The following is a 110,256-nucleotide window of genomic DNA, read 5'->3' as shown; positions in this document are numbered from 1 at the left end:
CAGCCTCGACCGTGAAGTTGATGTCGTGAAGGATCGGGCGCTTGTTGTCATAGGCAAAGTTGACCGCGTCGAACCGGATCGATGCCGGGCCGGTGGGCAGGACATGCGCATCTGGAGCGTCTGCAATCTCCTGGTGTTCATTCATCAGGCCGAACATGCGCTCGATGTCGGTCAGTGCCTGGCGGATCTCGCGGTAGATCACCCCAAGAAAGTTCAGCGGGATGTAGAGCTGGATCATGAAGGCATTGACCAGCACGATGTCGCCCAGTGTCATCGCGCCCGAGGCGACGCGCGTCGCGGCCTGCCACATCATTAGTGTGACGCCAACCGAGATGATGGCCGCCTGGCCGATATTCAGCGCAGAAAGTGAATACTGGTTGCGGACTTGTGCCTGCGTCCACTTTCCCAGTTGTTCGTCGTAGCGACGGGCTTCGTAAGCTTCGTTGTTGAAGTACTTGACCGTCTCGAAGTTCAGCAGGCTGTCGATGGCGCGTGCGTTGGCGGCAGAGTCGAGCTCGTTGGCGTGACGTCGCAGCGCGGTGCGCCAGTTGGTGACGACCACGGTGAATGTGATGTAGATCGCCAGCGTGCACAGCGTGATCACGGCGAACACCGCGTCGTACTGCACAAGCAGGATGCCGATGACGAGGCTGATCTCGATGAGGGTGGGCAGGATCGAATACAGCGTGTAGCTGATGAGTGAGCCGATCGATCGTGTGCCGCGCTCGATGTCGCGGGTCAAGCCTCCGGTCTGACGCTCGAGATGAAAGCGCAGGCTGAGTTGGTGCAGGTGCTTGAAAAGACGCAAGGTGATTTCGCGCACGGCTTGTTGCGTCACTCTGGCGAAAATGATTTCGCGCAGCTCAGTGAAGAGCGAGGTCGAGAATCGCAGCACGCCGTAAGCAAGCAGGAGTGCTGCGGGTACCACGATGAAGGCTTGCTCGTTAGAGATCGACAAGCCGTCAATCAGATGCTTGAACGTAATCGGGACGGTGACGTTGGCGCCCTTTGCGGCGATCAGACAGCCCAGCGCCAACAATACGCGACCTTTGTACGCCCAGACAAAAGGCAGGAGTTGGCGGATGGTCTGCCAGTCATGTCTTTGTCCGGTGGGTGGAGCGGGAAGGGTGGTGGATGCGCGTCTCATCATGCGTCTCGGTGTCAGAGTGTGGTGCGGTCAAATGCGAGCCGCAGCGCAAGGGCGAGCAACAGGCCGCCAGTCATCCGGTCAAGCCAGATGCTTGCATGTTCGTGGCGGGCGAGTAATCCGCCGATCGTGCCAGACAGCAGTGCGATGGCGCCAAACACGATCAGTGTTTGAACCGAAAACAGGGTGCCGAGGGCAATGAGTTGCAGGCTGATCTGCGTATCGCCCTGCTGAGTGAACTGGGGCAGGAAAGCGAGAAAGAACAACGCCACCTTGGGGTTGATTGCGTTGGCGACGAAGCCCCGGCGTACGTGGGTTCCCCAAGTCTGTGCTGACTGTGCGATTGAATGTGAATGTACTTGAGCGACACGCGCATTGCACAGCGCCTGAATGCCCAGCCATGCCAGATAGGCGGCGCCAGTCACCTTCAACAGGGTCAGCAGGGTCGGCTGGGCCGCCAATGCGGCGCTGACCCCCAGGCTGGCCCAAAGTGTATGGGTAAAGCAGCCCAGGGCGCACCCGCAGGCGATGCCCAGTGCTGAGCGTCGTCCGCCAGAAAGGCCGTAGCTCAACACCATCAGGTTGTCAGGGCCTGGGCTGAGTGTAATCAGCACGGAAATGGCCAGGAAGGTGGCGAGCGTATCGAAGGGGGGCATCAGTGCATATCGGGTTGGCAGCGCAGCATTCTCTGGCGTGAGCGCGGTGGGCGTCAAACTTGCCTGGCTGCGATCAGCTAAGGCCTCTGTTCGAAGTTCTGAAGATTTTTTCGAAAACGTTTGACAGGTCCGATGTTGACCTCTATAGTGCGGGGCTTCGCGCTTGGAAGCACATTAGGTGCTGTGGTTTTGCAGCACCAGTAGCGGTAGTAGTGAATCGGCTGAAGATCGTTTGAAGTGCGCGGGTGTAGCTCAATGGTAGAGCAGAAGCCTTCCAAGCTTATGACGAGGGTTCGATTCCCTTCACCCGCTCCAGCTTTAAGTAGTGCCGGTTTCGGCGCCCTTGTAGCTCAGTGGTAGAGCACTCCCTTGGTAAGGGAGAGGCCACGTGTTCAATCCACGTCAAGGGCACCACTTCCATCTGCCTCGTCCTGTGTGACGGTGTCGGAGTCATCGGTTCTAAAATTCTGATTCTGATTAAAGGGTGTCGATATGGCTAAGGGTAAGTTTGAACGTACGAAGCCGCACGTAAACGTTGGCACGATTGGCCACGTTGACCACGGCAAGACCACGCTGACGGCAGCGATCACGACGATTCTGTCGAAGAAGTTCGGTGGCGAGGCGAAGGCCTATGACCAGATCGATGCGGCGCCGGAAGAAAAGGCGCGTGGTATCACCATCAACACCGCGCACGTCGAATACGAGACCGCAGCGCGTCACTATGCGCACGTTGATTGCCCGGGTCACGCTGACTACGTCAAGAACATGATTACCGGTGCGGCGCAGATGGATGGCGCGATCCTGGTGTGTTCGGCTGCTGACGGCCCGATGCCGCAGACTCGCGAGCACATCCTGCTGGCTCGTCAGGTGGGTGTTCCGTACATCATCGTGTTCCTGAACAAGTGCGACATGGTCGATGACGAAGAGCTGCTCGAGCTCGTCGAGATGGAAGTGCGTGAGCTGCTGTCGAAGTATGACTTTCCGGGTGACGATGTGCCCATCGTCAAGGGTTCGGCACTGAAGGCGCTCGAAGGCGACCAGTCCGACATCGGTGAGCCGGCGATCTTCCGTCTGGCTGATGCGCTGGACAGCTACATTCCGACGCCTGAGCGCGCCATCGATCGCCCTTTCCTGCTGCCGATCGAAGACGTGTTCTCGATCTCGGGTCGTGGCACCGTGGTGACCGGTCGTGTCGAGCGTGGCGTGGTCAAGGTTGGTGAGGAAATCGAGATTGTCGGCATCAAGGCGACGGTCAAGACCACCTGCACCGGCGTGGAAATGTTCCGCAAGCTGCTGGATCAGGGTCAGGCTGGCGACAACGTGGGCGTGCTGCTGCGCGGCACCAAGCGTGAAGACGTCGAGCGCGGCCAGGTGCTGTGCAAGCCGGGTTCGATCAAGCCGCACACCCACTTCACGGGTGAGGTGTATGTGCTGTCGAAGGAAGAGGGTGGCCGTCACACGCCGTTCTTCGCCAACTACCGTCCGCAGTTCTACTTCCGTACGACGGATGTGACGGGTGCGATCACGCTGCCGGAAGGCACAGAGATGGTCATGCCGGGTGACAACGTGTCGATCACTGTCAAGCTGATCGCTCCGATCGCCATGGAAGAAGGTCTGCGTTTCGCCATCCGTGAAGGTGGTCGCACCGTTGGTGCCGGCGTCGTCGCCAAGATCATCGAGTAATCGCAGTAGCGATTGATCGATATGGAGCGCGCCTGAAAAGGTGCGCTTTGTAGTCTCTGCTGCAGGGGTATAGCTCAACTGGCAGAGCGTCGGTCTCCAAAACCGAAGGTTGGGGGTTCGATTCCCTCTGCCCCTGCCACATTTTTTCGGAAGTCATTGCCTCGATGGCCGATAAGTTGAAGTTCGCGCTGGCTCTGGCACTGGTTGCGGCCGGCGTGGTCGGCTTTTACCTGCTGTCCGAGCAGGCGCTCGTGCTACGTGTATTGAGTGTGCTCGCAGGTCTGGGTGCGGGTCTTGCGGTTGCCTGGCAGTCCGAGCCTGGTCGTCGTTTTGTCGAGTTTGCTCGTGAGTCGGTCACTGAAACCAAGAAGGTGGTGTGGCCGAGTCGAAAAGAGACCGTACAGACGACCGGTATTGTGTTCGCCTTCGTCGTGGTGATGGCGATTTTCCTCTGGTTGACCGACAAGAGTCTGGAATGGGTGCTTTACGACCTCGTTCTGGGCTGGAAATGAACATGACAAAGCGCTGGTATGTGGTGCACGCTTACTCGGGTTTCGAGAAGTCGGTGCAGCGCGCTCTGATCGATCGCGTCAATCGTGCTGGCATGCAGGATGCCTTTGGGCAGATTCTGGTGCCAGTCGAAGAAGTCATCGAAATGAAGGGCGGTCAGAAAAGCATCACGGAACGCAAGTTTTTCCCTGGCTATGTGCTGGTGGAAATGGAAATGAACGACGAATCCTGGCATCTGGTGAAGTCCACTCCAAAGGTCACTGGGTTTGTCGGTGGCACCGCGACCAAGCCTTCGCCGATTTCGGAAAAAGAAGTCGAGAAGATCATGCAGCAGATGCAGGAAGGGGTGGATAAGCCTCGTCCGAAGGTCTTGTTCGAAACGGGCGAAGTGGTTCGGGTCAAGGAAGGTCCGTTTACCGATTTCCATGGTTCCGTTGAAGATGTGAACTACGAGAAAAGCAAGCTGCGGGTGTCGGTAACGATCTTTGGTCGTGCGACGCCGGTAGAGCTGGATTTTGCTCAAGTCGAAAAGACCTGAGTAAAAAAGCGGGCGCTTTGCGCCCGCTATAGCCCGTTTACTTGGGCAACACGAGGAGCGCCTTGTGGTTGGCGCGCTATCACTCAATACAGGAGTAAGCCTAAATGGCAAAGAAAATCATTGGCTACATCAAGCTGCAGGTGCCGGCCGGCAAGGCCAATCCCAGCCCCCCGATCGGCCCGGCGCTTGGTCAGCGCGGCCTGAATATCATGGAGTTCTGCAAGGCCTTCAATGCCAAGACCCAAGGTCTTGAGCCCGGCCTGCCGATCCCGGTGGTGATCACCGCTTTCGCGGACAAGAGCTTCACCTTCATCATGAAGACGCCGCCGGCGACCATTCTGATCAAGAAGGCTGCTGGGATCCAGAAAGGCTCGCCGAAGCCCCATACCGACAAGGTGGGTTCGATCAGCCGCGCCCAGGTCGAAGACATTGCCAAGACCAAGATGCCCGACCTGACCGCTGCCGATCTGGAAGCTGCCGTGCGCACCATCGCTGGTTCCGCTCGCAGCATGGGCATCACCGTGGAGGGCCTGTAATCATGGCGAAGATTTCGAAGCGAGTTCAGGCCCTGCGTGCCAAGGTCGACCGCAATAAGATTTATCCCGTTGCTGAAGCGCTGGCGCTGGTGAAGGAATGCGCGACTGCCAAGTTTGATGAGTCGATCGACGTCGCCATCAACCTGGGTGTGGATGCACGCAAGTCGGATCAAGTCGTGCGTGGTTCTGTGGTGCTGCCCGCCGGTACCGGCAAGTCGGTGCGTGTGGCTGTGTTCGCTCAGGGCGAGAAGGCTGAAGCTGCGCGTGCGGCAGGTGCTGACGTTGTTGGTTTCGATGATCTCGCCGAGCAGGTCAAGGGCGGCACGATTGACTTCGACCTGTGTATCGCGACGCCTGACGCAATGCGTGTGGTGGGTCAGCTGGGCCAGATCCTCGGTCCTCGTGGCCTGATGCCGAACCCGAAGGTTGGTACCGTGACCATGGATGTCACTACCGCGGTCAAGAATGCCAAAGCCGGTCAGGTGCAATATCGTACCGACAAGGGTGGTCTGGTGCATGCAACCATCGGACGGGCGTCGTTCGGTGTTGATGCGCTGCAGCAGAACTTGAATGCTTTCGTCGAGGCGTTGGTCAAGGCCCGTCCGGCTGCTGCCAAGGGCGTGTATCTGCGCCGCATCGCGGTGTCGAGCACCATGGGTGCCGGTGTTCGCGTCGAAACCTCGACCGCCGCTTAAGCGCGTCAGGTAAAAAGAACTTTGAGCCGTCCGGCATTCGGTGTCGGGCGGATCGTCAAAGACCGCAGGTGCAGGGCTTCGGCCATTGTTTAATCGTCCTTCGGGATGGCCTGCGCAGACGGTGTGCTCAGAACAGGATTCAGGCTGTTTTCAGCCCTACTCCTGATCCAGGTCGCCGTGGGTGCGTTTCACCCCAAGTGAAGCGCGTGTTGACTTGAAAGGAGGAAAGGCCTGTGGGTCTCAATCTCGATGACAAGAAAGCCGTAGTGGCTGAGGTGTCGGCACAAGTTGCCAGCGCCCAGACAATCGCGGTGGCCGAGTACCGCGGAATCGCAGTGGGTGATCTCACTGCGCTGCGTGCCAAGGCCCGTGAGTCTGGCGTTTATCTTCGTGTGCTGAAGAACACCCTGGTACGTCGTGCGATCGCCGATACCCCGTTTGCCGACCTTGGCGACCAACTTGTTGGCCCGCTGATTTACGGTATCTCGGAAGATCCGGTTGCCGCCGCCAAGGTGTTGAACGATTTCGCCAAGGGCAATGACAAGCTGGTGCTGAAGGCCGGTTCCTATGCGGGCAAGACGCTCGACAAGGCTGGTGTGCAGGCGTTGGCGTCCATTCCCAGTCGCGAAGAGCTGCTTGCTCGCCTGCTGGGCGTCATGCAGGCACCGGTCTCCGGCTTTGCCGTGGCGCTCGCCGCCCTCGCCAAGAAGCGCGAGGAAGAAGGCGCAGCTGCCTGATCGACCAACACTACTGTTTTCTACAAAGTTTGGATTTTGGAGTAATTTGAAATGGCAATCAGCAAAGACGACATCCTCGAAGCCGTTGGTTCGATGACCGTTATGGAACTGAACGACCTGGTCAAGGCGTTCGAAGAGAAGTTTGGTGTTTCCGCTGCCGCGATGGCTGTGGCTGCTCCGGGCGCTGGCGCTGCCGCTGCCGTGGTGGAAGAGAAGACCGAGTTCGACGTTATCCTGACCGCCGCCGGCGACAAGAAGGTTGAAGTCATCAAGGTTGTCCGTGCCGCTACCGGTCTGGGCCTGAAGGAAGCCAAGGACGTCGTGGACGGCGCACCGAAGGCCGTGAAGGAAGGCGTGTCGAAGGCTGACGCCGACGCGCTGAAGAAGCAACTGGAAGACGCTGGCGCCAAGGTCGAGATCAAGTAATTCTCGCTTTCGCCTCGGGGCTGGTGCTCGTCATGAGCGCCAGCCCTTTCGTGCTTTCTATTCAAGTACGAGGCCAGAACAAAGCGTCCCCGAATTTTCGGTGGATTATGGTGTCAATAGTGCCCGAATGTGGGCGCTGTGTTCTGTCTTCCCGACGTTCGACCTCTAGCCGGAGCATCCATGGCGTATTCCTACACTGAGAAAAAGCGTATCCGCAAGAGCTTCGCCAAGCGCGCGGCCGTGCTCGATGCGCCTTTCCTGCTCGCCACCCAGATCGAGTCGTTTGCGGCTTTCCTGCAAGCGGAAACCCTGCCCGAAAGGCGCATCAATAATGGCCTGCAGGCAGCCTTCACCTCGATCTTCCCGATTTCGAGCCATAGTGGCAATGCCCGGCTCGAGTTTGTCCAGTACATGCTGGGCGAGCCCGCCTTCGATGTGAAGGAATGTCAACAGCGCGGCCTGACCTTCGCATCGCCGTTGCGCGCGCGTGTGCGCCTTGTCATCATGGATCGCGAGGCTCCGAAGGAGACCATCAAGGAGGTCAAGGAGCAGGAAGTCTACATGGGCGAGATTCCGCTCATGACGAATACGGGTTCCTTCGTCATCAACGGCACCGAGCGCGTCATCGTGTCGCAGTTGCACCGCTCGCCGGGTGTGTTCTTCGAGCATGACCGTGGCAAGACCCATTCTTCCGGCAAGCTGTTGTTTTCGGCGCGGATCATTCCTTACCGCGGTTCCTGGCTGGATTTCGAGTTCGATCCTAAAGATCATCTCTATTTCCGCGTTGACCGTCGCCGCAAGATGCCGGTCACCATTCTGTTGCGTGCCATCGGCATGTCGCCGGAAGAAATTCTCGCGACCTTCCACGATTTCGACGCCTTCCACCTGTCTGCCGAGGGCGCACACTTCGAGTTGGTGCCTGATCGCCTGCGTGGCGAAGTCGCCCGTTTCGACATCACCACACCGGATGGAAAGCTCATCGTTGCCCGCGACAAGCGGATCACTGCGAAGCATATTCGCGAGCTTGATCAGGCCGGTGTCAAGACCATGTCGGTACCGGACGATTTCCTGCTCGGCCGGGTGATCGCACGTAATGTCGTTGATCCGGAAACGGGCGAACTCGTCGCGCGTGCCAACGACGAAATCACTGAAGACCTTCTGGATAAGCTGCGTGACGCGGGTGTCGTCGATCTGCAGACGCTGTATGTCAACGATCTGGATCGCGGTGCCTACATTTCCCAGACGCTGCGAGTGGATGAAACGGTTGATGCGTGGACGGCAAAGGTCGCAATCTATCGCATGATGCGTCCGGGCGAACCACCAACCGAGGATGCAGTAGAGGCCTTGTTCCAGGGCTTGTTCTACGCCGAGGAGCGCTACGACCTGTCCACCGTCGGTCGCATGAAGTTCAATCGTCGTGCATACCCGGAAAAGATCGACGAGCGTACGCCGGACTGGCTCAAGCGTTTCTATGATGCAGTTGGCCCACGGGGTGAAGAAGGTGCCGGCGTCTTGTCCAATGAGGACATCCTGGCGGTTGTTGGCGTGCTGGTTGAGTTGCGCAACGGACGTGGCGAGATTGACGATATCGATCACCTCGGTAACCGTCGTGTGCGTTCGGTTGGCGAACTGGCGGAGAATCAGTTCCGCGCCGGTCTGGTGCGTGTCGAGCGTGCAGTCAAGGAGCGTTTGTCACAGGCCGAGTCGGACAACCTGATGCCACACGATCTGATCAACGCCAAGCCCATTTCTGCGGCGATCAAGGAATTCTTTGGTTCCAGTCAGCTGTCGCAGTTCATGGACCAGACCAATCCGCTGTCCGAAATCACCCACAAGCGTCGTGTCTCTGCGCTGGGGCCAGGCGGTCTGACGCGTGAACGTGCGGGCTTCGAGGTTCGCGACGTTCATCCGACGCACTACGGTCGTGTATGCCCGATCGAGACCCCGGAAGGTCCGAACATCGGTCTGATCAACTCGCTTGCAGTTTACGCCCGTACCAATCGTCATGGTTTCCTCGAGACGCCTTACCGTAAGGTGATCGACAGCAAGGTCACGGATCAGATCGACTATCTGTCCGCGATTGAAGAAGGGCAGTACGTCATCGCACAGGCCAATGCCGAAGTCGATGCAGAGGGTGCCTTGGTGGGTGACCTGGTGTCCTGCCGTCACAAGGGCGAATTCGCGCTGGTCACCGCTGATCAGGTCCAATACATGGACGTGGCGCCTGGTCAGATCGTGTCGGTTGCCGCTTCGCTGATTCCGTTCCTCGAACACGACGACGCGAACCGTGCATTGATGGGTGCGAACATGCAGCGTCAGGCGGTGCCTTGCCTGCGTCCGGAGAAGCCGCTGGTCGGTACCGGTATCGAGCGTACCGTGGCGGTGGACTCGGGAACGGCCGTGCAAGCCACGCGTGGCGGTATCGTCGATTATGTCGATGCACAGCGTATCGTGATTCGGGTAAATGATGATGAAGCACAGGCGGGTGACGTCGGTGTCGACATCTACAACATGATCAAGTACACCCGGTCCAACCAGAATACCAACATCAACCAGCGGCCGGTGGTCAAGGTGGGTGACAAGATTGCCCGTGGCGACGTGATCGCTGACGGCGCATCCACTGACCTCGGCGAGCTTGCGCTTGGGCAGAACATGCTGGTCGCGTTCATGCCCTGGAACGGCTACAACTTCGAAGACTCGATCCTGATCTCTGAACGCGTGGTCGCGGACGACCGTTTCACCTCGATCCACGTCGAGGAACTGACCGTTGTCGCGCGTGATACCAAGCTCGGACCAGAGGAAATCACTCGCGATATCGCGTCGCTGGGTGAAGCGCAACTGGGTCGTCTGGATGAGTCGGGCATTGTTTATATTGGTGCCGAAGTCGAGGCCGGCGATGTGCTGGTCGGCAAGGTCACACCGAAGGGTGAAACCCAGCTGACTCCGGAAGAAAAGCTGCTGCGCGCGATTTTTGGCGAGAAGGCGTCCGATGTGAAGGACACCTCCTTGCGCGTGCCGTCAGGCATGACCGGTACCGTCATCGACGTGCAGGTATTTACCCGCGAAGGCATCGAACGGGACAAGCGTGCGCAGTCGATCATCGATGACCAGTTGCGCTCGTTCAAGACCGATCTGGCAGACCAGATGCGTATCGTCGAGCGTGATGCATTCGCCCGTATGCAGCGCATGATCGTTGGTCAGAAGGCCAATGGCGGCCCGAAGAAGCTTGCCAAGGGCGCCGAGATCACCGTGGAGTACCTGGAGACGCTGGAGAACTATCACTGGTTCGACATTCGTCTGGCAGACGAGAACCTGGCGATCCAGCTTGAGGCGATCCGTGAGGGTCTTGAGAATACCCGCAAGGATTTCGATCAGGCGTTCGAGATCAAGAAGCGCAAGCTGACGCAGGGCGACGAACTGCCGCCGGGTGTGCAGAAGATGGTCAAGGTGTACCTTGCCGTCAAGCGTCGTCTGCAACCGGGCGACAAGATGGCCGGCCGCCACGGTAACAAGGGTGTGGTATCGAAGATCGTTCCGGTTGAAGACATGCCTTACATGGCCAACGGTACTCCGGTCGACATCGTGCTGAATCCGCTCGGCGTGCCGTCACGGATGAACATCGGCCAGATTCTTGAAACCCACCTGGGCTGGGCAGCAAAGGGCCTGGGTCAGAAGATCGACAACATGTTGCGCGCAAACGCCGCCGCAGCGGAGATCCGTGGTTTCATCGAGGAGATCTACAACGGCAGCGGCAAGCCGGAAGATATCGATCAGCTGGACGACGGTGATGTGGTCGAGCTGGCGAGGAATCTGGTCAAGGGCGTGCCCTTCGCCACCCCGGTGTTCGATGGCGCCAAGGAAGAAGAAATCCAGAAGATGCTCGAACTGGCCGGCCTGCCGGTTGGTGGTCAGGTGACCCTTTTCGATGGTCGTACTGGCGAGGCCTTCGAGCGTAAGGTGACCGTAGGCTACAAGCATGTGCTCAAGCTGCACCACCTTGTTGATGACAAGATGCATGCACGTTCTACAGGGCCGTACTCGCTGGTGACCCAGCAGCCGTTGGGCGGTAAGGCTCAGTTCGGTGGTCAGCGTTTCGGTGAAATGGAAGTGTGGGCGCTTGAGGCCTACGGCGCTGCCTACACCCTGCAGGAAATGCTGACGGTCAAGTCCGATGACGTGACCGGCCGGACCAAGGTGTACGAGAACATCGTGAAGGGTGAGCACAAGATCGATTCCGGCATGCCGGAGTCCTTCAACGTGCTGGTGAAGGAAATTCGTTCCCTGGCGATCGACATCGATCTGGACCGCGGTTGAACCGGCGACTTTGCGCGATCCGCAAGTCCCTGGATGGAGTGATACATGAAAAGCCTGCTCGCTGACCTGTTCAAGCAAACCCTGCCGAATGAGGAAGAGTTCGAAGCCATCACGATTGGCCTCGCCTCGCCCGACAAGATTCGGTCGTGGTCCTATGGCGAAGTCAAGAAGCCCGAGACCATCAACTACCGTACGTTCAAACCTGAGCGTGATGGCTTGTTCTGCGCCAAGATCTTTGGCCCGGTCAAGGATTACGAGTGCCTGTGCGGCAAATACAAGCGTCTCAAGCACCGCGGTGTGATCTGCGAGAAGTGCGGCGTCGAGGTGACCCTGTCCAAGGTGCGCCGCGAGCGCATGGGACACATCGAACTCGCTTCGCCGGTTGCCCACATCTGGTTCCTGAAGAGCCTGCCGAGCCGTCTCGGCATGGTGCTCGACATGACCCTGCGCGACATCGAACGCGTGCTGTACTTCGAAGCCTTCGTCGTCGTCGAGCCGGGCATGACCCCGCTCAACCGTGCGCAGTTGCTGACCGAAGATGACTACCTCGCCAAGGTCGAGGAGTACGGTGACGATTTCGATGCAGTGATGGGCGCAGAGGGTATCGGCGAGTTGCTGCGTACGCTCGATGTCAGCCTCGAAATCGAAAAGCTGCGTTCGGATCTGGAAACCACGGGTTCCGAAGCCAAGATCAAGAAGTACTCGAAGCGTCTTAAGGTGCTCGAGGCCTTCCAGCAGTCCGGCATCAAGCCGGAGTGGATGATTCTGGAAGTGCTGCCGGTACTGCCGCCGGACCTGCGTCCCCTAGTGCCGCTGGATGGCGGTCGTTTCGCGACCTCCGACTTGAACGATCTGTACCGTCGAGTCATCAACCGTAACAACCGACTGAAGCGGCTGCTCGAACTGAAGGCGCCGGACATCATCGTGCGCAACGAAAAGCGCATGCTGCAGGAAGCTGTCGACTCACTGCTCGATAACGGTCGCCGTGGCAAGGCGATGACGGGTGCCAACAAGCGCCCGTTGAAGTCGCTCGCGGACATGATCAAGGGCAAGGGCGGTCGTTTCCGTCAGAACCTGCTGGGTAAGCGCGTCGACTACTCCGGTCGTTCGGTGATTACCGTTGGTCCTCAGCTCAAGCTGCATCAGTGCGGGTTGCCGAAGCTGATGGCGCTCGAGTTGTTCAAGCCCTTCATCTTCAACAAGCTCGAGTTGCTGGGTCTCGCGACCACGATCAAGCAGGCGAAGAAGATGGTCGAGGCGCAGGAGCCGGTGGTGTGGGACATCCTCGAGGATGTCATCCGCGAGCATCCGGTCATGCTGAACCGTGCGCCCACGCTGCACCGTCTGGGTATTCAGTCGTTCGAGCCGGTGCTGATCGAAGGCAAGGCCATTCAGCTGCATCCGCTGGTCTGCGTTGCGTTCAACGCCGACTTCGACGGCGATCAGATGGCGGTCCACGTACCGCTGTCGCTCGAGGCGCAGATGGAAGCCCGCACGCTGATGCTGGCCTCCAATAACGTGCTTTCGCCCGCCAACGGCGAACCCATCATCGTGCCGTCGCAGGATATCGTTCTGGGTCTATATTATGCGACCCGCGAAGGTATCAACGTGCCGGGCGAGGGCATGCTGTTTGCCGACGTTGGTGAAGTCAAGCGCGCCTATGAATCCGGCCAGATCTCGCTGCATGCGCGTGTCACCGTACGTCTGAAAGAAGCTGAGCTGGGTCCGGACGGTGAGCGTATCGAACACATCAAGCGTTATGACACGACTGCCGGTCGCGCCATCCTGTCTGAGATCCTGCCTGCCGGCCTTCCCTTCAGCGTTATCGACAAGCCGCTGAAGAAGAAGGAAATCTCCAAGCTGATCAACGCCTCGTTCCGTCGCTGCGGATTGCGCGCAACGGTGATCTTCGCTGACCAGCTGATGCAGTTCGGCTACCGTCTTGCAACCCGCGCCGGTATCTCGATCGCGGTCAAGGACATGCTGGTGCCGAAGCTCAAGGAAGACCTGATCCGCGCGGCTGAATCGGAAGTGAAGGAAATCGCCCAGCAATACACCTCGGGTCTGGTGACCGATGGTGAGCGCTACAACAAGGTCGTGGATATCTGGGGTCGCTGCGGTGACCAGGTAGCCAAGGCGATGATGGAGCAGCTCGGCCAGGAAGAGGTGGTGGACCGCGAAGGCAAGACGGTCAAGCAGGAGGCGTTCAACTCCATCTACATGATGGCGGATTCGGGTGCGCGGGGTTCTGCAGCGCAGATTCGCCAGCTGGCCGGGATGCGCGGCCTGATGGCCAAGCCGGACGGCTCGATCATTGAGACGCCGATCACCACGAACTTCCGTGAAGGTCTGAACGTTCTGCAGTACTTCATCTCGACGCACGGTGCTCGTAAGGGTCTGGCCGATACCGCGCTGAAGACCGCGAACTCCGGATACCTGACGCGTCGTCTGGTCGACGTCACCCAGGATCTGGTGGTTATCGAGGACGACTGCGGCACGCGTGAAGGCTTCAATATGAAGGCCCTGATCGAAGGCGGTGAAGTGGTTGAGCCGCTGCGTGAGCGTATTCTGGGCCGTGTCTGTGCCGAAGACGTGGTCAACCCTGATACGCAGGAGACGGCGATCGAAGCCGGATCCTTGCTTGATGAGGATGCCGTCGACCTGATCGAAAGTCTTGGCGTCGATGAAGTCAAGGTCCGTACCCCGCTGACCTGCGAAACGCGTTATGGTCTGTGCGCCAAGTGTTATGGGCGCGACCTCGGGCGTGGTTCGATGGTCAACTCGGGCGAGGCAGTTGGTGTCATTGCTGCGCAGTCGATCGGTGAGCCGGGCACGCAGTTGACGATGCGGACTTTCCACGTCGGCGGTGCGGCTTCGCGAGCAGCGTCGGCCAGCGGTGTCGAGGCAAAGTCGACGGGTACTATCCGTTTTGCCGGCAACATGCGCTATGTGTCGAGTGCAAAGGGTGAGAAGGTCGTCATTGCCCGTTCGGCCGAGGTCGTGGTTGCGGATGAAATGGGTCGTGAGCGTGAGCGTCACAAACTGCCCTACGGTGCGATGCTGCTGGTGGATGATGGCGCACCCGTCAAAGCCGGCGCTCAACTCGCAACGTGGGATCCGCATACCCGTCCGATCGTGACCGAATACGCCGGTACGGTGAAGTTCGAGAACGTGGAAGAGGGTGCAACGGTTGCGAAGCAGATCGACGAAGTCACCGGCTTGTCCACGCTGGTTGTCATTGACTCCAAGCGGCGGTCGTCGACGGGCACCGCCAAGGGTGTGCGCCCGCAGGTGAAACTGCTCGATGAGAGCGGGGAGGAGGTGCGCATTGCCGGGACGGACCATGCGGTAACCATCACCTTCCAGGTTGGTTCGCTGATCACCGTGAAGGACGGCCAGCAGGTCAGCGTGGGTGACGTGCTCGCACGTATCCCGCAAGAGTCCGCCAAGACCCGTGACATTACCGGTGGTCTGCCGCGTGTTGCCGAGCTATTCGAAGCCCGCTCGCCGAAGGATGCCGGTCTGCTCGCCGAGTACACCGGTACGGTTTCGTTCGGCAAGGACACCAAGGGCAAGCAGCGTCTGGTGATCACCGAGCCCGACGGTACGGTGCACGAGTTCCTGATCCCGAAGGACAAACACCTGATGGTGCACGATGGTCAGGTGGTGAACAAGGGCGAACTCATCGTCGATGGTCCGGCCGATCCGCACGATATCCTGCGTTTGCAGGGCATCAACGAACTGGCACGTTACATCATCGACGAAGTCCAGGACGTGTATCGTCTTCAGGGTGTGAAGATCAACGACAAGCACATCGAGGTGATCGTCCGCCAGATGTTGCGTCGTGTGGTGATCACCGATTCGGGCGATTCGCGTTTCATTCGAGAGGAGCAGGTCGAGCGTTCTGAAGTTCTGGACGAAAATGACCGTCTGGAGGCTGAAGGCAAGTTGCCGGCACAGTATGAAAACGTGCTGCTGGGTATTACCAAAGCATCGTTGTCGACCGACTCGTTCATCTCGGCGGCTTCGTTCCAGGAAACAACCCGCGTGCTGACGGAAGCCGCCATCATGGGCAAGCGCGATGAATTGCGCGGCCTGAAGGAAAACGTGATTGTCGGCCGCCTGATCCCTGCGGGCACCGGTCTGGCGTATCACCGCAGTCGCCGCGCCCAGGCCGCCGGCGAGGATCTTGGATCGGGTCATGCCTGGTTGCCGGAGGAAACTGTCGCAGAAGTGCATCACGACACTGAAGCCAGTTGACTTCTTTTGTAGTCTCGGACTAAACTCCGGCCTCTTTTTGTGGACCGACCAATCGTAGTCGGTCGCAGCCGGAATAAACCGCCCGAGGCGGCCCGTGGTGGGCTGCCTCGGTTTTTTGGGAATTCTCAAGCTATGCCAACAATCAATCAGCTCGTTCGCAAGCCGCGTCAGCTGGAAGTGACCAAGAGCAAGGTGCCTGCGCTCGAGGCCTGCCCGCAAAAGCGTGGTGTTTGTACTCGTGTTTACACGACCACTCCGAAGAAGCCGAACTCGGCGCTGCGTAAGGTAGCCAAGGTTCGTCTGACCAACGGTTTTGAGGTCATTTCCTATATCGGCGGCGAAGGTCACAATCTTCAGGAGCACTCTGTGGTCCTGATTCGTGGCGGCCGGGTAAAGGATTTGCCTGGTGTGCGTTACCACATCGTTCGTGGCTCCCTCGATCTTCAGGGTGTCAAGGATCGGAAGCAGTCGCGCTCGAAGTACGGCGCCAAGCGTCCGAAGAAAGCCTGATAGTCGACACCAGAATATTTTCGAGAGGTTGTCATGCCGCGTCGTCGTGAAGTACCCAAACGTGAAATCCTGCCGGATCCGAAGTTCGCTTCGCAGGATGTCTCCAAGTTCATCAACGTGATCATGCAGTCCGGCAAGAAGTCGGTTGCTGAACGCATCGTCTATGGTGCCTTTGATCACATCACCACCAAGGCCGGCAAGGATCCGCTGGAGGTCTTCGCGTCGGCAGTGGCGAATGTCAAGCCGGTGGTCGAAGTCAAGAGCCGTCGTGTTGGTGGCGCAAACTATCAGGTTCCGGTCGAAGTTCGTCCTTCCCGCCGTATGGCGCTGTCGATGCGCTGGTTGCGTGAAGCGGCTCGCAAGCGTGCCGAGAAGTCGATGGCTCAGCGCCTTGCCGGTGAGTTGCTCGAGGCGGCTGAAGGTCGTGGCTCGGCGATGAAGAAGCGTGAAGAAGTGCACCGTATGGCTGAAGCCAACAAGGCCTTCTCTCACTACCGCTTCTGATCCTGATTGGTAGCGGTAATTCGAGCCCTGTGAAGGGCTCGATTGTTTTTAACGAAACGAACGGTTCATCGCGCCACGAGCGCGACCAACACAAGGCAGGTATAACGTGGCTCGCAAGACTCCTATTGAGCGTTACCGCAATATCGGTATTTCTGCTCACATCGACGCCGGCAAAACGACGACGACCGAGCGTATCCTTTTTTACACCGGCGTGAATCACAAGATTGGTGAAGTTCACGATGGCGCAGCCACCATGGACTGGATGGCGCAGGAGCAGGAGCGCGGGATCACGATTACCTCCGCTGCAACCACGTGCTTCTGGAAGGGGATGGAGATGAACTTCCCCGAGCACCGTTTCAACATCATCGATACGCCGGGACACGTCGACTTCACCATTGAAGTCGAGCGTTCGATGCGTGTGCTTGATGGTGCCTGCATGGTCTACTGCGCGGTGGGTGGTGTGCAGCCTCAGTCCGAGACCGTTTGGCGTCAGGCGACCAAGTACAAGGTGCCGCGTCTTGCCTTCGTGAACAAGATGGACCGTTCGGGTGCCAACTTCTTCAAGGTTGTTGAACAGATGAAGGTTCGCCTGAAGGCGAGCCCGGTGCCGATCGTGATTCCTATTGGCGCCGAAGATACCTTTGCCGGTGTCGTGGATCTGATCAAGATGAAGGCGATCATCTGGGATGAAGCATCCCAGGGTATGAAGTTCGACTATCGCGACATCCCTGCCGATCTGGTTGATACCGCCAATGAATGGCGTGAGCAGATGGTCGAGGCGGCTGCAGAAGCCAACGAAGACCTGATGAACGAGTATCTCGAGAACGGCGAGTTGTCGGAAGAGAAGATCAAGGCGGGTCTGCGTCAGCGTACGCTGGCATGCGAGATTCAGCCGATGCTGTGCGGTACTGCATTCAAGAACAAGGGTGTTCAGCGCATGCTCGATGCTGTCATCGAGTTCCTTCCTTCTCCTGTGGATATCCCGCCGGTTGTGGGTACCGATGACGATGAGAAGGAGACTTCGCGTCGTGCGGATGATGGCGAAAAATTCGCTGCGCTGGCATTCAAGCTGATGACCGATCCGTTTGTTGGTCAGCTGACTTTCGTGCGTGTTTACTCCGGCGTTCTGAATTCCGGTGAAACGGTACTGAACTCGGTCAAGGGCAAGAAGGAACGTATCGGTCGTATCCTTCAGATGCATGCCAACGAGCGCGAAGAGATCAAGGAAGTTCTGGCGGGTGACATCGCTGCGTGTGTTGGCTTGAAGGAAGTGACCACTGGTGAAACCTTGTGTGACCCCAGTGCCCCGATCGTGCTTGAGCGCATGGTCTTCCCCGAGCCCGTGATTCACGTTGCGGTTGAACCGAAGACCAAGGGCGACCAGGAAAAGATGGGTATCGCGCTTGGTCGTCTGGCGGCAGAGGATCCGTCGTTCCGCGTGCGTACCGATGAGGAGTCTGGTCAGACCATCATCTCGGGTATGGGTGAGCTGCACCTCGAGATCATCGTCGATCGTATGAAGCGCGAGTTCAACGTCGAAGCGAACGTGGGCGCTCCGCAGGTGGCTTACCGCGAAGCGATCCGCAAGGCGGTCGAGCAGGAAGGCAAGTTCGTCAAGCAGTCCGGTGGTCGTGGTCAATACGGTCACGTCTGGATCAAGCTTGAGCCGAACGAGACCGGCAAGGGTTATGAGTTCGTCGATGCGATCAAGGGCGGTGTGGTTCCGCGCGAGTACATTCCGGCGGTGGACAAGGGCCTGCAGGATACGTTGCCGAATGGCGTGCTGGCTGGGTTCCCTGTGGTTGATGTGAAGGTCACCTTGTTCGACGGTTCGTATCACGATGTCGACTCGAACGAAAACGCATTCAAGATGGCGGCTTCCATGGCGTTCAAGGACGCGATGCGCAAGGCCAATCCTGTGCTGCTTGAGCCGATGATGGCGGTTGTCGTTGAAACGCCGGAAGACTACATGGGTAACGTCATGGGCGATCTTTCCGGTCGTCGTGGCATTGTCCAGGGTATGGATGACATCCCGGGCGGCATGAAGGAGATCAAGGCTGAAGTGCCGCTGGCCGAGATGTTTGGCTACGCAACCCAGCTGCGCTCGCTGACCCAGGGTCGTGCGACCTACTCGATGGAATTCAAGCATTATTCGGAAGCGCCCAAGAGCGTTGCCGAAGCAGTGATCAACAATCGCAAGTAATCAACGATCTGAAGCGAGGATTTAGGAATGGCTAAGGGTAAGTTTGAACGTACGAAGCCGCACGTAAACGTTGGCACGATTGGCCACGTTGACCACGGCAAGACCACGCTGACGGCAGCGATCACGACGATTCTGTCGAAGAAGTTCGGTGGCGAGGCGAAGGCCTATGACCAGATCGATGCGGCGCCGGAAGAAAAGGCACGTGGTATCACCATCAACACCGCGCACGTCGAGTACGAAACCGCAGCGCGTCACTATGCGCACGTTGATTGCCCGGGTCACGCTGACTACGTCAAGAACATGATTACCGGTGCGGCGCAGATGGACGGCGCGATCCTGGTGTGTTCGGCTGCTGACGGCCCGATGCCGCAGACTCGCGAGCACATCCTGCTGGCTCGTCAGGTGGGTGTTCCGTACATCATCGTGTTCCTGAACAAGTGCGACATGGTCGATGACGAAGAGCTGCTCGAGCTCGTCGAGATGGAAGTGCGTGAGCTGCTGTCGAAGTATGACTTCCCGGGTGACGATGTGCCCATCGTCAAGGGTTCGGCACTGAAGGCGCTCGAAGGCGACCAGTCCGACATCGGTGAGCCGGCGATCTTCCGTCTGGCTGATGCGCTGGACAGCTACATTCCGACGCCTGAGCGCGCCATCGATCGCCCTTTCCTGCTGCCGATCGAAGACGTGTTCTCGATCTCGGGTCGTGGCACCGTGGTGACCGGTCGTGTCGAGCGTGGCGTGGTCAAGGTTGGTGAGGAAATCGAGATTGTTGGCATCAAGGCGACGGTCAAGACCACCTGCACCGGCGTGGAAATGTTCCGCAAGCTGCTGGATCAGGGGCAGGCTGGCGACAACGTGGGCGTGCTGCTGCGCGGCACCAAGCGTGAAGACGTCGAGCGCGGCCAGGTGCTGTGCAAGCCGGGTTCGATCAAGCCGCACACCCACTTCACGGGTGAGGTGTATGTGCTGTCGAAGGAAGAGGGTGGCCGTCACACGCCGTTCTTCGCCAACTACCGTCCGCAGTTCTACTTCCGTACGACGGATGTGACGGGTGCGATCACGCTGCCGGAAGGCACAGAGATGGTCATGCCGGGTGACAACGTGTCGATCACCGTCAAGCTGATCGCTCCGATCGCCATGGAAGAAGGTCTGCGTTTCGCCATCCGTGAAGGTGGTCGCACCGTTGGTGCTGGCGTCGTCGCCAAGATCATCGAGTAACATCGTTTTCGCGGGGCCCTTTGCGGGCTCCGCTCTTTCGCTCTTTGGGAACTATCATGCAAAGCCAGAAAATCCGTATTCGTCTGAAAGCCTTCGACTACCGTCTGATCGATCAGTCCGCGCTCGAGATCGTTGATACCGCCAAGCGTACCGGTGCTGTCGTTCGTGGTCCCGTGCCGCTGCCGACCCGCATCGAGCGTTTCGATCTGCTGCGGTCGCCGCACGTCAACAAGGCGTCGCGTGATCAGATGGAGATTCGTACTCACCAGCGTCTGATGGATATCATTGATCCGACCGACAAGACGGTTGATGCATTGATGAAGCTGGATCTTCCGGCGGGTGTGGATGTGGAAATCAAGCTGCAGTAATCGGATTGCTTGCATTTCTTTCGATAGGGCCGGTATAATCCGGCCCTTGTGCCTTTTGGTGCAATTTATTTGTTCGACCCCCGGTCAATCGAAACCGGGAATCAGGAGAAAAACATGAGTCTAGGCCTTGTAGGGCGCAAGGTCGGCATGACTCGCATTTTCGCCGAGGATGGCAGGACCATTCCGGTGACTGTGCTTGACGTGTCCGACAATCGCGTGTCCCAGATCAAGACGCCTGAAACCGACGGCTATGCCGCGGTTCAGGTTGCAGTTGGTAAGCGTCGCGCCAGTCGCGTCGTGAAGTCCCTCGCAGGTCATCTGGCCAAGGCGGGTGTTGAGCCTTGCCGTATCCTTCGCGAATTCCGTGTTGAAGCCGACAAGCTTGCCGAAATGAAGGCGGGTGATGTCGTTGGCGCGGACCTGTTCGCCGTTGGTCAGAAGGTTGACGTTACCGGTGTCACCATCGGTAAGGGTTTCTCGGGTGTCCAGAAGCGTCACAATTTCGCGTCGAACCGGGCGTCGCACGGTAACTCCGTGTCGCACAATGCGCCTGGTTCTATCGGTATGGCGCAGGATCCCGGTCGCGTGTTTCCCGGTAAGCGCATGGCTGGTCAGTACGGCAATGTTCAGCGCACGACTCAGGGTCTGGAAGTGGTTCGCGTTGATGTCGAGCGTCAGCTGCTTTTGATCAAGGGTGCTGTGCCGGGCTCGAAGGGCGGCGACGTGGTCGTCAGTCCTGCGGTCAAGGCTTGAGGGGCGATACGCAATGGAACTGAAACTCTTGAACGAGCAGGGCCAGGCTGCATCCACGCTGCAAGCGTCTGATGTGCTGTTTGGTCGCGAATACAACGAAGCGCTGATTCATCAGATCGTGGTCGCCTATCTGGCGAATGCACGTTCGGGTAATCGTGCGCAGAAGGGTCGCTCGGAAATCGCCAAGTCGACCCGTAAGCCGTTCCGTCAGAAGGGTACGGGTAATGCTCGTGCCGGTATGGCGTCCTCGCCGATCTGGCGTGGCGGCGGCAAGATCTTCCCGAACAAGCCCGACGAGAACTTCTCGCAGAAGGTCAATCGCAAGATGTACCGCGCAGGTGTTGCGTCGATTCTGTCGCAGCTGGCTCGTGAAGATCGTCTGGCGGTTGTTGAAGACTTCAGCGTCGAGGCGCCGAAGACTCGCATGCTGGTGCAGAAGCTCAAGGGTATGGGGCTGGATTCCGTGCTGTTGATTACCGATGGCATTGACGAGAACCTGTTCTTGTCCTCGCGCAACCTCAATGAGGTGCTGGTGCTCGACGTCAACGAAGCTGATCCGGTGTCGCTGGTGCGTTTCCCGAAGGTGCTGGTCACCAAGGGTGCGCTGGCCAAGATGGAGGAAGCGTGGCAATGAGCGCTATTAGCCAGGAACGTCTGCTGCAGGTGCTGCTCGCCCCGCAGATCTCCGAAAAGGCAACCTATGTTGCCGAGAAGAACGAGCAGGTGGTTTTCAGGGTTGCCTCCGATGCGACCAAGCCTGAAGTGAAGGCGGCTGTTGAGCTGCTGTTCAAGGTTCAGGTCGAGTCGGTGCAGGTTCTGAACGTCAAGGGCAAGGTCAAGCGCGTGGGTCGTACCATCGGTCGCCGCAAGGACTGGAAGAAGGCCTTCGTTTGCCTCAAGCCCGGCCAGGAAATCAACTTTGTGGCTGGGGAGTAATCAATCATGGCACTGGTAAAACTCAAGCCTACCTCCGCCGGCCGTCGTGCGATGGTCAAGGTGGTGAATCCCGATCTGTACAAGGGTCGTCCCTTTGACGGTTTGATCGAGAAGAAGACCAGCAAGGCTGGTCGTAACAACTCGGGCCGCATCACTGTGCGTCACCAGGGCGGTGGTCACAAGATGCACTACCGCGTCATCGATTTCCGTCGCAACAAGGACGGTGTCGTTGCGAAGGTTGAGCGCATCGAGTATGACCCGAACCGTTCCGCCAATATCGCACTGCTGTGCTATGCAGACGGCGAGCGTCGCTACATCATTGCGCCCCGCGGCGTTGTGGTGGGACAGGCCATTGTTTCGGGCGTGGAAGCGCCGATCAAGCCGGGCAATGCATTGCCGATCCGCAATATTCCGGTGGGCTCGACCATTCACTGCGTCGAGATGATGCCTGGCAAGGGTGCTCAGCTCGCCCGCGCAGCGGGGACCTCGGTTCAGCTGCTGGCTCGTGAAGGTTCGTACGCTCAGCTGCGTCTGCGTTCCGGTGAGATCCGTCGTGTTCACGTCGAATGTCGCGCCACGATCGGTGAAGTCGGCAACGAAGAGCACAGTCTGCGCAAGATCGGCAAGGCCGGCGCAAACCGTTGGCGCGGTATTCGCCCGACGGTGCGTGGCACCGCGATGAACCCGGTTGACCACCCGCATGGTGGTGGTGAGGGTCGTACCGGCGAAGGCCGTGTAGCGGTCAGCCCGTGGGGCACGCCTGCCAAGGGTTATCGTACCCGCAGTAACAAGCGGACCGATAACATGATCGTGCAGCGTCGTCATAAGCGTTAAGGGGTAACAGATGGCACGTTCTATCAAGAAAGGCCCGTTCATCGACGCTCACCTTCTGAAGAAGGTCGACGCCGCGCGGGCGAGCAACGACAAGCGTCCGATCAAGACCTGGTCGCGTCGTTCCACCGTACTGCCTGACTTCGTCGGTCTCACCATCGCGGTCCACAATGGTCGGCAGCATATTCCGGTCTATGTGTCCGAGAATATGGTCGGTCACAAGCTGGGCGAGTTTGCGCTGACGCGTACCTTCAAGGGTCACGCAGCCAGCAAGAAGGCGAAGAGGTAAGCGACATGGAAACCAAAGCTATTCTCCGTGGCGTTCGCCTGTCGGCACAGAAGGGTCGTCTCGTGGCTGACCTGGTGCGCGGCAAGCCGGTCGCCCAGGCCCTGAATGTCCTGACTTTCTCGCCGAAGAAAGGCGCAGAGATCATCCGTAAGGTCGTTGAGTCTGCTATCGCCAATGCCGAGCACAATGACGGTGCTGACATCGATGCGCTGAAGATCAAGACGATTCATGTGGAGCAAGGCACCACGCTGAAGCGTTTCACCGCACGTGCGAAGGGCCGTGGAAATCGCATTTCCAAGCCCACCTGCCACATCTACGTGACCGTCGGCGAGTAAGGGAGTACATATGGGTCAGAAAATTCATCCCACCGGATTCCGCCTCGCCGTCACGCGTGATTGGGGTTCCCGTTGGTACGCCTCGAGCCAGGATTTCTCGAAGATGCTGCACGAGGATCTCAAGGTTCGTGATTATCTGAAGAAGCGCCTCGCGCATGCTTCGATCGCACGTGTCGTGATCGAGCGACCGGCCAAGAATGCACGCATCACCCTGTTCTCGGCACGTCCGGGCGTTGTGATTGGCAAGAAGGGCGAGGACATCGAGGCGCTCAAGCGTGACCTGCAGAAGATTGTTGGCGTGCCGGTGCATGTCAATATCGAAGAGGTTCGCAAGCCCGAGATCGATGCCAAGCTGATTGCTGATTCGATCGCTCAACAGCTCGAAAAGCGCATCATGTTCCGTCGTGCGATGAAGCGTGCGATGCAGAACGCCATGCGTCTTGGCGCGCAGGGCATCAAGATCATGAGTGCGGGTCGTCTGAATGGTGCTGAAATCGCGCGGACCGAGTGGTATCGCGAAGGTCGTGTGCCGCTGCACACCCTCCGTGCCAACATCGATTACGGTGTCTCGGAAGCGAAGACCACCTATGGGATCATTGGCATCAAGGTGTGGGTCTACAAGGGTGACATGCTCGGTCGTAACGAGCAGCCGGTTGCCGCCGAACCTGAAGCCGACAACCGTCGCGGTCGTCGCGGTGCGCCGCGCAACGACGGTGGCGAAGGCCGTCCGGGTCGTCGTCCCGCCCGTCGTGATGGGCGGCAAGAAGAAAGCAGGAGTGAATGATGCTGCAACCGACGAGAAGAAAGTATCGTAAGGAGCAGAAAGGCCGCAACACGGGTGTTGCCACCCGTGGTGCCAAGGTCAGCTTCGGTGATTTCGGTCTGAAGGCAGTGGGGCGTGGTCGCCTCACCGCACGTCAGATTGAATCGGCGCGTCGTGCGATGACGCGTCACATCAAGCGTGGCGGTCGTATCTGGATCCGTATTTTCCCGGACAAGCCGATTTCGCGTAAGCCGGCGGAAGTTCGTATGGGTAATGGTAAGGGCAATCCCGAGTACTGGGTCGCTGAGATTCAGCCGGGTAAGGTGCTCTACGAAATGGACGGCGTGGATGAAACGCTCGCTCGCGAAGCTTTCCGGCTGGCTGCAGCCAAGCTTCCGATCGAAACCGTGTTCGTCACTCGCCTGGTGGGGTAAGCATGAAAGCGAGTGAACTCCGCGCCAAGAGCGCAGATGAATTGAATAACGAATTGCTCGAGTTGCTGAAGGCGCAGTTTTCCCTGCGTATGCAGCTGGCTACTCAGCAGCTGAGTAATACGAGCCAAATTGGTAAGGTGCGCCGTGACATCGCGCGTGTCCGTACGCTTCTTCGCGAAAAGGCGGTGTGAGATGAGCGAGCAAGTTGAAAAGGTTCGCCGCGCGCTCGTCGGGCGTGTCGTCAGCGACAAGATGGATAAGACGGTGACTGTTCTTGTTGAACGCCGGGTCAAGCACCCGCTGTATGGCAAGATCATCACCCGGTCTGCGAAGTACCATGCGCATGTCGAGAACGGTGCGGCCACCCAGGGCGACCTGGTGGAGATCGAGGAGTGCCGTCCGATTTCGCGTACCAAGACCTGGCGTGTCACTCAAGTGCTCGAAAAGGCACGAGTGATCTGATCGGGTTGGTTTGCAATTTTTGTTAGAACAGCTTGGCACTCGCGTGCCAAGCTGTTATACTTTCAAATCTTGCTCCGGGATTCGTCGGGGCATCCTACCCTGACGGGTTCCAATACTGACCGCGCAGCGGGATAAGTTGGAGATAAATTCATGATTCAAATGCAGTCCAGGCTCGACGTGGCCGACAACACCGGCGCGCGCTCGGTGATGTGCATCAAGGTGCTTGGCGGCTCGAAGCGTCGCTATGCCAGCATTGGTGACATCATTAAGGTTACCGTGAAGGATGCTGCGCCGCGCGGCCGTGTAAAGAAGGGTGATGTTTATAACGCCGTTGTGGTTCGTACTGCCAAGGGTGTCCGTCGTCCCGATGGTTCGCTTGTCAAGTTCGACAATAACGCTGCGGTGCTGCTGAATAATAAGCTCGAGCCTATCGGTACGCGTATCTTCGGGCCGGTCACGCGCGAGCTGCGCTCCGAGCGGTTCATGAAGATCGTTTCGCTGGCGCCGGAAGTGCTCTGAGGAGTCAATGAGATGAACAAGATCCGCAAGGGTGATGAAGTCGTGGTGCTGACGGGCAAGGACCGTGGGCGTCGCGGTGTCGTGCTTAGCCGCGTTGGCGACGAGCGCTTGGTGGTCGAGGGTGTGAATCGGGTGAAGAAGCACGTGCGTCCGAATCCGCTCAAGGGTGAGGTGGGTGGCATCGTCGAGAAAGAGATGTCCATCCATATTTCGAACGTTGCGCTGTTCAATCCTGCGTCTCAGCAAGCTGATCGCGTTGGGATCAAGGTGCTTGAGGATGGTCGCAAGGCTCGCTTCTTCAAGTCGAACGGCGAGCTCGTGGACGCGTAAGGAGTGGCAATGGCTCGCTTGCAACAGATTTACAAAGAAGCCGTGGTGCCGGAGCTGCTGAAGCAGTTTGGCTACAAGTCGGTGATGGAAGTGCCTCGAATCACCAAGATCACCCTGAATATGGGTGTGGGTGAGGCTGTTGGCGACAAGAAGGTTCTTGAGCACGCCATCGGCGACATGGCCAAGATTTCTGGTCAGAAGCCGGTTGCAACCAAGGCTCGGAAGTCCATCGCAGGTTTCAAGATTCGCGACGGCTATCCTATCGGCTGCATGGTGACTTTGCGTGGCGAGAAAATGTATGAGTTTCTCGATCGCCTGGTGACCATCGCGCTGCCGCGCGTTCGCGACTTCCGTGGTATCGCTTCGAAGGGTTTTGATGGTCGTGGAAATTACAACCTCGGCGTGAAAGAGCAGATCATTTTCCCCGAAATCGAATACGACAAGATCGATGCGTTGCGCGGTATGAACATCAGCATCACGACGACGGCCAAGAGCGACCAGGAAGCCCGCGCGCTGCTGGGTGCGTTCAAGTTCCCGTTCAAGAATTGAGGGTGATATGGCGAAACTGGCTCTGATCAATCGTGAAGAAAAGCGTCGCAAGACGGTCGAGAAATTCGCTGCCAAGCGTACCGCACTGATCGCGCAGATCAACGATACCAAGCTGTCGGACGAGGAGCGCATGACTGCACGCCTCGCGCTGCAGCAACTGCCGCGTAATGCCAGCCCAATTCGTGGGCGCAATCGTTGCAGTCTGACCGGACGTCCGCGTGGCGTGTTCCGCAAGTTTGGTCTGTGCCGCAACAAGCTGCGGGAGCTGGCCTTCCGTGGTGAAGTGCCTGGCATGACCAAGGCGAGCTGGTAAGGAGAATAGAAAGATGAGTATGTCCGATCCGATCGCCGACATGCTGACGCGCATTCGCAATGGGCAGCAGGCCCAGAAAGCGAACGTGAGCATGCCCTCGTCGAAGCTGAAAGTGGCGATCGCCAAGGTTCTGCAGGATGAAGGCTATATCGATGGCTATGCCGTTCGCGAAGCGGAAGGCAAGGCGCAGCTCGATCTGGTCCTGAAGTATTACGCGGGTCGCCCCGTCATCGAGCGTATCGAGCGTGTGAGTCGCCCCGGTCTTCGTGTCTATAAGGCCAGCGATGATTTGCCGCGCGTGATGAATGGTCTGGGTGTCGCCATTGTGTCGACGCCTAAGGGTGTGATGACTGATCGCGCTGCCCGTACAAGTCGGGTGGGTGGCGAAGTCATCTGCCTGGTCGCGTAATAAGGGGGATTCCATGTCTCGTGTAGCAAAGAATCCTGTGGCCATTCCGGCTGGCGTAGAAGTCAGCATCTCGGCTGCAGAACTCGCGATCAAGGGCCCGCTGGGTACCGTGCGTCAGGCTCTGAACGGTGCGGTGTCCGTCGAGCGCGAAGGTGACACGCTGGTATGCAAGGCGCGCGAAGGTGTTGCCAACTCGCACGCCATGTCGGGTACCGTGCGCGCGCTGGTAAACAACATGGTGATCGGTGTTACCAAGGGCTTCGAGCGCAAGCTCAACTTGGTTGGCGTTGGTTACCGTGCTCAGGCTCAGGGCGACAAGCTGAACCTTTCGCTGGGTTTCTCCCATCCGGTGGTGCATCAATTGCCCGCTGGCGTGAAGGCTGAAACTCCCACTCAGACCGAGATCGTGATCAAGGGTATCGACAAGCAGCAAGTCGGTCAGGTTGCGGCCGAGGTACGGGCATACCGCTCTCCCGAGCCCTACAAGGGTAAGGGCGTCCGTTATTCGGACGAAGTGGTTGTGCTCAAGGAAACCAAGAAGAAGTAAGGCGGTTCGTCATGAACAAGAAAGAAACTCGTCTTCGCCGCGCGCGCAAAACTCGCGCCAAACTTGCGGAGCTCAAGGCGGTGCGCCTCACCGTGTTCCGTTCCAACAGCCACATGTACGCCCAGGTGATTTCGGGCTGCGGTTCGCAGGTGTTGGCATCTGCCTCCACAGTGGAGCCCGCGGTCCGTGCTCAAGTCGCCAACGGCGGCAACAAACAGGCAGCAGAAGTGGTCGGCAAACTCATTGCCGAGCGCGCCAAGGCTGCCGGGATCGAGACGGTCGCTTTCGACCGCTCGGGCTTCCTCTATCACGGCCGCGTCAAGACGTTGGCTGAGGCCGCCCGTGAAGGCGGTCTTAAGTTCTAAGCGAGGATTCGAATGGCTAAGCAACAGAGCAAGCGCCCGCAAGCCTCCGAGGAGCGCGACGACGGACTGCGTGAAAAGATGGTCGCGATCAATCGCGTGACCAAGGTCGTGAAGGGTGGCCGTATTCTCGGCTTCGCCGCGCTGACCGTGGTTGGCGATGGCGACGGTGGCATTGGTATGGGCAAGGGCAAGTCCCGCGAAGTTCCCGTGGCTGTGCAGAAAGCGATGGATGAAGCTCGCCGCAAGCTGGCTAAGGTTCCGCTCAAGAACGGTACGCTTCATCACACCGTGATGGGCAAGCATGGCGCCGCATCGGTGCTGATGCAGCCTGCACCGGTTGGTACCGGCATCATTGCTGGTGGTCCGATGCGTGCCGTTTTCGAAGTCATGGGCGTTACCGACATCATCTGCAAATGTATCGGTTCCACCAATCCGTACAACGTCGTGCGTGCGACGATCAACGGTTTGTTGGCGGTCAACACCCCGGCGGCAATTGCAGCGAAGCGCGGCAAGTCCGTCGAAGAACTCCTGGGGTAAGCGATGTCCGACAAGAAGATCAAGGTCACGCTGGTCAAGAGCGTGATTGGTACCAAGCAGTCTCATCGTGCGACGGTCCGCGGTCTGGGCCTGCGTCGTTTGAATCACTGCGTCGAGTTGATCGATACGCCGGAAGTTCGCGGCATGATCAACAAGGTCTCCTATCTGGTGAAGTGCGAGGGTTGATATGCGCCTGAATACCATCAAGCCTGGTGCTGGGTCCAAGTCGCCTGCGAAGCGTGTTGGTCGCGGCATCGGCAGCGGCCTTGGCAAGACTTGCGGTCGCGGTCACAAGGGGCAGAAGTCCCGTGCCGGCGGCTTCCATAAGGTCGGTTTTGAAGGCGGTCAGATGCCGCTGCAGCGTCGTCTGCCGAAGCGTGGTTTTGTTTCGCTGACGCGTGCTCGCAATGCAGAGGTCCGTCTGTCCGAGCTGGCTGCGCTGCCGGTGGATGAGGTCGATCTGCTGGTGTTGATGCAGGCTGGCATTGTTCCGGCTGATGCCTTGTCCGCGAAGGTAGTGCTGTCTGGCGAGATCACCAAGAAGGTGGTTCTGCGCGGCGTCGGTGCTACCAAGGGTGCGCGAGCAGCAATTGAAGCTGCTGGCGGCTCCGTGGCTGCTGAGTAAGCACGAGTACGATTGTGGCCAATCCCGCAGCTACCGTGGGAAACCCCGGGCGATTCGGCGATCTGAAAAAGCGCTTGCTGTTTTTGATCGGCGCTTTGATTGTCTATCGCCTGGGCGCTCACATCCCGGTCCCCGGTATCGATCCTGAACGTCTGGCTGAGCTGTTTCAGTCGCAGGCGGGCGGCATTCTCGGGGTGTTCAACCTGTTCTCCGGTGGTGCGCTGTCGCGTTTCACGATCTTCGCGCTTGGGATCATGCCGTATATCTCGGCATCGATCATCATGCAGTTGATGACTGTTGCGGTGCCGCAGTTCGAAGCGCTGAAGAAGGAAGGTGAGGCTGGGCGTCGCAAGATCACTCAGTACACACGTTACGGCACGCTGGTGCTTGCGTTTGCGCAGTCGCTCGGTATCGCGATCGCGCTGGAAGGTCAGCCAGGTCTGGTGCTGGATCCGGGCTTGATGTTCCGCTTCGTCACGGTTGCGACGCTGGTCACGGGGACGATGTTCCTGATGTGGCTGGGCGAGCAGATCACTGAGCGCGGTATCGGCAACGGTATTTCAGTCATCATTTTCGCGGGTATCGTGGCAGGTCTGCCGAGTGCGTTGGGTGGGTTGTTCGAACTGGTACGCACCGGTGCGATGCATCCTTTCACTGCTCTGGTGATCTGTGTGCTCGTGGTGCTGGTGACGGCGTTCGTGGTGTTTGTCGAGCGTGGTCAGCGCAAGATTCTGGTGAACTACGCCAAGCGACAGGTGGGTAACAAGGTGTACGGCGGTCAGTCGTCGCACCTGCCACTGAAGTTGAACATGTCGGGTGTGATTCCTCCAATCTTCGCATCCAGCATCATTCTGTTTCCGGCAACGCTGGGGCAGTGGTTCGGCGCATCGGAAGGGATGGGGTGGTTGCGCGATATCGCATCTACGCTGTCTCCGGGGCAGCCGATCTATGTGATGTTGTATGCGGTGGCGATCGTGTTCTTCTGCTTTTTCTACACTGCGTTGGTATTCAATGCACGGGAGACGGCAGATAACCTGAAGAAGAGTGGCGCCTTCGTGCCCGGGATTCGTCCTGGGGATCAGACGGCACGCTACATCGACAAGATCCTGATGCGTCTGACGCTTGCGGGTGCGGTCTACATCACGTTGGTGTGTCTGTTGCCTGAGTTCCTGATCCTGAAGTGGAACGTCCCGTTCTATTTTGGCGGTACCTCACTGCTGATTATCGTGGTGGTGACGATGGACTTCATGTCCCAGGTCCAGGCGTACGTGATGTCGCATCAATATGAAAGTCTGCTGAAGAAAGCAAACTTCAAGGGCGCGGGTCTCCCGATCAGGTAAGCGATGGCGAAGGAAGACGTAATCGAGATGCAGGGAGAGGTCACCGAGAACCTTCCCAATGCAACGTTCAGAGTCAAACTCGAGAACGGCCATATGGTGCTCGGACATATCTCCGGGAAGATGCGGATGCACTACATCCGCATCCTGCCTGGCGACAAGGTTACCGTCCAACTGACCCCGTATGACCTGACGAAGGGCCGGATTGTGTTCCGGACCAAGTGAAAGAATAGAGAAACAGGAGCAAATCATGAGAGTCCAGGCTTCAGTAAAGAGGATCTGCCGTAATTGCAAGATCATCCGTCGTAAGGGTGTCGTCCGTGTGATCTGCACGGATCCGCGACACAAGCAGCGCCAGGGTTGATCTTGTCAAGCCCAGGTATTAAAATTTAATGTTTAGCGTTTTGGGGTAAACGAATGGCCCGTATTGCTGGGGTAAACATTCCCAACCACAAGCATGCCGAGATCGCGCTGACCGCTGTCTATGGGATCGGCCGTTCGCGTGCTCAGAAGATTTGCGATGCTGCTGGTATTGCTCGTTCGGCGAAGATCAAGGATCTTACCGAAGCGGACATGGAGAAGCTGCGCGATGAAGTGGGTCGGTTTGTAGTGGAAGGCGACCTTCGTCGTGAAGTCACCATGAACATCAAGCGTCTGATGGACCTGGGTTGCTACCGTGGTGTCCGTCACCGTCGTGGTCTGCCGTGCCGTGGTCAGCGCACCCAGACCAATGCTCGGACCCGTAAGGGCCCGCGCAAGGCGATTGCCGGCAAGAAGTGATAGGAACCGATAATGGCTAAGACTGCAACCAAGGTCCGTAAAAAGATCAAGAAGAACGTGGCGGAAGGTATCGTCCACGTTCACGCCAGCTTCAACAACACCATCATCACGATCACCGATCGTCAGGGCAACGCCCTGTCGTGGGCGACTTCGGGTGGTGCCGGCTTCAAGGGTTCGCGCAAGAGCACCCCGTTTGCTGCCCAGGTGGCTGCAGAAGCGGCCGGCAAGGTGGCGCAGGAGTGTGGCATCAAGAACCTCGAAGTACGCATCAAGGGGCCTGGCCCCGGGCGTGAATCTGCGGTTCGTGCGTTGAATGCACTGGGGATCAAGATCTCCAGCATCACTGACATCACGCCGATCCCGCACAACGGCTGCCGTCCGCCCAAGAAGCGCCGTATCTGACAAGGAGTTGAAACGTGGCTCGTAATCTCGACCCGAAGTGCCGTCAGTGCCGTCGCGAGGGTGAAAAGTTGTTCCTGAAGGCTGAGAAGTGCTTCACCGATAAGTGTGCCATCGAGCGTCGTGCCTATGCGCCCGGCCAACATGGTCAGCGCTCCGGTCAGCGTCTTTCCGGCTATGGCGTCCAGTTGCGCGAAAAGCAGAAGATCCGTCGTCTGTATGGCGTGCTCGAGAAGCAGTTCCGCCGTGTGTATGGTGAAGCTGACCGTCGTCGCGGCCAGACTGGTGAGAACCTGCTGCAATTGCTCGAAGGTCGCCTCGACTCGGTCGCTTACCGCATGGGTTTCGGCGGTTCGCGTGCAGAAGCCCGTCAGGTCGTTCGTCATAATGGCGTTCTGGTCAACGGCAAGCGCGTGAATATCCCGTCCTATCTGGTTCGTCCGGGCGATGTGGTGGAAGTCATCGAGCGTGTTCGTAGCCATCTGCGTGTGAAGGCAGCGATGGAAGCGGCTGAATCGCGCGGCTTCCCGGAGTGGATCGAAGTCGACGTGAAGGCTGGCAAGGGCGTTTTCAAAGCGTACCCGCAACGTGCCGAGCTGCCGCCCACAATCAATGAAGGTCTGGTTGTGGAACTGTACTCCCGTTAATCGGGGGTCGTGCTTCTAGTTCCGAGGAAATGTTGATGCAAAGCAATGCACTGCTGAAACCGCGCATCATCGACGTCCAGAGCATCTCGCCGGTTCAGGCGCGGGTGACGATGGAACCGTTCGAGCGGGGCTTTGGCCATACCCTGGGGAATGCGCTGCGGCGCATCCTCCTGTCTTCGCTGCCGGGGCATGCCGCGACGGAAGTGACGATCGAAGGCGTGCTGCACGAATATTCGACGCTTGACGGCATGCGCGAGGACATCGTCGATCTGCTGCTCAACCTGAAGGGTGTGGTTTTCAAGCTCCACAACCGCACTGAGACGATACTGCGTCTCGTCAAGTCGGGTGAAGGCGTGGTGACGGCGGCGGATATCGAGACCGGACATGATGTGGAAATCATCAACCCGGATCACGTGATCGCGCATCTCGCTCCGGGCGGCAAGTTGGACATGCAGATCAAGGTCGAGGAAGGCCGGGGCTATGTGCCTGGCAACAGTCGTCCGGTCAATAGCGAAAGCAAGGCCATCGGTCGCGTTGTGCTGGACGCGTCTTTCAGTCCGGTGCGTCGGGTGAGCTATCTGGTAGAGAGCGCTCGCGTTGAGCAGCGTACCGACCTGGATCGTCTGGTAATCGATATCGAGACCAACGGTGCTGCCGATCCTGAGGAGGCGATTCGCTATGCGGCTCGTGTGCTGATGGATCAGCTGTCGGTGTTCGCGGACCTCGAAGGCACGCCAGCGGTCACGACGACCGTGGTAACTGAGAAGATTGATCCGGTGCTGCTGCGCCCGGTTGATGATCTCGAGTTGACCGTTCGCTCGGCCAACTGCCTGAAAGCCGAGAACATCTACTACATCGGCGATCTGATTCAGCGTACCGAAACGGAGCTGTTGAAGACACCGAATCTCGGTCGGAAGTCGCTGAATGAAATCAAGGAAGTGTTGGCCACTCGTGGGCTGACCCTGGGGATGAAACTGGAAAACTGGCCGCCGGCCGGGCTTGAGAAGCTCGGTTGATTGGTTTCAGTGAAGTGAGGAATTAATATGCGTCACCGTAATGGTCTTCGCAAGCTGAACCGGACCAGCAGCCATCGTCAGGCGATGTTCCGTAATATGGCCAACTCCTTGTTGCGCCACGAAGTAATCAAGACGACCCTGCCGAAGGCAAAAGAGCTTCGTCGAGTCGTTGAGCCGATGATCACGCTTGGCAAGAAACCGAGCTTGGCCAATCGTCGTCTGGCGTTCGACCGTCTTCGTGATCGTGAGATGGTGGTCAAGCTTTTTGACGAGCTGGGTCCGCGCTACGGCGCTCGCAACGGCGGCTATCTGCGTATTCTGAAGTGCGGTTTCCGTGATGGCGACAATGCACCGATGGCTTTCGTCGAGCTGCTGGATCGTCCGGATTCGGATGTGGTTGTTGAAGAGGAAGCAGTTGCCGCGTAAGGCGCGTCTGAGTAAGATGCGTTAGGCATAGAAAAGGTCGGGCGTGCCCGGCCTTTTTTTTGGTCTTCTGTTTCTCTTGGACTGATTGGGGTGGTGGATGGGTGTGTTTCTTGTTACCGGAGGTGCGGGCTATATCGGATCGCACACTTGTCTCGCACTGCTTAGAAGTGGTCACGACGTAGTGGTCGTCGACGATTTTTCGAACGCCTCTCCGCTTGCCCTGGATAGAGTGGAGGGATTGGCTGGACGCAAACTGCTCGAAGTTGCACGAGCAGATGTGCGCGACAGTGTGGCACTTGACCGTTTGTTCACCCACTTTCGGTTTGACGCAGTGATCCATTTCGCCGCGAAGAAGGCGGTTGGTGAGTCTGTACGCTTGCCGCTCGATTACTATGCCAACAATCTGGGTGCGCTTTTCTGCCTACTCGATGCAATGGCGAAACACGACGTCCGGCGCCTTGTTTTCAGCTCGTCAGCGACTGTCTATGGCGATCCGGCTCGCGTTCCGATCACTGAGGATTTTCCTACTGGTGCAACGAATCCCTACGGTCGTACCAAGCTCATGGGTGAAGAGATCCTGCGCGATGTCGTTTTAGCCGATGAGCGCTGGAAAGTTGTGTTGTTGCGTTATTTCAATCCGGTCGGCGCAGATGAGAGTGGTCTGATCGGTGAGGACCCCAATGGTCTTCCGAACAACCTGATGCCCTATGTCAGTCAGGTAGCGGTAGGGAAACTCTCTCAGTTGCAGGTGTTTGGAGGTGATTACCCTACACCGGACGGGACGGGTGTCCGGGATTACATACACGTTGTCGATCTGGCTGACGGCCATGTCCGTGCGGTAGAGCAGTTCGATGCCTTATCCGGGGTGACAACCATCAATCTCGGGACTGGGCGCGGGTATAGCGTACTCGAGGTCGTGTCCGCATTTGAGAAGGCTTCAGGGCGTCAGGTTCCGTACAAGATCGTTGAGCGGCGGGCTGGGGACATCGCTGAATGCTGGGCCAATCCTGATCTGGCCAGGCAACTGCTGGGTTGGTCGGCGATACGGGGGCTCGATCAGATGTGTCGTGATGCCTGGCGCTGGCAGCAGGCAAACCCCCAGGGCTATCGGCAGGATTGAGCTTCCGTTTCTACCAGGCTCGACGAATCCGGTTTCGATACTGGACGTCGTGTGGCAGGTTGTTTTGCTGTGCCTCCAGATGCTGCCGAAAACTGGCACTTGCGTGTTCGAGAGCGTCAGGCGGTAGTTTTGCGATTTCTCGTGGTCGTGCCGTCATTGCCGCCAGTTTGTCGAACGCCTGTTTGCGTGCGGTCTCGTCCGCGGGCAAGTACACGGCAAGTCCCGCATCGGAGAGATTCTTGAGAAAGCGGATGCGGCGGTCGATGCGCTGCAGGAATTGCTCATAGGCGGGGTTCTCGGAATCGCTCATGATGCACTCCATTCAGTCTTAAGTCGTAGTGCTATGGTGTTGCGCCCAGCGCTTTCATACAAGTGGGTTGATTGGTTCGAATGTAAGCAGGTGTGGCAGGTTTGGGTTAGCGCAGCACGGGGCGCAGGAAATGACCTGTATGGCTGGCGTCGCAGGCAGCAATTTCTTCTGGCGATCCCGCGCAGACAATCGTGCCGCCCCCGGCGCCACCTTCCGGCCCCAGGTCGATGACCCAGTCGGCGGTCTTGATGACATCCAGATTATGTTCAATGATCACTACGGTATTGCCTTGGTCGCGCAGGCGGTGAAGTACCTTCAGCAAGAGTTCGATGTCGTGAAAATGCAGGCCGGTCGTCGGTTCATCGAGTATGTACAGGGTCCGGCCCGTGTCGCGCTTGGAAAGCTCCAGGGCCAGCTTTACCCGTTGTGCCTCACCCCCTGACAGGGTGGTGGCGCTTTGTCCCAGGCGTATATAGCCCAGTCCGACTTCGATCAGGGTTTCAAGCTTGCGGGCAACAGAAGGTACCGGCTTGAACACGGTCAAGGCTTCTTCCACGGTCATCTCGAGTACATCAAAGATGGTCTTGCCCTTGTATCGTATCTCCAGTGTCTCACGGTTATAGCGTGTCCCGTGGCAGGTGTCGCAAGGCACGTACATGTCCGGTAGGAAGTGCATCTCGACCTTGATCAGACCGTCCCCCTGGCACGCCTCGCAGCGACCGCCCTTGACGTTGAACGAGAACCGACCCGGGCCGTAGCCCCTGGCGCGTGATTCAGGCACGCCCGCAAACAGTTCTCGGATCGGCGTCATCAAACCGGTATAGGTTGCGGGGTTGGAGCGTGGGGTGCGGCCGATGGGTGACTGGTCGACGTTGATGACTTTGTCGAAGGCCTCGAGGCCGTCAATCTGGTCATGAGCTGCCGGATCCGTGTGGCTGCCGTAGAGTTGCTGTGCTGCCACGGCGGCGAGCGTGTCATTGATCAGCGTCGATTTGCCCGAGCCTGAGACGCCTGTCACGCAGGTCAGCAGGCCGACGGGCAGGCTGACAGAAACATTTTTCAGATTGTTGCCCCGTGCGCCGATGAGCCTTACCTGACGTGCAGGGTCGGGCTGTTTGCGTGTTGCGGGCACAGGGATCTGTCTGCGACCCGCCAGATAGGCGCCAGTCAACGAGGCTTCTGCAGCGAGGATGTCTTGCGGCGTGCCGTGTGCGATCACCTGGCCGCCGTGCTCGCCTGCCCCGGGGCCCATGTCGACAACGTAGTCGGCGCTGCGTATCGCATCTTCATCGTGTTCGACGACGATCACGGTATTGCCGAGGTCGCGCAGGCGGCGCAGGGTTTCAAGCAGGCGGTCGTTGTCGCGTTGGTGCAGGCCGATCGAGGGTTCGTCGAGGACATACATGACCCCGGTCAGGCCCGAACCGATCTGGCTCGCCAGGCGGATGCGCTGAGCCTCGCCGCCTGATAGCGTATCGGCCGAGCGGTCGAGCGACAGGTAATCCAGTCCAACATTGATCAGAAAGCTCAGGCGGTCGTGAATCTCCTTGACGATCTTGTCGGCGATCTGCGCGCGCTGCCCACTCAGCACCAGCTCGCTGAAGAAGTCACGACAGGCTGCCAGGGGGAGGCGGCTGACCTCATGCAGTGGCCGATTGCCGACCAGCACATGACGGGCCTCGGTACGCAGGCGTGAGCCGCCGCAATGGGTGCAGGGCCGGGTCGTACGATATTTGATCAGCTCCTCGCGTACCGCAGCGGAGTCGGTCTCGCGGTAGCGCCGCTCGAGATTCGGGATGATGCCTTCGAACGGATGCTCCTTGGCCACCAGTCGGCCGTTGTCCGCCATATAGCGGAACGCGATTTTCTCGCGTCCGGAGCCGTGCAGCACCAACTCGCTGATTTTTGCTGGCAACTGCTCGAATGGTGTCTCGATGTCGAACCCGTAATGGTTCGAGAGGCTGGTCAGCATCTGGAAGTAGAACTGATTGCGTCGATCCCAGCCGCGAATCGCACCTGCGGCGAGTGACAGTTCCGGATGCGCGACGACACGCACCGGATCGAAAAAGTCGATCTGACCCAGGCCGTCACATTTCGGGCAGGCGCCCGCCGGATTGTTGAACGAGAACAGGCGTGGCTCCAGCTCTCCCAATGCGTAACTGCACACAGGGCAGGCGAAGCGCGCAGAAAACAGATGTTCGGTGCCGCTGTCCATCTCAACAGCTATCGCCCGGCCGTCGGCATGGGTCAGCGCAGTCTCGAACGACTCTGCGATCCGTCCGCGCAAATCCGGGCGTACCTTGAAGCGGTCGATGACCACCTCGACGGTATGGCGGCGGCCTTTCTCGAGGGGCGGCATGGCATCGAGTTCGAGGACCTGGCCATCGACCCGAACCCGCACGAAACCCTGGGCGCGCAGTTCGGCAAACAGCTCATGCTGCTCGCCTTTGCGTCCGGCAACCACGGGAGCCACGATCATCAGGCGAGTCTCTTCGGGTAGCGAAAGCACGTGATCCACCATCTGCGCCACGCTTTGTGCTTCCAGTGGGTGTTCAGGGTGGTCCGGGCAGTGCGGTGTGCCGGCACGTGCATAGAGCAGACGCAGATAGTCGTGAATCTCGGTGACGGTGCCCACGGTGGAACGCGGGTTGTGGCTGGTGGCCTTCTGTTCGATCGAGATGGCAGGCGACAGGCCTTCGATCAGATCGACATCAGGCTTCTCCATCAGCTGAAGGAACTGGCGGGCGTAGGCTGACAGGGACTCTACATAACGGCGCTGCCCCTCCGCATACAGCGTGTCAAAGGCCAGCGATGACTTGCCCGAGCCGGACAGGCCGGTAATGACGGTCAGCCGGTTGCGCGGCAGGTCGAGATTGACGTTCTTGAGATTGTGGGTGCGGGCACCGCGGATGCGGATTTCGTCCATGGCAGGCAACACGGAAGAGAACGTTGCACTATATAAGAGAGAAGCGTCTTCGGGCCAATGTTAGAATCACCTTCTTTTTTTGCCGCCTCCGCATGTCTTCCCCGAAACGCGATCCGATGACCCCCGCCGAGCGCCGCGCTGGCGTCAGCCTGGCGTCCATATTCGCGCTGCGCATGCTGGGCCTGTTCCTCATCCTGCCGGTCTTCGCCGTGCACGCCCATTCGATTCCTGGGGGCGACAACCTGACGCTGGTCGGCCTGGCGATCGGCGCCTATGGTCTGACGCAGGCTTGTCTGCAGATCGCGTTTGGTGCCGCCTCTGACCGCTTCGGGCGCAAACCGGTCATCCTGTTCGGCTTGCTGTTGTTCGTGATCGGCAGTGCGGTGGCGGCAATGGCCGATAACATTTACGTGATCATTGCCGGACGGGTATTGCAGGGCGCTGGAGCGATCTCTGCCGCGGTAACCGCATTGGCGGCTGACCTGACCCGCGATCAGCACCGGACCAAGGTCATGGCGATGATCGGGTCAAGCATTGGCCTGGTGTTTGCGGCTTCCATGGTTGCAGCACCCCTGTTGTACTCGGCCATCGGCATGGCGGGCATCTTCTGGTTGACTGCAGCGCTGGCTGCCGGTGCCATGGTGGTGGTGGTGTGGGTGGTGCCCGAGGCGCCGCCGGTGCCGCGCGCAACGGCTGGCCGCTTCGTCGACATCCTGCGCGACAGCCAGTTGATGCGTCTCAACTTCGGCGTCTTTGCACTGCATCTGATCCAGACCACGATGTGGGTGATGGTGCCTGCTGCACTGGTTTCCAAAGGGGGGCTGGCGCTGGCCGAGCACTGGAAGGTCTACCTGCCAGCGGTGCTGCTCTCGTTTGTGGTCATGGTGCCTGCCATCATCGTGGCTGAGCGTCACAACCGCTTCAAGCAGATCTTCAACACTGCAGTTGCCTTGCTGGTGGTGGTGCAGTTCGGCTTGTATGCGTGGGCAGATGGGTTGATGTCAATTGCATTATGGCTGACACTCTTCTTCGTTGCCTTCAATATCCTCGAAGCGACGCAGCCCTCCTGGATCTCGCGGATTGCGCCGCCTGCATCCAAGGGGACGGCGCTCGGGGTGTACAACACATTGCAGTCCTTTGGACTGTTTCTCGGGGGTGTGCTGGGTGGCTGGCTTGGCCAGCACTTCGGCAATGGTGGCGTGGCGCTCGCCTGTGCCGTGCTGGCCTTGCTCTGGCTGGCGCTGTCGGCGACGATGACGCCGCCCCCGATACGCAAGGCCGCGGTCGCGGCATCGAATTGAAACGAACACACAGGAGAACGGGATGGCATCCCTGAACAAAGTCATTCTGATCGGCAATCTGGGCAAGGATCCGGAAACCCGCTATGCGCCGAGCGGCGATGCGATCACCAACCTGACGCTTGCAACCACCGAGACCTGGAAGGACAAGGCGTCGGGCGAACGTCGCGAGGCGACCGAGTGGCATCGTGTGGTGTTTTTTGGTCGTATTGCCGAAGTTGCTGCGCAATATCTGCGCAAGGGTAGCCAGATCTACGTCGAAGGTCGGCTGCAGACGCGTAAATGGCAGGATAAGGACGGACAGGACCGCTACACCACCGAAATCCGCGGTGACGAGATGAAGATGCTCGGCAGCCGGCGTGAGGGTGGCGATGCGCCGATGCGTGGCGGTGATTCCGGTAACTACGGTGGTGGGGGCTATGACGCGCCGGCCGCAGCGCCCTCGCGCCCCGCGGCCCAGGCGCCGGCTGCCAAGCCTGCACCGGGCGGCTTCGGGGACTTTGACGACGATATCCCGTTCTGACCGGGCAATGTCAGCCCGTATCCTTCCTGTTACGGGCTGACCTCGAAGCGCTTCAAGGTGTCAGCGCAGCGTGCATTCGTTTCAGTGCCTCATCCAGCGTCGTGCTGGGGCAGCCGAAGTTCAGTCTGACGAAACCGGGCATGCCGAAAGCCTTGCCATCGGACAAGCCGACGCCAGCTACCTCAAAAAAGCCTGCCGGGTCGTCCAGTCCAGCTGCGCGGCAGTCGATCCAGGCCAGGTAGGTCGCTTCGGGCGAGCAAGTCTGCAGGCCCGGCATTGCCGAAACCGCTTCCAGTACGCGTTGACGGTTTTCACGCAGATACGCCAGCAGTGCAGTCCGCCAGGGGCCACCTTCGCGGTAGGCCGCTTCGGTGGCGGTCAGGCCCAGCACGTTCACCTGCGGAACGATCCCGCGCATTGCACGTTTGAAACGTGCGCGCAGACTGGCATCGGGAATGATCGCAAATGCGCAATACAGCGCGGGGATGTTCCAGGTCTTTGACGGCGCCATCAGCGTGATCGTGCGTCGGGCGACGGTGTTGTCGAGCGCGGCAATCGGGATGTGCGGATGGTAGTCGTCCAATACCAGGCCGCAGTGGATCTCGTCGCTGCAGATGATCAGGTCACGCTGTTCGGCAAGATTTGCGATCCAGCGTAGTTCGTCGCGGTCGAATGCGCGCCCGACCGGGTTGTGCGGATTGCACAGCATGAACAGGCGGGTGCGTGCGTCCATGGCTGCGGCGGTGGCATCCCGATCCCACAGCCAGCGCTGGCCGTCGAACGTCAGTGCGCAAGTCTGCAGGCGGCGGTCGCTATTTTCAGGTGCAAACAGGAATGGCGGATAGACTGGCGTGGCGGTGAAGACCCCGTCACCGGCTTCGCCCACGGCGCGGCAGGCCAGGTTGAAACCGCTGACGACACCGGGCAGCCACACCAGCCAGTCGGGCTCGATCAACCAGTTGTGGTCGCGAGCGATGCCCGTTATGACCGCTTCGATCAGGCTCGGCCACGGATCGGTGTAGCCGAAGATGCCATGATCCAGCCGCGCCTGCAGGGCCGCAAGGACCGGCGGTGGCGCTGTGAAGTCCATGTCGGCGACCCATAGCGGCAGAATGTCACGGCCCGCGTAGCGTCCCCACTTCTCGCCGGGAACATCGCGGCGATCGGGCTGTCGGTCAAAATTGAAGTCCATGCGAACAGATCGGGTCTTTGGTTCGCAGAGTGTAACGTGTCGTATGCCATATATCACCCTGTCAGGGGTATGGATACAATTGCGCAAAATCATCAAGAACAAGACGGGAGACTCAAGGTGCAGAGCATCGTTACCTATCCGGACGGCATTCATGCAATCGATTCGGGCTATGGCGAGCGTCCTCACGTAGCCGCCATCCATCTGATCATTGATCAGGGCCGTGCGGCGGTTATCGACACCGCCAGCAATGCGTCGGTCCCGCGTATCCTGGGGGCGCTTGCCGGGCTGGGTGTGGCGCCGGAAGCGGTTGATTGGGTGGTCCTGACCCATATCCACCTCGATCATGCAGGAGGGGCTGGCAGTCTGATGTGCGCCTTGCCCAACGCGCGCCTGGTCGTGCATCCGCGTGGGGTGCGGCACATGATCGACCCCGCCCGCCTGTGGGACGGGGCTGCAGCGGTCTATGGCGCCGAGCAGACTTTCCGGCTCTATGGCCGGCTGGCGCCGGTCGAGGCGGGGCGTATCGTTCCCGCTACCGAGGGGCTCGAGTTACCGCTGGGGCAGCGCCGCCTGCGGGTGCTGGATACCCCGGGGCATGCCAGACATCACATCACGCTGTGGGATCCCGTGGCGCGCGCCTGCTTCACGGGTGATGTATTCGGCGTCTCCTACCGCGACCTGGACGTCGACGGTCGTGCCTTCATCTACCCCACGACCACACCATCGCAGTTCGACCCCCACGCCATGCATCAGTCCATCGATCGCCTGCTTGCGCTCGAGCCTGACGCGATGTATCTGACCCACTACAGTCGGGTGACCGAGGTCGAGCGGCTCGCGGCTGACCTGCACCGGCTGGTCGATACCCAGGTCGCGGTGGCGCAGGCTGCGAGGGGAGATGGCGTCGCCCGCCACGTCGAGATCCTCGCGGGCCTCGAGCAGATTGTGCGCGAGGAGACTGCCCGTCAGCAGTGGGCGCTTGACGAGGATCGTGCGCTTGAACTCATGCGCCTCGATCTGGAACTCAACGCCCAGGGCTTGGGCGTATGGCTGGACAGCCTCAAGATGGAAGAGGTTGAGGTCGCCTGACCTTCTTCTCCAGGAGCCCGATCGCCCAAGGGGTTGAGGCGGGATTGGAGCAGGCCGGTAACGGGCAGGGGGCGCCAGCAGCAGCGGCAGACTTTGCGCTGCTGGCTGCTAAACTCACGACCCCTTGCACATGATTGGTCGCATCACGATGTCCGAACCGTTGCCTGAATCGTCCCCCACCCTGCCGGATGTCGATCTCACCCGTCGTTTTGGCGGCATGGACCGGCTTTACGGCGTCGGTACGGTTGATCGTCTGCTTCGCGCCCATGTGTGCGTGGTCGGTATTGGCGGGGTAGGTTCCTGGGTGGCGGAGTCGCTTGCACGTAGTGGTGTCGGGCGCCTGACCCTGATCGACCTCGATCATGTTGCAGAGTCCAACATCAACCGTCAGGCGCATGCCCTGGACGATACGCTGGGGCAAGCCAAGGTGCTTGCCATGGCGGCACGTATCCGCGCGATCAATCCGCTGTGTGACTTGCACCTTGTCGAGGATTTTCTGGACGCTGACAATGTGGCCGGACTGCTGGGCACATTCGACGTTGTTGTCGATGCGATCGACAATGTCCGCGCCAAGGTTGCGATGGCAGCGCACTGCCGTGCCGCGGGGCTGACCTTGATAATGTCGGGTGGGGCAGGTGGCAAGACCGACCCGACGCGTATCCGGGTGGCCGATCTCTCTGCGACGGAACAGGACCCCTTGCTGGCCAAGGTTCGAGCTCAACTGCGCAAGGCGCATGGGTTTCCACGCGACCCCCGGCGCAAGTTCGGTATCGAGGCGGTGTATTCCTGCGAACCCTTGCGTCTGCCGGTGGTCTCTTGCGAAACGGATGCAGGCCGTGGTCCTCAGGGGCTGGCGTGTGCCGGCTATGGTTCGAGCATGGCGATGACGGCCAGTGTTGGATTGTTCGCTTCCGCCCGGGTACTCGAGCATCTTTTGAAAGAATCTTCATGAATCCTGCCGCGACACAAGGCTGTTGCGTGCCTATCGACTGGAAGCATCATGGAATCTGCAAACAAGCCTGAACGTCGTGGCGTCATCCTGTTTGGCCATGGCGCAAGAGATCCGGAGTGGGCAGGGCCGATGCAGCGGATGCGTGCGCATTTGCTGGAGAGCGATCCCGGGCTTGCGGTCGAACTGGCCTTTCTCGAGTTCATGAGCCCGACGCTGGAGCAGGCGGTTGATACGCTGGCGGCTGCAGGGGCGACGAGGCTGGCGGTGGTGCCGGTGTTTCTGGCGCAGGGTGGGCATCTGAAGCGTGACGTGCCGGTGCTGATTGATGCGGCCCGAGCCCGTCACCCCGCGTGCGATATCCGTCTGGCGCTGGCGGCTGGCGAAGCGCCCGGTGTGGTTGGGGCCATTGCAGCATACGCAAGGGATGTGCTCGAAGCCGATTGAGCAAGGTGCTCGAATCGGTTCATCAGCAGCTTGAGGGAGGCAGTATCGCTTGACGCTTCTTTGTATAAGAATATACTTATATATATGAAGCCAATCAGATTCTGTCTTGCTGCGTGTGCCGCCTTGCTGACCCTGTCAGCCTGGTCCGGTGACGACATTCCTACCTTGCGCATCGAGTCCCGCGCGACGGCCGCATCACACCCGACCGAGGCCACCATCGAGGCCGTTCGTCAGGCCACGCTGGCAGCCCAGGTCTCCGGTCGTGTCGTAGCGCTTGCCGTCGACGCCGGTGATCGCGTACGACGTGGCGAGCTGCTGCTGCGCATCGATGCTGCCGAAGCCACCCAGGCGCTCGCCGCAGCCGAGGCGGGGGTGGCCCAGGCCGCGGCCGCACGGGTCAAGGCACAAGCCGATTACGAGCGTGCCCGCAGCCTGCATGAGCGCAAGTTTGTCAGTCAGTCGGTGCTCGACCAGGCCCGTAGTGGCTTCGAGGCGGCCGAAGCGCAATGGCGCGCGGCTCAGGCTGGGCGGGGGCAAGCGGGTGTGGTGCAGGATCATGCCCGCATCCAGTCTCCGCTCGATGGTCTGGTTGCAGCCCGCCATGTCGAGCAGGGCGAGATGGCCCAGCCCGGTACACCCTTGTTGACGGTCTACGACCCCGACGCCCTGCGTGCCGTCACCGATGTGGCACAGCAAGTCATTGCCGGTTTTGGCAACGCGCCGTTGCGCGCCCGCATTGAACTGCCCGACAGCGGGCGCTGGCTGGAGGCTGCTGCGGTTACCGTGCTGCCAGCTGCCGATGCGCGTACCCACACCGTCCGGGTGCGTATCGATCTGCCCGCAGGAACGGTGGGGGTGGTCCCCGGCAGTTTCGCCCGCGTGCATTTCATTGCGGCCGAACGTGCGCAGTTGAGTGTTCCCGTGCAGGCCGTGGTACGCCGGGGCGAGCTGACGGCGGTATATGTGGCTGAAGCGCAGGGCGGATTCTCGCTGCGACAATTGCGTCTCGGTGAACGCCTGGCCGGGGGGGATGCGTATGCGGTGCTTGCGGGGCTGCGCGACGGTGAAATCGTCGCGCTGGATCCGGTGCGCGCCGGCATTGTCGGCCGCACCCCGTCGTCCGCGGCAAAACCCTGAAGGGGGCTGGCATGAAGGCTGACCTTGGGGTATCCGGCCGCATCGCTGCGGCCTTTCAGCGCAACGCGCTGACGCCGTTGATTGCGATCGTGCTGCTGCTGTCGGGGATTTTTGCCACCTTGGTGACCCCCAAGGAGGAAGAGCCGCAGATCGACGTCACCATGGCCAACGTCATCGTTCCCTTCCCGGGGGCTTCGGCACGCGACGTCGAAGCCCTGGTGGCGCGTCCCGCCGAGCAGGTGCTGTCGCGCATGACCGGGGTCGAGCATGTGTACTCGGTTTCCCGCCCAGGAATGGCCGTCATTACCGTGCAGTTCGAGGTCGGCGTGCCCAATCAGACGGCGCTGGTGCGACTTTACGATACCGTGCATTCCCACGCCGACTGGTTGTCGCCGCAACTGGGGGTCGGTACCCCATTGATCAAGCCCAAGGGCATTGACGACGTCCCCATCGTCAGCCTTACCCTATGGACTGCCGATCCGGCGCGTGCAGCCTTTGAGCTACAACAGGTGGCGCGGGCTGCAGAGCTCGAACTCAAGCGCATTCCCGGCGCACGTGACGTGGTTACCATCGGCGGTCCGGGTCATGTGATCCGTGTCGATCTCGACACCGAGCGGATGAACGCGCACGGTGTCACTGCCCAGGATCTGCGTGCGGCCCTGCAATTGGCCAATGCGTCGCAGCCTGCGGGCAGTCTGGTCGCCAACAACCGTGAAGTGCTGGTACAGACCGGCACCTACCTGAGCTCGGCCGAGGATGTGCGCAGTCTGGTGGTGGCGGTGGCGGACGGGCGCCCGGTGTTCCTGCGCGATGTCGCCCGGGTGACCGACGGGCCGGATCAACCCGGCAACTATATCTGGTTCGGAAGCGGTGCAGTACGAGGCGGTGAGGCGCTGGGTGCGCAGCCGGCAGTGACGCTGTCGATCTCGAAAAAGCCGGGGGCCAATGCCGCCGACGTCGCCAATGGCGTCATTGCCCGTATGGAGGGTCTCAAGGGGACCATCGTGCCGGACGGCGTCAATTACACCGTGACCCGCAACTACGGCAAGACGGCCAACGACAAGGCGCAAAAGCTGATCGGCAAGCTTGCCTTTGCCACTGCGGCGGTGGTGGCCTTGGTGTTCTTTGCCCTCGGAAAACGTGAGGCGGTCATCGTCGGCGTTGCCGTGAGCCTGACTCTGGCAGCCACGCTGTTTGCCTCCTGGGCCTGGGGCTTCACACTGAACCGGGTCAGCCTGTTTGCCCTGATCTTCTCCATTGGCATCCTGGTGGATGACGCCATCGTCGTGGTCGAGAACATCCATCGCTGGCATGTGCTCGAACCCGATACGCCGCTGTGGCAGCTGATCCCGAAGGCGGTGGACGAAGTGGGTGGCCCCACCATCCTGGCCACCTTCACCGTGATCGCGGCGCTTTTGCCGATGGCCTTCGTCACCGGCTTGATGGGCCCCTACATGAGCCCGATCCCGATCAATGCCTCGATGGGGATGTTCATCTCGCTCGCCATCGCCTTCATTGTCACGCCGTGGCTGGCACAGAAGCTGATGAAGTCGGTTGATGCGCATCATCACGAAGGCGAGGACAAGCTTACCCGCAAGCTCGATGGCCTGTTCCGCCGCATCATGACGCCGATGCTCGACGCTGCCACCGGGGCACGCGCCCGGCTCAAGCTGTGGTTGCTCGTAGTGGCGCTGATTGCGGCCTCGGTTGCCCTGCCGGTGGTGCAATTGGTGGTCATGAAGATGCTGCCTTTCGACAACAAGAGCGAGTTCCAGGTGGTGCTCGACATGCCGGTGGGAACGCCGGTAGAGGAAACCGCGCGCGTGCTGCGCGAGATCGGTGCCCATCTAGCGAAGGTTGAGGAGGTCACCGACTGGCAGGCCTATGCCGGCACGGCCAGTCCGATCAACTTCAACGGTCTGGTCCGTCAATATTACCTGCGCAGTGCCCCCGAGCAGGGCGACCTGCAGGTCAATCTGGTGGACAAGGCGCACCGCAGTCGCCAGAGCCACGAGATTGCCGTGTCGGTGCGTGACGCTGTGACCGAGATTGCCCGACGCAATGGGGGCAATGCCAAAGTGGTCGAAGTCCCGCCTGGTCCTCCGGTGATGTCGCCGATTGTGGCGGAGATCTATGGGCCGGACTACGCCGGCCAGCTCGAGGTCGCCCGCCGGGTACGAGCGGCATTCGAGGCCACTGCCGACATCGTGGGTGTTGACGACAGCATCGACGAGGCCGCGCCGAAGTGGGTGCTCAAGGTCGATCAGGCCAAGGCGGCACGTATGGGGGTGGCCCAGGCCGACATCGTCGAGGTCGTCCGTCTGGGCCTGAGTGGCGAGGACGTCACGCCGGTGCACGGTGGCGTTAACAAGTACGAGATTCCGGTGCGCATCCAGTTGCCTGCCGAGCGTCAGTCCGATATCGCCCATCTGCTGGGCCTGAAGGTGCGCGCACGTGATGGAAGCCTGGTGGCCATATCGGAACTGGTCGTGGTGCACGAAACCGGGCGCGAGCAGGTGATCTACCGCAAGGATCTGTTGCCGGTCGTATATGTCACCGGTGATATGGGAGGCAAGCTGGATTCGCCGCTGTACGGCATGTTCGACATCCGCAGCAAGATCAGCGGCATGGCGCTCGAGGGCGCCCCTGGCCTTGCCGGTACCCTGGGTGAATGGTTCATTCGTGCACCGGTCGATCCCTACGATGGCTACCAGCTCAAGTGGGACGGCGAATGGCAGGTCACTTACGAAACCTTCCGCGACATGGGCGCGGCCTATGCGGTGGGCCTGATCCTGATCTACCTGCTGGTGGTGGCCCAGTTCCGCAGCTATCTGGTGCCGCTGATCATCATGGCGCCGATCCCGCTGACCCTCATCGGTGTCATGCCCGGCCATGCCTTGTTCGGCGCCCAATTCACCGCGACCTCGATGATCGGCATGATCGCGCTCGCCGGAATCATCGTGCGCAATTCCATCCTGCTGGTGGACTTCGTCAATCAGCAGATACGCGAAGGCGTCGAGTTTGGCGAGGCGGTGATCCGCGCCGCTGCGGTGCGGGCCAAGCCGATTGGTCTCACCGGGCTGGCGGCAATGATCGGTGCGGTGTTCATCCTGGATGATCCGATCTTCAACGGCCTTGCGCTCAGCCTGATCTTTGGCGTGCTTGTCTCTACCCTGCTGACGCTGGTCGTCATCCCCGTACTGTATTTCGCTGCGATGCGAACCCGTCTCGCGCAACTGAAGGAGGATCTTGCATGAAACTCACCACCAATCAGTTCGTCCGCATCTTTGCCGGTGCCTTTGTGCTGATCTCGCTGGCGCTCGGTGTTGAGGCCTCGCCAGTATTCGTCAATGCCAACTTTTTGTGGTTCACCGCATTCGTCGGGGTGAATCTGTTCCAGAGCGGCTTCACCGGGCTGTGCCCGCTGGAGAATATCCTGCGCAAACTGGGCGTCAAGGACCGCTACTGACTCCGGCGCGCTACAATCGGGCTATTCCCTTCGTCAAGGGCAGGCCCTTCATGAACGATCGAGCTTCAATGCCGGAACGCCGGCTAGACCGGCGCATTCCCCTTGGCTGTGCCGCCTCCATCCTGCTCACAGGCGGCCGCACGGTCGCAGCCGAGTGCATCGAACTCAGCATCAGCGGCATGACGCTTCATGCCGCCTATGTGCCGGGTGAGGCCGAGGTGATCGAGGTTCTGGTTGCGCCGCCCAGTGAGCGGGTCGAACGGCCGCCACTGGTGACCCGGCTCAAGGTCACTCGCTGTCATGCGCTGGGTGATGGGCGCTACGAGATCGGTGGCGCCATTGTCCGTGTCGTGGGCTGACGTCGGCTCAGCGTCCACCGCGCCTGAACAGCAACCAGCCGGCCAGGGCTGCGATCAGCACAAAATTGACCAGTGACCAGTTCGCGATCGACAGACCGAGAAAGGTCCAGTCGATCGCGCTGCAATCGCCCGCACCGCGGAACAGCATCGGCAGCACCTGCGTCAGCGGAAAGCTCTCCATCAGGTATTCCAGGCCTGGACCGCACTCGGCCAGGCCGGGCGGATTCAGTTGCAGGCGGGTCTGCTGTGCCGCAACTCCACCGCCGGTCAGCGCCAGCAGCCCGATCAAGCCGGCGTAGATCCGCGTACCCGTCCGCCCTGGTCCATGCAGGCCGCCGACCAGTCCCACCACGCCCACCGCGGCCAGCGCGTAGCGCTGCATGATGCACATCGGGCAGGGCTCCAGCCCCTGTACATGCTGCAGATACAGACCAAAACCAAGCAGGCCGACACAGACAGCGAAAAGACCGAGAAACACGGTACGACTGGAAAGGGTGTTGAGCATATTGTGTGCTGCGTGAAGAAGTTGTCAGGCAGGTTCACCTGCTGGAGACCGGTGTGGTGGGGAAGCCCCGCTCCAAACCGGATTCGCATTGGTGCCGGGCTACGGGAGGATAGCCGGGTCAAAGCGGGATTATCCACCTCCCACGGTGATCCGGATACCCGCGCTCAGGCACCCGTGCAGACATTAAGTTCCGTGGGCTGCTGCAACGCAACCAGCAACATGTCGATGAAGGCGCGTGTCTTGGCGGGCATCAGCTTGCGTCCGGGAAACACCGCCCAGGCCGTGTTGGCCGGCAGACACCAGGCGGGCAGCACGCGGCGCAACTCGCCGCGGCGCAGCCACTGCGATGCAAAATAGTCTGGTACGGCAGCGATGCCGGCACCGGCCCGGACCATGCGGATCAGCAGTTCAGGCGAATTCGCGACCGTCCGGCCGGGTGGGTCGAGTTCGAGACGCTGCTCACCCCGTAGCAATGTCCATCGCAGCGCGTCACCATTGCGGCCGAGCAGGCGCAGGGCCTGATGGTGTTGCAAGTCGTCGGGCGATTCGGGCTCGCCATGCTCGGCCAGATAGGCGGGTGAGGCATACAGCCCGTTGGCGAACACCGCCAGCTTGCGTGCTGCCAGCAGGCCGTCGTCGGGCAGGTCACCCATGCGGATGGCGAGGTCGAACTGCTCTCCCAGCAGGTCCACCCGGCGTGGGGACAGGTCCAGTTGCAGCCGGATTGCCGGATGCAAGGCGACGAAGGCGGCCAACATGTCCACCAGCAGCAGGTTGGCGAAGTCACTTGGCATGGATACCCGCAAGCGGCCGCTCGGCTGGGCCTGCCGCGAGTCCGCCAGTGCAGCCACGGCATCCACCTCACTGGCGACCTGCCGTGCGTGATCGAGCAGGACCTCGCCAAATTCGGTGATCTGCAGACGGCGGGTCGTACGCAACAACAGGCGCTCGCCCAAGCGCTCTTCCAGCACACCGATACGGCGCGATACGGTGGATTTTGGCAGGCCAAGTTGCTCGGCGGCACGGCTGAAACTGCCTGCTTCCGCCACTCGGGCAAAGATCAGCAAATCGTTGGCGTCGTATTGTTCCATTTTTGGAATTATCTAAGCAGTAAAACCCGATTATCAATAGCATTGTGCAGGATTAAAGTGTGCTCCATGCCCACCCCAACCAGGAGCCTCAACATGAACATCCTTCAAATCAATGCCAGCGCCCGCAGTGCCGGTGCCAATTCCACCCGCGTGGCCGATCTCGTCGTTGCCCGCCTGCAGGCAGCCGATCCGGCCGCCTCGCTGGTCGTGCGCGATCTGGCAAAGACACCGCATCCGGTGCTGGACGAAGCCGCGCTTGGCGCCCTGTTCACCCCGGCTGATCAGCGTACGCCGGAACAGGCCGCCCGGGTTGCGCTCGACGACGCCCTGATCGCCGAACTGCAGGCGGCCGATGTGCTGGTGCTGGGCGTGCCGATGTACAACTTCGGCATCCCGGTGCAACTCAAGGCCTGGGTGGATGCGGTTGCCCGTTCCGGGGTCACCTTCCGCTACACTGCGAGTGGTCCGGAAGGCCTGCTCAAGGGCAAGAAGGTCTATGTCGCGCTGGCCCGTGGCGGCCGTTACCGTGGCACCGAGCTGGATTCCCAGGTGCCGCATCTCAAGACCTTCCTCGGTTTCCTTGGCATGACCGATGTGCAGTTCATTTATGCCGAAGGTTTCGCGATGGGCGCAGAGGCCGCAGAGCAGGCGATTGCCGATGCGCAAGCCGAGATTGCCGCGGCGATTGCCTGATGACCCCCTGCCGGCAGGACGCGCTGCCGGCACCATGACCAACGGTGCGGGGACCGGTGATGTGCGCCTTGTGTGCATGCATGATCCGCTCCCTGGCCACATGAGGAGACGTCCATGACCCCCCGCCTGCAACATGAGTCCGTGCTTCACCCACGCAGTGTGGAGTGTCTGGTCGTCGGTCGGCCGACCTCCGACGGTGCAGGGGTCAAGCTGACCCGGGTATTGAGTCAGAACCTGCAGCGCCGGCTCGATCCCTTCCTGATGCTCGACGCCTTCGGCAGTGACAATCCCGACGATTACATTGCGGGCTTTCCCGACCATCCGCACCGGGGTTTCGAAACCGTCACCTACATGATCGCCGGACGCATGCTCCATCGCGACAGCGGGGGGCATGAAGGACTGCTGGAGAACGGCGGCGTGCAATGGATGACTGCCGGGCGCGGACTCATTCATTCCGAGATCCCGCAGCAGCAGGACGGCGTGATGGAAGGCTTCCAGCTGTGGCTCAACCTGCCTGGCAAGGACAAGCTGTGCGCACCCTGGTACCGCGACTTCGCCGCGGCCGAGTTGCCCTCATTCACGACTGAGGCCGGCGTTGCCGTCACCGTGATTGCGGGCCACAGCCATGGTGTTGCCGGCGCCGTTCAGCGCGAAACCACCGTTCCGCTTTACCTGGACCTGAGCTTGCCTGCGGGCAGCCGCTTTGCTCAGGCTTTGCCCGCCGATCACAACGCCTTTCTCTACGTGTACCGGGGGGCGCTGCAGGTTGATGGCCGCAGCGTACCCATGCAGCGCATGGTCATCATGGCCAACGACGTGGATCGCGACGGTGTCGTCATCGAGGCGACCGTTGACACACGTGCGCTGCTGATCGCAGGGCGACCACTGGCTGAGCCGATTGCGCAGTATGGTCCCTTTGTCATGAACACCGAGCAGGAGATCTACCAGGCGCTGGCGGACTACCGTGAAGGTCGTCTGGGCTAGCGATCGCGCCAGTAACCCGGTAGGCGACGTTGATGCGCTACCGCAAGTACGGTGACGGTGTGATCGCGAACCTCGTAATGGATTGTGTAGGGGAAGCGGTGGAGCAACGTACGCCTGATGGCGTCTTCGTCTTCAGGCCAAACCAGCGCATCGCTTGCCAGCCGGTCAATGGCTTGAACAACTTCGTCGCGAAAGGCTTTGGCTGCCAGGGGACTCCGTTCGGCGTACCAGCGGAAGGCCTCCCGGATTTCCGCTTCTGCCTCAGGCAGGATGCCGATGACGAACCGGCTCACAGGCTGCTGAGTCGTACCCGGGCTTCCGTCCAGCACAATGCTTGGCTTGTGCCTGCACGCAGTGCCGCCTGTCGTGCTCGGACTTCCTGGCGCCAGGCATCCGTAATTGAATCGTCCTGACTGCCTTCAAGGCTGTCGAGCAGCACAACAATCAAGGCTGAACGTTGATCTGGCGGCAGCCCCAGCGCATCGTCCAGGATGTGGTCTACATGAGCATTCATGCAAAAAGTCTAGCACCGCAATCCGGCTCAGTCATTATCCAGTCGCATGCCAAGCGGTCCGGCTGCATACAAAGTGTGAGTGCTCAATCGCGATCCAGTCCGTAGCGGGTCAGCTTGCTGCGCAGGCCGACGCGCGACAGGCCGAGTTCGCGCGCAGCCTGGGTCTTGTTCCAGCGATGGCGGATCAGGCACTCGCGCACGATGCGCGCTTCCAGTGTCTCCAGGCGGGTCTTCAGGTCGCCGCTGAGCGGCCCCAGCGGGTTGCCGCTGGCGGCTGACAGGGCGTGCTCCTCGGCTTCCTCCGCGGCGCGCAGCACGCGTGGGCTCAGGTGGGCGGCGGCCAGTTCGTCGCCGTCGGCAAGTGCGATCATGCGCAGTACCTCGTTGCGCAGTTCGCGCACATTGCCTGGCCAGCGCCACGCCTGCAGGCAGGTGATGACTTCGCGTGACAGGGGCGCAAAGCGGCGGCCGAGCGCCTGCTGGGTCTCCTCAACCAGGGCTGCGGCGATCAGCGGGATGTCCATTGGTCGTTCGCGCAGCGGCGGTACCGTCACCGTCAGTGCGGCAAGCCGGTAATACAGATCCTCGCGGAAGCGGCCTTCTCGCACCTCGGTTTCAAGATCGCGATTGGTCGCGGCAATCACCCTCACATCCACCGGCAAAGGCCGGCTCGCGCCGACCGGGCGCATCTCGCCTTCCTGCAGTACGCGCAGCAGCTTGACCTGGAAGGCGGCCGAGGTTTCGCCGATTTCGTCCAGCAGCATGGTGCCGCCATCGGCCTGCTTGAACAGGCCGATCCGGTCCTCGAAGGCACCGGTAAAGGCCCCGCGTTTGTGGCCGAAGAGTTCGGATTCCAGCAACTGGTCGGGCAGGGCGCCACAGTTTTCCACAACGAAGGCTTCGCTGGCACGTGGACTGTCATAGTGCAGCGCACGTGCGAGCAATTCCTTGCCGGTACCCGACTCACCGGTCAGCAGCACCGGGATGTCGAGCGCGGCAAGCTTGCGGATCAGTGCGCAGACCGCATTCATGGGCGAATCGGGCGCGCGCAGCACCGCATCGAGGGCAAAGCGCTGGCGTACCGACTCGCGCCGGCTGTGGACCTGCTTTTCCAGTACCGGCCCGGCGGTGCGCAACTCCATCGCCAGGCGCTGGTTGTCGGCGTGCAGGCGGGCGGCTTCGGCAGCGGATTTCAGCGTCAGCAACAACTGCTCGGGTTGCCAGGGCTTGAGCAGATATTGGTAGATGCCCGCCTCGTTGATGCCTGCAATGATGTCTTCCGAGTCGGTGTAGCCGGAGATGATGATGCGGATTGCATCGGGCCAGCGCTCGCGCACCTGACGTAGCAGGGCAACGCCGGAGGTACCGGGCATGCGTTGGTCGCACAGTACGATGCGGATCCACTCGCGCTCGAGCACCGTCAGCGCATCTTCCGCAGTGGAGGCGGTGAACACCTCGAAATCTTCTTCCAGCGTGCGGCGCAGGGCCTCCTGCGAGCGGATTTCGTCGTCGACGACCAGGATGGCTGGTAGTTCGGGGGGGAGGGGAGGCGTCATGTCGCAGGGGTCAGCAGATGCGCGGCAGCGGCTCGCCGCTGAGCCAGTCGAGCATGCGCATGCCGCCGAGCGGCGTGCGCAACTGCACAAAGTGGTGGTCGTCGGCAATGACCTCACCAATGCGGGCGGCCTGGCGGCCCAGTGGATGGTCGCGTAGCGCGGCAAGGGCCGCATCGGCGTGGGATGCAGCGCAAATGACGATCAGCTTGCCCTCGTTGGCGAGGTAGAGCGGGTCCAGGCCGAGCAGCTCGCAGGCCGCCTCGACCTGAGGGTGTACCGGAATCGAGGCTTCGTCGATGCGCATGCCAAGGCCTGACTGACGCGCGATTTCGTTGAGCGTGGTCGCCAGCCCGCCGCGGGTCGGGTCGCGCAGCACGTGCACTGCATCTGCCGGCAAGGCCTGATACAAGGCGTCGACCAGACCATGCAGGGCGGCACTGTCTGACTGGATCGCGGAATCGAAGGCTAGCGATTCGCGTACCGCCAGGATCGCCATGCCATGGTCGCCCATGCTGCCCGACACCAGCACCACGTCGCCTGCTGCTGCACGTGCGCCACTGGCGATGCGGCCGGCCGGCCGGGCGCCGACGCCGGTGGTGGTGATGAACACGCCGTCGCCCTTGCCCTGTTCGACCACCTTGGTGTCGCCAGTGACCACTGGCACGCCGGCCGCGCGGCTGGCCGCCGCCATCGAGTCGACAATGCGCTTCAGGTCAGCCAGGGGATAGCCTTCTTCAAGGATGAAACTGGCCGAAAGGTAGAGCGGCCGCGCGCCCATGACCGCCAGGTCATTGACGGTACCGTGTACCGCGAGGCTGCCGATGTCGCCACCCGGAAAGAACAGCGGCGACACGACATGGCCGTCGCAGGCCATGACCAGTTGTTCGTCGGCGGTGGGCGCTGGCAGCACGGCTCCGTCATCGCCCTGGGCCAGCCAGGGATTGTCAAAGGCGCGTCCGAACAGTTCGGCAACCAGTTGGGCGGTGGCACGGCCACCGGCACCATGGTTCATGTCGACACGACCCTGCTTGAGGTCGAGCGGGCGGGTGTAATGAGCTTTCACGGGCAGGTCTTGGGTTCTGATTGTGTCGGTTGCGACGAGGATCGGTGCATGCGGCCTCAGGCTGCAACGACCGCGATGTCGCGGAAGCGGCCGTAATTGAAGTGTGCGGCGCAGGCGCCTTCGGACGACACCATGCACGAACCCATTGGCGTTTCGGGTGTGCATGCGGTGCCGAACAGCTTGCAGTCGGCCGGGCGTTTTTCGCCGCGCAGGATGGTGCCGCACTCGCAGGATTTGTGATCGGCCACCGGGGCGTAATCAAGGCCGAACCTGGCCTCCGCATCCCAGGCAGCGAATTCGGGCCGGATGCGCAGCGCCGAGTCGGGCAGGCTGCCCAGGCCGCGCCATTCGTATTGTGGGCGCAGTTCGAACACCGCTTCGACCAGCGCCTGGGCCTTGCGATTGCCGTCGCGGGTGACGGCGCGCGAGAACTCGTTCTCGATGTCGTGTCGACCTTCGTTGACCTGGCTTACCAGCATCAGGATCGACTGCATTACATCCAGCGGCTCGAAGCCGGCGATCACCACCGGTTTGCGGTAGTGCTCGGCGACGAAATCGTAGGGGCGGCTGCCGATCACCGTCGACACATGGGCCGGGCCGATGAAGCCGTCCAGCCTCACGCCCTTGCCTTCGGGATGGTCGAGGATGGCGACGATGGCGGCCGGGGTCAGCACATGGTTGCACAGCACGCTGAAGTTCTTCAGCCCCAATGCCCGCGCCTGCTGCAACACCAGCGCGGTCGGCGGTGTGGTGGTCTCGAAGCCGATCGCAAGGAAGACGACCTCGCGCTGCGGTTCGCGCTGGGCCAGTGCCAGGGCGTCGGCGGCGGAATACACCATGCGGATGTCGGCGCGTGACTTGTCCAGCCGCGCGCGTGCCTTGAGCAGCGACAGCCCATCCGAGGCCGGCACCCGCAGGCAGTCGCCATAAGTGCAGATCGTCACGGCCTGTTCCATCGCCAGCCGGATGGCCATGTCGATGCGGCCAACCGGCAGGACGCATACCGGGCAGCCTGGGCCGTGGATCATGCGTACGTTGGATGGCAGCAGATCGATGACGCCGTAACGCGAGATCGCGTGGGTGTGCCCCCCGCAGAACTCCATGAAGGCATAGTCGCGCGCCGGATCGGCGGCGCGGGCAATGGCCTCGCCTAGGCCGCGGGCAAGTGTGCCGTCGCGGAACTCATCGACGTATTTCATGCGTCCTCCAGCGATGACGTCAGCCCTGCCTGGGCAAACAGCGCCAGTGTGGCTTCGGCTTCTTCCTGGTCGAGCTTGGACAGTGCGTAGCCGACATGAACGATGACGTAGTCACCGACGGCCACCTCGTCCACCAGCGCGAGCGAGATCTCCTTCAGCACACCGCCAAGTTCGACCCGGGCGGCGTCGCCCGGCAGCAGCTCGGCAACCCGGGCGGGAATGGCCAGGCACATATCAACAGCCTCCTTCGGACAGAATATGGCGCGCAACATGGGCCTGGCCCAGGGCCAGACTGCCATCGTTGGGCGGAACCTGGCGCGCTTCCAGCACGTCCAGGCCGCGTGCCGCCAGCCGGCGGGCAAGGTCGCGCGACAGCTGGCGGTTGAGGAAACAGCCTCCCGACAACACCACGGCGCGGATGCCGCTGTGATCCACTGCGCGCAGCACCCAGGCTTCGAGCGCTGCGGCCAGGGTGGCGTGAAACAGTGCCGCGCCGCGGGCCACGTCACGTTCGTCGGCGAGGCGGGCGAGCAGCGGCAACAGGTCGAGTGTGCCCTCGCTGTCGATGCGCCAACCGCCATGCATCGGCAGACAGGCGCCGCTGCGGGCGGCCAGGGTTTCCAGGCGCATCGCGGCCTCGCCTTCGTAGCCCATGCGCAGGCACACCCCGAGCAAGCCAGCGGCAGCGTCGAACCAGCGCCCCAGGCTGGTGGTGGGGGGGCAGCGGGTGCCGGCTGCCAGCAGTTCGGCCATGCGCCAGGCGGCAGGTTCGGTGTTGAACCGGGTGGCAATCTCGCGCCCGCGCCCCAGTCGGTGCAGTACGGCCGAGGCCATTCGCCATGGCTCGCGCGCCGCCTTGTCTGCGCCGGGTTGCATCAGTGCGGCGAGGTGGGCAAGGCGCTTGAAGTGGGCTCCATCAACCTGCAGCAGTTCGCCGCCCCAGGCCTTGCCGTCGGTGCCCAGGCCGACGCCGTCCAGTGCCAGGCCGATGACCGCGCCACGGTGGCCATGTTCGGCCTGCACTGCGGCCACATGAGCGTGGTGGTGCTGTACCGGAAAGGCCGGAATGCCCAGGCGTTCGGCCATCGCCTCGGCGGCACGGGTCGAGGGGTAGTCGGGGTGCAGGTCGTGCGCGACGGCGACCGGCTCCAGCGCAAGGATGCGCTGCAGGTGGTCGGCGACCTCGTCCAGCGCCTGGCAGGCACTGGCACTGGCCAGATCACCGACGTGCTGCGACAGGAAGGCTTCGTCGCCACGGGTCAGGCAGACGGTGTTCTTGAGCAGGCCACCAAATGCCAGCACCGGTTCACCCTTGTCGGCCAGCTTGAGTGCGCGCGGGGTGTAGCCGCGAGAGCGGCGGATGAACTGGGTGGGGCTGTCGCCGGCACGCACGGTGGGCAGGCTGCGAACCACCGAGTCGTCGCACCGCACCACGATCTCGCGGTCGTGGATCAGATAGGCATCGGCAATGCCCATTAGCCGGCGGGTGGCTTCGCGGTTGCCGGTGACCAGCGGTTCCCCGCCGGGGTTGGCCGAGGTGCATACCAGCACCAGGTCCTGCAGGGTGTCGAGCCAGGCCGTGCCGACAGGGCGGCCGGCATGGTCGTGAAACAGCAGGTAGTGAAGTGGGGTGTAGGGCAGCATCAGGCCGATCCAGCCCAGCTCCGGGGCCACGCCGCACAACTCTGCTTCGACGCTGTCGCGTTTGTCGCACAACACCACCGGCCGTTCCGGGCTGCCCAGCAGGGCTTCATCGGCTTCGCTCAGTCGCGCCCAGTGCCGTGCGGAGGCCAGGTTGGCCACCATGATGGCAAAAGGCTTGTCGTCGCGCGACTTGCGCTCGCGCAAGCGGGCGACCGCTTCCGGGTTGCGGGCGTCGCACATCAGGTGAAAGCCGCCCAGGCCCTTTACCGCAACAATTTCGCCGCACAGCAGGCGCAGCAGGGTGTCGGCCACCGGGTCGCGGGTGGCAACGGTCACGCCATAGGCTTCGAGCAGGCTCAGCCTGGGGCCGCACACCGGACAGGCGTTGGGTTCGGCATGAAAACGGCGATCTGCCGGATCGCCGTACTCGTCGGCGCATTCCGGGCACAGCGCAAACGGCGCCATGCTGGTGCTGACACGATCGTAGGGCAGGCCCCGGGTAATCGTGTAGCGCGGGCCGCAGTGGGTACAGTTGATGAAGGGGTAACGCCAGCGGCGGTCCGCCGGGTTGAAAAGCTCTTCCAGGCAGTCCGGGCACACCGTGCTGTCGTGCGCAATCGCGGTGGTCACGCCACCCCCTTGCGAGGCCGTAATGGTGAAGCCGTGGTCGGCCGGATCGGTCTCGCACAAGGTACTTTCCAGGCGGTCGATGCGTGCCAGCGGTGGTGCCTCGCCATGCAGGCGCGCAATCAGCGCGGACAGGTTGCCCGGGCTGCCCTGCGCTTCCAGTTCCACGCCGCCGCCGTCGTTGCGCACCCAGCCCGACAGCCCCAGTTCCTGCGCCAGACGATAGACGAAAGGCCGGAACCCCACACCCTGAACCACGCCGCGCACACGCAGGCGGCGGCGTTCCAGTTGTGGAATGGGGCGGGCCGAGGTGCCGTGATCGTCGTTCATGTCCTGGACTCCTGGAAGGCGGTGGGGCGTCGCGCACCCGCCAGGCCGCGGCGGATCCAGTCCAGCCAGGCGTCGAAGCCCTCACCGGTGGAGGAGGAGAGTTGCATTACCGTCAGCCGCGGGTTGACCCGGCGTGCGAAGTCGATCGCCCGTGCGACATCAAAGCGCAGATGCGGCAGCAGGTCGGTCTTGGATAGCAGCATCAGGTCGGCCGCGGCGAACATGTCAGGGTACTTCAGTGGCTTGTCCTCGCCTTCGGTGACCGACAGGATCACCACCTTGTGGGCCTCGCCAAGATCGAAGGCTGCCGGGCACACCAGATTGCCGACGTTTTCGATCAGCAGCAGGCTGTCGTCGGCAATGTGCAGCCGGCGGAAGGCCTCGCCCACCATGTGGGCGTCCAGGTGACAGCCCTTGCCGGTATTGATCTGCAGCGCCGGTGCACCGGTGGCGCGGATGCGTTCGGCGTCGAACTCGGTCTGCTGGTCGCCCTCGATCACGGCCACCGGTACCGCACCCGCCAGCCGGGTTATGGTCTCGCACAGCAGCGTGGTCTTGCCCGATCCGGGGCTGGAGACCAGATTCAGGGCCAGGATGCCACGCGTGGCCAGCCAACTGCGGTTGGCGGCAGCGAGCAGGTCGTTCTTGCCCAGGATGTCGCGCTCGATCCTGACCATCTGTGCCTGACTAAGACCGGGGGCATGTGCGTGTGCCGGACCGCTGCCGAAGTCGAGGCGGCCCGCGGTGTCCACAGGCGCGTCGGCGTTGGCTGTTGAGGCGGCATCGCGCGCGCGCGCGCCCGCGCGGGGGGGCGCAGCCTGTCCCCACGGTGAGGCGTCCCCCGCCCGTGGGCGGAAAGCCTGGCTGGTGGTGCCGGGTCGGGCAGGCTTGTCCCGCTGGCTGGCGGGTTGTCCGTTGTAGCGCAGCTCGCCGCTGCCGCATCCGCATACGGTGCACATGGTCGGGGCTCCTGTTCAGTGCTCGGGCTGGTCGTGCGTTGCGGCCAGCATCAGTTCCCTGACACGCATCTCGGTGCCACCGGTGGCTTGCACCTGGTAGCTGCCACAGTGCGGACAGGGATCGTAAAGTTGTGCAATGGGAACGGTGAGGGCGCACTGCATGCACCAGCCCTGGCCGGGTACGGGGTCGATGACGATCTCCGCACTTTCGGCCACGCTGTCACGCAGCACGACCTCGAGGCAAAAGCGCAAGGCTTCCACCTCGACTGCGGCGAGTGCGCCGATTTCCAGCACCACGCGTTCCACCCGCGAGCTGTCGTGGCTGTGGGCGCTGTCTTCGACAATGCTGCGGATGCCTTCCGCAAGCGACATCTCATGCATGGTCAGCCTCCTCGACATGCAATGCCCAGCCAACGCAGGGGTCGAGCGCAAGAATGAGTGCGTGCAGGCGCAGGCGGGCGGTGTCGGCGTCAGCACAGGTCCAGCCCATGCCTTCGCGCACGAAACTGCCTGTCGGGTGGAAGTTCCACTCGGTGGGGGCACAGATCGCGTAATCGGAGATCGTGCCAGCTTCAATCCGTACCACATGCAGCAGCAAGCCACGCGCGGTCTCGACGCGCGCCAGGCCACAGCCGGGCGCAATCGGACAGGCATCGGCCAGTGCCGGTACCTCGGGGGCGAGCGGGCTGCGCAGCCGGCTGCCGCAATCGGCCAGGTCGATGACCTTGGCCATCAGGCGGGCGGAAATTCGATGGCCGCGCTGTACCAGCATGGCGACCAGCGGCGAACTCTGGTGGCGCGCCAGCGGGCCGGTCTCGGCCGCCATCCCGTCGAAGGAGGGCGTGCGGCAGAACGCAAGATCCGGCACGTCGCCCAGGGTCTTTGCCCACGCCCGGGCGTCGCGGAGCGGGAGTAGTGGGGTGGGGCCTGTAGCGGGTGGCTCCGCCGCCCCAAGCTTGATCATGCGGGCCAGTACGCTGCCCAGGTCGCCACCGCTGTCGGCACGGTCGACAAACTCAGCCAGTGTGCGTGGCTCGCGGTTGTGGCGGAAGAAGCCCGCCAGAAGCTCGCGTGCGACCAGGTCAAGCAGATCGCCACCAAGCGTATAGGCAGCGTCCGCCTCCTGCGGTCGGGACAGGCGGCGGTGCAGCTCGGCATAGCGGTTACGCCGGGCCTCGATGCCGAACAGGGCGGGCCAGTCCAGCAACAGCCGCCACAGGTGCTCCTGGGCGGCTTCCGCTGCCAGCTGGCGCTCGATCGCCAGGGCTTCAACCGCGTCTGGCGCTGCTGCGCCGAGTGCCGCATCACAGGCCAGCCGGGCAGCGGTGCCCTGTGCGTGGCTGCACAGCGCGAACAGGCGCGGCACCATGGCCACCGCCTCGGCCGGACTGCGGCCGATCAGCAGCTGCGCGGCGTGAGGGCGCGCGCTGGCCACCCGTGCATCGACCATGTGGCCGTTTGCCAGGCGGGCGTGCAGCTGCAGCGGGCTGTCGGTGGTGGTGTGCGGCATCATCCCCGTGCTCCGAACAGTCCACCGCGCAGGAAACGGCGCCGGTCCATCGGCTGGTCACCCAGCGGCGTGCCGCTGAGGCGGGCCGCTTCGGCAGGATTGTGTGGAGCAGCAGGCGCCCGCGCGGGTTCGGTGAGCAGGGCGTCAAGCGCGGCACAGGCCGTGGCTTCGGCCGTGGCTTGATAGGCGAACTCGAAAACCGGTGAGAACAGCGAGCAGGTCTGATAATGCCCCAGGCCAGGCTCATGGTTGCCCATGAACACATAATCGCCGGACGCAAAGGTCCAGCATTGTTGCTGCCCGACTTCAATCGGCCGAAAGCGGTTGGCGCTGTGTGGCAGCACCGCGAGCGCGATTGTCCACGGGGTGACCAGCACGCCAATCCAGATGTCCTCGTGCAGGCGCATTGTCGGTACCGCGACGGTCAGTGCCGGATTGCAGATCGGCAGGCCGGCCATGCGGCCGTCGGCAATCATCGCGAATGCGTGTTGCAGCAAGGCCGCCGGGTTGTCGGCGTGAACCTGCAGGGGGGCTGACCCAGTGGTGCTCATTCGCCGTCGATGACCATGAACTTGTGTTGCGGCGCGTCGCAGTTGGGGCAGGTCCAGTGCGGCGGCAGTGCGGCGAAAGGCGTGCCGGGGGCAACCTGGCCAAGCTCGTCGCCTTGCTCAGGGTCATAGATCCACCAGCAGATGCCGCATTCCAGCCGTGCCTGGGGGGCGATGCGTTCCTTGTCGCCGAGAAAGCTGCCTTCAAACATGGGGCGTCATCCGTGATTTGCCGAAGGTGATACAAGCATAGCGCGTGTTCAGATCTCGCACAGGGTTTCAGTCCACTCACGCAGGCGCACGATGCTGTCGGCAAGATCGTCGCGCGCGGCAAGCGCCGCCTCGGGCAGGTCGGCGATCTCCAGCGTGTTCAGGATCAAGGTGTCGGCGCTGTTGAAGTACTGCACCCACCAGGTGTGCGCCAGACCGGTGCTGGTGATCCGGCAGTTGCCATAGCCGCGCGACAGGATGGCGACCGGACCGATGCCAAGCAACTCGCCCAGCCAGCCGAGGTCTTCCGGCGTCATCGGCAGCAGGGTCAGGTTGATGACATGGGCGGCTTGCCCGGGGCGATGCTGGCGCGCCGCATCGATGAGCTCGGCCAGCACGGCCGGTGCGTTCATCAGCCCTGCCGGTTGTGACGCCTTGGCCTCATCGGGCAGGCGGGTGGCAAAGGCGCCCGCGCGCTCGGTGACAATTCGGGGCATCGAGCACGCTTCCAGCCGGTCGGCCAGCAACTCGCCGTCGGGGCGGCGCACCTGCACTCGCCACAAGCCAGCGAAAATCGTCTCCTGGATGTCGACTTCGGGTGAGCCCGCCACCCGTGCGCTGACTTCACCCTGGCCCAGCGCGTCGTTGATCAGGGCCAGCGTGGCTGCGTCGGTCGCGCTCAGGTCCCTTACCGGGTGAGGGCCACCGGCATGCATCCAGTGGTCCATCTCGTCGGCCATCCCGACCAGCAGGGCGACGGCGCGGTCGCGTGCGGCCGGGTCGATCTCGTCCGGCAGGCGGGGTGACTGGAATACGGCCATGTCGCTGGGCATGGGCATGATGGCCAGATTGTCGTCTTCGGTGTTTTGAGCGCCGGGACCGAGGGCAACGACCGGTATCGGAAAAGGTTTCATGGCGAGGCGGGGCTCCAGGTGGGGTCAGGGCCGGCAGGCAGGGGTATCGGCGCTACGTACGACAATGCCGATACCAGGACGGCGGCTCGCAGGGGCAAGCGCCAGTTCGCGCAAGCTCTGAACCAGCGGCTGCCAGTCGCGCATGCCCTCGATGCTGCCCAGATAGTCGCCACCCCGTTGCAGCACCAGCGCCGGGAATCGGCTGATGCCGAAACGGGCTGCGATGCTGCGGCTGGCTTCGGGGTCGGCAACGCCGGCGTCGGCAAGGGGACCCACCGCCTTGAGGGCTTCCGGCAACACCACGATCATGTCCCAGGTCTCCGGGCTGCGCACCAGTTCGTCGGTCAGCAGCAACACGCTGGCGTCGTCCGCTGCCGCAAAGGTGTCGGCACTGCCGGCGTCGACGCGGACGAAGCCCTTGTCGGCGATCAGGCGTTGCAGGCCTTGTGCGAGTGGGTCGGTGGGCGGGGTCAGGTTCATGTCTTGGTCTCGCGCAGAAAGTCAGGGAGTTGGGGCGGGCGATCAAGCAGGTCGGCAAAGGCCGCGTCCAGGTCGGGCATGCCGCCGGCCATCAGGGTTTCGAGTGCGGTGAGCGCGGCCTGCGACTGGCGTGCCTCCTCGGCGCTGATGACCGCGCGTGCCGCGCCCAGAAAAGTCATCAGCCAGCAGCCTTCGGGCTGCGGGCCGGTCAGCAGCGTGTCGATGCGGACCTCTTCGCCATCGGCGCTGCGGCAGATTGCATGGCTGCCTTCGTTGCGTACCACTTGCAGGGGAATGCCGATGCACATGGTTCAACCCGCCTCGGGCAGAAAACGGGCGTCGCCAATGCGGCAGGCCAGCTCGGCTGATGGCCGGCCGCCTTCGTAGGCGTCGAGTTGAAGCGCCGCATCGCTCAGCGCACTGGCGTCGTCGGGCGTCGCCTGCGCCATGCATCGTGGGCGCACGTCCAGCCCCCACTGTCGCAGCCGGTCAGCGGCCAGCTCCACGGCTTCGGCAACCCGGTCGCGTACGGCCGGGCGCAGGCTGCCACCAAAGTCTTCCAGCTCCTCCGGCTGCACGCCAATCAGCAACATCGAACACGGACAGCGGTCCAGCAGTGCGGCCGAGGCAATCACTTCCTGGAAACCGGTCTGGTGCAGGCTCATCTTCTTGGCGCCCATGAAGCGCGGCACCTCGTCATCCTCGACCAGGCGCAAGGTGCCCGGCGGCAAGCCGTAGTCCACCGCATCGAACACGATCAGGCGGTCGGCGGCGCTGACATAAGGCAGCAGGTACAGGCCCTGGGTGCCGCCGTCCATGACGCGCACCGATTCCGGCAATTGCCATCTGGCAGCAAAGGCTTCCGCACAGCGCACGCCAAAGCCCTCGTCCGCCCACAGCAGGTTGCCGATGCCCAGTACCAGCGCGGCATATCGGGGTGGAGTGTGCAGGGTTTCCATCGGGGATCATCCTCCGGGCTGAGCCGCATGTAACGAATGGCTCATCTGTGCACAGAGCGTGCCAGCGTGGGTCTTTGCTGAAACGGATCGGAGGATCCACGCTGAAAGCGCGCTTTCCAGCGCATGTGCAAAGTAACTATCCAGCGACAAGTGGTTATCTGCTTTCCACTTTGGATGCATGCTGCAAGTAGCGCTGCTGTCACCTCCTCTCCTGTGAGATGTCGGTTTAATGACAATCGCGCTTGTTGCACCGGTGCAACAAGATTCGGCCGAAACCGTTGGTTTTTTGTTTCGGCGCTTGCGTGAGTCATGGCCGGATGATCAGAATCGCTTCAACTTCTCGCATGAGAGGTAAGTCGGGTCCCTGCAAAACAGGGGTCTCAACTTCAACTAGAGGAGAAACACATGCAAAAGAAACTGATCGCGCTGGCTGTTGCTGGCCTGATGTCGGCACCGGTCTTCGCTCAGTCGAACGTGACCATCTATGGTCTGATTGACATGGGTTACAAGTGGCAGGGCGACAACGTGACCAGCGGCGTCGGTTCGCGTAGCGCTGTTGATTCCGGTATCACTGCTGGCAACCGCCTGGGTTTCCGCGGTACCGAAGATCTGGGCAATGGCCTGAAGGCTTCTTTCGTGTACGAAACCGGTCTGAACGGTGACACCGCTGGCTTCGTGGGCGGTGGCTTCCATCGTCAGTCCTACGTTGCCTTGTCCGGCAACTTCGGTACCGTTGCGCTGGGTCGTCAGTACACCCCGCAGCACCTCTGGACCGCTGCCATCGATCCTTTCGCCAAGGGTAACGTGGGTTCGGCTGGCAACGTGCTGGCTCAGGACGCCCGTCTGGACAACTTGGCCGCTTACGTGTCCCCGACCTTCGGCGGTTTCTCGGTCGTCGCAGCCTTTACCAACTCGCATACCGGTAACGAAAGCCGTGACAACAAGGCTGCTGCCACCGTGCTCGGCAACGGCGATTTTGGCGACGTCCGCGTCTGGGCCTTGGCTCCGTCCTACAAGAACGGTCCCCTGTTCGTGGGTCTGAACATCCACCAGGGTCGTGAGAACGTGCAGAACTCTGGTCTGGATGCCCTGAAGGTTTGGGATCTCTATGGTTCGTATGATCTGGGCGTGGTCAAGCTCGGCGCGATCTACGGCAAGCGTACGATTGAAACGACTGCTGGCGCAGACATCGAGATGACCCAGTGGCTGCTCGGCGCAACCGTTCCGGTTGGTGCAAGTGGCAAGGTGCTGGCTTCGTACAACCACCGCACCACCGACTTTGACAACGGCACGGGCGATGCTCGCGTTGGTCAGTGGGCAGTTGGTTACGAGCATGCGCTGTCGAAGCGCACCAGCCTCTACGCTGCCTATGCACACCAGAACCAGAACTCCCGTCAGGAAGGCCTTACTGGAATGTTCGCCGTGTCTGTGGGCGATGCGACCTCCGGCAATGGTCAAGGCTATCAGCGTGGCCTGGCAGTGGGCGTTCGCCACACCTTCTAATCTGTCTTTCAGGCAGGTTTGAACGAGAAACGGGCGCTTCGGCGCCCGTTTTGTTGTGCACTCGCTGAGCAGGTTTTGCCAAGCTTGTACAGTCTTTTAATTTGTGTAAATGCAGTGCGGGTCGATGAGGTCAGACTCGATTGATCCTGCGGTTAGCAGGAGCGGATTGGTGGGATAAAACCCAGTGTTTATGACATTGAAGATTTTTGATGGCGCGCCTCCCCCGATACGTGATCCCAGGTCAGCCGCAGCATGTCATCCAGCGAGGAAACAACCGGCAAGCGATATTCGGCGCGGATGAGGACTACCCTTTCTTTCTGGAATGTCTTGGGTGAGGCTGCTGCGCGGCATTGCTGTGATATTCATGCGTATGTCTTGATGACCAACCACGTGCATCTGTTAATGACGTCTCACGATGGTATGGGTATCGGCAAGGTGATGCAGTCGGTTGGCAGAAAGTACGTTCGGTACTTCAATCACCGCTACGGGCACAGCGGCACGCTGTGGGAAGGGCGCTACAGGGTGACGCTGATCGACTCCGAGCACTACCTGTTCAGTTGCATGCACTACATCGAACTTAATCCGGTTCGAGCTGGGATGGTTGATCAAGCTTCGGCCTATCCATGGAGCAGTTACAAGTGCAATGCACTGGGCAAGCAGGATGAACTGGTTACGCCTCACTTGGCTTACCTTGGTTTGGCCGGTGTTGCGGATGATCGGAGGGCTGCTTATAGAGCCTGTTTAAGAGCGGTGTTGGATGTCACCACTGCTGATGAGATCCGAGAGGCGACCAACAGGGCCTGGGTGCTTGGGTGCGATCGTTTCAAGGCTGAGATCGAGGGGCAGTTGGGTCGTCGAGTCGCGCCGTCCACTCGGGGTGGCGACAGAAAATCATCAGTGGCTCGATGATGCTTGATCAATCGAGTCTGACCCCATTATGGACGGCATTGTGTTGTACAATTTTCCTGTCCAATGAAGGGGTGCTGTCATGACCATCGAAACGACATATAGCCAGGCACGTGAGCAACTTAAGACGTTGATGGATCGCGCGGTTGATGATCGCGAAGTGGTCGTAGTTCGTCGCCGATCGGGCGGAGCGGTCGCGATGATCGCTGCAGACGAGCTCCAAAGTCTGATGGAAACTGCTCACCTGCTGCGTTCTCCGCACAATGCCGAGCGTCTGCTGGCCGCCTTGGCGCGGGCGCGAGCCGGCGAACTTGCGCCGACCGCTATCGAGATGCTTGAAGCACGATATGACCTCCAGGATTGAGGCGAGCCGGGTCGCGGTGTTTCAGCCGGAGTTTCTGGAGGATTTGAGTTACTGGGTAGAGACTGACCGACGTACCGCCAAGCGTTTGCTTGAGTTGGTCAAGGCGATTCTTCGAGACCCTTTTAAAGGCATTGGCAGTCCTGAGTCCCTTAAATATCTGGGTTCAGACGTCTGGTCAAGGCGCATTACCCAAGAGCATCGCTGCGTTTATCTGGTAAAAGCGGACCGGATCGAGTTCTTGCAAGGTAGGTACCACTATTGATCTTTGATCTTTGATCCTTGCGGCCAATCGACTCTGACCCCATAGGTCCCCACTACCTCCTCGGAAGGGCCTGGATCTATCCCCAGCAAGTTCATCACGGGCACTGCGTGATAACAGTCATTTGTCCGGCTATGGTGCAGCGCTCGTCTTGTGTGCCGATCGGCGCGCAATGATGCTGTTCCGATAACGACCCAAACCCATGTTCTTAGTGTCCCCTGTTTTAACCTACCGTCCCGATATTGATGGCCTGCGTGCGATTGCCGTGCTGGCGGTCGTCATCTTTCACGCGTTTCCGCAGGCTTTGCCTGGGGGCTTTGTCGGGGTAGACGTCTTTTTCGTCATTTCCGGTTACCTGATCTCGTCGATCATCTTCAAGGCGCTCGACGGCGGGACGTTCAGTTTTGCGGATTTCTATGCCCGCCGGGTGCGACGGGTCTTCCCCGCGCTTGTGTTGGTGGTGCTGACGTCCTTGCTGCTGGGCTGGGCAGTGCTGCTGCCTGACGAATATGCCCAACTGGGCAAGCATGCCGCGGCAGGTCTGGGTTTTGTGGCCAATGTGGCCTACTGGATGGAGTCCGGCTACTTCGATACTGCGGCAGAGCTCAAGCCTCTGCTGCATCTTTGGTCTCTTGGGGTTGAGGAGCAGTTCTACATCGTCTGGCCGGCCGTGGTGCTGTTGCTGTGGCGTTTTGGGTCTGGCCTGTGGTGGGCGACTGCGGGGCTGGCGTTGGTGTCGTTCGGGATTTCGGTCTGGCTGAGCCCGGTGTTCCCCTCGGCAAGCTATTTTCTGCCTTTCTCGCGAGCCTGGGAGTTGCTGGCAGGCGCCATGCTGGCACTGGCGCTGCGCAGTCGCGGCGGGCAGTCGTTTGTCAGGCCTGGCCTGTTGCAGGAGACGCTTGTTGGCCTGGGCTTGGTGCTGATCGTGCTGGCGCTGGTGCTGGTCAACAAAACCCGCGATTTTCCGGGCGCCTGGGCCTTGCTGCCAGTGTTGGGCGCGGTGTTGCTGATTGCCTGTGCGCCGGGCTCCTGGATCGGGCGTCGGTTGCTGTCGAATCGCGTCATGGTGTGGCTTGGTCTGATCAGCTTCCCGCTGTATCTATGGCACTGGCCCTTGTTGGCTTTCCTGCGCATTGTCAAAGGCGGCGAACTTGACGGGCAATTGCTGCTGGCTGCGGTCGGTTTGGCGATCGTGCTGGCCTGGCTGACCTATCGACTCATCGAAGCACCGGTGCGCCATTTGCCGGGTTGGCGGACGGTGGCTGCGCTCGTGCTGATCTGTGTCGTGGTGGGTGGGCAGGGTTGGAGCACCTTCAATCGTGAAGGGATGCCGTTCAGGTTGAAGGATGCGCAAGCCAAGGAGGAGGCAGGGGCAATGGCCTGGCCTTCGCACCTCAGCGGCAGCGAGGCGTGCGGTGACGGCGTGCCGGAGCACCTCGTGGGGCGCTGCCTGGTCGCCGATGTGACGCGCGTGCCGGATGTCGCTCTGATTGGTGACAGCCACGCAAATCACTATTACTGGGGGTTGTCCCGCGAATTGGCTTCTATGAACCTGAACCTGCTTCAGTTTGCAGCCGAGGGGTGCCCTTTGTTATTTGACTACGATCTGCTTCAGGGCGGCGAGTCGCAGGGATGTCGTGCAGTAGCGATGTCTGCCTTTCAGCACGTGCTCGATACCTCTTCCATTCATACGGTGATTCTGGCTGGGCGCTGGGTGGCCGCAATGACGGGGGTTCAGTTGGCGGGACGAAGCGACGTGGGTAGGAATATCGTGGCCGTCGGGCGCGATGGCGTCTCGGTGTCATTGAGCCGGGCCGAGGTGTTGATCGAGGCGGTGGATCGTACATTGTCGGTGCTGCAGGCTGCAGGCAAACGGGTGATTTTTCTCGATTCTGTACCAGAGCTCGATTTCAACATCCGGGAGTGTATCGCCTGGGAGCCGAATCGTTTCGTCAAGCGGATTCCCCGAACGGAGTGCGAGGTGTCGCGCGAGCGGATCGAGGTGCGTGCGGAACAGTATCGTCCCGCGCTATATCATGTCCTTGAGCGTCATCCAGCTGTGAGCGTCATCGATCCCGTCGGCTACATGTGCGATGCACGGGCCTGCTACGGACGGCGTGATGGTGTGCTGCTGTATCGTGATGACGACCACCTGTCCCTGGGTGGTTCGTACTGGGTCGCAGGGCAATTGCGGGATGCGTTTGCCGCGGCGCTGCTGCGGCCGCTCGCCACCGTACCGGCAGTGGTCGGCGGCGGCGAGGGTTAGCGCTGTGCTACCATCGCCCCACTTTTTTCTCGTGTAACGGTATGTCGCGACCCGACGCTTCGACGGCTTCCAGCCTCAAGGTCTACTTACGGCTGTTGTCGTACCTGAGGCCGTATGTCGTTCCTTTCGCGATCAGTATCGTGGGGTTCATCATCTTTGCGTCGGCACAGCCGATGCTGGCTGGCGTGCTCAAGTACTTCGTCGACGGTTTGACCGATCCTGCGCTGGTGCAGTGGTCATCTGTTCCGGTACTGGGGTCGATGGACGTCATTCAGGCGGTTCCAGTACTGATCATCCTGATTGCGCTGTGGCAGGGTATAGGCTCCTATCTGGGAAACTATTTTCTCGCCAAGGTTTCGCTGGGGCTTGTGCATGACCTGCGGCTTGCCCTGTTCGACAATCTGCTGACCCTGCCCAATCGCTATTTCGACACCCATAACTCCGGGCACCTGATCTCGCGCATCACCTTCAACGTCACCATGGTGACCGGTGCCGCGACCGATGCGATCAAGGTGTTGATCCGTGAGGGGCTGACAGTCGTCTTCCTGTTCGCCTACCTGATGTGGATGAACTGGAAACTCACATTGGTCATGGTGGCGATCCTGCCAGTCATCGGTGTGCTGGTTGGCGCTGCAAACCGCAAGTTCCGCAAGCAGGCGAAGAAAATCCAGTTGGCAATGGGAGACGTGACGCATGTGGCGTCGGAGTTCATCCAGGGCTACCGCGTGGTTCGCAGTTTCGGTGGGGCGCCTTACGAGTCTGCCCGCTTCCGTGCGGCCAGCGATGACAGCACCCGTAAGCAGCTCCGTATGGTCAAGACCGGGGCAACCTACACCCCGACCCTGCAACTGGTCACCTATTCCGCCATGGCGGTCGTGCTGTTCCTGGTGTTGATGCTGCGGGGCGAGGCCACGGTGGGGGATCTGGTTGCCTACATCACGGCTGCGGGACTGCTGCCGAAGCCGATCCGGCAATTGTCCGAGGTCAGTTCCACCATCCAGAAAGGCGTGGCCGGAGCCGAGAGTATCTTTGCCCAGCTCGATGAGACGCCGGAGTGCGACACCGGGACCGTCGAGCGCGACCGCGTCGCCGGACATCTGCTGGTACGTGATCTGAGCTTCCGTTACCCGGGTAGCGAACGCGATGTACTCGAAAACGTCGAGTTCGAGGTGCCGCCCGGAAAAATGGTGGCGCTGGTGGGGCGGTCGGGGAGTGGCAAATCGACACTGGTTAACCTGATTCCACGCTTCTATCACCATGCAGGTGGGCAAATCCTTATCGACGGTGTCGATGTGGAGGATTACACCCTGAGCAATCTGCGCAAGCATATTGCGCTGGTGACCCAGCAGGTCACCCTGTTCAACGACACCGTGGCGGCAAACATTGCTTATGGCGAACTTGCCGGGATGCCGCGACAGGCTATCGAACAGGCCGCTGAGGCGGCCTACGCGATGGAATTCATCGAGCGCCTGCCCCAGGGGCTGGACACGCCGATCGGCGAGAACGGTGTGAACCTCTCTGGTGGACAGCGCCAGCGCCTGGCAATTGCCCGCGCCCTGCTCAAGGATGCACCCATCCTCATCCTGGATGAGGCAACCTCTGCGCTGGATTCCGAGTCGGAGCGCCACATCCAGGCTGCGCTCGACCACGCCACGCGTGGTCGTACCACGCTGGTCATTGCGCACCGGTTGACTACGATCGAGCGTGCCGATCTCATCCTGGTCATGGACCAAGGGCGGATCGTGGAACGTGGCCGGCATGCGGAGCTGCTTGCCGCCGGCGGACATTATGCGCGCCTGCATGCTCAGCACTTTGGTCAGCACGCCGAGTCGTAACACACTTTCAGATTGTCATGAGTCATCCCAATCCACATCTGGCCTACCGGGCCGATATTGACGGCCTGCGTGCGGTTGCCGTGCTCGCGGTGGTTCTGTTTCACGCCTTTCCGTCTTGGGTGCCGGGTGGATTCATTGGCGTGGACATCTTCTTTGTCATTTCCGGCTATCTGATCTCGTCCATCCTGTTCAAGGCGCTGGCGCAGGGGGAATTCAGTTTTGTTGATTTCTATGCTCGCCGGGTGCGGAGGATCTTTCCTCCCTTGATCGTGGTGGTGGCCTTTTGCCTCTTCCTGGGGTGGCACGTCCTGTTGCCCGATGAGTATGCTCAGCTGGGCAAGCATGCATTGGCTGGCCTCGGCTTTGTCGCCAATTTCGTGCTCTGGCAGGAAGCGGGCTACTTCGATAACGCTGCTGAGTTGAAGCCGCTGTTGCATTTGTGGTCCTTGGGCATCGAAGAGCAGTTCTACATTGTGTGGCCTGCGCTGGCGGTGATTGCCTGGCGCCTGGGTTGGGGGGCCGGACGCATCATCCTGGTCCTGGGCGGGGTGTCCCTGCTCGCGAGCGTGCTGCTGACCGGACCGGAGCCGGTCGCAAGTTACTTTTTGCCCTTCACGCGTGCATGGGAGTTGTTCGCCGGTGCGGGTCTGGCGTGGCTAGTTCATCAACGGCGCCTCACATGGGCTGGGGCGCGGGGCGCTGACATGGCGGCGCTGGTGGGGGCCGCCTTGATTGCGCTTGGCCTCGTGCTGATCGACAAGCATCGGGGGTTTCCGGGCGCGTGGGCCATGCTGCCGGTTGGTGGCGCGGTCCTGTTGATCTCTGCTGGGCCCCGGACGTGGGTCAATCGACATCTGCTGTCCAACCGGATGATGGTCGGGCTGGGCTTGATCAGTTTTCCGCTCTATCTGTGGCACTGGCCCCTGCTGTCATTCTTGAGGATCGTCTTTCCGGACCACGCGGATTCGGAGTGGGTATTGGTATCCGTGCTCGCCGCTGCGGTGTTCTTCTCCTGTATGAGTTACTGGTTGGTGGAGAAGCCGATCAGGCGGCAGGGGGGGCGTTGGGTCTGGGGCTTGATTGTCAGCAGTCTCGCGCTGGCAGTTGTTGCTGGTAACCTGTTTGTACGCGATGGCTGGGTGTTCCGGTTGAAGGGGGCGCAAGCCAAGCGGGAGGCGGTGGCCATGGAGTGGCCCAACAGTCTGCGGACGGATGCTGACTGCGCCGCACATTTTGACAAGGATCGTTCAGCCGGCTGGTGCATGATTGCCGACGCGACGCGCGTTCCGAACGCAGTGATCATCGGCGATAGCCACGCCAATCATTACTACTGGGCGTTCAAGGACGCCCTTCTTGAACGCAGCATCAATCTGCTTCAGCGTGCCCAGGGGGGGTGCATGCCCGTCCGCAGCGCAGATCTATTCAAGGAAGGACGATACCTGGGCTGTAACCTGACTACCGACGCAGCGTTTGACTATGTGCTGACCCATGTTGAGGTGAAAACGGTGATCCTCGCCGGCCGCTGGGGGGCTTACATCTCGCGCCGTGAGCTCAAGGACTGGGCGACGGGTGCCATCGAAGACCAGGATGTGGTGTTGGTCGAGAATGGGCGACGACGTGAGGGGCTGCCCAGCGAGGAGGCTTTCCAGGTAGGACTGCGACAGACGCTGCGCGAGTTGCTGCAGGCAGGTAAACGGGTGGTATTCCTGCATACCGTGCCGGAACTCGATTTCAATGCGCGAATGTGCGTGACCTGGGCGCCGAATGCGTATGTCAATCGCACGCCCCGGCCGGACTGTGAAGTGTCCGGAAGCCTGATCGAGGCACGTAACCGGGAGTTCCGTCCGGTGCTGGATCCGGTGCTGGCCGAGTTTCCCGCGGTAAGGGTGCTGGACCCGCATGAGGTGATGTGTTCCGAACGTGTCTGCCAGGGGCGCCAGGACGATACCTTGTTGTACCGTGATGATGATCATCTGTCGCTGGCGGGTGCTGACTGGCTGGGCAGGCGCTGGCGTGACACCATCGTCGAGGCGGTGACGTCCGGAGCGAGACCGTGATCCGGATGAGGTGCCCGATGGATCAAAGGGGTGCGAAGCATGAGTGAGCCCAGGATTCTTCAGTTCTGCCACTGTCACTATGGCCCGTTTCTTGACGTGGCGCGACAGTATGCGGTGCTGTTCCGCGATACGCCTTACAAGGTCACGACGGTCTATCTGACTGATCCGCCCAGTGAGTCCGTTGTCGAGCGCTCGGCATCCGACGAAGTGGTGTTTTTCGACTACGACGGCAAGGATGTCAGAGGGCTGAAGGTCGGGGCGATGCGCCGCCTGCGCGAAGTGATTGCCGGACGCGATTTCAGGCTCATCCTGGCGCATCGTTTCAAGCCGATCCACATCTCGTGCTGGGGTACGCAGTTGCCGGTCATTGGCGTGCATCATGCGTTCGGCGACTACGAACGCCTGACGCACAAGCTTTTTGCCCGCTGGTTTGGCCAACGCCTGGGCCTGCTCGGGGTCTCGGACGCCATCCGCGACGACATCCGCAAGGGGGTACCGGCGTGGCCCGCAGACCGGATCGAGACCTTGCACAACCGGATCGATGTCGACACGGTGCGTGCCGGTGTGCTGCCGCGCGAGGTGGCGCGTGACCGACTTGGGCTGCCACAGGATGCGTTCGTGGTTGGCAACGTCGGTCGTCTTCATCCGGACAAGGATCAGGCGACCCTGCTCCGGGCTTTCGCCCGGGCGCGGTTGGCCTTGCCGGCAGATGCCTTGCTGGTCATCCTCGGCAAGGGCCGGCTCGAGCAACAACTGAAGGCGCTGGCAGTGACGCTGGGCATTGCCGAGCAGGTGCGTTTTCTAGGTCAGGTGCCGGACGCCTGGCAGGCTTTTTCAGCATTTGACGTGTTTGCACTCAGCTCCGACCATGAGCCTTTCGGCATGGTATTGCTTGAGGCGATGGCGGCCGGTGTGCCGGTGATCGCCAGTGATTGTGGCGGCGCGCCTGAAGTGGTCGGCGGTGTCGGGGCCTTGTTCCCCTTGCGTGATGACGCTGCGTTGGCTGAGCAGTTGCTGGCACATGCCGGTTTCACGAATGAAACGCGGAAGGCAGTCGCTGAGCGAGCCCTGCTGCACCTGCATGCGCATTTCTCCGATGAGGCAGCACGCCGGCGCTTTTTCGCCTTGCCGATGGTTCGTGCCGTGCTCGGTGACGTCATCGGATCATGAGTACCGGGCGAACCATGCCAAGCTTGTGTTTCGTCATCCCTTACTTTGGCCGCTGGCCGTTCTGGATGCCGTTCTTCCTCGCCGGTTGCAGGGCCAATCCGACGGTTGATTGGCTGCTGTTTTCCGATTGCGGCCCGCTGCCGGATTGTCCGTCGAACGTCCGTGTGATTGAGACCAGCTACGCCGCCTATTGCGATCGTGTATCCGCGAGGCTGGGCATTGATTTTCATCCGAGCAATCCTTACAAACTCTGCGATCTGAAGCCGGCTTTGGGTTACATCCACGAGGCCGAGCTTGCCACTTATGATTTCTGGGCCTTCGGAGACCTTGATCTGGTGTTCGGCGACTTGCGTGCGTACTTTCATGCAGCGCGTCTTGCCGGCAAGGATGTGTTTTCCACGCATGAACGGCGGATATCCGGTCACTGTTGTCTGCTGCGCAATACCCAGGAGCTTCGCGAGTTGTTTCTGCAAATGAAGGACTGGCGTATCCGGTTGGCAATGGATCGACATGAGGGGCTGGATGAAGGGGCTTTCAGCCGTATCTTCATCCGCCGCAAGAACTGGCCCCGGCCCCTGGCCAGGCTGTTCTGGCGCCTGAACCCCTGGTATCGCCGCGCGGAGTTCATCGAGGCCTACAGCACGCCTGATGCCAAGGTGCCCTGGGTGGACGGTAGTCGCAATTTTCCGGCCAGCTGGTTCTGGCGTGATGGGGTCCTGACCAATGACCGCGATGGCGGGCGCACCTTTCCCTATGTCCATTTTCTGGTGTGGAAGGGGCTGGCCTGGAAACAGTTGAGCGAATCGGTGTTTGCCACTTATCCGAGCCTGGCGCGTGAGCCGGCCTGGCAGGTGTCGGCGCAAGGGTTTGAACCCCTTGTCACGCGAGCCGGAGAGATATGATGAAGGTGTTGTTACTGGTTCAGAAAGAGCAGCGGGTGATCCTCGATCGTTTGTATGAGGGGATTGCTGCACATGTCGACTGCGATCTGCGCTGGCTCAGCGATGAGGAGCAAGCAGATCTGCGTCGCTACTTCCGTGACAGGGTCGAGCTGTCCCGCTATACCCACATCGTGTTCTTCCTGCGTTTCAAGAAGGAGATCCGGCAGGTGTCCTTCATTCGCACGGTGCCCAATCTGGTCATCCTCGAACACGATGCCTGGCAGAATTATTTTCCGTGCAAGTATCAGGGCAAGTTCAGTGCGCACTACCGCAATTTGCCGGCGGCCCGGGTGCTGTGCTCGGGCTTTCAGGTTGCGGAGCGGCTGAAGGCGGAGGGAACCGACGCTGTTTTTGTGCCCAAGGGCTACGATCAGACCCTGCTGCGCAACCTGGGCAACCCGCGCGATATCGAACTCGGATTTGTCGGCAGCACCAAGAGCGGCATCTACGGCGAGCGCCGGGCCATGCTCGAGGACATTGCCCGGCGCGAACCCTTGCAGATTGTCCGGACCCGTTCGGGGGACGAGTACCTGCAGATGCTCAACCGTATCCGCTTCTTTGTCAGTGCCGACATTGGAATGGGCGAGTACATGATCAAGAATTTTGAGGCCATGGCCTGCGGGTGCGTGCTGCTCGCCTATGATCAGGGCGAGGCGGAGAATCGTGCCCTGGGGTTTGAGGATATGCATAACCTGGTGCTGTATCGCAATGTCGATGAGCTGCAGGCCAAGCTTGCGATGTTGCGCACCCAGCCGGATCTCGCCAGTCGTATCGCGGCGGCTGGCCAGGCGCTGGTCGAGCGGGATTACGCCTTTTCGCGGATCGGTGAGCGCTGTGTCGAGGCCCTTCAGGCCCCTTTGCGCGTTGCGCCCGCATTGGGGTTCTGGGCGCGTCTGCGCTTGCGTCTGGGGATGTGAGCATGGGACATGCCGCTCAACATGGAATGGCAGCAGAACCGCTGGTTACGGTCATCATCGCGTCCTACAACCACGCACCCTATATCGAGGCGTCGATCGAGAGCGTACTGGCGCAGACCTACCCGCATATCGAGTTGCTGGTGGTGGACGATGGGTCCAGTGATGACAGCGTGGCCCGCATCCGCACGCTGCAGCAGAAGCACGGCTTTGATTTTCGTGAGCAACAGAACAAGGGCTTGACGCATACGCTCAACGAATCGATCGCCCGTGCCCGTGGCAGCCTGATTGCGCCTTTTGGTTCGGACGACATCATGATGCCGGGGCGGATCGAGACCCAGGTCCGTTATCTGGCGGATAAGCCCGAGGTCGGGCTTTGTGGGGGCAATATCGAGTTCATTGACGCCGAAGGCCGGCTGTATCCGGACGCCGAGCAAAAACAGCGCGATATCGGCCCGCAACACATCGATTTTGACGATGTCTTTCTTGACCGGAAACCGATTCCACCAACGGCGACGTTGATGTTCCGCAAGGACGCACTGGACAAGGTCGGTGGCTTCAACCCCGAGATCCGTCTTGAGGACGTCTATATCTGGCTTCGGCTGACCCACGCGGGCTACTACATCGACCGTATTCCCGTGGTGATGGCGCGCTACCGGAAGCACGCCACCAATACCTACAAGAACCTGCGCTTCATGGCGGAGAGCCTGCTGCGCACCTATGCGGACTACGCAGACCATCCCGACTATGCGCGGGTTCGCCGGCGCCTGCTGGCATCACTGTTCGTCAAGGCCGCAGACCGTGACAAGGCATTGGCGCGGGATCTGCTCAAGCAACTGCCCTTGCGCCACTGGAACGGCAAGGTGGTGCGTGGCGTGATGCGTTATTTGCTGTCCTGATCTCGCGCCTTGCGCTCGCGGGCGTACGCCAGAAAGGGGCCGAGATCGGTTGAGCACAGCAGGCGCGCGATCTGGCGGACCTCGTCGGCTGGCCAGTGCCACCAGCGTGATTCCAGCAATGCGGTACGCGTCGGCTCATCAAATCGCCAGCGTACGACCTTGCCCGGGTTGCCGACGACGACTGCATAAGGCGGGACGTCACGGCTGACGACGGCATTGGCGCCGATCACTGCGCCATCGCCAATGGTCACACCAGCAAGTATCGTGACGCCGGTACTGATCCATACGTCGTTGCCGACGATGACGTCGCCCCGTGTCCAGCTGTAATCGGTGATGTCTTTCAATTCGTCGAAGAACGCGGGAAAGGGGTAGCTGCTCGCCCAGTCCACGCGATGCTGACCGCCGAGGAAGATCTGCACGTCGTGACCGATCGAGCAATAAGCCCCGATGCGCAAGGTACTGCCTTCCCCCCAGTCATGTACATAGGGCAGGCCGTAGGTGCCAATACCCATGGTATAGCTGGGGTAATGGGCGAGGAACTTTGCTTGCCCGCGCAGGAAGCTGGGAAGCTTCCTCAGGGCGCGACGTTCCTGGCGGGCGCGCCACCATCCGCGCAGGCCCTTGGGTTTTGCGTGCTCAGGTGCTCTCATGCGTCTTGTCCATCGACTTGTTTCTCAGTGCCAGCGCGGCCGCCAGGAAGGACAGCGGAATCCAGATCAGGAACCAGTGCTCCTTGGGACGCGACAGATAGGAAATGCCTTCGGTCAGACCGGCAACCAGTCCCGAGACGACCGCGGCGGAGCAGATGAGCACCATCGGGTCACGACGAGCCCGCCAACTGGAGACTAAGGCGATTCCGTAGAGACCGATCCACAGCAGTAGGCCGATGATGCCTTGCTGGCGCAGGACGGCCATCGGGATGCTGTGTGGATTCGGGTATTTCTCGGTGTCTCCCTCAATTTCGAGCATGATGTAGGCGTCATAGCCATATCCCAGCCAGGGGCGCAGGCTGACTTCACGCAAGGTTTCCGCCCAGAGTTGCGGGCGTAGCGAAAGCCCACGCTGGGTAAAGATCTCGGGCTCGGCACTGAGGATGGCAATGCTGGCAAGCGCGGCGACCAGACAGGCGATGGCCGCCCGTCTGTTGGTGCTGAGGAGTGCGCTCCACAGCAGCGCGGCGCCTGCGGCGGCCATTCCGCCACGGGATGCCGTGGCGAGGATGACTCCACCGAGGGCGAACATGGCAAGCATTTTCCACGGGCGATGCTGATTGCCCTCGACGATCCATGCAGCGATACAGAGTGCGAGGAAGAAGCCGAAAACATGCGCAGTCAGTATGGGGTTCGACAGTGCACGATAGCCAACCAACCGGGGCTCGCTCGCCGTCGTCAGGAACAGCAGGAGCGACACGGAACCAATACTGCAGGCGATTACAACTGCCAGCTTCAGGAGCTTTCGGGATCGCTGCGCATCTGCTAGTCCAACCTGCATGACGGCTGCAAAAAGCAGTGCAATGTAGAGTGGGCGCTTGAGCAGGCTCCCAAGACTCTTGTCGGTGTCTGACCATGCAATGCTCAGCATCACCCAGGCAGCAAAAGCAAGGTAGGACAGAAAGATCGGGGATGACAGCAGCAGCGGTCGGGCGTCCTTCTTGAGCAACAGCAGTACGAAAGCAGGCAGGGCAACCAGGGCGTAGAACAGGGTGTGGTACTCGGGTCGTTCTTCCGCCCACAACATGCCGGTCAGCAGGATCAGCAGACCGACCGGCAGGACGCCGGCTTCGAGCCAGCTGGCCAGTCGTGAGCACCACGCTGACGGAGTCGCATCCGGTTGAGCCGGAGAGAGCTTGGGCGGGGCATTCATCGTGGTTCTGTGGTGGGCTAGGGGATGTGCGCCGCAGCGGGGGCATGGGGGTTCTGGTCGAGAATTCCTCGGCTGCGGAGATGGGCTTCAATCATCGGTAGGTGCCCGCCAAGCAGGTGCCGGAACCGGTCTTGCTGGAACCATGCCGCAATCTCGTGTGCTTCATTCTTGGCGCGCTGCTCCAGATTGTTGACCGCTTTCTCCCACCATACCGGGCCACAGGCGCGGTCAAATTCGTTACTGTAGGGGTAGCAGCCGTACAGCAGTTCGCGCGCGAACTGACGCTGGGTGCTTGGCAGGATGCAGGTCCGCAACTTGATCATCAGACGGGTTGCCTGGGGGGGGCGCGGCAGTGCGTCCGTCACGCGCGGAATGTCGGCGACAGCCGCATCCGAGCATGGGGCTGAACCATGCTTGGCAATCCAGGCCTTGACCTTGGCACGAAAGATGTCCTTGCGGCTCCAGTAGTGATGGATCTCGTCCGGGCATTCCTCGAGCGACAGGCCTGCCTGATCTGCGGCAACGGCGAGGACGAACTCTTCCAGGGTGTAGGCGCCCTGAGCATGCGGAAAAAGTTCGTCCATCAGCTCGATCGAGCGCTCGAGGACTGATCTGTCTGCGCCGCAGAGACCGATGACGCCCGAATTGAGAAGCGGCATTTCCTTGCCGCCAAGCCCGCGAGCCTGCAGTTCCGCAGACAGGGTACGGTAAAGCAGTGCGTCAGGTCTGTCGCCGTAGCGCCCGCCGATCCGGTTGCACAACAGCTGGCCCTGTCGCACTTTGTCGAACAGCGTTTGGGGGGATTGATGAAAGAAGGTGTCGGTGTCGATCAATACCACTCGATCCTCGTCTCCTTGCAAGCGTTGCAACAGGGCCACATGCTTGGCGCGGAAATGATAGCCATGGGGGGCCCACCACGATTGCAGCGTCTGGCTGCTGACCGGGGTGATAGTGACGGGCAGTGCGGCATAGGGAGCAGGGTTGTCGGTCAGGACTTCGATCGCGATGTCCGCCCCGGGTGTGGAGCGAAGCCGGGTCAGGGCGCTGGCAATGCTGAAAAAGGCTTCCTGGTGGTAGGTTTCTGCACCGTAGACGATGTAGAGCAGTCGGTTCATGGCGTTGGAGGCTCCGGTCGTCGTTCAGCGAGTGTGCCGCGTGGTCGCACCGTCACGGTAGGCCGCGGTGAACAAGCCTCCAGCGTGAATCCACGCGGCTTCGTCTGCGTAGCGCAGCAGATGCTTCATGTTGCGCGCACGCTTGATACGGCCAAGTGGGCGTTGCTGGGTGCTCATGTCCGACACGTCGATCAGCCCCAGTCGTCCGTCAGGGGTGAGCACGACATTGCCCAGGTGCAGCGAACGGAAGTAGACCCCAAGGTGGTGAAGTCTGGCGACGAACGCGCCCAGCATGTGGCGCAACTGGTTCGCCTCATCGAGGGAGAGGGGCGCGCGTAGCCGATGCCTCAGCGTCGTGCCGACCAGCGGGCGGTAATGGACCACGTCCCGTGCCATGGCCTGTATGCGGTATAGCGTGACCAACTCCGGGCAAGGGATGCCACGATGCTGCAGGGCCCGAAGATTGTCCGCAAAGCGCTGCGCGTACGGATACAAGCCGGCCGAGCTTAGCAGACGCTTGCGCCGGAACAGTTTCAGATAAGTGTCGTCAGGGAGAAGAAGGACCTTTTCTCCGTAACGATCTGCCTCAATGACGCGAGCATTGGCTCTCAGGGTCATGAAGGCATCGGGCTCAAGCGGCGTCATCTTACCCATGTGTCTCATAGGGGCGCATTCTAACCCGGGCGGGTTAGCCCGTCGTGGCCGGGTTCATGCGCCCGCTTCGTGCTGTGGGCGATGTCAATCATCCACGACGTTGTCGTACATCATGAAGCGTGCGGCCTCATGCAGTCCGCGTGCCAGTGCGGATAGTCTCGCAAACTCCTCCGGCGCCGTTGCCGATACATCCTGCAAAGGTGTCCCGGATGCGAGATCGTGCATCGAGGCCTGGCTACCGTCCGCATTCATCGTGACCAGATGGTGACGCGTCACGGCTCCGATCAGTGGATATGCCCCCTCGCGAAGGATGACCGGAACGGCTCGTTCGCCTTCAGGCGGGGGCAGCTGCAGATCGCGCCCCATGGTTGCCGTGGTGTAATTCAGCCCCAGCATGCCTGCGACCGTGGGCAGGAGATCGACCAGGCTTGCCGCCTCCTCGGTGACGCGAGGTTCGATCCAGCGGGGAGCATGAATCATTGCATGCACATGCGTGCTTTCGAGATTGAGCAACTCGAACGCGGGTGGCATGAAAGGCAGCCGGGAGATCCGCCCGTTGTGGTCGCCGAAAAGCACAAATATCGTATTGTCGTAATAGCCGCTACGTTTTGCCATTTCGATGAAGCGACCTACGCTATGGTCGAGCAGGCGCACCGCGTTGAGCTGGGCGGTGCTCTGGAAACCGGCGGCTTCGGCTTCCGCATCCGGAATGTCCACCTTGACGAAGCCGTCGTTGTCTTCCGGAATGGTGAATGGGCGATGGTTTCCGGCTGTCTGGATGTAGGCAAAGAACGGCCCGGATTTCGCTTTTTCCCGCAGCAGCGCATCGGTTTCGCGGAACAGGTTCAGATCGGAGATCCCCCAGACGTCTTCATTGGGCGACTGCCAGGCGCCTTCTTCATGAAGCTGGATGTCTTCGATGCTGCCCTTGATCAGGGCGTTCATGTTGGCCCAGCCCGCGCTGCCGCCGACGGCGTAGATACGCTCGTAGCCTTTCAGGTCGTTGATCAGTACCTTCTGATTGCTGATGAACGGGTTGCGCGTGGCGCTTTCGCTGCGAGCCGCGTCGGGAATGCCAGTGATGCTGGCCCACACGGTTTTTGCCGTGCCCGAAACCGGCACATGGAAGTTCTTGAATAGCCAGCCTTCCGTTGCCAGTCGGTCCAGGTTCGGGGTGGGGTTCAACGGATTTCCGAACAGGGCGGAGCGACTGGCGCCAAGGGACTCAAGCATCACGAACACCACGTTGGGTGGCTTCGGACTCTGGATCCGATGTGCTTGCGGACCCACGGTGCGGGTCATCGTCAGGGTTGCCGGATCAGGCGTCGTGACGCCGAGATAGCGCGCCACGACGTCATAGTGCTGGCGTAGGGCGTTCTCGTCGTAGCGTTCTTGTGCGATGCGGTGGGTGTCGTAGATGAATATCGCCGGATTCAGGCCAAGTGCATCGACCGCGGGATTGCCGGAGAAGAAGGCGTCGCTCCAGCGCAAGGGTACCGGGTTCTGCAGATTCAGGTCATCCACCCGGCCAATCAGACCGAGGAAAACCAGTGGGATGACGACGGCCGCGGTGATGCCTGTACGCGTCCAACTGGGCTGGACACTGGCTTGGCGCTCAAGGAAGCGGCGCTGGATACGGGCAAGAAAGGTAATGAACAGGGCCGATGCGAGCAACCAGCCGAGCGTGATCCAGACTACTGGATAACTTTCCCAGACCATTTGCGTGGAGATGTCCGCATTGGAGAGGAAGCGCAATGCGGTGGCGCTGAGGCGTTGTTCCAGGTAGGCGTAGTGACCGAAGTCCAGGATGTGGATCAACAGTGTCAGCAGTGTGGCGATGCCGAGATAGAGCAGGGCGGCCCCACGTAACAAGCGACATTTTGTTAGGTTGAACCGTGGAATCGCCGCCAGCACCGCAACCGGCAGGCTGATCAGCAGGGCCAGGCGCAGATCGAAACGCGCGCCGATCGACAGCGCCTGGAGGATCGCGCGGGGGCTTTCGTGAACAAGGCCATGGTGGTCGGCAAAGAAGGCCAGAAACACCATCCTGAGCCCAAGCAGCAGCAAAAAGAATGACGCGACCAAGGCAGCGAAATAGCGGATGCGGCGGGATTTCAGCCAGGACATAGGAAGGTCTGGGAATAGAGAGGGGCGCTAGCTTAAACCCGGCGCGGGGGTGTTGGGGTAAAGCTTTGTATAGGCGGCGATACGCATCACTTGTGACGCACTCCCGCTGGCAACGCCCGGTCCAGCCAGTCGTGCAGTGCGCTGTCTGTCGGCCAGTTGCGCAGCAGGCGGGCACGATCGCGGGCCCATGCCCGGGTGTGGCTGCTTGCGCTGTGATGCTGTTTCATCGCGTCGAGATCGATGACCTGGATCTGCTCGCCATCCCAGAGCAGGTTGGTGGCCTTCAGATCGCCGTGGCTGATGTGCTCGCGGTGCAGCGTCGAAAACAAGGTCTGCAGTGCAGCGGCGATGGGGGGTGGGGGCGGTAGGTCGGCGTCGAGCAGGCTCAACAGGTCGGTGCCTGTGCAGCGTGCATTGATCAGCCAGGCGCGTCCACGCAGCGGTCCCCAGCGCTCCTCCACAATCGCCAGTGGTGCCGGTGTCGGGATGCCGAACAGGCGCAGGCGGTGGCCTTCGCGCCACGAGTGCCAGCCACGGCTGGGGCGCCACAGGCGGGACAGCGCGTGGCCCAGGCTTTTCCGGTTATAGCGTTTGATGACGACTGCCAGCCCGCCAGCGTCTACGCTGGCAACCGTGCAGGTGTTGCCACGTTTGAGCAACTGTCCGTTGTCGATTGCTTGGTCGAGGGTGTTGATGACGGTATCGATGTCTTCAGACTGCGCTCGCCATACCGCCTCGAAGCGGCGAAAGCGCTTGCGCACACGGAACAGCGTGCAGTCGCGGCCACATTTGTCCAGATAATCACGCAGGCGCCAGCGCGCCTCGCTGTCCATGGCACGATCGAGCACGGCGCGCTCGGGCTGGCGTCCCGCGGCGGTGGCGTAGGCGTTCAGCAGATCGGGGAAATGGGGTTTCCAGCTGCGCGGCAGCTGGGCGAACAGCATGCCGAGGTCGCGGGCAGCGGTCTTGTCCTCGAGCGTGGCGTGTTGGCGGACGGCATCGCCATCGATCAGCAGCAGTGCATCCGGTGTCTGCAGGAAATTCCCCAGATGCAGGTCATCATGGCTCAGTCTGGCGTGGTGCAGCTTGCCCAGCAGGGCGAAGGCGGATTGCAGCAGCGCCAGGTCCCTAGGTGCGCCAGGCAAGGGTGAGGCGGTTCTGCGCCAGACCTCCAGCAGGGTCTCCGCGTTGGTGAGATAGTCAATGGCCAGCATGTGACCGCCATTGGCGAGTCCGGCATGGAAAAGTGGTGCCGGTGTCGGAATGCCCGCAGTGGCCAGCCTGGTGATGCCCTGCCATTCGCGCGTCTGGTTGCGCGCGCTATGCTTGTCCACAAACAGTTTGGCCAGTACGAGCTTACCGTCGAGGAGGGCCTGGCCGACAATGCGCCTGCCAGGCAGCACGCGCAATGTGCGCAGCATGTGCAGGCTGCGTCCGTCGGCCAGCTGGACACGAAACACCGCCGGCGGCTGCCGTCCGGCGGTACGCAGGGAGGCCGCGTCCAGGAGCGCTGCGGATGATGAGCCGGGGGCCGGGGTCATCGATGTCGGGCCTTGCGACTGCGGCGGGCCTCGATGGCATGTGCCAATCGGCGACTGAGCGCGTCGGCCTGACCAATATTGCAGTAGCGCAGCAGGAAGCGCAGCCGGTCGCTACGGCTCAGGGTGCCGCTATGCCGGTTCAGGGTGTCGAGATCGCGCAGACCGCTGCGGCGGCCACGCAGGGTCCGGCGGGTTTTCTCGAGATCGATCAGGCAGGCTGCCGGGGTGCTGCTGTCTGCGTTGGGCAGGCGGACGAAGATGTGCTTCGGGTACAGGCAGTTGTGCAGCTGGCCTGCGTCGTGCAGCCGGCCGACCAGATCCGCCGCCGCATCGATCAGGGCATTGCGTTGGGCACGCGATAGCGCGTGCCAGTCCTGCATCCAGGTGTCGAGCGGGCGGTAGTCGTCGAGGGCATGGGTCAGCAGCAGGGCGCAGACCTTGCCGGCGATCTTGCGCTGCCCGAAGTAGGCCGCCTGCAGCGCGGGGATGTCCAGCTTGCGGTAGCGCTGGATGTTGCGGAATTCGCGCGCGAACGTGGCTTCACCCAGTGGGTGGAGCAGGCTGCGGCTGAGGTGGTCGATCTGTCGCTTCAGGTAGAAGGCGTGCATCTTGCCGTGCTCGTCACGCAGTTCCAGCCGGCTGACGCTGCTCCAGCCACCGCGCCCGGTGTTGGGGGCGTCCACCGCGTCCAGCTCGAGCGCCCACAGCGCACTGAAACGGTCCAGGCCGTGGCGGGCGAGCAGGGGGCGGCATTCCGGGGCAATGAAATCCTTCATTCCTGGTCTACTCCCTGCCGGCGAAGAAACGCAGGATATGCCGGATCCTGCCCTTGTCGGCGGCATCCAGCCGTGTCTTGCCGGCGTAGTCGAGGTAGAAGCGCAAGCGCTGGGTGGCGCTCAGGTGATACTTGGCGACCTTGTCCAGGCAAGCCAGGTCCTTGACCATGCGGTAACGCAGGAAGGGCCCCCACCAGAACTCGCCGGCCGGGCAGTCGATCAGGTAGAGCGCAGGCGGCGTGTCGCGGGTGACCAGCAGGTTGCGCCATTTCAGATCGTTGTGGGTGAAGCGATGGCGGTGCATGGCCTGGGTGGCGGCGGCCACCTGCCGCGATACCTGGGCGACCCAGGGGCGGTTGCGCAGGCAGGCATCCTTGTCCAGCGCCATGCGGTTGAGGTCCACAGTGTCGGGCAGTTCGGCGGTGATCAGCGCGCCGCGCACAAACCGGCCATGGCGGCGCTCCTCGCCCCAGCCCACCAGATGCGCGGTGGGGATGCCCCAGTCGGCGAAATGTTGCAGGTTTTCCCATTCGGCCCGAACGCGGGTGCGGCCCAGCCAGCGTCGCAGGGGGTTCTTGCCGGCACCGTGGTACAGCTTGACGTAATAATTGCGTGCGCCGACGCTGACCTTCAGTACCCGGCTCAGTGGATCGCGCGCGACCTGCTCGCCCTGAAGTGCGAACACCGCGTCGAGCGATGCGAATGCGGTGCGGGCGGCGGCGTCGAGACCGTCGCGTTGTAGTGTCCAGGCGCTCATCGCTGCAGCGCCGGGCGGTGTGCAAACTTGCGTTCGAAGCGTCGCTTCAGGCGCGCGGCTTCGCGTTCGAGCGCCTGCAGCAACCGGGCTTCCTGCTGCAGGATGTCACGCAGCGGGCGGTCGAAGTAGGCCTTCAGGAAGCGCAGCTTGTCACGCTGCGTCAGACCGATGTCGAGCGCCGAAAAGTACAGTGCCGACAGATCCTTGTCACGCCAGCGCCTGGGTGTGCTGCGACGGATCTGGGCGCGGTGCAGGTCGATCAGCGCCAGCTGCGGGCGCGTCGAGGCGCCGTCTGGCGCCAGTCTCAGCAGGAAGTGGCACAGGTAGAAATCGCGATGGTTCATGCCCCCCTGGTGCAGGCGGCGTGCGATATCGGCCACCTGCAGCAGCAGCGCACGCTTGTCGCGGGTGGCAGGGGGGTGTTCCCGCCATGTGCGGGTGACAACATCGAGGTCTTCCGCCGGCTCGATCGCCTCGGTGACGAGAAAGGACTGTCGCCGGGCCGGGCTGGCGCCGCACTCACCGTAGCCCACCGCAGTCATGGTGGGGATGCCGAGTGCGTGGCAGCGCTCGATGGCCTGCCACTCATTGCTGGCGCCCAGAATAGGACGGCGCAGGTGCAGCCATTCCTCGGCGATACGCCCCCAGCTGACACCGTTCTGCGCCTTCAGGTAGTAGCCGCGATGGTCGATCTCGAAGCGCAATGTACGCCGGCCCTCGATATCGCGGGCGAGTGCTCCGGCAGGTGCAGAGCGCGCCAGTTCGGCCGCAGCAGCGAAGGGGTCGCGGCCGGCCCACAGGGTGGTGAGCGGCGGACGCAGCTCGACCTTCCTCATCCGCGCTGGCCCACGATGATGTCAGCCGCGCGCTCGGGCAGACTGTATAGGTCGGCGCTGTCGGCAAAGGCCAGCGCGTTGTGCTGCCAGCAGCGCAGCGCATCGGGGTTGTCCAGCATGCCGCGCAGGGTGTCGTTGAGTGCGGTCTGGCTGAAGGGTTCGGCAACGATATTGCCCGCGTCGGCATCAAGGATGTAGTGCGCATAGCCGCAGGCGGCCGAGGCCAGCACTGGCAGGCCGGCGACCAGTGCTTCGAGCAGCACGGTGCCGGTGTTTTCGTGGCGAGCTGGATGCATCAACACGTCTGCGGCAAGCAGGAAGTCCGGCACGTCCTTGCGCCCGCCGGGCATGAACACCCGCTCGCCCACGCCCAGTCGTGCGGCCTGTGCAGTGAAGGGCGTGGGGTCGTCGGCGCCGATTGCCACCAGCCGGGTGCGGCGGCGCAAGGGTTCAGGCAGTGCGGCCAGGGCCTCGATGCTGCGGTCCAGCCCCTTGCGGTGGAAATCCGAACCAATCTGCACGATCAGCAATTCGCCATTCTGCAGGCCGAATTCGTCAGCGAAGCGCGCGCGCGCAGCGGTGCGTCGTGTACCCGCATCGGCGGGCGCGCGACGGTCGGGGGCGATGCCGGGGGGCAGCAGGTGAAAGCGCCGTGCGGGGGTGCCGTAGTGGCGTTTGAAAAGGGGTTGCTGGGTGGTCGAGATCATCAGGATCTCGGTATGGCTTTCCGGGCCGAACACCGCTGCCTCGTAGGCGGAAAAATGCCGGTAGCGCGGGCTGTAGCGATACAGGGGTTTGCGCAGGGTGCGCGCCTTTTCCTCGAAGCAGGGGTCGGCGGCGTAATAGACGTCGAGCCCGGGCATCTTGTTGAACCCGATCACGCGATCGGCAGGTCGGCGAGCGAGATCGGCCTGTACCCAGCGGGTGAATCCGGCATAGCGCCAATGGTTGAACACCGAACGTACCGGTACCTTGATCAGCTCGAAGCCTGGTGGCACCTCGCCTTCCCACTCCAGCACATAGACGCGGATGGCGTGGCCACGCGCCTGGCAGGCGAGCGCAATGCGCAGGAAGTCGCGTTGCAGGCCGCCGAAGGGAAAGTACTTGTACAGGCAGAAGGCGAGTTGCATCAATCGGGGTCCGTCAATGGCGGCGTGGGCGTGCCGGCCAGGTCTTCGAGTGCCGACCAGACTTGCGGCGGGGCGAGGCGGGTGAAGCACAGTGGATGTTCGGTGGCGAGGTCGAAGTGCTGGCGTTCATCGGCCGTTGCGACGTGATTGCAGGTCTTGCGCAGGCAGGGTGCGCAGCCGAAATCGCTGGCCAGGTGACGCTGGCGTTGCCCCCAGGCGCCGGTGTAGCCCGGGTTGGTGGGGCCGAACAGTGACAGTGTGGGCACATCCAGTGCGGCGGCAAGATGGCCCAGGCCGGTGTCGACCGCCACGCAGGCGCGTGCCTCGGCCAGTTCTGCGGCGAGGTCGGTCAGCGTCAGCCGTGGCAGTACGCTGGCGCCGGGAATGCCGGCCACGATGCGGTCGGCGCGTTCGTGCTCGGTGATGCTGCCCCAGGGCAGGCGCACGGCCCAGCCGTGGGCACTGGCGCGTTCGGCAAGTTGGCGCCAGTAAGTTTCCGGCCAGTGTTTGGTTGCCCAGGTGGTGCCGTGCAGGAAGACCAGGTAGGGGCGCGAGGTGTCCGGCTGGTGCGCGGCGGTGGCGAGCACGCGCGCGTGATCTAGCCCGTAAGTGGCCGCGCTGGCGCGAGTTGCGCCATCACGTGGGCCGCTGGCCTCCTCCGGCAGGCGGTAGCCCAGCGCCTGGGCGAAGAGCTCGCGCACGCGCAGCACGGCGTGCCGCCCCCATGGCACCGGGTGGCGGTTGTCGTAGAACAGGCCCGCCAGTGTTTCACGTGCGGACTTCCAATCCAGCCCATGTACCGGGCTGCGCGCGAAGCGACACAGGAAGGCGCTCTTGAGCAGGCCCTGGGCGTCAATCACCGCATCGTAGCCGGTGCTGGAGATTGTCCGGGTGAAGGCCTGCCACTCGCCGCTCTGGCGTGCCTTCAGCGGGTGTTTGCGCCAGCGCCTGACTGCGACTGGAATGACCCGGTCAACCGCAGGATGCCAGGCGGGGATCTCGGCGAAGGATTCCTCCACCACCCAGTCGAAGCGGATGTCCGGAAACACCTGTGCGGCGTCGGTCAGCGCTGGCAGGGTATGAATGACGTCGCCGAGCGAGGAGGTCTTGACGATGAGTACGCGCATCGCCGGCTCAGGCCTGTGTGATCGGCATGATGATGCGGCCGGCGGCGCCCAGGCAGTCAAGTGCTGCCAGCACCTGGCCAGGGGCGATGTCCTGCAGGCAACGGGTATGGCCTAGCGGGCAGACACGCTTGAAGCAGGGTGCGCATTCCAGGCGCAGGCTGGTGATCGCGACCCGCTTCGACAGCGGCGGGGTGTGTTCGGGGCTGGACGAGCCGTAGATGGCCACCAGCGGCAGATCCAGTGCCGCAGCAACGTGCATCAGGCCGGAGTCGTTGGTGACTGCAGCGTCGGCCAGCGCGAGCAGGTCCACCGCGTCGCCAAGCTGGGTGCGTCCGGCCAGGTTGTGCACCTGCGGCCGGTCGGCGGCGATCTCGGCGGCTGCCGCATGGTCCTTTTGTGCGCCAAGTATCCACACCTGGTAGCCGCGCTCCACCAGTTCGTCGGCGAGTGCGGCATAGTGCGGCAGCGGCCACTGCTTGGCCGGTCCATATTCGGCGCCGGGCATGAAGGCGATGGCGGGACGATCCTCGGCGAGGCCCAGGCGCCCGCGCAGCGTTGCCTGGTTGCCAGTATCGGCGAGCAGGTGTGGCCAAGGGAAGGGTGTCGGCAGGGGCATGCCGTCGGCCTGGCCGAGGGCGACGAAACGCTGCACCGTCATCGGTAGTGCGGTTTCGTCCAGGATGCGCAAGTCATTCACCAGGCCGTAGCGCATCTCGCCACGAAAGCCGGTGCGTTGCCCGATACCGGCAAAGAAAGGCACCAGCGCGGATTTGAGCGAGTTTGGCAGCAGGATGGCCTGGTCGTAGCCCGCGGCGGCCAGCTCACGCCCCAGGCGCCAGCGCGCGCCCAGCCCGAACTGGCCGTGGCCAAGCGGCATTACCAGACCCTTGCGGACCTCGGGCATGCGCTCGAGGATGGGCAGCGACCAGCCCGGCGCGAGCACGTCGATGGTGCATTCCCCGGCTTGCTTGAGCACCATGAACAGGCTCTGGGCCATGACCATGTCGCCCACCCAGGACGGACCGATGACGAGGATCTTGCGCATGCCAGGGTCGCTCAGCTGCGCGCGGCCAGCCAGTCGAGGTAAAGCGGTACGCCGGTTTCGACATCCATGAAGGGGCGGTCGTAGCCCGCCGCGCGCAGCGCGCTCATGTCAGCTTCGGTAAAGCTCTGGTAGCGACCCTTGAGATGATCGGGGAAGGGGATGTAGTCGATGCCACCGCCTTCCTCGCCCTGGGCGCGGTACCACTTGATCGCCGCCCGTGCGACGTCGTTGAAGCTTTGCGCCTTGCCGGTGCCCAGGTTATAGATGCCGGAGACCTGCGGGTTGTCGAGCAGCCACAGGTTGACCGCGACGATGTCGTCGACATGGATGAAGTCACGACGTTGTTCGCCCGGGCCATAGCCGTCCGAGCCTTCGAACAGACGCACCCGGCCGGATTCCTCAAGCTGGGTGTTGAAGTGGAAGGCAACACTGGCCATGCTGCCCTTGTGCTGTTCACGCGGGCCGTAGACGTTGAAGTAGCGCAAACCGACCACCTGGCTGTCGAGCTTGCCCAACTGGGGGCGCAGGTGGCAATCGAACAGGAATTTGGAGTACGCGTACATGTTGAGCGGCTGCTCGAAGCGACGCTCTTCGCGGAAGTTCGGGCCCATGCCATAGACGGATGCTGACGAGGCGTAGATCAGCGGGATCCTGCGCGTCACGCACCAGGCCAGCAGGGCCTTGGTGTACTCGTAGTTCACCTTCATCACGAAGCGGCCGTCCCACTCGGTGGTGGAAGAGCAGGCGCCTTCGTGGAACACGGCTTCGACCGTGCCCAGATCCTCTCCTGCCTGCAGACGGGCAAGAAAGTCGTCCTTGTCCATGTAGTCGCGGATGTCGGCGTCGGCCAGGTTGAGGCACTTGCGGCCGTCGCTCAGATCGTCCACCACCAGGATGTCGGTGATGCCGCGGGCGTTGAGCCCGTGCACGATATTGCTGCCGATGAAGCCGGCGCCGCCGGTGACGATGATCATCTGGTGCTCCTTAAGTTTCAGTTATCAGCCGGCAGCGAGCGCGCCTGCCAGCTCTTCGCGACTTACCGTGGCGGTGCCGAGCTTGCCGACCACGATGCCGGCGGCCAGGTTGGCCAGCGCGGTAGCCTGCGCCATCGGCAGCCCGCAGGCGAGGCCGGCGCCCAGTACGGCGACCACGGTGTCGCCTGCGCCGGTCACGTCGAATACGTCGCGTGCCCGGGTGGGCAGATCCAGTGCGGCTTGATCCTGTTGCAGCAGGGTCATGCCACGCTCAGAGCGGGTGATCAGCAGCGCCTGCAGGCCCAGCGCCTGGCGTAGCGCCTCGCCACGTTCGCGTACCGTGGCCTCGTCCTTGCAATGACCCACCACGGCTTCGAACTCGCTCATGTTCGGGGTAATCACCGTCGCGCCGCAGTAGCGGCCAAAATCGGTGCCCTTGGGGTCGACCACCACCGGTAGTCCGTGTTCGCGTGCCACCCGGATCAGGCTGCCGGCCTGGGCCAGCGTGCCCTTACCGTAATCCGACAGCACCACCGCGCCACGGTTCGCCAGCGCACCCTCGAACGCTTGTTCGATGCCGGCGCATTCGAGTACCGCGAAGTTGTCTTCGAAGTCGAGCCGGATCAGTTGCTGGTGGCGGCTGATGATGCGTAGCTTGGTGATGGTGGGGTGTTGCGGTGCCTCCAGCAGGTGGCAGACAACCTGGCCGGCTTCCAGCCTTTCGCGCAGCAGGCGGCCGGCCTCATCGCGACCGATCAGCCCTACCAGCGTGGTGAGCGCACCCAGCGAGGCGGCATTGAGTGCCACGTTGCCGGCGCCGCCCGCGCGGAACTCGTCGTTCTCGACCTTGACCACCGGGACGGGGGCCTCGGGCGATATCCGTGTGGTCGAGCCGTGCCAGTAGCGGTCGAGCATGACGTCGCCGACGATGACGAGACGACCGGTAGAAAAATCGGGCAGCGAGGTGGGCATGCAGTGCGACGACAAGTGAAAGGGGCGAATTATCCCATGAAGCCCGGGCGTCTAGGAGGCATGCGTGTGTTTCAGCCCGTGTGGGGGTGCAAAATCCCGCTCAGGCGTGGCGATTGAACCACTTCAGCGTCGTACCCCAGGTCGCGACATCGATCCGGGTCGCCTGTCCGCAGGCAAAGTCCAGGCCCAGCCAGCGGTCGGGCGGCAGGCCGAGCAAGTGGCCGGCAATCACGCGCAGCGGCCCGCCGTGGGCGACCACGACCACCGTTTGCGATGAAGGGTTTGCGCGCAACCCCGCCAGCCAGTCGAGTACCCGGGTGCTCATCTCGCGTGCCGATTCGCCGCCAGGGGCGCGGAAACCCAGCGGATCGCTGGCCCAGTCATCGATCGCCTGGCCGATATCGTCGAAGCGCCGGCCTTCCCACTCGCCGAAGCTGATTTCCATCAGCCGGGGGTCGGTCCTTGCCTCGCCAAGCGCTTCGGCCAGCAGGCGGGCGCGCTGCAGCGGGCTGGTGTGAAGTTCGAACCGTTCGGGCAGGATGGGGCGCAGCCGCGCCGCGACCGCTGTGGCGGATTCGGCCAGGCCGAGGTCAAGCTGGCCGTAACAGACGCCGGAGGCGACATCCGGCTTGGGGTGTCGGATCAGATGAAGTTCCATGCGATCAGGATGCCGAGGTAGCAGGCGAGTTCGCTCGCCTGTTGGGTGGCGCCGAGCAGGTCGCCGGTGTAGCCGCCGAGGCGGCGGATGAAGAGGCGCGCCGACCACAGCGTGACCGCGGTGACGGCGAGCACGGCAGCAAGGGCTTCGAGCGGGTGCAGCAGCGCCAGCGGCAGCAGGCCGAAGATCGTGGCAATCAGCAATTCGGCCGGTGTCAGGCGACGTGCCAGAGGCTTGGATTTGCTGGTTTCGTCTTCCCGGACATAGGGCAGCAGATGGATCAGGCTGGTGGACGCCAGGCGCGACAGCGGATGCGCAACTGCCAGGGCAAGTACCACACTGAGGTCGTCCTCGATGCCGATCTCGATCAGCGCCACCGCCTTCGCCAGCAGCATCAGCACCAGGCCGACGGTGCCGTAACTGCCGATGCGTGAATCCTTCATGATCATCAGTACCTGCGCCTTGTCCCAGCCGCCGCCGAGTCCGTCGCAGGCATCCGCCCAGCCATCCTCATGGAAGGCGCCGGTGGCACGTATCGTCACTGCCATCGACAGGATGACGGCCAGGGTGGGCGGCAGGATCCAGGCAAAGGCCAGGTAGCTTGCCGCGCCGATTGCGCCAATGACCCAGCCGATCAGCGGAAAGTAACGCGCCGCATGATTGAGCCGCTCTGGCGACCACGGCACCCAGGCTGGCACCGGCAAGCGGGTGAAAAAGCCGAGCGCAGTGAAGAAGAGTTCGATCTGGTAGCGCACAGGAGCGTCGTCAAGTTTGATTGTCAGCCGGATGCGCCCCTACAATGCGCACAATGAATGCGTATGCGAGGACGTGATGTCGGTTCAGGTCAGTTCAGGCAAGAAAGCGACCAATCTTAGCTTGTCGGCCGATGTCCTGGTCGAAGCGCGGGCGTTGGGCATCAATCTCTCTCAAGTTTGCGACGATTATCTGCGTGGCTTGATCCGGGAGGAACGTGCGCGACGCTGGCGGGACGAGCACGCGGACTTCTTTGCCGAGTACAACAAGGTGGTCGAGCAGGAAGGCTTGCCTCTGGATGAGTGGCGTGCGTTCTGACATGGCGCGCTTCGACGTCTATCGCAACACGGGCACGCTTGCCGCCGAGGTGCCGTATCTGGTCGTCGTGCAGGCAGACCTGCTTGATGCACTCGACTCCCGGGTCGTCGTGCCACTGCGCCGCCGCGACCGGTTTTCCACGGTAAAGGTGCCGCACCGTCTGATGCCGGTCATCGAGCTTGAAGGCGTCGCCTGCTTGCTGGAGGTGCCCAAGCTTGCAGCGGTGCCGGCCCGCATGCTGCGCGACAAGGTGTGTTCGGTCGCGGATCACCAGGCCGATATTACGGCAGCGCTCGATTTCGTATTTCAGGGATTCTGAGCCCTTATCCCTGGTCGCTGACCCCGGCGGATTCGAAACTGGCCATCTCGTTCAGGAAACCGACTGCCGCCTGAACCAGCGGATACGCCAGCGCCGCGCCGGTGCCTTCGCCCAGACGCAGGTCGAGCTCCATCAGCGGCTCGACGCCAAGGTACTGCAGCTGCAGGGTGTGGCCGGGTTCTTTCGAGCGGTGGGCGAACACGCAGTAGGGCAGGATGGCAGGGTTCAGGGCGTGGGCGACGAGCAGCGCCGAGGTGACGATGAAACCGTCGATCATCAGCACCATGCGCTTTTCGGCCGCGCCCAGCATGGCGCCCGCCATCATTGCGATCTCGAAACCACCGTACTCCGCCAGCAGTGCCAGTGGTTCGTCCGGCTGGCCGCCACGGGCCAGGGCCTGTGCCAGCAGTGCGCGTTTGCGTGCCAGCCCGGCATCATCCAGGCCAGTCCCGCGGCCGGTGACGGTGGCGAGGTCGGCACCGCCCCGGCTGCCGATCAGGCAGTGAGTCAGCAGCGATGCGGCAGCGGTGTTGCCGATGCCCATCTCGCCAAAACCGACGCAGTTGCAACCGTTGGCGGCCAGCGCATGCGCCAGCTGGCGGCCGCGGGCCAGTGCCGCCTCGCATTGCGCGGGCGTCATGGCCGGGCGCTCGAGGTAGTTGTCGGTGCCGGGTGCAATCTTGGCGTCGATCAGGCCGGGGCGCTTGCCGAAGTCGTGATTGACGCCAGCGTCGATGACGGTCAGCCCGAGCCCCATCTGGCGGCTGAACACGTTGATGGCGGCGCCGCCTGCGAGGAAGTTCTCCACCATCTGCCAGGTCACGTCCTGCGGGTAGGCCGATACACCGGCTCGCGCTGCGCCGTGATCCCCCGCGAACACCATGATGTGAGGCTGGTTCAGCACGGGGGTCTCGCTCTGCTGGATCAGGCCGATCTGCAGCGCCAGCGCCTCGAGCCGGCCGAGCGCACCCAGCGGCTTGGTCTTGCGGTCGATGCGATGCTGCAGGCGTGGGGCGATCGCAGTGTCTGGCGCGTGGAGTTGGGCGGTGTCGAAGGTCTGGGACATACGGATTTCACTGAAAGATGAAGGGTGGTGCAGGGGCCGGAGGCTGTCTGTCTTGCGGCATTCCCGCTGCTGGCAGCCTTTCGGGTGGCGGCAGTTTAGCCCTGCTTCAGGATCAGCGGCAGTCCCGCCGCCACGAAGACGACGCGACTGCAGCGTGTGGCGACGATCTGGTTGAGGCGCCCCGCCTCGTCACGGAACAGGCGTCCGAGCGGGGTTTCGGGGACCAGCCCCAGGCCGACCTCATTGGCCACCAGGAGGATACGGCCGGGCAGCGTGGGAAGGGTGTCGAGCAGTTCGTCGCGTGCAGCACGCAGCGCGGGGGGCGTGTCGAGGTGAAAGGCGGCCGGTGCTACCTCTGTCTGTGGGTCGCCGTCGAGCAGCAGGTTTGTCAGCCAAAGGGTCAGGCAATCCACGATCAGGCAGCGGTCGGCTGCCGCATGGGTACGCAAGGCTGCAGCGAGCTGGCGGGGGGCCTCGATGGTGTGCCAGCCCGCGGGGCGATCGTGCTGGTGGCGGCGGATGCGCGCCTGCATTTCATCGTCAAGCGCTTCGGCGGTGGCGATGACGGTGACGGCGAGGCCGGACTCCAGCGCGGATTGTTCGGCGAAGCGGCTCTTGCCGGAGCGGGCGCCGCCGAGGATCAGTTCGCAGGTCATTGGAAGGTCTGGTTTTTTGCACTGCAAGAAGAAGCCGGACAAGGTATCATCCGCCCCCACTGCTCCGAAAGGGGTAGCGCGTTCGTGGTGCTCGCCGGCGGTTCCTGCCGGTGGGTTAAACGGGAAACAGGTGAGCGTCGCCCATGGCGCGCAAGGCCTGTGCTGCCCCCGCAACGGTAAGTGAGCGCAAGGCGCATCGAGAAGCCACTGGAAGGACGACCTTCCGGGAAGGCGATGTGCTGAGTCCGGTCGTGATCCGACCGGCACAGCTCACGAGCCCGGATACCGGCCCGGATGCAAATGAGCGGAAGTGCCGCGGGGTGGCGGTGACGAGTGTGCCTGTCTTTTCCCCAGAAGCCTTCCAGTTTGCGATCAGCCACGATCGTGCGGGGACGTGCGGCGTGGCCAGGGGAGTGTCTCCGATGTTGTCCATCCGATTGTCCGCGCCTGCCGTGGCGCTTGCGGCTGCCTTGCCGCTGCCCAGTGTTTCCGTTTACGCCCAGCATGATGCCGATCTGGCGCCGGTGGTGGTGACTGCCACCCGGCAGGCCCAGCGCGCCGATGACAGTCTGGCCAGTGTCGAGGTGCTGACCCGTGCCGATATCGAGCGTGCCGGCCAGTCTTCGCTGATTGACGTCCTGCGTGCGCTGCCTGGCGTGCAGGTCAGTGCCAATGGTGGGCCGGGTTCGAACGCGACAAGCTATATCCGCGGTGCCGAGTCGCGCCATACGCTGTTGCTGATCGACGGAGTCCGGGTTGGCTCGGCAAGTTCGGGTGCGCCGACGCTGGAGACGATTCCGCTTGCCATGATCGAGCGTATCGAGGTGTTGCGCGGCCCGGCCAGCGCCCTCTACGGTTCCGAGGCGATCGGCGGCGTCATCCAGATCTTTACCCGCAAGGGCGAGGAAGGCTTTCATCCCGAACTCTTTGTCGGCTACGGCACCCACAATACGTTCAAGGGCTCGGCAACCCTGGCAGGCGGCGTGGAGCGGCTACGCTACAGCCTGACTGCGGGAAAGGAACGCACCGACGGCTACAATTCGAAGCGCGATCCGCGCTACTGGGTCAGCAGCAGCACACGCACTTCTTACTGGGCAGACGATGATGGCCTGCGCAACGACATGCTGAGCGGTTCGCTGTCGCTGGGTTTTCGCAGCCGCGATGAGGTCGGGGTCAGCTTTGCGCAGTCGGATGCGCGCAACTGGTATGACGCCAGCGGTTTGATCGCGGGCGGCTACTTCGATTCCTACATCGACAAGAAATCCAGCATGACCAATGTGTACATGCGTAATGAAGTGCTCGAGGGCTGGACCAGCACCCTGCGCCTGGGGCAGAGCCAGGACAAGACGCTCAACAAGGCCAGCACGGCAAACCCGACCTACTTCAACACCTTGCAGGATCAGTTCGTGTGGCAGCACGACCTTGCCTTGCCAGTGGGAACGCTGCTGGCGGCCTACGAGTATGTCGAGAGCAAGCTCGACAGTACCACCGCCTACCGTCAGGATAGCCGGCGGGTCAATTCCGCAGTGCTGGGCTGGACTGCGGCAATCGATGCGCACCATCTGCAGATCAATGCCCGTCATGACGACAACTCGCAGTTCGGCGCCAAGACCACCGGCTTGTTCGCGTATGGCTACGACCTGAACGCGCAATGGCGGCTGCGCGGCAGCATTGCCACCGCGTTCAATGCGCCGACCTTCAACCAGCTGTACTGGCCGGCATCGTCGTCCTTTACCGGTAACCCGGACCTCAAGCCGGAGGAAGCGCTGAACCGCGAGATTGGCGTGCGCTGGAGCAGCGGTGCGCAGATGGTCGAGGCGGTGTACTTCGACAATAAGGTCAAGAACCTGGTGAGCACTGGCAGCCCGAATGGGCTGCAGGTCAATATCGGGGAAGCCCGCTTGAAAGGGGTTGAACTGGCTTACTTTCTGAACGTGGGCAACTTCAACCTTGCGGCGGGTGCCGATTTCCTGAGCGCCAAGGATGAGAACAGCGGTCGCCGCCTGCAGCGCCGTGCCCAGCGTGCCGGTTTCCTTCGCTTGTCGCATACGCTGGACAGCTTCGACTGGGGCGTGGAGTGGAGCGGTGCAGGCCGTCGCTACGACAATGCTGCAAATACCGTCGAACTGCATGGCTATGGTTTGCTCAGTGCATTTGCGCATTACCGTGTCGCGCGTGACTGGCGGATCGAAGCCCGTGCCGACAACATCCTCGACCAGGACTACGAGCTGGCACGTGGCTACCGCACGCCCGGCACCAACGTCTTCGTCGGCGTACGCTACACGCCGCGCTGACCGCAGGCCGACGTGAAAGCGCCCGGACAGGCCCTGTTCGTCATCGTCGTGCTGCTGCTTGCGGCGGTGGCGGCTTTTGGCTGGGCCTTGTCGGCGGGCAGTCTGCCGATTGACGGCAAGCAGGTCTGGGGGGCGCTGTTTTCTGGCGATACCGGCATGGCCGCGAATGTCGTGCGTGAGCTGCGCCTGCCGCGTGCAGTGGCCACCTTTGTCTGTGGCGGCCTGCTGGCAATCGCGGGCGCCCTGATGCAGGTGCTGTTGCGAAACCCCCTGGCCGACCCTTATATCCTGGGAATTTCCGGGGGCGCGGCGGTGGGCGCGTTATCGGCGATCTCGCTCGGTGTGGCCGCCGTGTGGGTGGATGCTGCCGCGTTTGCCGGGGCGCTGACGGCCATGATGCTGGTGTTTGGCCTGGCACATGGAGACGGCAGCTGGACGCAGACCCGTCTGCTGCTGACCGGGGTGATCGTGGCGGCTGGCTGCGGTGCCGCAGTGACCCTGATGCTGGCGCTGGCACCCGACACCCGGGTCCAGTCGATGCTGTTCTGGCTGATGGGCGATGCCAGCGGTGCGGCGCGGCCCTGGCCCGCGCTGGGCGTGCTGATTGTCGGCCTGGTGCTGATCCTGCCGTGGGCGCGCGATCTCAATGTGCTGGCGCGCGGCGAGATGAGCGCACGGGCGCTGGGTGTCAGTGTGCAGCGCCTGCGCCGCGTGCTGTATGTGGTGGCCTCGCTGCTGACGGCGGTCGCGGTGACCTTGGTCGGATCGGTGGGCTTTGTCGGCCTGATCGTGCCACATCTGGTCCGGCTGGCACTGGGTAACGATCAACGTATCCTGTTGCCGGCGGCCATGCTGGCCGGCGGCGTGTTGCTGACCGTGGCCGATACGCTGGCCCGTACGGTAATGGCGCCACAACAGTTGCCGGTTGGCGTGCTGACCGCGCTGATCGGCGTGCCGGTGTTCCTGTACCTGCTGTCGCGGAATCCACGATGAACGCAAGTCGCTCACTGCCGCTGGACGAGGCGCCATTGCTCGAGGCCGAGCGCCTGGCGCTGCAGGTGGGCGAGCGCTGGTTGTGCTGCGAGTTCAGCCTGTCGCTGGCTGCCGGTGAGTGTCTGGTATTGCTTGGGCCCAATGGGGCAGGCAAGACCACATTGCTGCATACCCTCGCGGGCCTGCGCGAGCCCAGCGTTGGCGCAGTGCGCCTGGGGGGCTTGCCTTACGCGGCGTGGTCGGCGCAGGATGCGGCCCGCTACCGTGGTGTGCTGCTGCAGCAGCAGCCGGATCACTTCGCCGCCAGCGTGCTCGAGACGGTGCTGATCGGTCGCCATCCCCATCTGGGTCGCTGGGGCTGGGAAGGCCCCGAGGACGAACGGATCTGTCGTGCAGCCTTGCAGGATGTGGGGCTGGCCGGGTTCGAGCACCGTGGCGTCCTGACCCTGTCCGGTGGCGAGCGGCAACGCGTTGCGGTGGCGACCCTGCTGGCGCAGGCCCCGCGTCTCTTCCTGCTCGATGAACCGCTCAATCATCTCGACCTGCGCTACCAGATTGCCGTCCTTGACCTGTTCCGGCGTCAGGCGGCGCAGCGGGGTAGCGGCGTGGTCATGGTGCTGCACGACATCAACCTGGCGGCGCGCTACGCCGATCACATCATCCTGCTCGACGGCCGCGGCGGCGTGGTGGCCGGCGGGCGTGACACCGTGCTGCGGGCCGACTGCCTGAGCCACGCCTTCGGTCATGCGCTACGGCGCTACGATCTGGATGGCCGTATCACCTTCATTCCGGAGTGAGTCATGAACCCATGGATTTGCCGCGTCTGCGCGGCAGTGCTGTTTGTCCTTAGTGTGCCGGCGATGGCGGCGGAGTGCCCGCGCATTGTCAGCCAGTCCCCCTATCTGACTCGGGTACTGGACTGGTTGGGTCGGGGAGACTGTGTCGTGGGCGTATCGCGTTACGAGCGCGGGCGTGAAGCGCTGCCCCGAACGGGCGGGGTTCGAGACCCGGACACGCTGGCAATCGATGCACTCGAGCCCGATCTGGTGCTGATATCGCGTGGTAGCGATGCCCGTCTGCTGGCTGCGGATCTGGCGCCCAGCACCCGGATCGTCCAGGTCGACGGTTTCGAGTCGATGGCGGCGACCGAATCGATGCTGCGTACGGTGGCCCAGGCCAGCGGCGCGGCAGAGGGCAGCGCCCGGGTGGATGCGTTTGCCCGTGACTGGCGCACTGCCGCGCGCAAGGTGGAGGGTGAGAGCTTGCGCGCACTGGTGCTGTCGGCCTGTTCCGGCGAGCCCTACTCGTTCGGGCGCGGTCATGTGGTCGGCGATCTGTTCTCGCATGCGGGGTTCGAGGTCGTGGAGACGCTGCCGCGCATCCGTCATCTGCGTGCGGGCGAGGAACTGCCTGATATCCTGTCGGCGGTGGCGCGCTTCCAGCCTGATGTGGTGATCTCGCTCAACCGGACGACGGCGGAACATTGCAATGCGCAACTTGGCATGCTGCCCGTGCGCCTGGTGATGCTGACCGGCGAGCATTTCTTCCAGCCCGGGCCGGACATGCTGCAGGGGCTGGCGGAACTGGCCGAGCGCATCAAGTAAGTCCGGATGTAGCCGCCTCTGTCTAAAGCGGCATCAGGGCGCGCGTTGCGCCTGGCACCCGGTGTGCAAGCTACACCGTGGCGATCGGACGTTTGTCGCCGGCATCCGCGGGATGGCCGGCATGGAGTGGTGAAATGAGTCTGCCCAGCATCAAGGTGGCCCGTCCGGGGCCGCAGGCCGGTCATGTCTATCTCGTAGGCGCAGGGCCGGGTGATCCCGAACTATTGACGCTGCGCGGCGCGCGCCTGGTACAGGGTGCGGATGTCGTGGTGTATGACAATCTGGTCAGTCCCGCCATTGTTGGCCTGGCGCCTGAAAGTGCAGAGCGCATCTATGTGGGCAAGAAGGCGGCCGACCACACGCTGCCACAGGACGAGATCAACCGCCTGCTGGTGCGGCTCGCGGGTGAGGGCAAGCGGGTGGTGAGGCTGAAGGGCGGTGATCCTTTCATCTTTGGCCGTGGGGGCGAAGAAATGGAGGTGCTGGTCGAGGCCGGCGTTACCGTCGAGGTGGTCCCCGGGGTGACGGCCGCCGCCGGCATTGCCGCTTATGCCGGCATACCCCTGACCCATCGTGACCACGCCCAATCGGTGGTGTTTACCACCGGCTTCCTGAAGGATGGGGCGCTCGATCTCGACTGGCCGATGCTGGCGCGCCCGGGCCAGACCCTGGTGATCTACATGGGCATTTCCCGGCTGGCGGAGATCTGTGATCAGCTGGTTGCCCACGGTCTGTCCGCGACCACGCCAGCGGGCGTGGTCGAGCGTGGAACCACGGCAGCGCAGCGCGTGGTGACCGCCGATCTGGCAACGCTGGCCGAGCGGGTGAAGGGGGCTGGCATCCGCCCGCCAGCGCTGACCGTGGTTGGCGGTGTGGTCGGTTTGTACCCGCGGCTGGCATGGTTTGCGGCCGAGGCCGACGAGGCGGCACATCCGCCTCATGCCGGCTGTACCGTGGTTCATGGCCCTGCACGCTGACGCATGCTGAATTGACGTTTCCGGGTGTGTGGCTAAGCCACGCTGCTGTCGTCCGGCACCGGGGCTTAGCCACACACCTCATTGAATCTGGATTGACCATGACGACCGTTCGACACTGTCCCGCCCTGTTCATCGCTGCACCGGCTTCCGGCCAGGGCAAGACCACCATCACTGCTGCGCTTGCGCGCATGCATGCCCGCCTGGGACGCCGCGTACGGGTGTTCAAGTCCGGGCCGGATTTTCTTGACCCGCAGATCCATGCGGTGGCCAGTGGTGCCCCGGTCTATAACGCCGACCTCGGCATGTGTGGCGAGGCTGACATTGCCCACCGGTTGTACCTTGCCGCAGGCGAGGCCGATGTGATCCTGGTTGAAGGGGTGATGGGGCTTTACGACGGCAAGCCGTCCGGTGCCGACATTGCCTGCCGTTTCGGCTTGCCGGTGATGGCAGTGATTGACGCCCGGGCAATGGCACAGACCTTTGGCGCAATCGCACATGGGCTGGCGACTTTCCGGCCGGGGCTGCCCTTTGCCGGGGTGCTGGCCAACCACGTTGGGAGTGCGCGTCATGCCGACATGTTGCGCGAGGCACTGCCACCCGGCATGCGTTTCTTTGGCGCGGTGATGCGCGACGCCGAGGCTGCGCTGCCCGAGCGCCATCTGGGCTTGATGCAGGCGGCCGAGATCGAGGATCTGGACGCGCGGCTCAACCGGCTGGCTGACAGCCTGGCGCAGACCGGTGCGGCTGAACTGCCGGCGGCCGTGGCCTTTGTCGATCAGCGTCCTGCCGTGGTCGAGCCTGCGCTGGCAGGGCGGACGGTGGCCGTGGCGCGCGACGCGGCCTACGGCTTCATCTACCCGGCCAATCTCGACACGCTGAGCGAGCTGGGGGCCAGGCTGTGCTTCTTTTCGCCGCTCGCGGGTGATGCCCTGCCGGCCTGCGACGCGGTGTGGCTGCCGGGCGGCTATCCCGAACTTCACGGTGAAGTGTTGGGCGCCAGCCAGGCATTCTGGGCGAGCCTGCGGGCCCATGTGGATGCAGGCAAACCGGTGCTAGCCGAATGCGGTGGCATGATGAGCCTGTTCGAGTGCGTGGTGGACAAGGCCGGGGTCGAACACCGCTTTGGTGGTTTGCTCCCGGGGCGTTCGGTGATGCAGAAACGTCTGGCCGCGCTCGGCATGCAGGAAGTCGAGCTGCCGGAAGGGCGGCTGACCGGTCATACCTTCCACTACTCAAAAAGCGAGACGCCGCTGCCGGCGCTGGTGCGCGCACGTACGCCAGACGGGCGTGAGGGCGAGGCGGTGTATCGGAGCGGGCGTCTGACCGCGTCGTATGTGCACTTCTACTTTCCCTCCAACCCGCTGGCGGTCGCACGCTTGTTGGGCGCCGAAGTCGCCGCCTGAGCCGCTTCAGGTGACGCCCCGTTTTTGTGCGTGTAAGCGGATGTGTTAGCATTCGCACGTGCTGTTTGCGCAGCACCCTTACCGGACCCGACGCTCACGCCCGTGCAGACCTTTCGCTCCGCCCTTCGCCAACGCCTGATGGCCTCGATCGCGCTGTTCGCGATGCTGCTCAGTGCGCTGGCGCCGGCAATCAGCCAGGCGATGGTGCCCGTGTTCGAGGCCAATGGCCTGGCCCTGGTGGAAATCTGCACCTCCCAGGGCATGCAGTGGGTAGCGGTCGATGCCGCCGAGCGCGAACAAGGGCAGGGTGATATGGCCGACATGGCCAGTTGTCCCTACTGCTGTCCCCATGCCGGGGCGTTTGCGCTGCCGCCGCTAGATTCAGCCGGCCTTGGCGTTGTGCATCCCGATCTGTTGTTGCCCCCGCTTTTCTATCTTGCGCCGCGCCCGCTCTTCGCCTGGGCGGCGTCCCACCCGCGCGCACCGCCCCTGGCGGCCTGATCCGCACCCGCTGACGCGGGGGGCTTTCCCTGCGTCCGCCGCCATTGCCCTGTCGGGCAAGCTCAATCTGATTCCTTTTTGTCCTGTTGGCTGACGTGACCCGGCTGTGCTGAGTCCGTCAATACCATGGCATTCGTCCGTCCTTCCGGGGCGGGCGGGTTTCCGTTTCATCACTGCTGCAAGGAGCCTCAAATGAAAGCCCTGTTCGCTTCGGCGCTGGTCGCCGCCCTCGTGTCCACCGCTGCCCAGGCCGATGTGTCGGTCAGTGATCCCTGGGTGCGTGCCACCGTTGCCCAGCAAAAGGCCACCGGTGCCTTCATGCGCATCACCTCGCCGGCGGATGCCCGTCTGGTGTCCGCCAGTTCGCCGGTTGCCGGTGTGGTCGAGATCCACGAGATGGTGATGGACGGCGAGATCATGAAGATGCGCGCCATCCCCGGGCTGGCGCTGCCGGCCGGGCAGGCGGTCGAGCTCAAGCCCGGTGGCTATCACGTGATGCTGATCGACCTGAAGCAGCAGGTGAAGGTCGGTGATGTCGTGCCGGTATCGATCGTGGTCGAAGGCGCCGACGGCAAGCGCGAGACGCTGGAGCTGAAGGCAGATGCGCGCCCGTTGAACAGTGCCGCGCCAATGGGGCAGGGACACGGCGAAATGAAGCACAAACATTGATTCCAGTCTGATCTGACGGCGGGCACGTCCCGCCAGTCGGCATGACCATGTTTTCGACCGCCACCCGCCTGCTGTTTGCCAGGATTGCCGCCTTGGCCATCCTGCTGGGCGCCCTTGCGCCGACGATCGCCCGTGTTGCCGACGCGCTGGGTGAGGGTGGTGTGCGCTGGTCGGAAGTCTGTACCTCGGCGGGCGTTGTCCGTATCGCCGAGCCGCTGGACGGCGGTGCGCCCAGTGACCCGCTTGCCGTACCGCATTGTCCGCTGTGCATCCTGCTCGCAGCCAGCATTGCCTTGCCGCCGCCCGAGTTCGGTTGCGGGTTCTGCGGCACGGCCTTGTGCGACACACCGCCTTGCGCCGCTTCGACCGTACCTGAATCCCAACCGTATCGCCTCGCTCCGCATCCCCGCGGCCCTCCCGTCCTCGCCTGATCTTCTTCTCATCTGATGACGAACGGATGCCACGCCGCAAGGCGGGCGTCTGCCTGTCGTCGTGCGTTGCACGTTTGCCTGCCCGCATTGGGCAGGTGCCCGGCCGGGCGTTGTCTGACCCCGGCTCCAGGTCTGGAAGGAAGACATGAAGAAGCGAAGCATGAAGTTGAAGGCGCTGGTCGCACTTACGGTGCCCGTGTTCGGTATGAGCCCCGTGCTGGCGGAGGACACGGTGCTGGGTGATGTGGTGGTCTACACCGCGAGCGGGCGGGCGCAGTCCATTGCCGATGTGCAGGCTGCGGTACAGGTGGTGGGTGAGCGCGACCTGCAGGCCTACACCGGGACCAGCGTGACCGAGGCGCTCAAGCTGGCGGTTGGGGTGGATGCCCGCCCCAATGGTGCAAACTCGACGGTCACCATGCGTGGCCTGAGCAGTTCGGCAACCCTGCTACTGGTGGACGGGCAGCGGCGGACGAGCAAGTACGGCAGCCGCAACCTGAACCTGTTTGCGGTGGAAGATGTGGAGCGCATCGAGATCGTGCGTGGTCCGATGTCCGCGCTGTACGGTGCGGACGCAAGCGGTGGCGTGGTGAATGTGATCACCCGCAAGCCGGCATTGGGGAGCGGTCCGGGTGGGCGTGTCGCGAGTACCTGGGGGCGTTCCGCCCACGGTCAGCGCGAGACAGCCATCACTGGTGCGAGCGTCGAGTATGGCGGGGACGTCAGCGCCCACCGGGTCAGCGTCGAGCATCGTGACCGCGGTTTGTTCCGTTACGACCGCGACAGTCCCACTGCGGACCTGAACCGCATCGACGAGCGCTACTACGCGTATGACGGTTATGCCAGGGTCGGATCCGACCACCGCATCAACTGGCGTATCGAGCACCTGGACCAGAATGATACCGGCCCCGGCTTGCTGGCTGCGGCACCGCCGTCGAGACCGGTGGCAGTGCCGTTTGACGCCTATGAGCGAGAGCGCCGGGATTTTGTCCAACTGGGCTATCAGGGGCTTGTGGCCGGCGGTGTGCTCGATGTCGATCTGTCGCGGGGGCATTCGGATGCAAAGACAACCCGCGCCTATCCGACCATCGAGACAACCGATTTCGTGCAGCACCAGGCAACGGCGCGCTACACCCGTAGCTGGGGAGCGCATACCCTGGTGCTGGGGGCGGGCAGCAGCCGCGACGAGCTGGATGTCAGCCTGAACAGCCGGAATGCAACACGCGTCAACGATCACTTGCTGTTGCAGGACGAATGGGTCATCGCTGGCGACTGGCGTGCCTTGCTGGGCGTTCGCCACGACCGCTTCGATGACTTTGGCAGCACCACCAATCCACGCCTGTCCGTCTCGTGGCAGCCGGGGCCCTGGTCGGTCAGACTGGGCTATGGAGAGGCCTTCCGTGCGCCTTCCGTGCTTGAGCAGTACTCCCGATTTGTGCGTGGCGGACGTTCGCTGATCGTCGGTAATCCCGATCTGAAACCCGAGCAAAACCGCAGCTGGGAGATCGCCTTTGGCTACGCAGGCGCGCGCCTGCGCGCCGAACTCGTCGCATACGACAGCCGTGTGAGTGATCTCATCACCACGGTGCGCAAACCGCGGGAAAGTGGTGATCCGGCTGCGATCACGGTACGCAGTGTCTACACCAATGTGTCCGACGCCCGGGTGCGTGGCGCCGAACTCTCCCTGGCCTGGCAACTGGATGCTCGCTGGTTCCTGCAAGGGGGCTGGGAGTACATCGATGCCCGGGATGCCAGCAGCGACGAGCGCCTGCGCGACCGCAGCCGGCAGATTGCGCGCCTCGGCGTGCGTTATGACGCAGGCCGGCTGTCTGCCGACGTGCAGGCCCGCTACCACTTTGACTACTACAACTCGGACCCGAACGACCGCAGCACGGATGCGCCGGCGTTCAACAGCAATTTTGGCGCTACCGACCTCAAGTTGAGTTACCGGGTGACTGAGGCATTGACTGCAGCCATCGGCGTGGACAACGTCTTCAACACCCGTGCGCCGTCAAACTACGGCTCGGCCACCGAACCCGCCGCGAGGTTTGCCTATGTATCCGGCCGTTATGTGTTCTGACCGCAGGCCGCGCGTGCGCAACTGGGCGGGGCTGATGATGGCGACGGTGCTCTTGCAGCCATTGTCGGGTGCCGGTCACGAAGGTGAGCACCCGGGGCGTCCGACGGCAGCGCGTAGCAGTGCGACCGACTGGACTCGCGCGCCGCTGATCGAGCCGGGCCGCCCCGGTGAGGATGGGCGTGTGCGCTTCCGCGTCATTGGGTTCGAGGGCGGTGTGATCGAGGTTTTCGGCCCCGACGCCGACGCCTCCCCCGCGCAGGCAAGGCGCGAGGCGGACGGCAGCTGGAGTGCCGGGCAGGTCACCGAGGGGCATCACCACCTGCTGCGTGGCACGATGCGCGAAGGCCAGCGTGTGCTGACTGCCGCGACGTGGTGGTTCTTTCCCAAGCCCGGTCCCTCGCCCGAGATCATGTTGAAGCAGCACCGTGGCGGGCTGGAACTGCTTCCCGACCGCCTGCCCAATCGTGGCCCCTATAAGGAGGGCGAACGCCGGCTGTTTTCGGTGTACTTCGACGGCGTGCCGCTGGCCGGGGTTGCGGTGGTGCTTGAGACAGCACGGGGCAGCCGCATCCGGGCGCTGACCGATACCCAGGGCGAGGTGGCGATCCGCTTCCCGGATGACCTCGATCCGCAGGAAATCGCGCAAGGTGGGCGTCGCACCTCCGCCGGGTTTGTCGTCAGCACCACGCATCGTAGTGGTGATCTCGAGCATGTCTCCGCGTTCAACGGCCAGTATGGCCCCGACCCGATGCGCAACCGCAGCCTGGGCTATGGCGTGGGTTTCATGGTCTTGGGCATGGTCGCCGCCTTGCCCTTGTTGAGGAACAGGAGGCGGGAACATGGCTGAGGCGATGAAAGCGCTGTTTCCGACGCTGGGGCGGGTGCGGCTGTATGTGCAGTTGGTGATGCTGTTCCTGACGGTCTGGGGCGGCAGTCTGGTGGGTCACTATGCCGCAGACAAAATCTCGAATGCCCTGCCTGCGCTGTCTTGCGCTTATGACCAGCAGAACGGCGGCTACTGCGTGCTGGTGCCGCTGCAACACCAGATGCATCACCGCGTGGGCGAAGCACTGGTGCGGGCTCAGGAGGTCAGCCTGAAGATCGTGTTGCCGCTGCTGTTTACGCTGGCATCGTTTGCTGCGTTCTTCCTTGTGTTGGGCAAGGCTTTCTGTGGCTGGGTCTGCCCGCTCGGGACCCTGCAGGAATGGACCCACAAACTGGGTCGTCGATTCGGCCGGCCCCTGCATACCCTGGATCCAGCGGCAACCGGGCGGGTGCGTCCGGTGAAATGGCTGGTGTTGCTCGGGCTGGTGTTCCTGCTGCCCTTGCTGACAGGCTTGGGGGTGACGCCGCACAGCTTTGGCAACCCCTACTGCGACGTTTGTCCGTCGCGGATCGCGACCACCTTGTTGACCGCAGACAGCAGCGAACTGGCCATCCGGCTGGGTGACGGCTGGACCTTTGCGCTGGGGGCGCTGGCCAATACCCTGTTCGGCTTCGTGATGATTGCGGCGCTGGCGGTGCGGCAGCCGTTCTGCCGGATCTGCCCGATGCTGGCGATGAACGCGGCATTCCGGCGTTTCTCCCTGACCCGGCTGGTCAAGCGTCGCCACGACAAATGCGACAAGTGCGGGGTGTGCGCGAAGGCGTGCCCGATGGATATCCATGAGATTCATACCGAGCACGGCCGGCGCGCCTATCACGATGACTGCACCCTGTGCGGACGTTGTGCCGAGTTCTGCCCGGATGACGACGTGATCTCGATCCGGTTCGGTCCGATTCCCGTGTTCCGGTCCTCGCGCGACTACTACCGAGGCCGGGTGGCGGGAGAACTGCCGGATGGCACCGTCAAGCCGGTCCGCATCGTGCGCCGTCAACCCGGCAAGGAGGCCTCATGAGCGGTGAGCTGCCGGTCGCGGGCAGCCTGTCGGCGCTGCCCTTGGGGCTGTTCGGGTCGATGACCCTGGGCTTGTCGATGGGGCTGACGGCCTGCACCGTGACCTGCCTGCCTTTTCTGGGCACCTGGGCGCTGGGTCGGGGCCGTGGGCATGACCTTGCAATGCGCGACACCTGGCTGTTTCTGGGTGGGCGGGTACTGGCCTATGGCCTGCTCGGGCTGCTTGCCGGATGGATGGGCGCGCGGCTGGCCGGCTGGCTCTCTGGCGGCATCGGGCATCTTGCAATCGGTCTGGCGAGTTGTCTGGCAGGCGGCGTCCTGATTTACCAACTGCTCAGGTCGGCCCAGCCGCGCACGGCCGACGCAGCGACAAGTGCCCGCCCCCTGCAGTTTCATCGTCAGCGCCCCAGCGCCGGCATGAGCGCCGGCTGCCGTCGTCCATCAAGTGGTGCCCGGCTACCGCCTTTTCTACTGGGGCTGTCGCTCAGCCTCACGCCCTGTGCTCCGCTGGGTTGGCTGCTGGGCATCTGCTCCTTGTCCGGCAGTGCGTTGGCCGGGGCCGGTCACGGGCTGGCGTTCGGGCTGGGCGCCGCGGTGACGCCACTGCTGCTGCTGGTCCCTCTATTCGGCACCCTTGGCGCCCGTCTGCTGTCCGGCCGCGCCTGGCTGCATCGCTGGCTGGCCGGTGGCGCGGGGGCGGTGTTGGTCCTGCTGGGCATCCGGCGCCTGCTGTTGATCTGATTTTCTTTCTCATCCCTATGGAAGCAATACGCATGAATATCAAACCTCCCATGAAGTGCAGCCTGCTGGCGGCGCTGATCGCTTGTGCCTGGATTCCGGCGGCTTATGCCACTGAAACCGATACCGAGAACCGACTGGCGCCGGTCGTGGTGACCGCACCGGTCACCGTCGATGCGCTGACCGTGGTCACCGATCCGAAGGCGCCGCGGCAGCCGATTCCTGCGCACGATGGCGCGGATTTCCTGAAGAGCATCCCGGGCTTCTCGGTGATCCGCAAGGGCGGTACCGATGGCGATCCGGTGCTGCGCGGCATGTCGGGTTCGCGGCTGGGCATCTTTCTGGATGGTCAGGAGATC

General features: G+C 62.2%; 122 protein-coding genes, 3 tRNA genes and 1 riboswitch (2 of these 126 cut by a window edge). Of the genes, 84 read left to right on the top strand and 41 right to left on the bottom strand.

Annotated elements, in window-relative coordinates:
* Positions 1-1,147, bottom strand: the 5' portion of a protein-coding gene (locus DNK49_RS03515; RefSeq protein WP_110522896.1) for an ABCB family ABC transporter ATP-binding protein/permease. 659 nt of this gene lie to the left of the window's left edge; only the first 1,147 of its 1,806 coding nucleotides appear in the window; its start codon is at positions 1,145-1,147; its stop codon lies beyond the left edge, outside the window.
* Positions 1,148-1,161: 14 nt separating this feature from the next.
* Complete coding sequence (locus DNK49_RS03510; protein ID WP_110522895.1) at positions 1,162-1,803, bottom strand: LysE family translocator; 642 nt, start codon at positions 1,801-1,803, stop codon at positions 1,162-1,164.
* Between the two features lie 241 nt (positions 1,804-2,044).
* Between DNK49_RS03510 and DNK49_RS03505 the strand changes: the two genes are divergently transcribed.
* The 46 genes from DNK49_RS03505 (at position 2,045) to galE (ending at position 35,027) form a co-directional block, all read left to right on the top strand.
* Positions 2,045-2,118 (top strand) — tRNA-Gly (locus DNK49_RS03505).
* A gap of 24 nt (positions 2,119-2,142) precedes the next feature.
* A tRNA-Thr gene (locus DNK49_RS03500) sits at positions 2,143-2,217 on the top strand.
* A gap of 78 nt (positions 2,218-2,295) precedes the next feature.
* Positions 2,296-3,486, top strand: coding sequence for an elongation factor Tu (tuf, locus tag DNK49_RS03495; protein ID WP_110522884.1), 1,191 nt, complete (start codon positions 2,296-2,298; stop codon positions 3,484-3,486).
* Between the two features lie 63 nt (positions 3,487-3,549).
* Positions 3,550-3,625: transfer RNA gene (locus DNK49_RS03490), tRNA-Trp, on the top strand.
* A gap of 25 nt (positions 3,626-3,650) precedes the next feature.
* Positions 3,651-3,998, top strand: a complete 348-nt coding sequence (gene secE / locus DNK49_RS03485; protein ID WP_110522894.1) for a preprotein translocase subunit SecE — start codon at positions 3,651-3,653, stop codon at positions 3,996-3,998.
* A gap of 2 nt (positions 3,999-4,000) precedes the next feature.
* A complete protein-coding gene (gene nusG / locus DNK49_RS03480) occupies positions 4,001-4,534 on the top strand; it encodes a transcription termination/antitermination protein NusG (protein ID WP_110522893.1) in 534 nt (177 codons plus the stop codon).
* Positions 4,535-4,638: 104 nt separating this feature from the next.
* Entirely contained in the window at positions 4,639-5,070 is a 432-nt protein-coding gene (rplK, locus tag DNK49_RS03475) for a 50S ribosomal protein L11 (protein WP_110522892.1), read from the top strand.
* Positions 5,071-5,072: 2 nt separating this feature from the next.
* Complete coding sequence (rplA, locus tag DNK49_RS03470) at positions 5,073-5,765, top strand: 50S ribosomal protein L1 (protein WP_110522891.1); 693 nt, start codon at positions 5,073-5,075, stop codon at positions 5,763-5,765.
* 233 nt (positions 5,766-5,998) lie between these two features.
* Positions 5,999-6,502, top strand: a complete 504-nt coding sequence (gene rplJ / locus DNK49_RS03465; protein WP_110522890.1) for a 50S ribosomal protein L10 — start codon at positions 5,999-6,001, stop codon at positions 6,500-6,502.
* 51 nt (positions 6,503-6,553) lie between these two features.
* Positions 6,554-6,928 (top strand): 50S ribosomal protein L7/L12, encoded by a 375-nt coding sequence (gene rplL, locus DNK49_RS03460; RefSeq protein WP_110522889.1) that lies wholly within the window; start codon positions 6,554-6,556, stop codon positions 6,926-6,928.
* Between the two features lie 180 nt (positions 6,929-7,108).
* Positions 7,109-11,242: a DNA-directed RNA polymerase subunit beta gene (gene rpoB, locus DNK49_RS03455; RefSeq protein ID WP_110522888.1), complete on the top strand. Its 4,134-nt coding sequence runs from the start codon at positions 7,109-7,111 to the stop codon at positions 11,240-11,242.
* A 45-nt stretch (positions 11,243-11,287) separates the two neighbouring features.
* Positions 11,288-15,502 carry a DNA-directed RNA polymerase subunit beta' gene (gene rpoC / locus DNK49_RS03450; protein WP_110522887.1) on the top strand — a complete coding sequence of 1,405 codons (4,215 nt, stop codon included), beginning with the start codon at positions 11,288-11,290 and terminating at the stop codon, positions 15,500-15,502.
* Positions 15,503-15,634: 132 nt separating this feature from the next.
* A complete protein-coding gene (gene rpsL / locus DNK49_RS03445) occupies positions 15,635-16,012 on the top strand; it encodes a 30S ribosomal protein S12 (RefSeq protein WP_015437589.1) in 378 nt (125 codons plus the stop codon).
* A gap of 33 nt (positions 16,013-16,045) precedes the next feature.
* Positions 16,046-16,516 (top strand): 30S ribosomal protein S7, encoded by a 471-nt coding sequence (rpsG, locus tag DNK49_RS03440; RefSeq protein ID WP_110522886.1) that lies wholly within the window; start codon positions 16,046-16,048, stop codon positions 16,514-16,516.
* 106 nt (positions 16,517-16,622) lie between these two features.
* Complete coding sequence (gene fusA / locus DNK49_RS03435; RefSeq protein WP_110522885.1) at positions 16,623-18,719, top strand: elongation factor G; 2,097 nt, start codon at positions 16,623-16,625, stop codon at positions 18,717-18,719.
* 27 nt (positions 18,720-18,746) lie between these two features.
* Complete coding sequence (gene tuf, locus DNK49_RS03430; protein WP_110522884.1) at positions 18,747-19,937, top strand: elongation factor Tu; 1,191 nt, start codon at positions 18,747-18,749, stop codon at positions 19,935-19,937.
* 56 nt (positions 19,938-19,993) lie between these two features.
* Entirely contained in the window at positions 19,994-20,305 is a 312-nt protein-coding gene (rpsJ, locus tag DNK49_RS03425) for a 30S ribosomal protein S10 (protein ID WP_107494444.1), read from the top strand.
* A 114-nt stretch (positions 20,306-20,419) separates the two neighbouring features.
* Positions 20,420-21,058, top strand: a complete 639-nt coding sequence (gene rplC, locus DNK49_RS03420; protein WP_110522883.1) for a 50S ribosomal protein L3 — start codon at positions 20,420-20,422, stop codon at positions 21,056-21,058.
* Between the two features lie 13 nt (positions 21,059-21,071).
* A complete protein-coding gene (rplD, locus tag DNK49_RS03415; protein WP_110522882.1) occupies positions 21,072-21,692 on the top strand; it encodes a 50S ribosomal protein L4 in 621 nt (206 codons plus the stop codon).
* Positions 21,689-21,994 (top strand): 50S ribosomal protein L23, encoded by a 306-nt coding sequence (gene rplW, locus DNK49_RS03410; RefSeq protein ID WP_110522881.1) that lies wholly within the window; start codon positions 21,689-21,691, stop codon positions 21,992-21,994. Before rplD ends, rplW begins: the two co-directional genes overlap by 4 nt.
* A 6-nt stretch (positions 21,995-22,000) precedes the next feature.
* A complete protein-coding gene (gene rplB / locus DNK49_RS03405) occupies positions 22,001-22,828 on the top strand; it encodes a 50S ribosomal protein L2 (RefSeq protein WP_110522880.1) in 828 nt (275 codons plus the stop codon).
* Positions 22,829-22,838: 10 nt separating this feature from the next.
* Positions 22,839-23,114, top strand: a complete 276-nt coding sequence (rpsS, locus tag DNK49_RS03400) for a 30S ribosomal protein S19 (protein ID WP_011767136.1) — start codon at positions 22,839-22,841, stop codon at positions 23,112-23,114.
* Between the two features lie 5 nt (positions 23,115-23,119).
* On the top strand, positions 23,120-23,449 hold the full coding sequence (gene rplV, locus DNK49_RS03395; RefSeq protein ID WP_110522879.1) for a 50S ribosomal protein L22: 330 nt from the start codon (positions 23,120-23,122) through the stop codon (positions 23,447-23,449).
* 10 nt (positions 23,450-23,459) lie between these two features.
* Positions 23,460-24,233, top strand: a complete 774-nt coding sequence (gene rpsC / locus DNK49_RS03390) for a 30S ribosomal protein S3 (protein ID WP_110522878.1) — start codon at positions 23,460-23,462, stop codon at positions 24,231-24,233.
* Entirely contained in the window at positions 24,233-24,646 is a 414-nt protein-coding gene (rplP, locus tag DNK49_RS03385) for a 50S ribosomal protein L16 (RefSeq protein WP_110522877.1), read from the top strand. The genes rpsC and rplP overlap by 1 nt, the downstream gene beginning before the upstream one ends.
* 2 nt (positions 24,647-24,648) lie before the next feature.
* Positions 24,649-24,837: a 50S ribosomal protein L29 gene (gene rpmC, locus DNK49_RS03380; RefSeq protein ID WP_110522876.1), complete on the top strand. Its 189-nt coding sequence runs from the start codon at positions 24,649-24,651 to the stop codon at positions 24,835-24,837.
* A 1-nt stretch (position 24,838) separates the two neighbouring features.
* Positions 24,839-25,108: a 30S ribosomal protein S17 gene (gene rpsQ, locus DNK49_RS03375; RefSeq protein ID WP_110522875.1), complete on the top strand. Its 270-nt coding sequence runs from the start codon at positions 24,839-24,841 to the stop codon at positions 25,106-25,108.
* A gap of 150 nt (positions 25,109-25,258) precedes the next feature.
* Positions 25,259-25,627, top strand: coding sequence for a 50S ribosomal protein L14 (gene rplN / locus DNK49_RS03370; RefSeq protein WP_110522874.1), 369 nt, complete (start codon positions 25,259-25,261; stop codon positions 25,625-25,627).
* A gap of 12 nt (positions 25,628-25,639) precedes the next feature.
* Entirely contained in the window at positions 25,640-25,957 is a 318-nt protein-coding gene (gene rplX / locus DNK49_RS03365) for a 50S ribosomal protein L24 (RefSeq protein ID WP_110522873.1), read from the top strand.
* A gap of 9 nt (positions 25,958-25,966) precedes the next feature.
* Positions 25,967-26,506, top strand: a complete 540-nt coding sequence (rplE, locus tag DNK49_RS03360) for a 50S ribosomal protein L5 (protein WP_110522872.1) — start codon at positions 25,967-25,969, stop codon at positions 26,504-26,506.
* 7 nt (positions 26,507-26,513) lie between these two features.
* On the top strand, positions 26,514-26,819 hold the full coding sequence (gene rpsN / locus DNK49_RS03355) for a 30S ribosomal protein S14 (RefSeq protein WP_110522871.1): 306 nt from the start codon (positions 26,514-26,516) through the stop codon (positions 26,817-26,819).
* A 13-nt stretch (positions 26,820-26,832) separates the two neighbouring features.
* Positions 26,833-27,228, top strand: a complete 396-nt coding sequence (gene rpsH, locus DNK49_RS03350; RefSeq protein ID WP_110522870.1) for a 30S ribosomal protein S8 — start codon at positions 26,833-26,835, stop codon at positions 27,226-27,228.
* 13 nt (positions 27,229-27,241) lie between these two features.
* Positions 27,242-27,775: a 50S ribosomal protein L6 gene (gene rplF / locus DNK49_RS03345; RefSeq protein WP_110522869.1), complete on the top strand. Its 534-nt coding sequence runs from the start codon at positions 27,242-27,244 to the stop codon at positions 27,773-27,775.
* 11 nt (positions 27,776-27,786) lie between these two features.
* Positions 27,787-28,140 (top strand): 50S ribosomal protein L18, encoded by a 354-nt coding sequence (rplR, locus tag DNK49_RS03340; RefSeq protein WP_110522868.1) that lies wholly within the window; start codon positions 27,787-27,789, stop codon positions 28,138-28,140.
* Between the two features lie 12 nt (positions 28,141-28,152).
* Positions 28,153-28,677: a 30S ribosomal protein S5 gene (rpsE, locus tag DNK49_RS03335; protein ID WP_110522867.1), complete on the top strand. Its 525-nt coding sequence runs from the start codon at positions 28,153-28,155 to the stop codon at positions 28,675-28,677.
* 3 nt (positions 28,678-28,680) lie between these two features.
* Positions 28,681-28,863, top strand: coding sequence for a 50S ribosomal protein L30 (rpmD, locus tag DNK49_RS03330; RefSeq protein ID WP_110522866.1), 183 nt, complete (start codon positions 28,681-28,683; stop codon positions 28,861-28,863).
* A 1-nt stretch (position 28,864) separates the two neighbouring features.
* A complete protein-coding gene (rplO, locus tag DNK49_RS03325; protein ID WP_110522865.1) occupies positions 28,865-29,302 on the top strand; it encodes a 50S ribosomal protein L15 in 438 nt (145 codons plus the stop codon).
* A 14-nt stretch (positions 29,303-29,316) separates the two neighbouring features.
* The gene (gene secY, locus DNK49_RS03320) at positions 29,317-30,642 is read left to right on the top strand and encodes a preprotein translocase subunit SecY (RefSeq protein ID WP_110522864.1); all 1,326 of its coding nucleotides are present in this window, start codon (positions 29,317-29,319) and stop codon (positions 30,640-30,642) included.
* A gap of 3 nt (positions 30,643-30,645) precedes the next feature.
* Positions 30,646-30,864 (top strand): translation initiation factor IF-1, encoded by a 219-nt coding sequence (infA, locus tag DNK49_RS03315; protein ID WP_011767119.1) that lies wholly within the window; start codon positions 30,646-30,648, stop codon positions 30,862-30,864.
* A gap of 25 nt (positions 30,865-30,889) precedes the next feature.
* Complete coding sequence (gene rpmJ, locus DNK49_RS03310) at positions 30,890-31,003, top strand: 50S ribosomal protein L36 (RefSeq protein ID WP_011767118.1); 114 nt, start codon at positions 30,890-30,892, stop codon at positions 31,001-31,003.
* Positions 31,004-31,056: 53 nt separating this feature from the next.
* Positions 31,057-31,419 (top strand): 30S ribosomal protein S13, encoded by a 363-nt coding sequence (rpsM, locus tag DNK49_RS03305; protein WP_110522863.1) that lies wholly within the window; start codon positions 31,057-31,059, stop codon positions 31,417-31,419.
* A 12-nt stretch (positions 31,420-31,431) separates the two neighbouring features.
* A complete protein-coding gene (gene rpsK / locus DNK49_RS03300; protein ID WP_110522862.1) occupies positions 31,432-31,821 on the top strand; it encodes a 30S ribosomal protein S11 in 390 nt (129 codons plus the stop codon).
* Between the two features lie 14 nt (positions 31,822-31,835).
* Positions 31,836-32,465 (top strand): 30S ribosomal protein S4, encoded by a 630-nt coding sequence (gene rpsD, locus DNK49_RS03295; protein ID WP_110522861.1) that lies wholly within the window; start codon positions 31,836-31,838, stop codon positions 32,463-32,465.
* A gap of 35 nt (positions 32,466-32,500) precedes the next feature.
* Positions 32,501-33,481, top strand: a complete 981-nt coding sequence (locus tag DNK49_RS03290) for a DNA-directed RNA polymerase subunit alpha (protein WP_110522860.1) — start codon at positions 32,501-32,503, stop codon at positions 33,479-33,481.
* Between the two features lie 27 nt (positions 33,482-33,508).
* Positions 33,509-33,907, top strand: a complete 399-nt coding sequence (gene rplQ / locus DNK49_RS03285; protein ID WP_110522859.1) for a 50S ribosomal protein L17 — start codon at positions 33,509-33,511, stop codon at positions 33,905-33,907.
* A 97-nt stretch (positions 33,908-34,004) separates the two neighbouring features.
* Positions 34,005-35,027 carry a UDP-glucose 4-epimerase GalE gene (galE, locus tag DNK49_RS03280; RefSeq protein ID WP_110522858.1) on the top strand — a complete coding sequence of 341 codons (1,023 nt, stop codon included), beginning with the start codon at positions 34,005-34,007 and terminating at the stop codon, positions 35,025-35,027.
* A 10-nt stretch (positions 35,028-35,037) separates the two neighbouring features.
* Here galE and DNK49_RS03275 read toward each other — a convergent pair whose 3' ends face one another.
* Together DNK49_RS03275 and uvrA are read right to left on the bottom strand one after the other, a co-directional pair.
* On the bottom strand, positions 35,038-35,337 hold the full coding sequence (locus DNK49_RS03275) for a hypothetical protein (protein WP_110522857.1): 300 nt from the start codon (positions 35,335-35,337) through the stop codon (positions 35,038-35,040).
* 106 nt (positions 35,338-35,443) lie between these two features.
* Positions 35,444-38,263 (bottom strand): excinuclease ABC subunit UvrA, encoded by a 2,820-nt coding sequence (gene uvrA / locus DNK49_RS03270; protein ID WP_110522856.1) that lies wholly within the window; start codon positions 38,261-38,263, stop codon positions 35,444-35,446.
* Between the two features lie 92 nt (positions 38,264-38,355).
* On the opposite strand from uvrA, the gene DNK49_RS03265 reads away from it, so the two are divergent.
* Complete coding sequence (locus DNK49_RS03265) at positions 38,356-39,564, top strand: MFS transporter (protein ID WP_243632221.1); 1,209 nt, start codon at positions 38,356-38,358, stop codon at positions 39,562-39,564.
* Between the two features lie 22 nt (positions 39,565-39,586).
* Positions 39,587-40,084 (top strand): single-stranded DNA-binding protein, encoded by a 498-nt coding sequence (gene ssb, locus DNK49_RS03260; RefSeq protein ID WP_110522854.1) that lies wholly within the window; start codon positions 39,587-39,589, stop codon positions 40,082-40,084.
* A gap of 52 nt (positions 40,085-40,136) precedes the next feature.
* Here the strand turns inward: ssb and DNK49_RS03255 are convergent, their stop codons facing one another.
* Positions 40,137-41,276 carry a MalY/PatB family protein gene (locus tag DNK49_RS03255; protein ID WP_110522853.1) on the bottom strand — a complete coding sequence of 380 codons (1,140 nt, stop codon included), beginning with the start codon at positions 41,274-41,276 and terminating at the stop codon, positions 40,137-40,139.
* 117 nt (positions 41,277-41,393) lie between these two features.
* Here DNK49_RS03255 and DNK49_RS03250 point away from each other — a divergent pair, with 117 nt between their 5' ends.
* The 7 genes from DNK49_RS03250 to DNK49_RS03220 all read left to right on the top strand — a co-directional run bounded on the left by DNK49_RS03250 (position 41,394) and on the right by DNK49_RS03220 (position 48,723).
* Complete coding sequence (locus DNK49_RS03250) at positions 41,394-42,362, top strand: MBL fold metallo-hydrolase (protein WP_110522852.1); 969 nt, start codon at positions 41,394-41,396, stop codon at positions 42,360-42,362.
* A 130-nt stretch (positions 42,363-42,492) separates the two neighbouring features.
* Entirely contained in the window at positions 42,493-43,314 is an 822-nt protein-coding gene (locus DNK49_RS03245; protein WP_424444906.1) for a tRNA threonylcarbamoyladenosine dehydratase, read from the top strand.
* Positions 43,315-43,362: 48 nt separating this feature from the next.
* Entirely contained in the window at positions 43,363-43,758 is a 396-nt protein-coding gene (locus tag DNK49_RS03240) for a sirohydrochlorin chelatase (RefSeq protein WP_110522851.1), read from the top strand.
* A gap of 84 nt (positions 43,759-43,842) precedes the next feature.
* Positions 43,843-44,895, top strand: a complete 1,053-nt coding sequence (locus DNK49_RS03235; protein WP_110522850.1) for an efflux RND transporter periplasmic adaptor subunit — start codon at positions 43,843-43,845, stop codon at positions 44,893-44,895.
* 11 nt (positions 44,896-44,906) lie between these two features.
* A complete protein-coding gene (locus tag DNK49_RS03230; RefSeq protein ID WP_110522849.1) occupies positions 44,907-48,152 on the top strand; it encodes an efflux RND transporter permease subunit in 3,246 nt (1,081 codons plus the stop codon).
* On the top strand, positions 48,149-48,364 hold the full coding sequence (locus DNK49_RS03225) for a YgaP family membrane protein (RefSeq protein WP_110522848.1): 216 nt from the start codon (positions 48,149-48,151) through the stop codon (positions 48,362-48,364). Before DNK49_RS03230 ends, DNK49_RS03225 begins: the two co-directional genes overlap by 4 nt.
* Before the next feature lie 50 nt (positions 48,365-48,414).
* Complete coding sequence (locus DNK49_RS03220) at positions 48,415-48,723, top strand: PilZ domain-containing protein (protein WP_110522847.1); 309 nt, start codon at positions 48,415-48,417, stop codon at positions 48,721-48,723.
* 7 nt (positions 48,724-48,730) lie between these two features.
* Here the strand turns inward: DNK49_RS03220 and DNK49_RS03215 are convergent, their stop codons facing one another.
* Together DNK49_RS03215 and DNK49_RS03210 are read right to left on the bottom strand one after the other, a co-directional pair.
* On the bottom strand, positions 48,731-49,228 hold the full coding sequence (locus DNK49_RS03215; protein ID WP_110522846.1) for a disulfide bond formation protein B: 498 nt from the start codon (positions 49,226-49,228) through the stop codon (positions 48,731-48,733).
* A 164-nt stretch (positions 49,229-49,392) separates the two neighbouring features.
* A complete protein-coding gene (locus DNK49_RS03210; protein WP_110522845.1) occupies positions 49,393-50,319 on the bottom strand; it encodes a LysR family transcriptional regulator in 927 nt (308 codons plus the stop codon).
* Positions 50,320-50,412: 93 nt separating this feature from the next.
* On the opposite strand from DNK49_RS03210, the gene DNK49_RS03205 reads away from it, so the two are divergent.
* Complete coding sequence (locus DNK49_RS03205) at positions 50,413-51,012, top strand: FMN-dependent NADH-azoreductase (RefSeq protein ID WP_110522844.1); 600 nt, start codon at positions 50,413-50,415, stop codon at positions 51,010-51,012.
* A gap of 114 nt (positions 51,013-51,126) precedes the next feature.
* Positions 51,127-51,996: a pirin family protein gene (locus tag DNK49_RS03200; protein WP_110522843.1), complete on the top strand. Its 870-nt coding sequence runs from the start codon at positions 51,127-51,129 to the stop codon at positions 51,994-51,996.
* Here DNK49_RS03200 and DNK49_RS03195 read toward each other — a convergent pair.
* The 16 genes from DNK49_RS03195 to DNK49_RS03120 all read right to left on the bottom strand — a co-directional run bounded on the left by DNK49_RS03195 (position 51,993) and on the right by DNK49_RS03120 (position 64,509).
* Positions 51,993-52,289 carry a type II toxin-antitoxin system RelE/ParE family toxin gene (locus tag DNK49_RS03195; RefSeq protein ID WP_165843255.1) on the bottom strand — a complete coding sequence of 99 codons (297 nt, stop codon included), beginning with the start codon at positions 52,287-52,289 and terminating at the stop codon, positions 51,993-51,995. The genes DNK49_RS03200 and DNK49_RS03195 overlap by 4 nt on opposite strands.
* Positions 52,286-52,510, bottom strand: coding sequence for an addiction module protein (locus DNK49_RS03190; RefSeq protein ID WP_110522841.1), 225 nt, complete (start codon positions 52,508-52,510; stop codon positions 52,286-52,288). The genes DNK49_RS03195 and DNK49_RS03190 overlap by 4 nt, the downstream gene beginning before the upstream one ends.
* Before the next feature lie 83 nt (positions 52,511-52,593).
* A complete protein-coding gene (locus DNK49_RS03185; RefSeq protein ID WP_110522840.1) occupies positions 52,594-54,066 on the bottom strand; it encodes a sigma-54-dependent transcriptional regulator in 1,473 nt (490 codons plus the stop codon).
* 10 nt (positions 54,067-54,076) lie between these two features.
* Positions 54,077-55,078, bottom strand: a complete 1,002-nt coding sequence (gene hypE / locus DNK49_RS03180) for a hydrogenase expression/formation protein HypE (protein ID WP_110522984.1) — start codon at positions 55,076-55,078, stop codon at positions 54,077-54,079.
* Positions 55,079-55,185: 107 nt separating this feature from the next.
* Entirely contained in the window at positions 55,186-56,328 is a 1,143-nt protein-coding gene (hypD, locus tag DNK49_RS03175; RefSeq protein ID WP_110522839.1) for a hydrogenase formation protein HypD, read from the bottom strand.
* Positions 56,325-56,561 (bottom strand): HypC/HybG/HupF family hydrogenase formation chaperone, encoded by a 237-nt coding sequence (locus DNK49_RS03170; RefSeq protein ID WP_110522838.1) that lies wholly within the window; start codon positions 56,559-56,561, stop codon positions 56,325-56,327. The genes hypD and DNK49_RS03170 overlap by 4 nt, the downstream gene beginning before the upstream one ends.
* Before the next feature lies 1 nt (position 56,562).
* Positions 56,563-58,929 carry a carbamoyltransferase HypF gene (hypF, locus tag DNK49_RS03165; protein WP_110522837.1) on the bottom strand — a complete coding sequence of 789 codons (2,367 nt, stop codon included), beginning with the start codon at positions 58,927-58,929 and terminating at the stop codon, positions 56,563-56,565.
* Entirely contained in the window at positions 58,926-59,888 is a 963-nt protein-coding gene (gene hypB, locus DNK49_RS03160) for a hydrogenase nickel incorporation protein HypB (RefSeq protein ID WP_110522836.1), read from the bottom strand. The genes hypF and hypB overlap by 4 nt, the downstream gene beginning before the upstream one ends.
* 15 nt (positions 59,889-59,903) lie before the next feature.
* Positions 59,904-60,269, bottom strand: coding sequence for a hydrogenase maturation nickel metallochaperone HypA (gene hypA, locus DNK49_RS03155; RefSeq protein ID WP_110522835.1), 366 nt, complete (start codon positions 60,267-60,269; stop codon positions 59,904-59,906).
* A complete protein-coding gene (locus DNK49_RS03150; protein ID WP_110522834.1) occupies positions 60,262-61,401 on the bottom strand; it encodes a nickel-dependent hydrogenase large subunit in 1,140 nt (379 codons plus the stop codon). Before DNK49_RS03150 ends, hypA begins: the two co-directional genes overlap by 8 nt.
* Positions 61,398-61,949 carry a [NiFe]-hydrogenase assembly chaperone HybE gene (gene hybE / locus DNK49_RS03145; RefSeq protein WP_110522833.1) on the bottom strand — a complete coding sequence of 184 codons (552 nt, stop codon included), beginning with the start codon at positions 61,947-61,949 and terminating at the stop codon, positions 61,398-61,400. The genes DNK49_RS03150 and hybE overlap by 4 nt, the downstream gene beginning before the upstream one ends.
* The gene (locus DNK49_RS03140; protein ID WP_110522832.1) at positions 61,946-62,158 is read right to left on the bottom strand and encodes a rubredoxin; all 213 of its coding nucleotides are present in this window, start codon (positions 62,156-62,158) and stop codon (positions 61,946-61,948) included. Before DNK49_RS03140 ends, hybE begins: the two co-directional genes overlap by 4 nt.
* A gap of 48 nt (positions 62,159-62,206) precedes the next feature.
* On the bottom strand, positions 62,207-63,070 hold the full coding sequence (locus DNK49_RS03135; protein ID WP_110522831.1) for a hydrogenase expression/formation protein: 864 nt from the start codon (positions 63,068-63,070) through the stop codon (positions 62,207-62,209).
* Between the two features lie 24 nt (positions 63,071-63,094).
* Positions 63,095-63,550: a thioredoxin domain-containing protein gene (locus DNK49_RS03130; RefSeq protein ID WP_110522830.1), complete on the bottom strand. Its 456-nt coding sequence runs from the start codon at positions 63,548-63,550 to the stop codon at positions 63,095-63,097.
* Positions 63,547-63,858, bottom strand: coding sequence for a HypC/HybG/HupF family hydrogenase formation chaperone (locus DNK49_RS03125; RefSeq protein WP_110522829.1), 312 nt, complete (start codon positions 63,856-63,858; stop codon positions 63,547-63,549). Before DNK49_RS03125 ends, DNK49_RS03130 begins: the two co-directional genes overlap by 4 nt.
* A 3-nt stretch (positions 63,859-63,861) precedes the next feature.
* The gene (locus DNK49_RS03120; protein ID WP_110522828.1) at positions 63,862-64,509 is read right to left on the bottom strand and encodes a HyaD/HybD family hydrogenase maturation endopeptidase; all 648 of its coding nucleotides are present in this window, start codon (positions 64,507-64,509) and stop codon (positions 63,862-63,864) included.
* A 405-nt stretch (positions 64,510-64,914) separates the two neighbouring features.
* Between DNK49_RS03120 and DNK49_RS03115 the strand changes: the two genes are divergently transcribed.
* From DNK49_RS03115 to DNK49_RS03065, 11 genes are all read left to right on the top strand, one after another.
* Complete coding sequence (locus DNK49_RS03115) at positions 64,915-66,012, top strand: porin (RefSeq protein WP_110522827.1); 1,098 nt, start codon at positions 64,915-64,917, stop codon at positions 66,010-66,012.
* A 252-nt stretch (positions 66,013-66,264) separates the two neighbouring features.
* Positions 66,265-66,921, top strand: coding sequence for a transposase (locus DNK49_RS03110; protein WP_207806869.1), 657 nt, complete (start codon positions 66,265-66,267; stop codon positions 66,919-66,921).
* A 79-nt stretch (positions 66,922-67,000) separates the two neighbouring features.
* Entirely contained in the window at positions 67,001-67,282 is a 282-nt protein-coding gene (locus tag DNK49_RS03105; RefSeq protein ID WP_110522826.1) for a type II toxin-antitoxin system Phd/YefM family antitoxin, read from the top strand.
* Positions 67,182-67,544 (top strand): Txe/YoeB family addiction module toxin, encoded by a 363-nt coding sequence (locus tag DNK49_RS03100; RefSeq protein WP_306441402.1) that lies wholly within the window; start codon positions 67,182-67,184, stop codon positions 67,542-67,544. Before DNK49_RS03105 ends, DNK49_RS03100 begins: the two co-directional genes overlap by 101 nt.
* Before the next feature lie 199 nt (positions 67,545-67,743).
* A complete protein-coding gene (locus DNK49_RS03095) occupies positions 67,744-69,807 on the top strand; it encodes an acyltransferase family protein (RefSeq protein ID WP_110522824.1) in 2,064 nt (687 codons plus the stop codon).
* 41 nt (positions 69,808-69,848) lie between these two features.
* A complete protein-coding gene (gene msbA, locus DNK49_RS03090; protein WP_110522823.1) occupies positions 69,849-71,642 on the top strand; it encodes a lipid A export permease/ATP-binding protein MsbA in 1,794 nt (597 codons plus the stop codon).
* Positions 71,643-71,659: 17 nt separating this feature from the next.
* Positions 71,660-73,699 (top strand): acyltransferase family protein, encoded by a 2,040-nt coding sequence (locus DNK49_RS03085; RefSeq protein WP_110522822.1) that lies wholly within the window; start codon positions 71,660-71,662, stop codon positions 73,697-73,699.
* Positions 73,700-73,738: 39 nt separating this feature from the next.
* Complete coding sequence (locus DNK49_RS03080; RefSeq protein WP_110522821.1) at positions 73,739-74,869, top strand: glycosyltransferase; 1,131 nt, start codon at positions 73,739-73,741, stop codon at positions 74,867-74,869.
* A gap of 14 nt (positions 74,870-74,883) precedes the next feature.
* Positions 74,884-75,771 carry a DUF6625 family protein gene (locus DNK49_RS03075; RefSeq protein ID WP_110522820.1) on the top strand — a complete coding sequence of 296 codons (888 nt, stop codon included), beginning with the start codon at positions 74,884-74,886 and terminating at the stop codon, positions 75,769-75,771.
* Positions 75,771-76,727, top strand: coding sequence for a glycosyltransferase family protein (locus DNK49_RS03070; protein WP_110522819.1), 957 nt, complete (start codon positions 75,771-75,773; stop codon positions 76,725-76,727). Before DNK49_RS03075 ends, DNK49_RS03070 begins: the two co-directional genes overlap by 1 nt.
* 26 nt (positions 76,728-76,753) lie before the next feature.
* Positions 76,754-77,623 (top strand): glycosyltransferase, encoded by an 870-nt coding sequence (locus DNK49_RS03065; RefSeq protein ID WP_110522983.1) that lies wholly within the window; start codon positions 76,754-76,756, stop codon positions 77,621-77,623.
* Here DNK49_RS03065 and DNK49_RS24935 read toward each other — a convergent pair.
* From DNK49_RS24935 to DNK49_RS02985, 16 genes are all read right to left on the bottom strand, one after another.
* On the bottom strand, positions 77,608-78,273 hold the full coding sequence (locus DNK49_RS24935; protein WP_110522818.1) for a CatB-related O-acetyltransferase: 666 nt from the start codon (positions 78,271-78,273) through the stop codon (positions 77,608-77,610). The genes DNK49_RS03065 and DNK49_RS24935 overlap by 16 nt on opposite strands.
* Positions 78,260-79,486: an O-antigen ligase family protein gene (locus tag DNK49_RS03055; protein WP_110522817.1), complete on the bottom strand. Its 1,227-nt coding sequence runs from the start codon at positions 79,484-79,486 to the stop codon at positions 78,260-78,262. Before DNK49_RS03055 ends, DNK49_RS24935 begins: the two co-directional genes overlap by 14 nt.
* 17 nt (positions 79,487-79,503) lie before the next feature.
* Complete coding sequence (locus tag DNK49_RS03050) at positions 79,504-80,601, bottom strand: hypothetical protein (RefSeq protein ID WP_110522816.1); 1,098 nt, start codon at positions 80,599-80,601, stop codon at positions 79,504-79,506.
* 24 nt (positions 80,602-80,625) lie between these two features.
* Positions 80,626-81,255 carry a BUD32 family EKC/KEOPS complex subunit gene (locus DNK49_RS03045; protein WP_243632220.1) on the bottom strand — a complete coding sequence of 210 codons (630 nt, stop codon included), beginning with the start codon at positions 81,253-81,255 and terminating at the stop codon, positions 80,626-80,628.
* Between the two features lie 84 nt (positions 81,256-81,339).
* On the bottom strand, positions 81,340-83,382 hold the full coding sequence (locus DNK49_RS03040) for an LTA synthase family protein (RefSeq protein ID WP_110522815.1): 2,043 nt from the start codon (positions 83,380-83,382) through the stop codon (positions 81,340-81,342).
* An 86-nt stretch (positions 83,383-83,468) separates the two neighbouring features.
* The gene (locus DNK49_RS03035; protein WP_110522814.1) at positions 83,469-84,923 is read right to left on the bottom strand and encodes a lipopolysaccharide kinase InaA family protein; all 1,455 of its coding nucleotides are present in this window, start codon (positions 84,921-84,923) and stop codon (positions 83,469-83,471) included.
* Positions 84,920-85,699 (bottom strand): lipopolysaccharide kinase InaA family protein, encoded by a 780-nt coding sequence (locus DNK49_RS03030; protein ID WP_110522813.1) that lies wholly within the window; start codon positions 85,697-85,699, stop codon positions 84,920-84,922. Before DNK49_RS03030 ends, DNK49_RS03035 begins: the two co-directional genes overlap by 4 nt.
* A gap of 7 nt (positions 85,700-85,706) precedes the next feature.
* Entirely contained in the window at positions 85,707-86,456 is a 750-nt protein-coding gene (locus DNK49_RS03025; RefSeq protein ID WP_110522812.1) for a lipopolysaccharide kinase InaA family protein, read from the bottom strand.
* Positions 86,453-87,292 (bottom strand): lipopolysaccharide core heptose(I) kinase RfaP, encoded by an 840-nt coding sequence (gene rfaP / locus DNK49_RS03020; protein WP_110522811.1) that lies wholly within the window; start codon positions 87,290-87,292, stop codon positions 86,453-86,455. The genes DNK49_RS03025 and rfaP overlap by 4 nt, the downstream gene beginning before the upstream one ends.
* On the bottom strand, positions 87,289-88,422 hold the full coding sequence (locus DNK49_RS03015; RefSeq protein WP_110522810.1) for a glycosyltransferase family 4 protein: 1,134 nt from the start codon (positions 88,420-88,422) through the stop codon (positions 87,289-87,291). The genes rfaP and DNK49_RS03015 overlap by 4 nt, the downstream gene beginning before the upstream one ends.
* Positions 88,422-89,549, bottom strand: a complete 1,128-nt coding sequence (gene waaC, locus DNK49_RS03010) for a lipopolysaccharide heptosyltransferase I (protein ID WP_110522809.1) — start codon at positions 89,547-89,549, stop codon at positions 88,422-88,424. The genes DNK49_RS03015 and waaC overlap by 1 nt, the downstream gene beginning before the upstream one ends.
* A gap of 7 nt (positions 89,550-89,556) precedes the next feature.
* Positions 89,557-90,594 carry a lipopolysaccharide heptosyltransferase II gene (gene waaF, locus DNK49_RS03005; RefSeq protein WP_110522808.1) on the bottom strand — a complete coding sequence of 346 codons (1,038 nt, stop codon included), beginning with the start codon at positions 90,592-90,594 and terminating at the stop codon, positions 89,557-89,559.
* An 11-nt stretch (positions 90,595-90,605) separates the two neighbouring features.
* Positions 90,606-91,568 carry an ADP-glyceromanno-heptose 6-epimerase gene (gene rfaD / locus DNK49_RS03000; protein WP_110522807.1) on the bottom strand — a complete coding sequence of 321 codons (963 nt, stop codon included), beginning with the start codon at positions 91,566-91,568 and terminating at the stop codon, positions 90,606-90,608.
* 24 nt (positions 91,569-91,592) lie between these two features.
* Complete coding sequence (gene rfaE1 / locus DNK49_RS02995; RefSeq protein WP_110522806.1) at positions 91,593-92,540, bottom strand: D-glycero-beta-D-manno-heptose-7-phosphate kinase; 948 nt, start codon at positions 92,538-92,540, stop codon at positions 91,593-91,595.
* A 100-nt stretch (positions 92,541-92,640) separates the two neighbouring features.
* Positions 92,641-93,198, bottom strand: coding sequence for an alpha-ribazole phosphatase family protein (gene cobC / locus DNK49_RS02990; RefSeq protein WP_110522805.1), 558 nt, complete (start codon positions 93,196-93,198; stop codon positions 92,641-92,643).
* Positions 93,183-93,953 carry an adenosylcobinamide-GDP ribazoletransferase gene (locus DNK49_RS02985; protein WP_110522804.1) on the bottom strand — a complete coding sequence of 257 codons (771 nt, stop codon included), beginning with the start codon at positions 93,951-93,953 and terminating at the stop codon, positions 93,183-93,185. The genes cobC and DNK49_RS02985 overlap by 16 nt, the downstream gene beginning before the upstream one ends.
* Before the next feature lie 31 nt (positions 93,954-93,984).
* Here DNK49_RS02985 and DNK49_RS02980 point away from each other — a divergent pair, with 31 nt between their 5' ends.
* Together DNK49_RS02980 and DNK49_RS02975 are read left to right on the top strand one after the other, a co-directional pair.
* Positions 93,985-94,269: a type II toxin-antitoxin system CcdA family antitoxin gene (locus tag DNK49_RS02980; RefSeq protein ID WP_243632219.1), complete on the top strand. Its 285-nt coding sequence runs from the start codon at positions 93,985-93,987 to the stop codon at positions 94,267-94,269.
* The gene (locus DNK49_RS02975) at positions 94,259-94,588 is read left to right on the top strand and encodes a CcdB family protein (RefSeq protein ID WP_243632218.1); all 330 of its coding nucleotides are present in this window, start codon (positions 94,259-94,261) and stop codon (positions 94,586-94,588) included. The genes DNK49_RS02980 and DNK49_RS02975 overlap by 11 nt, the downstream gene beginning before the upstream one ends.
* Before the next feature lie 4 nt (positions 94,589-94,592).
* Here DNK49_RS02975 and cobT read toward each other — a convergent pair whose 3' ends face one another.
* Positions 94,593-95,654, bottom strand: coding sequence for a nicotinate-nucleotide--dimethylbenzimidazole phosphoribosyltransferase (gene cobT / locus DNK49_RS02970; protein WP_110522802.1), 1,062 nt, complete (start codon positions 95,652-95,654; stop codon positions 94,593-94,595).
* Between the two features lie 95 nt (positions 95,655-95,749).
* Positions 95,750-96,310: a bifunctional adenosylcobinamide kinase/adenosylcobinamide-phosphate guanylyltransferase gene (gene cobU, locus DNK49_RS02965; protein ID WP_110522801.1), complete on the bottom strand. Its 561-nt coding sequence runs from the start codon at positions 96,308-96,310 to the stop codon at positions 95,750-95,752.
* 68 nt (positions 96,311-96,378) lie between these two features.
* Positions 96,379-96,617, top strand: a riboswitch (cobalamin riboswitch).
* Between the two features lie 115 nt (positions 96,618-96,732).
* On the opposite strand from cobU, the gene DNK49_RS02960 reads away from it, so the two are divergent.
* The 14 genes from DNK49_RS02960 to DNK49_RS02895 form a co-directional block, all read left to right on the top strand.
* Positions 96,733-98,604 (top strand): TonB-dependent receptor domain-containing protein, encoded by a 1,872-nt coding sequence (locus tag DNK49_RS02960; RefSeq protein WP_243632217.1) that lies wholly within the window; start codon positions 96,733-96,735, stop codon positions 98,602-98,604.
* 12 nt (positions 98,605-98,616) lie between these two features.
* Positions 98,617-99,597, top strand: a complete 981-nt coding sequence (locus DNK49_RS02955; RefSeq protein WP_110522800.1) for a FecCD family ABC transporter permease — start codon at positions 98,617-98,619, stop codon at positions 99,595-99,597.
* A complete protein-coding gene (locus tag DNK49_RS02950; RefSeq protein ID WP_110522799.1) occupies positions 99,594-100,394 on the top strand; it encodes an ABC transporter ATP-binding protein in 801 nt (266 codons plus the stop codon). The genes DNK49_RS02955 and DNK49_RS02950 overlap by 4 nt, the downstream gene beginning before the upstream one ends.
* A 3-nt stretch (positions 100,395-100,397) precedes the next feature.
* A complete protein-coding gene (locus tag DNK49_RS02945) occupies positions 100,398-101,201 on the top strand; it encodes an ABC transporter substrate-binding protein (protein WP_133255077.1) in 804 nt (267 codons plus the stop codon).
* A gap of 134 nt (positions 101,202-101,335) precedes the next feature.
* A complete protein-coding gene (gene cobA, locus DNK49_RS02940; protein ID WP_110522797.1) occupies positions 101,336-102,178 on the top strand; it encodes a uroporphyrinogen-III C-methyltransferase in 843 nt (280 codons plus the stop codon).
* Positions 102,179-102,276: 98 nt separating this feature from the next.
* Positions 102,277-103,581, top strand: coding sequence for a cobyrinic acid a,c-diamide synthase CobB (locus DNK49_RS02935; RefSeq protein WP_110522796.1), 1,305 nt, complete (start codon positions 102,277-102,279; stop codon positions 103,579-103,581).
* Positions 103,582-103,683: 102 nt separating this feature from the next.
* Positions 103,684-104,082, top strand: coding sequence for a DUF2946 domain-containing protein (locus DNK49_RS02930; protein WP_243632216.1), 399 nt, complete (start codon positions 103,684-103,686; stop codon positions 104,080-104,082).
* A gap of 192 nt (positions 104,083-104,274) precedes the next feature.
* Entirely contained in the window at positions 104,275-104,751 is a 477-nt protein-coding gene (locus DNK49_RS02925) for a copper chaperone PCu(A)C (protein WP_110522794.1), read from the top strand.
* Between the two features lie 41 nt (positions 104,752-104,792).
* On the top strand, positions 104,793-105,182 hold the full coding sequence (locus DNK49_RS02920) for a DUF2946 family protein (RefSeq protein WP_110522793.1): 390 nt from the start codon (positions 104,793-104,795) through the stop codon (positions 105,180-105,182).
* A 145-nt stretch (positions 105,183-105,327) separates the two neighbouring features.
* On the top strand, positions 105,328-107,262 hold the full coding sequence (locus DNK49_RS02915) for a TonB-dependent receptor plug domain-containing protein (RefSeq protein WP_110522792.1): 1,935 nt from the start codon (positions 105,328-105,330) through the stop codon (positions 107,260-107,262).
* A gap of 13 nt (positions 107,263-107,275) precedes the next feature.
* Positions 107,276-108,109: a hypothetical protein gene (locus DNK49_RS02910; RefSeq protein ID WP_110522791.1), complete on the top strand. Its 834-nt coding sequence runs from the start codon at positions 107,276-107,278 to the stop codon at positions 108,107-108,109.
* A complete protein-coding gene (locus tag DNK49_RS02905) occupies positions 108,102-109,160 on the top strand; it encodes a 4Fe-4S binding protein (RefSeq protein WP_243632215.1) in 1,059 nt (352 codons plus the stop codon). Before DNK49_RS02910 ends, DNK49_RS02905 begins: the two co-directional genes overlap by 8 nt.
* Positions 109,157-109,900: an urease accessory protein UreH domain-containing protein gene (locus tag DNK49_RS02900; protein ID WP_110522790.1), complete on the top strand. Its 744-nt coding sequence runs from the start codon at positions 109,157-109,159 to the stop codon at positions 109,898-109,900. The genes DNK49_RS02905 and DNK49_RS02900 overlap by 4 nt, the downstream gene beginning before the upstream one ends.
* Before the next feature lie 32 nt (positions 109,901-109,932).
* Positions 109,933-110,256: the start of a TonB-dependent copper receptor gene (locus DNK49_RS02895; protein WP_243632214.1), read on the top strand. 1,752 nt of this gene lie beyond the right edge of the window; only the first 324 of its 2,076 coding nucleotides appear in the window; it begins with the start codon at positions 109,933-109,935; the stop codon falls past the right edge of the window.

This window comes from Parazoarcus communis SWub3 = DSM 12120, from assembly GCF_003226565.1.
Lineage (GTDB): Bacteria > Pseudomonadota > Gammaproteobacteria > Burkholderiales > Rhodocyclaceae > Parazoarcus > Parazoarcus communis.
The sequence above is the reverse complement of the archived record's forward strand: the minus strand, read 5'-3'. Positions and strand labels throughout refer to the sequence as shown.

Excerpts from the sequence above, each read along its gene's own strand:
- rplL (WP_110522889.1), top strand. The coding sequence starts at position 6,554 with ATGGCAATCAGCAAAGACGACATCCTCGAAGCCGTTGGTTCGATGACC.
- DNK49_RS02915 (WP_110522792.1), top strand. The coding sequence starts at position 105,328 with ATGAAGAAGCGAAGCATGAAGTTGAAGGCGCTGGTCGCACTTACGGTG.
- DNK49_RS03255 (WP_110522853.1), bottom strand. The coding sequence starts at position 41,276 with ATGGACTTCAATTTTGACCGACAGCCCGATCGCCGCGATGTTCCCGGC.
- rpoC (WP_110522887.1), top strand. The coding sequence starts at position 11,288 with ATGAAAAGCCTGCTCGCTGACCTGTTCAAGCAAACCCTGCCGAATGAG.
- DNK49_RS03100 (WP_306441402.1), top strand. The coding sequence starts at position 67,182 with ATGCCGAGCGTCTGCTGGCCGCCTTGGCGCGGGCGCGAGCCGGCGAAC.
- cobA (WP_110522797.1), top strand. The coding sequence starts at position 101,336 with ATGAGTCTGCCCAGCATCAAGGTGGCCCGTCCGGGGCCGCAGGCCGGT.
- DNK49_RS03035 (WP_110522814.1), bottom strand. The coding sequence starts at position 84,923 with ATGACCCCGGCCCCCGGCTCATCATCCGCAGCGCTCCTGGACGCGGCC.
- DNK49_RS03205 (WP_110522844.1), top strand. The coding sequence starts at position 50,413 with ATGAACATCCTTCAAATCAATGCCAGCGCCCGCAGTGCCGGTGCCAAT.
- DNK49_RS03050 (WP_110522816.1), bottom strand. The coding sequence starts at position 80,601 with ATGAACCGACTGCTCTACATCGTCTACGGTGCAGAAACCTACCACCAG.
- DNK49_RS03245 (WP_424444906.1), top strand. The coding sequence starts at position 42,493 with ATGATTGGTCGCATCACGATGTCCGAACCGTTGCCTGAATCGTCCCCC.
- DNK49_RS02900 (WP_110522790.1), top strand. The coding sequence starts at position 109,157 with ATGAGCGGTGAGCTGCCGGTCGCGGGCAGCCTGTCGGCGCTGCCCTTG.
- DNK49_RS03080 (WP_110522821.1), top strand. The coding sequence starts at position 73,739 with ATGAGTGAGCCCAGGATTCTTCAGTTCTGCCACTGTCACTATGGCCCG.
- DNK49_RS02905 (WP_243632215.1), top strand. The coding sequence starts at position 108,102 with ATGGCTGAGGCGATGAAAGCGCTGTTTCCGACGCTGGGGCGGGTGCGG.
- DNK49_RS03125 (WP_110522829.1), bottom strand. The coding sequence starts at position 63,858 with ATGTGCATCGGCATTCCCCTGCAAGTGGTACGCAACGAAGGCAGCCAT.
- DNK49_RS02945 (WP_133255077.1), top strand. The coding sequence starts at position 100,398 with ATGAACCCATGGATTTGCCGCGTCTGCGCGGCAGTGCTGTTTGTCCTT.
- rfaP (WP_110522811.1), bottom strand. The coding sequence starts at position 87,292 with ATGAGGAAGGTCGAGCTGCGTCCGCCGCTCACCACCCTGTGGGCCGGC.
- DNK49_RS03200 (WP_110522843.1), top strand. The coding sequence starts at position 51,127 with ATGACCCCCCGCCTGCAACATGAGTCCGTGCTTCACCCACGCAGTGTG.
- hybE (WP_110522833.1), bottom strand. The coding sequence starts at position 61,949 with ATGAGCACCACTGGGTCAGCCCCCCTGCAGGTTCACGCCGACAACCCG.
- DNK49_RS03110 (WP_207806869.1), top strand. The coding sequence starts at position 66,265 with ATGTCATCCAGCGAGGAAACAACCGGCAAGCGATATTCGGCGCGGATG.
- rplQ (WP_110522859.1), top strand. The coding sequence starts at position 33,509 with ATGCGTCACCGTAATGGTCTTCGCAAGCTGAACCGGACCAGCAGCCAT.
- rpsM (WP_110522863.1), top strand. The coding sequence starts at position 31,057 with ATGGCCCGTATTGCTGGGGTAAACATTCCCAACCACAAGCATGCCGAG.
- rplF (WP_110522869.1), top strand. The coding sequence starts at position 27,242 with ATGTCTCGTGTAGCAAAGAATCCTGTGGCCATTCCGGCTGGCGTAGAA.
- rfaE1 (WP_110522806.1), bottom strand. The coding sequence starts at position 92,540 with ATGCCCACCTCGCTGCCCGATTTTTCTACCGGTCGTCTCGTCATCGTC.
- DNK49_RS03510 (WP_110522895.1), bottom strand. The coding sequence starts at position 1,803 with ATGCCCCCCTTCGATACGCTCGCCACCTTCCTGGCCATTTCCGTGCTG.
- DNK49_RS02980 (WP_243632219.1), top strand. The coding sequence starts at position 93,985 with ATGCGCCCCTACAATGCGCACAATGAATGCGTATGCGAGGACGTGATG.
- hypE (WP_110522984.1), bottom strand. The coding sequence starts at position 55,078 with ATGAACCATGGTGCCGGTGGCCGTGCCACCGCCCAACTGGTTGCCGAA.
- DNK49_RS03115 (WP_110522827.1), top strand. The coding sequence starts at position 64,915 with ATGCAAAAGAAACTGATCGCGCTGGCTGTTGCTGGCCTGATGTCGGCA.
- DNK49_RS03135 (WP_110522831.1), bottom strand. The coding sequence starts at position 63,070 with ATGAAACCTTTTCCGATACCGGTCGTTGCCCTCGGTCCCGGCGCTCAA.
- DNK49_RS03015 (WP_110522810.1), bottom strand. The coding sequence starts at position 88,422 with ATGCAACTCGCCTTCTGCCTGTACAAGTACTTTCCCTTCGGCGGCCTG.
- DNK49_RS03070 (WP_110522819.1), top strand. The coding sequence starts at position 75,771 with ATGAAGGTGTTGTTACTGGTTCAGAAAGAGCAGCGGGTGATCCTCGAT.
- DNK49_RS03055 (WP_110522817.1), bottom strand. The coding sequence starts at position 79,486 with ATGAATGCCCCGCCCAAGCTCTCTCCGGCTCAACCGGATGCGACTCCG.
- rplW (WP_110522881.1), top strand. The coding sequence starts at position 21,689 with ATGAGCGCTATTAGCCAGGAACGTCTGCTGCAGGTGCTGCTCGCCCCG.
- rplP (WP_110522877.1), top strand. The coding sequence starts at position 24,233 with ATGCTGCAACCGACGAGAAGAAAGTATCGTAAGGAGCAGAAAGGCCGC.
- secE (WP_110522894.1), top strand. The coding sequence starts at position 3,651 with ATGGCCGATAAGTTGAAGTTCGCGCTGGCTCTGGCACTGGTTGCGGCC.
- rpsS (WP_011767136.1), top strand. The coding sequence starts at position 22,839 with ATGGCACGTTCTATCAAGAAAGGCCCGTTCATCGACGCTCACCTTCTG.
- rfaD (WP_110522807.1), bottom strand. The coding sequence starts at position 91,568 with ATGATCATCGTCACCGGCGGCGCCGGCTTCATCGGCAGCAATATCGTG.
- cobT (WP_110522802.1), bottom strand. The coding sequence starts at position 95,654 with ATGTCCCAGACCTTCGACACCGCCCAACTCCACGCGCCAGACACTGCG.
- DNK49_RS03210 (WP_110522845.1), bottom strand. The coding sequence starts at position 50,319 with ATGGAACAATACGACGCCAACGATTTGCTGATCTTTGCCCGAGTGGCG.
- hypA (WP_110522835.1), bottom strand. The coding sequence starts at position 60,269 with ATGCATGAGATGTCGCTTGCGGAAGGCATCCGCAGCATTGTCGAAGAC.
- rpmC (WP_110522876.1), top strand. The coding sequence starts at position 24,649 with ATGAAAGCGAGTGAACTCCGCGCCAAGAGCGCAGATGAATTGAATAAC.
- rpsJ (WP_107494444.1), top strand. The coding sequence starts at position 19,994 with ATGCAAAGCCAGAAAATCCGTATTCGTCTGAAAGCCTTCGACTACCGT.
- DNK49_RS24935 (WP_110522818.1), bottom strand. The coding sequence starts at position 78,273 with ATGAGAGCACCTGAGCACGCAAAACCCAAGGGCCTGCGCGGATGGTGG.
- nusG (WP_110522893.1), top strand. The coding sequence starts at position 4,001 with ATGACAAAGCGCTGGTATGTGGTGCACGCTTACTCGGGTTTCGAGAAG.
- DNK49_RS03190 (WP_110522841.1), bottom strand. The coding sequence starts at position 52,510 with ATGAATGCTCATGTAGACCACATCCTGGACGATGCGCTGGGGCTGCCG.
- hypF (WP_110522837.1), bottom strand. The coding sequence starts at position 58,929 with ATGAACGACGATCACGGCACCTCGGCCCGCCCCATTCCACAACTGGAA.
- rplK (WP_110522892.1), top strand. The coding sequence starts at position 4,639 with ATGGCAAAGAAAATCATTGGCTACATCAAGCTGCAGGTGCCGGCCGGC.
- hypB (WP_110522836.1), bottom strand. The coding sequence starts at position 59,888 with ATGTGCACCGTATGCGGATGCGGCAGCGGCGAGCTGCGCTACAACGGA.
- DNK49_RS03140 (WP_110522832.1), bottom strand. The coding sequence starts at position 62,158 with ATGTTTGAAGGCAGCTTTCTCGGCGACAAGGAACGCATCGCCCCCCAG.
- waaC (WP_110522809.1), bottom strand. The coding sequence starts at position 89,549 with ATGCGCGTACTCATCGTCAAGACCTCCTCGCTCGGCGACGTCATTCAT.
- DNK49_RS03105 (WP_110522826.1), top strand. The coding sequence starts at position 67,001 with ATGACCATCGAAACGACATATAGCCAGGCACGTGAGCAACTTAAGACG.
- rpsK (WP_110522862.1), top strand. The coding sequence starts at position 31,432 with ATGGCTAAGACTGCAACCAAGGTCCGTAAAAAGATCAAGAAGAACGTG.
- msbA (WP_110522823.1), top strand. The coding sequence starts at position 69,849 with ATGTCGCGACCCGACGCTTCGACGGCTTCCAGCCTCAAGGTCTACTTA.
- ssb (WP_110522854.1), top strand. The coding sequence starts at position 39,587 with ATGGCATCCCTGAACAAAGTCATTCTGATCGGCAATCTGGGCAAGGAT.
- galE (WP_110522858.1), top strand. The coding sequence starts at position 34,005 with ATGGGTGTGTTTCTTGTTACCGGAGGTGCGGGCTATATCGGATCGCAC.
- rpsN (WP_110522871.1), top strand. The coding sequence starts at position 26,514 with ATGGCGAAACTGGCTCTGATCAATCGTGAAGAAAAGCGTCGCAAGACG.
- rplE (WP_110522872.1), top strand. The coding sequence starts at position 25,967 with ATGGCTCGCTTGCAACAGATTTACAAAGAAGCCGTGGTGCCGGAGCTG.
- tuf (WP_110522884.1), top strand. The coding sequence starts at position 2,296 with ATGGCTAAGGGTAAGTTTGAACGTACGAAGCCGCACGTAAACGTTGGC.
- rpsH (WP_110522870.1), top strand. The coding sequence starts at position 26,833 with ATGAGTATGTCCGATCCGATCGCCGACATGCTGACGCGCATTCGCAAT.
- rplR (WP_110522868.1), top strand. The coding sequence starts at position 27,787 with ATGAACAAGAAAGAAACTCGTCTTCGCCGCGCGCGCAAAACTCGCGCC.
- waaF (WP_110522808.1), bottom strand. The coding sequence starts at position 90,594 with ATGCGCAAGATCCTCGTCATCGGTCCGTCCTGGGTGGGCGACATGGTC.
- cobC (WP_110522805.1), bottom strand. The coding sequence starts at position 93,198 with ATGGAACTTCATCTGATCCGACACCCCAAGCCGGATGTCGCCTCCGGC.
- rpsG (WP_110522886.1), top strand. The coding sequence starts at position 16,046 with ATGCCGCGTCGTCGTGAAGTACCCAAACGTGAAATCCTGCCGGATCCG.
- DNK49_RS03170 (WP_110522838.1), bottom strand. The coding sequence starts at position 56,561 with ATGTGCCTGGCCATTCCCGCCCGGGTTGCCGAGCTGCTGCCGGGCGAC.
- DNK49_RS03095 (WP_110522824.1), top strand. The coding sequence starts at position 67,744 with ATGTTCTTAGTGTCCCCTGTTTTAACCTACCGTCCCGATATTGATGGC.
- DNK49_RS02925 (WP_110522794.1), top strand. The coding sequence starts at position 104,275 with ATGAAAGCCCTGTTCGCTTCGGCGCTGGTCGCCGCCCTCGTGTCCACC.
- rpsE (WP_110522867.1), top strand. The coding sequence starts at position 28,153 with ATGGCTAAGCAACAGAGCAAGCGCCCGCAAGCCTCCGAGGAGCGCGAC.
- rpmD (WP_110522866.1), top strand. The coding sequence starts at position 28,681 with ATGTCCGACAAGAAGATCAAGGTCACGCTGGTCAAGAGCGTGATTGGT.
- cobU (WP_110522801.1), bottom strand. The coding sequence starts at position 96,310 with ATGACCTGCGAACTGATCCTCGGCGGCGCCCGCTCCGGCAAGAGCCGC.
- rplC (WP_110522883.1), top strand. The coding sequence starts at position 20,420 with ATGAGTCTAGGCCTTGTAGGGCGCAAGGTCGGCATGACTCGCATTTTC.
- DNK49_RS03075 (WP_110522820.1), top strand. The coding sequence starts at position 74,884 with ATGCCAAGCTTGTGTTTCGTCATCCCTTACTTTGGCCGCTGGCCGTTC.
- rpmJ (WP_011767118.1), top strand. The coding sequence starts at position 30,890 with ATGAGAGTCCAGGCTTCAGTAAAGAGGATCTGCCGTAATTGCAAGATC.
- DNK49_RS03215 (WP_110522846.1), bottom strand. The coding sequence starts at position 49,228 with ATGCTCAACACCCTTTCCAGTCGTACCGTGTTTCTCGGTCTTTTCGCT.
- rplV (WP_110522879.1), top strand. The coding sequence starts at position 23,120 with ATGGAAACCAAAGCTATTCTCCGTGGCGTTCGCCTGTCGGCACAGAAG.
- hypD (WP_110522839.1), bottom strand. The coding sequence starts at position 56,328 with ATGAAATACGTCGATGAGTTCCGCGACGGCACACTTGCCCGCGGCCTA.
- DNK49_RS03240 (WP_110522851.1), top strand. The coding sequence starts at position 43,363 with ATGGAATCTGCAAACAAGCCTGAACGTCGTGGCGTCATCCTGTTTGGC.
- DNK49_RS03150 (WP_110522834.1), bottom strand. The coding sequence starts at position 61,401 with ATGATGCCGCACACCACCACCGACAGCCCGCTGCAGCTGCACGCCCGC.
- rpsL (WP_015437589.1), top strand. The coding sequence starts at position 15,635 with ATGCCAACAATCAATCAGCTCGTTCGCAAGCCGCGTCAGCTGGAAGTG.
- DNK49_RS03265 (WP_243632221.1), top strand. The coding sequence starts at position 38,356 with ATGTCTTCCCCGAAACGCGATCCGATGACCCCCGCCGAGCGCCGCGCT.
- rplB (WP_110522880.1), top strand. The coding sequence starts at position 22,001 with ATGGCACTGGTAAAACTCAAGCCTACCTCCGCCGGCCGTCGTGCGATG.
- DNK49_RS02950 (WP_110522799.1), top strand. The coding sequence starts at position 99,594 with ATGAACGCAAGTCGCTCACTGCCGCTGGACGAGGCGCCATTGCTCGAG.
- DNK49_RS03220 (WP_110522847.1), top strand. The coding sequence starts at position 48,415 with ATGAACGATCGAGCTTCAATGCCGGAACGCCGGCTAGACCGGCGCATT.
- rpsC (WP_110522878.1), top strand. The coding sequence starts at position 23,460 with ATGGGTCAGAAAATTCATCCCACCGGATTCCGCCTCGCCGTCACGCGT.
- DNK49_RS03030 (WP_110522813.1), bottom strand. The coding sequence starts at position 85,699 with ATGAAGGATTTCATTGCCCCGGAATGCCGCCCCCTGCTCGCCCGCCAC.
- DNK49_RS02935 (WP_110522796.1), top strand. The coding sequence starts at position 102,277 with ATGACGACCGTTCGACACTGTCCCGCCCTGTTCATCGCTGCACCGGCT.
- DNK49_RS02960 (WP_243632217.1), top strand. The coding sequence starts at position 96,733 with ATGTTGTCCATCCGATTGTCCGCGCCTGCCGTGGCGCTTGCGGCTGCC.
- rpsQ (WP_110522875.1), top strand. The coding sequence starts at position 24,839 with ATGAGCGAGCAAGTTGAAAAGGTTCGCCGCGCGCTCGTCGGGCGTGTC.
- DNK49_RS03230 (WP_110522849.1), top strand. The coding sequence starts at position 44,907 with ATGAAGGCTGACCTTGGGGTATCCGGCCGCATCGCTGCGGCCTTTCAG.
- DNK49_RS03185 (WP_110522840.1), bottom strand. The coding sequence starts at position 54,066 with ATGACGCCTCCCCTCCCCCCCGAACTACCAGCCATCCTGGTCGTCGAC.
- DNK49_RS03235 (WP_110522850.1), top strand. The coding sequence starts at position 43,843 with ATGAAGCCAATCAGATTCTGTCTTGCTGCGTGTGCCGCCTTGCTGACC.
- DNK49_RS03025 (WP_110522812.1), bottom strand. The coding sequence starts at position 86,456 with ATGAGCGCCTGGACACTACAACGCGACGGTCTCGACGCCGCCGCCCGC.
- uvrA (WP_110522856.1), bottom strand. The coding sequence starts at position 38,263 with ATGGACGAAATCCGCATCCGCGGTGCCCGCACCCACAATCTCAAGAAC.
- DNK49_RS03065 (WP_110522983.1), top strand. The coding sequence starts at position 76,754 with ATGGCAGCAGAACCGCTGGTTACGGTCATCATCGCGTCCTACAACCAC.
- DNK49_RS03225 (WP_110522848.1), top strand. The coding sequence starts at position 48,149 with ATGAAACTCACCACCAATCAGTTCGTCCGCATCTTTGCCGGTGCCTTT.
- infA (WP_011767119.1), top strand. The coding sequence starts at position 30,646 with ATGGCGAAGGAAGACGTAATCGAGATGCAGGGAGAGGTCACCGAGAAC.
- rplA (WP_110522891.1), top strand. The coding sequence starts at position 5,073 with ATGGCGAAGATTTCGAAGCGAGTTCAGGCCCTGCGTGCCAAGGTCGAC.
- rplX (WP_110522873.1), top strand. The coding sequence starts at position 25,640 with ATGAACAAGATCCGCAAGGGTGATGAAGTCGTGGTGCTGACGGGCAAG.
- DNK49_RS02920 (WP_110522793.1), top strand. The coding sequence starts at position 104,793 with ATGACCATGTTTTCGACCGCCACCCGCCTGCTGTTTGCCAGGATTGCC.
- DNK49_RS03045 (WP_243632220.1), bottom strand. The coding sequence starts at position 81,255 with ATGGGTAAGATGACGCCGCTTGAGCCCGATGCCTTCATGACCCTGAGA.
- DNK49_RS03085 (WP_110522822.1), top strand. The coding sequence starts at position 71,660 with ATGAGTCATCCCAATCCACATCTGGCCTACCGGGCCGATATTGACGGC.
- tuf (WP_110522884.1), top strand. The coding sequence starts at position 18,747 with ATGGCTAAGGGTAAGTTTGAACGTACGAAGCCGCACGTAAACGTTGGC.
- rpoB (WP_110522888.1), top strand. The coding sequence starts at position 7,109 with ATGGCGTATTCCTACACTGAGAAAAAGCGTATCCGCAAGAGCTTCGCC.
- DNK49_RS03130 (WP_110522830.1), bottom strand. The coding sequence starts at position 63,550 with ATGAACCTGACCCCGCCCACCGACCCACTCGCACAAGGCCTGCAACGC.
- rplN (WP_110522874.1), top strand. The coding sequence starts at position 25,259 with ATGATTCAAATGCAGTCCAGGCTCGACGTGGCCGACAACACCGGCGCG.
- rplO (WP_110522865.1), top strand. The coding sequence starts at position 28,865 with ATGCGCCTGAATACCATCAAGCCTGGTGCTGGGTCCAAGTCGCCTGCG.
- rplD (WP_110522882.1), top strand. The coding sequence starts at position 21,072 with ATGGAACTGAAACTCTTGAACGAGCAGGGCCAGGCTGCATCCACGCTG.
- DNK49_RS03120 (WP_110522828.1), bottom strand. The coding sequence starts at position 64,509 with ATGGAAACCCTGCACACTCCACCCCGATATGCCGCGCTGGTACTGGGC.
- DNK49_RS03040 (WP_110522815.1), bottom strand. The coding sequence starts at position 83,382 with ATGTCCTGGCTGAAATCCCGCCGCATCCGCTATTTCGCTGCCTTGGTC.
- DNK49_RS03275 (WP_110522857.1), bottom strand. The coding sequence starts at position 35,337 with ATGAGCGATTCCGAGAACCCCGCCTATGAGCAATTCCTGCAGCGCATC.
- DNK49_RS03290 (WP_110522860.1), top strand. The coding sequence starts at position 32,501 with ATGCAAAGCAATGCACTGCTGAAACCGCGCATCATCGACGTCCAGAGC.